This window comes from Rhizobium grahamii CCGE 502 (assembly GCF_000298315.2).
In the GTDB taxonomy this organism is placed as follows: domain Bacteria; phylum Pseudomonadota; class Alphaproteobacteria; order Rhizobiales; family Rhizobiaceae; genus Rhizobium; species Rhizobium grahamii.
Genome location: NZ_AEYE02000037.1, coordinates 1 through 113339 on the forward strand (window position 1 = coordinate 1; position 113339 = coordinate 113339).

A 113339-nucleotide genomic window follows, 5' to 3' on the forward strand; every position below is an offset into this window, starting at 1 on the left:
GAAAGCCTACAAGCAGAATCCTTACCCTCAGTCCGCTCCCGCGTTCCGACGACGTCTCGACAGGATCTTTACCCTGCGCACCGGGTATGAGGCTCTCGACAAGTTGCTCGAACGGCTGCATCGACGAAAGTATGAGCTGCTGAAGGTCCTCGAACATCCCGATATTCCGTTGCACACCAACGCATCGGAGAATGACCTGCGAACGTTTGTCACGAAGCGGAAGATCTCCGGCGGTACGATGAGCGAGGATGGACGTGTTGCGCGCGATGTCATGCTCGGCTTGATGAAGACGTGCCAGAAGTTGGGGCTTTCCTTCTACCACTTCCTCGGTGACCGGCTCGGCATTGGCAAAGGTCACGCCGTCCCGCCGTTGCCGGCGATCATTCTCGCTCGGGCCTGACCTCCGCAGCCGCTCGGACTGGCCGCACTCAGCGACGTTGCCCAACGAACCGCCAGTGCCACCAAATCTGCTCCACGTACCGCCGCCGCGGACATTGGCCGGCAATCACCGGCATTATAACTCTCTGAAATTATAGTAAAGGCACCATTAACCAGAAGCGATATTGCCGATTGCTTCCGTTGCCGCCTATGATTGCGGGTTGGCTGTCTAAACCATCGATAATGATCGGCTATCGATGACGATTTCATCTCAGGCGGCCGGTTTAGCTGCTGTTCTTCGCCGGAAAGGGCGCGAGGGGCTCGCAGAAGGCGTCCCTGTCCCTCCCCTCCTCCCCTAGATCCGCTCGTTTTCAGGCATTTCAGCCATTGGAGCTCGCTGACGCGGGTTATGCCACCCGCCCGCCCCAATACTCATCCGCGGGCCAGAATCGAGTCCCACGAGGCTCCATTTTGTGCGTAAAACACGCTTGCAAAGGACTATTTTCTCACGCATTCTTTATCTGTACAAAGCACCTGAAAAACGCACGAGAAAAACATGGCAAAACGGCATGCCGCCAATCCAGCGCCGAGCCCCAAACGGCTTATCGGTTATGCCCGCGTCTCGACCGACGATCAGGTCCATGATGCGCAGATGGACGAGTTGCGCGCCGCCGGTTGTGAGCGGATTTTTCAGGAGCACGGATCCGGCGCATCACGAGCTCGACCGGTGCTGACAAGGTTGCTCGGAGACCTGACTGCCGGCGATGTGCTCGTCGTCGTCCGCCTAGATCGCCTCGCCCGCTCTGTCAGCCACCTGTTGCAGGTGATCGAGGACCTTGAAGAGCGCGGTGTTCATTTCAGGTCGATCCGCGATCCGATCGATACGTCCACACCACAGGGCATGTTCTCCCTGCAGGTTCTCGGAGCGGTCGCCCAGCTCGAACGTGCACTGATCGCCGAGCGAACCAAGGCAGGCATCAAGGCGGCAAAAGCCCGCGGCAAGCTGCCGGGTAATCCCGGACTTCGTGAGCGGAGACCGGAAGCCATCAAGGCGGTGTCCAAGGCGCGAGAAAAACTCTATCTCGACGAGCTGATCTCCTCCGCCCAAACCTGGCTGCCGATGGTGCGGCAGCTGCGGCCCCAACACAGCTGGGACAATGTCGTCCGGGTACTCAATCGCCGGGGCCATGACTGGACGGTCGAACGGCTGCGCCGCGCAGTGCATCGGATGGTCCGCGAGAAGCTGGCCGATCCCGAGCTTCTGGCGCGCTCGCCCCGTCGTGCCCCGGAAGATCACCTGATGAAGCTCGTTGCAGCGATTGCCATTGCTGATCCCGGCCTGTCACTGCGCGATATTGCCGCCCAACTGGATCAAATGGGTGAGCGGCCGGCGCGCGGTGGGCGGAAATGGCAGCCTTCCTCTGTTCGCCACCTGCTGGATGAGGCACATCGGTTTGGCCTCATTCGTCATTGAGGGCGCGGAGCATCAACTTGCCGATTGCCCGGTTTCTTGCGCGCCCTGCTTTGGATGGCAAAGATTTCCAGCCTTCGCTTTGGATAATGCCGCGTGCCAACTGCCGGTATTCGGTTTCCGCACGGAGATTCACGACTGACGCCGCCCGCGTTGGTGGAGGTGCCTGATGACACTCTTCGGTCGGCCCTTGCTCGAATTGCCGAAAGGCTTCGCGAACGGAGGAAGAGAGCGGAACCGTTTTGGGAGCCACCTGAAAGAGGAGGTTGGCAATGGTCGTAATGGTTACAGCTCGCCATGCCGGTGGAAGGCTGGCCAGCGGCGCCGCGCCTTTCGCGACTGACGCCCGCTGACCATAAGGCAGTGATAAGCCCAGCGCGGCGATGTATGGCATCCCCTCCGGCCGAGGCGACCAGAGAAAGCGGCTTGCCGCGTCGATACGTTCAAACTCCGACCCACCCTTGCCGATAGCCTCGCCTACAACGAAGCAACCTGCAGCAGGTCTGTTTGATCGCGGCGCGGGAACCTCCGCGCCGAGACAATCGCATCGCAATCACGGGCAAAACAGTCTGACAACGCCAACAGGTGTGGACCGAAACTGAAACAGACCACTACGGAAACACCCACTGCAGTTAATCTCGAGGCCACTCTTGTGGCGGGGGCAGGCAACTGCTTCGACACATGCCCAAGATCGCCGGCAATAGTGATCCCTCCCCTCTTCTGCGTCTTCATCCAGGCATGTCGGACAAACGCCTCGATGGGCGGGGTCGCTCACGAATGAAGCCCTGCTGCGCCCGGTATTTTGCAAAGACAGCCGCTCCAGATCGACTTGACGCAGGCGACAGGCAAGCGCCCATAAACGGGTTGCGGGCTGGTCGGCCGAAACATCGTGGCGAAAGAGATGCGGGTTAGGGCCTACCGAGCCCCCACTTATCCAGTTTTCCACCTGCCGAGGTGAGCAAGAATAATGGCTCGACACCCGCCAATGCCAACAGCTTAGGAGTTCATCTTCAAAGGGCCGTGGAGCCAAAGCCAGCAGCCGCACCGGTCTCACTGGGTTGCACGTCGCTGCAGGCGGCCTTCAGTGCGCCGCGCCATCGCAACAAGCGGCAGGATCAAGTTGTCACCGTCGAAGCTCTCCAAGGTGATCGCCTCTTTGCCATTTCGGACGGCTTCGACGGCAACTGTCTCGATCAAGCGAAAAATTCGCACCGTGACGCCGTCGGTCATATCCAACACCTTGCGACGCAACGCTGCGGTCCCGAGCTGTGATGGCTTGCGTAGAGGCAGTATGCTCCCGAGACTTGCGAGCAATTGGGCGAGCTGCGGCGTATTGGACCAGCGCTTCAGGTGAAAGGCCTCAAACCTTTCTGCAAGCTGCGGATCCGTCAACAACGCCTGTCGGGCGAGATCGGTGCCTGCGCAGATCAACGGCACTTTCAGATCGTTCGCCAGAAAGCGGATTACGTTGAGGAAGACCCGTTGCTGCCGATATGTCCCCGTCAACATGGCATGGATCTCATCGATGATCAGCATCCGTACCCCCATCCTTCGCATCAAGGTCCGGCACGTGGTCTTCAGTCGGTAGGTCGCGTCTCCACTTGGACCTGGTGCACTCAATGCATTGAGGAGTTCACCGTAGACATCGCGCTCGACGGGTTCGGCCGGCATCTGCATCGCCACGACCGGCATGCTCGTCACACCCGTTCCACGATCGAAGATGGGCTGGTGATCCCGAAGAAATTTTCGAATGATCTTGGTCTTTCCCATACCCGTATCGCCGTAGAGAAGCAGACAGGGCATTGGGCGAGCAACTGGTCGATGGATAAGATTGATGCCGTGTTCGGCCGCACCCCAGGCCAGCGCCTTTCCCCGAAACTCCCGAGCGTTGTCGAGATGAATGGCGGTGGGCAAACCATGGACGGGCCAATCGCCGACCACGTTTCGCTCAACGAGCCACGAAGCCTTTGGCAAGACCATGTGCCGGATGGCCAGGGCGACAGATGTTGACGATGGGTGCTCAAGGCTCAGATAGAAGCCGGCCACCATGCGGCTGGCGACATCTATCGCCAAGGTCAGCCAAGAGCGCTGCAATGGTTGGCGGTTTACAGCGTCAACAACAAAGAGATCGACCAACGTGTGATCGATCTGCACGACTTCCAGCGCGTGCCCGACTGAATACTCATCGACAACCGGCACGTATTGCTGACGGGCGACGCTAGCACCCTCTCGGGCTTTGGCCAACTTCCTCTGGCCGGAACGATCAATTCGAACCTTCACGGCTTTCCAGGAGGGCGCAGATATGTTTCGCTGACGGCAAATGAACCGGACATGATCATGGACGGCGGTGATCGTCGGTCGCTCGCGGCGGCAATAAATTTCTTGGATGGCGCAGCCGACTGCGTCTTCCTGCTCCGACAACAGCAGCCGCCTTCCCTTCTTCGGACCAGGCGTTTCATCCAGCAATGAACTGGTCACCGGCTTTCGCCGGAATTGACCGAGCAGCTGATAGAACCTTGTGGCTTTGAGACCCAACTCCCGGCACGCGGCAAATCTCTCCGCGGCGCTCAGTTTCTTTTCGAACGCGAGGGGCCGAATGACGGCCTCGCGAACCACAGCCTTTTGCCAAGCTGTCTCCCTGTTGAGCATCTTGTCAGGTGTTTGCACCATTGGGGCTTCCTCGCCAACGTGTCGGCTTCGCCTTGGTCAATTGCTGCAGATGTCAGGATGCTCCCCAAGAATGACAGGTGAAAGACGCTTGGTCTTGGACGCCATTCTACCGAAAATGGCTGCTGTCGTCCAAAGAAGACATGCCGTCACTCGACAAAGAGAAACACAACCGATCGCTGTCCGTCATCGTTTTCGATGGAGTATCATCCGTGTGCCTTCTTTTACTGAGATTCAATATCGCCAATTAGAGGCCTCATTCGATTTGAAAGAGGCTTGAAAAATGAATGACTTCGTTTCCGGCGTAAAATCACGCAACATCCTCGTGCTCGGTGCAGGTGAGCTTGGGATGCCTGTCCTGCGCAATCTGGCTAGCCGCGCAAAGGTCATCGAAGGAGCAAAGATAAGCGTCCTGCTGCGCGCCAGCGCCGTGGAGTCCAGCGCGCCGACAAAGCAGCGGGACGTCCGCGAGACCCGTGACTTGGGCATAGAGATCGTCATAGGCGATCTGGTGAAGAGCTCAATCGACGAGCTGGCATCCCTGTTTTCACGGTACGATACCGTCATTGGCTGCACGGGCTATGCGGCGGGGATCAACACCCCGATGAAACTCGCCAAGGCGGCGTTGCAATCCGGAATACCGCGCTATTTCCCTTGGCAGTTCGGCGTCGATTTCGAGGCGATCGGTCGAGGCGGTCCGCAGGACATCTTCGACGCGCAGCTTGATGTCCGGGAACTTCTGCGCTCACAGGATAAGACCGAATGGGTCATCATTTCCACCGGCATGTTCATGAGCTATCTCTTCGAGCCGGAATTCGGTGTTGTTGATCTGGAAAAGAACGCCGTGAAAGCCTTGGGCAGCTTCGATACGGCTGTCACGGTGACGACGCCCGACGACATCGGCGTACTCACTGCTGAGATCGTCTTCTACGAGCCGACCATCAGCAACGAAATTGTCTTCCTGGCAGGTGATACCGTTACCTATGGCGAGCTCGCTGAAAAGCTGGAGGCGGGTTTGAACCGGCCCTTCAACAGGTCCGAATGGACTGTTCCAGCTCTTATGGAAGAACTGGCAAATGACCCCCAAAACATGATGCGCAAATACCGAGCAGCCTTTGGCATCGGGCGCGGAATGGCATGGGACAAGGCCAGCACTTTCAACGTACGCGAAGGCATTAAGGTCACGGATGTATCCGATTGGATTAACGCGAACCTTCGCAGCAACTAGATAGCCCTAAGCACCGGTCGGCGTACTCAGCGGTCCCGGCCGAGTGGCCGCAGCCCTCATATTAACGTCGCAAACCGCTTGAGAGTAGCTAAGGATTTCTTCTCTGGTCATTTTTCTTGTGTCCGGTACCCTTTGTTCGGTCTTATCAGCCTTTAAGCTGCGTCACACCTCTCCCTTTGAAAGATTGATTACGCTAACCTTGCATGTCCGTAACGGGTAATTCCGGCGAATACGGAAATTCCAATGATCCTGGCAGGCAATAAACTGAATTATCCCAACGAGATTGATTCCGCCTAATCAAGCGGATCGACAGACCTCTCCGAGGCCGCTATTTTTATGGCTTGAGCCAGCCTGGAAGCCGACCGCGATGACAACAATTGTGAAAATTTCCGAAGCCAAGGCTCACCTGTCCGAACTGCTCGCTCGAGTGGAAGCTGGGGAGGAGGTGGTCATTTCGCGCGGCAATGATCCGGTCGCCCGGCTGTCGCGGATCCGCAAGGAGACCGACCTGCAGCTGCTCGTCAACGAGGTGCGTGCAGCACGCGGCAAGGTGCAACCGATGGCCCATGACGAGGTCATGTCCTGGCGGGACGAGGGGCGCCGCTGATGGCGTTTGTCATCGATGCCTCCCTCGCAGCGGCCTGGCTGCTGCCGGAGGAATACAGCGAAGCAGCCGAGACCATCATCGCCGCGATCACTGCCCCCTGCCCCGTACCGTCGCTGTTTTTCTTCGAGATCCGCAACATCCTTGCCATGGCCGAGCGCCGCGGTCGCATCGGCGCTGGCGGCGCCCTGGTCGGAATGGAACGGGCAAGGCGCCTGCCTGCTGGCCGCCAGCCATACGCTCAGCGCCTACGATGCTGCCTATCTGGCCCTCGTCGTCAATCGTAGCGCTCCGCTGGCGACGCTCGACCGCAAACTGGCAGCGGCAGCGCGCCGGGAAGGCGTCAGCGTCCTCGGTCCGTTTGCCCATGGCGACTGATCGTCCGGCCAGCGATACCGTCGATCGCCGCGCCGGTGCACTCGACACCATCGCCGCGGTCCTGCCGATCGAGCGGCGCAACGAGCTTGCCGAGCTGTTGACTGACGCGGATATCGAGACCCTGCGCCATCTCGTCAACGAGGGAATGGGCGAAAACACCCTGCGGGCGTTGACCTCAGATCTTGCCTACCTGCAAGCCTGGTCTCTGGCAGTGACGGGTAGCCCGCTGCCCTGGCCGGCGCCGGAAGCGCTGCTGCTGAAGTTCGTCGCCCATCACCTCTGGGACCCGCAGCGACGGGCGTCCGATCCCGATCATGGCATGCCGGCCGATGTCGATCACAGCCTTCGAAGCCAAGGCTTTCTCAAGGCCGCAGGCCCGCACGCACCGGCGACGGTGCGCCGGCGGCTGGCGAGCTGGTCGACCTTAACCCACTGGCGTGGGCTCGAAGGCGCCTTCACGTCCCCTCCCCTCAAGGCGGCCATCCGCTTGGCCGTGCGCGCCGCGCCGCGGCACCGGCGCCGCAAAAGCGCCAAGGCGGTCACCGCTGACGTGCTTGCGAAACTGCTCGCCACCTGCGAGAGCGACAGCTTGCGCGATCGGCGCGACCGAGCGATCCTGATGATTGCCTTTGACTCAGGCGGCCGCCGGCGCAGCGAGATCGCCGCGCTTCGCGTCGAGCAGCTGAGTGCCGAGGCGCCGATCGAGCAAAAGGACGGCCCTCCCCTCCCCTCGCTGGCCATTCATCTCGGCCGTACGAAGACGACGTCGGGCGAGCAGGACGAGGTCGTCTATCTCACCGGCCGGCCGGTGGAGGCGCTCGCTGCCTGGATGGCGGCGGCCAAAATTGACAAAGGCAGCGTCTTCAGGGGGATCGGGCGCTGGGGAACGCTGTCTCGACGTCCGCTCGACCCGCAATCGATCAACGCCATCATCAAGCAGCGCGCGGCTATGGCCTGACTCGACCCCCTACAGTTTTCAGCGCACGGATTGCGGTCAGGCTATCTGACGGAGGCCGCCAATCGCCGCATTCCCCTCATAGAGGCGATGGAGCAATCCCGCCATCGGTCGGTGCAGCAGGCGTCGAGCTACTACAACGATGTCACCCGACGCACCGGCAATGCCGCGCGGATGCTATGAGACGATTCGACTGGAGGGCGTTAACTCGGTATCTCTCGTTGCAAGGATGAGCCGGGGTAGAAAAGCTGCCTTCGCATTGGCACCGGGGTCGTATTCTCCGCAGAAAACAAGCGTCGCAATTGCGCCAATGCAAGCTAACCCATTAGAAAGCTTAGAAATCCCACGGATTCACGAGGGCGAGGCCTGTCGTGTCGAAGTCCCTGACATTGCGCGTGGCCAAGCGCCCTCCGTTCACCCGCGCTATTGCAGCGATCATTGCATCGGGTACTGACATCGCCTGTCCCTGACGAACCGCCTGCCCCATGATTTCGCCGTAGGCGAGCGCGGCTTCTTCTGTGAGACCAAACATCCGATCGGCAAACCGGCGACGCCATTCCGTCAGCCCTTGCTCCAAACGCTCGGCCCGCTGGTCTGGCCTCATCTTCTGAATGCCGAAAGCAATCTCAGCGACTGTCACCGTCGGCAATGCCAATTCTGCATCGAACCGAACCAGCCAGGCCATAACAGCCTCGTTAGAGTCCTTCCGCAATGTCTCCGAGACGACGTTCGTATCGAGAAATATCAAAGCTCGATACCCAGGTGAGGACGACGGCTTTCGCGGATGATGGAATCCAGATCGATATCTGTGGCAGCTTGCGCGTTGACGCGCCGGTAGAAACTTGCAGCTGGCTCGCGGCCCGCCTCGCGTGTCTCGTAGGCCTCAAGCGCACGTTCGACCACCTCCGCAATCGAACGATTCTCACGTCGAGCGAGCCGGTGAGCCAGATCCCTTGCCTTGGAGCTTCGGACGGAGAGTTGTGGTGCAGCCATTGTGAGAATCTCCTTTACAGCAGATATAGGCTCACAACGCTTTGCCATCAAGATGGCAGCAGCCATCTTGATATCTGGGTCACTTGCGCGGTTTTGGCGCGCTCGCTCGAGACCGACCCAATTGGCTGGACGGACTCCCCCTAAAGACAGATAAGTCGATAGCCGGAACCGACCGGGACAGAATGGCTACTCGCCTGTTCGCATGAGGATGTACGGCATTACCAGCGCATCCTATGATTGCATTTTAGATGAACATCCCGTAAAAGGTTTGGGTGCGAAATCGTAACGGAGCCGCTACCATGGATACGATTCTGACTGAAGGCTTTGACGCAGCTTTGACCCTGACCGACCATATCGAACATCTGCCGGACAGGAAGCGGCGCGAACTGGCGCGCATCCTCGAGATCCTGTTTGCCGAAGTCGAACGCTTCCAGGCGAGCAAGTTGTCGGCCAAACGCCAAGCCGGCAAGATCCTGATGGTCCTCCTTTATGGCTCCTACGCCCGTGGCGACTGGGTCGAGGATCACCTGAGCGGCTACCGTTCAGATTACGATCTCCTGATCGTCGTCAACAGCAAGTCCTTTGCAGAAGAGCAGGAACTCTGGGAAGGCATTGAAGAACAGCTTTTGAAGGAGCAGATCGCGCATCGTATCGAAACACCGGTCGTGCCGATCATCCACACGCTGGCCGATGTCAACGACCAGCTCTCCCGCGGTCGGCCTTTCTTCGTCGATATCGCCAGGGACGGCGTTGTCCTCTACGAGCAGCCCGGTCATTCGCTGGCGCAGCCGAAGCCTCTGACGGCGGAGGAGCAACACTATGAAGCAAGCAAGTATTTCGACGAATGGTTCGAGCTAGCTCGGCATTCGGTCAAGCTCGCCGAAACCAGCATGGCCGACGGTGTACCGCGTCATGCCGCCTTCAATCTTCATCAAGCGACCGAGAAATCGTACCATAGTATCCTGCTGACACTGACGCTCTACAGCCCCAAATCTCATCGTCTGAAGGTTCTTCGCTCTCAGGCTGAGGGTCTGGATCTCAGGCTGGTAGATGCTTGGCCCCGCGACAGCCGGTTTTCCCGTCGCTGCTTCGAGTTGCTGTCACGGGCCTATGTGGAAGCCCGATATTCGTCGAAATACACTATCACCGACGAGGAACTCGCCTGGCTGATTGAGCGCGTCAAGGTCTTGCAGACCAGCGTGGAAACAATCTGCAGAGAACGGCTTGCCTTATAGCGGTGGCTGGCGGGTTGCCAGGCTATGCATAGGCTGCGGCCGAAGAGACCCAGCATGTCGAGCAAGGGGAAGCTTGTAACCACGCGTGTCGTCAGCTCGACGAGCCGGCCTTGCGGGCTGCATCCAGGCTATCGAGAACCGCCGCACCGAGAAACATGGTGTCACTGGCGAGAGCAAAGAAGCTGATCCCTGCCCGGCGCCATCTGCCGACATCGGCGGGCGACGGGCGGAAGATGCCCACCGCGCGACCCGCGTGCAACGCCGCTGAGGTGATCGTCGTGATCGCCCGGTCCAGCTTGTCCTTGCCAGCCGGGCCCATGGCATCGATGGAAACCGACAGATCGCCGGGACCGATAAAAATCAAATCCACCCCTTCAACAGCGGCAATATCCTCGATGTTGGCCAGTCCCTCGGCGGTCTCGACCTGGATCGCCAGCACAAGTGTCTCGTTGGCTTTCGCCAGATAGTCCGGGATGCGGTACCCATAGCCCGCCGCCCGGCCGGGGCCAACGCCGCGGCTGCCGATCGGCGGGTAGCGAGTGGCAGAGACGGCAGCCCTTGCCTGCTCGGCGGTCGAAACCCTGGGAACGAGGACGCCTCCCGCGCCGGCATCGAGGACGGCTGCGATTGCCTCAGGCGCGTGGCCGGGAACACGCACCATCGCCGTAACCGAATGCACATCGGCCGCACGCACGAGATCCTCGATGCGCTCGCGTCCGATCTGGGCATGCTCCCAATCAATGCAGATGAAATCTGGTTGGGACTGCGCCATCACCTCGACGGCGACGGGATGCGGGATCGCCGAAAAGGTGCCGACGAGCAGCGCGCGTTCGAGACACTTCGTGCGAAAATCATCCATTTCAGCATCTCCCATCCAGAATCCAAGCGCCATAAAAAAGGTTTAGACATAAAGCAATTTGCTCTCAAGCCTAAAACATGGTCAAGCTGAGAGCCAGGCAGCGCAAAAGCTGCGTGGACAGAGGGAGGACTATCGTGAAGCACCATCCGCTCAAAGGGGCAAACCGCCTCAAGCTCGGCGTTTTCTCCGCAAACGCGGATGGCGGCCTTGCGATCACGGACGTCCCGGAGCGCTGGACTGCCAGCTGGGCCGACAACCTCACCGCCGCACAGATCGCCGATCGCGCCGGTTTGGAGTTCCTGCTTCCAATCGCCCGCTGGCGCGGGTTCGGGGGCAAGAACCGGGTGCGCGAATGGTCTTTCGAGACATTCACCTGGGCAGCCGCCCTTGCGGCTTCCACCAAGCAGATCGGGCTGTTCATGACCGTGCATGTGCCGCTTGTCCACCCGCTCTACGCGGCAAAGGCGCTGGCAACGGTTGACCACGTCAGCAATGGCCGGGCCGGGCTGAATATTGTCTGCGGATGGAACCCCAAGGAATTTGCCATGTTCGGCACGTCGCTGGTCGAGAAGGGATATGACCAGGCGGAGGAGTGGCTTCAGGTGCTGGAGCGTGCTTATACGTCGGATATACCGTTCGACTACGATGGCACCTATTACAAACTGAAGGAGGCCATCAGCCGTCCAGCCAGCCTGCAAATGCCACGTCCAGTGACGATGAACGCAGCGTTTGGCGGACCGGGACGCGATTTTGCAGCGAGGAGCTGCGACTACCTGTTTACGACCTTCTCGGAGATCAACGAAGCAGGAAAACATGTGGCCGATATCCGCCACCGCGCCGAACGGCACCGCCGCGAGGTCGGCGTTTACACAGTGTGTCACATCGTCTGCCGGGAGACGCAGACCGAGGCGGAGGAGTATTATCACCGCTACGCTGTCGAGATGGCCGACCAAGAGGCAGTCGATACCCACATGGCCGGCAAGAAGGAGTTCTCGCAATCGCATGATCGCGAGGCTTACGATCGCTACCGTCAACGCTTTGCCGGCGGTGCCGGCAGCTATCCGCTGGTCGGAACTCCCGAACACATAGCTGAGCAGATGATTGCCATCTCACAGCAGGGCTACGCCGGCATCGCGCTTTCCTTCGTCAACTATACGCAGGAGCTGCCCTTCTTCTGCGATCGCGTCCTCCCGCTGCTTGCTCAGGCCGGGTACAGGCAATGACTATCGACGGGCGCTTGAAGAACGCCTTGGCGCGTGGATAGGATCGATCTCCAAAACTCTATCGCAGAAAGAATAGGATAGTGCGAATGGCCCTTGGCCCTGTTTCATCGCGGACGACAATCCAGGAGGCAGTTTACCAGCAGCTGCGCAATGCCCTTATGGCTGGCAGGTTTGATCCCGATCAGACCTTGACGATTGCCTCGCTCGCAGAAACGTTCGGCACCAGCAACATGCCGGTTCGTGAAGCCTTGCGCCGGCTTGCGGCTGAAAATGCTGTCGAGGTTGCCCCAAACGGATCTGCGCGTATTCCGCCGGTGACCGCTGCCCGGCTGGATGATCTTGCCCGCGCCCGGATCGCCGTCGAGGGCTTAGCCACCGAACTCGGTGGCCCACGCCTGACATCTGCCGACATCGCGCTGCTGGAATCGATCGTCGAGCAGCAGCATGCAACAGCACGCGAGAACGTCTACGAACTCATCGAGATGAACCAGCGGTTCCACTTCATCATCTACCGTGCCTCGGGATCGGAGGTGCTGCTGCAGTTGATCGATACGCTGTGGCTGCGCCTCGGTCCCTACATGCGGCTGCTGTCTGGCGCGGTAGCGCCACTCATAGAGAAAGGCGAGTTGGACCCGGCTGGCCTGCACGGTACCATCATAGAGGCGATCAAGGCTCGCAACTTCGCTGCAGCCCGCGAGGCCATCGGAAACGACATCCGGCATACGCACGAGACGCTGCGAAGCTACTGCGGCGACAAGGGCGCCTGGACCGCGCCCTGACGGCTGAGCGACCGAGCTCCGAAAATTAGTTGAACTCTAAAATGGTTTGTGATCAAATGATCAAAACCAAGGCCGCCATTCATCAAGACGGTCGTTCGGAACAGTGAATTGCAGGAGCGATCATGAGCCTATCGGCATCCCCCAAGAGTGTTGCAGTCCGGAGTGGCTTCCCGGTCGATGAGGTCCGCGCCATGTTTCCTGCAATTGAGAAGGCCGGTGACTTTATTTTCCTCGACAATGCCGGTGGCGCTCAGGTCCCGCAGGCCGTCGTTGACGCGGTCGCGACCCATCTCGTCGACTTCAATGTCCAGCGCATGGCAAAATACCAGCACAGCCAGGGCGTCGATCGCAATCTCGACGAGGCCCGCGAAACCGTGTCACTCCTCGTCAACGCCTATCGCCCAGAAGAAATTTCCTTCGGCCTCAACGCGACGTCCTTCATTCGCCTCGTCAGCCTCGGCATTGCCAAAATGCTGCAGGAGCGCAACGAGATCGTCGTCACGGACATGGATCATGACGCCAATATCGCGACCTGGCTTGCGCTCGAAGCAGACGGCGCCAAAGTCGTCTGGTGGCGCATGCGAGAAGACGGCACACTGCACGTCGAGGATCTGAAGCCGCTCCTGAACAGCAGGACCCGCCTTGTCGCCTGCACCGTGACGGCGCATTCGATCGGCACCATTGTCGACGTCGAGGCCGTCGGAAAACTCGCCCATGCCGCCGGCGCCGAGGTATTTCTCGATTGCGTCCACTACGGCCCGCACGGCCTCATTGATGTGCAGGCGTGGGATTGCGACTACCTGGTCTGTTCCGGGTATAAGAATTTCTCCCCGCACATGGGTTTCCTTTGGGGACGCTATGACGCGCTCTGCAGGCTTCCGACGTTCAAGGAAGACTTCATCCCCGATGTCCCGCCCTACAAGATCGAAGTCGGGACCTTTACCTACGAGAACGTCGCAGGCATGAACGCTGCCGTGAAATACCTCGAGGGGCTCGGTCGTCGTTTCCTTCCAGGCACCGGTCATTCGCGCCGCGAGGCGCTCGCGGCCGCGATGGGCGCAATCCGCGAGTATGAACTGACGCTGTCGCGCGACATGATTGCCGTCCTCAAAAAGCACGGTGCAGTAATCTATGGGATCTCTGACGAAGACCGGCTTTCCCAGCGCGTTCCGACCATTTGCTTCAACATTCCAGGTGTGACGCCGCAGCAAATCGCCGCTGATATGGGAGAAGCCGGTATCGGCTTGCGCGACGGTCATATGTTTGCGCCAAGGCTGATGAACCGGCTTGGTTTGTCGATGGAACACGGCGCCATTCGTGTTTCGCTCGTCCACTACAACAAGCCCGAGGAAATCGCCCGCTTCGATAAAGTGCTGGGCGAGATTCTTGCGAAAAGGAAAGTCTAGCAGCGAGCCGCTGATGACAAAGCCGTCTCGGGCGCCGCAAGACCTTTGAAACTTAAAATTTTCCTTGAATTGCGCCCGAGTTCGAATAACTTTTCCCCGCCGGCGTCGCCCCTTGCTTCCGGGCAGCGTTCGGCCAGAAATCTAAGGACTGATCCGTGTCTTTTTCGGCATCACCCCTTTCCGCGGAAACAGCGATGACCCGCCACGCCTTCGAAGGCATCCGCGCGCAAATTCGCGATCTGAGGACCGAGAATATCGCAGCGCTGGCAATGCGTGCCCGCGAACTCGGCGACGTGATACCTCTCTGGTATGGCGAAGGCGATATGGTGACCCCGGCTTTCATCCGCGACGCGGCAAAGGCGGCACTTGATGAGGGCTCGACCTTCTACATTCCAAACATGCGGGGCCTTGAGGCCCTGAACCAGGCCCTCAGCCGCTATCAGTCCGAGTTGCACGGCCGGCCGATCGCAATCGAACGGACGACCGTCGCCCCGAGCGGCATGCAGGCGCTTTACATCGCCCTGCAGCTTCTTGTCGACATCGGCACCAACGTCGTCTACGTCGCGCCACAATGGCCGAACATCCACAATGCGATCCATCTGATCGGCGGCGAGCCGCGCCCGGTTCCGCTCGACTTTGACACCGATTGGCGCCTCGACCTCGACAAGCTCTTTGCCGCCTGCGATGCACGCACGCGGGCAATCTTCCTGTCGACGCCGTCCAATCCCACGGGCTGGACGGCAACCGCAGCAGAAATGCAGGCGCTCCTCGAGTTCAGCCGTCGCACAGGCATCTGGATCATATCCGATGAGGTCTACGGGCGCCTCTATTTCGAGGGTAACGTCGCTCCCTCCATTCTGCAAATTGCCGATGATTGCGACCGCGTGATCTCGATCAACAGCTTCTCCAAGGCGTGGGCGATGACCGGCTGGCGGATCGGCTGGCTCTCCCATCCGGCGGGCATCGCCGATCAGCTTGCAGCGATGACGCAATATATGAACAGCGGCACGGCCGGCATGATCCAGGCCGGCGCCGTTGCCGCCCTCACTGAAGGCGAACCGCTCGTGTCGGAAATCCGTGGCAAGGCAAAGGCCGGCCTCGACCTCGCCTACAAGCGTCTTGGAGAAATCCCGGACTTGATCCTGCCAAACAAGCCACGAGGCGGCATGTACGCGTTTTTTGCGCTCGAGGGGCGCACCGACGCGCGCGAGGTCTGCGCAGATATCCTCGAGAAGGCCCGTGTCGGTCTGGCGCCTGGTCATCTCTTCGGCAATTCATCTGCGGCCTTCCTGCGCATGTGCGTGTTTCGGGATATCGGACAAATAGAGATTGCGCTCGATCGCATGGTCAGCGCGATGAAATGACGCTCCGCCGCAGGCGGAACGGAACTACCGGCGTCGGCCAATGCCGGCGCAGGCCGCTAAACCAGAGGGAGATAAAAATGAGCCTGACCCGTCGAAACCTGTTTGTCATTGCTGCCGCCATCGGCCTTGCCGGTGGAATATCATCCGCCTATGCCGCCGATGTACTGAATGTCGGCTCCTATCCGAGCAACCCACCCTTCGAATACAAGAACGACAGCGGTACCTTCGAAGGCTTCGAAGTCGATATCGTCACCGAAGCGGCCAAGCGCGCAGGCCTGAAGCCCGAGATCGCTGACTACGGCTTCCAGGCCCTCTTTGCAGGAACCACCTCCAAGCGCATCGATGTGGCGATTTCCTCGATCACCATTACACCGGACCGCCTGAAGTCTCAGTCCTTCACCCAGCCCTATTACGATTCCGACATGGGTGTCGCCACCAAGAGCGACAGCGCCATCAAGGGCCTGTCCGACCTCAAGGGCAAGACGATCGGCGTGCTCTCCGGCTCGACCGGTGACAAGTGGGTCAAGGACAACACGGCAGCCAACGGCTTTGGTGACGTCAAGGGTTACAATGCCCAGCAGGAAATGTTCCTGGATCTTGGTGCAGGCCGCGTCGATGCCGTCATAAGCGACATCCCCGGCATGGAATACCTCTTCGTCAAGATGAAGGGCTTTTCCGTCAAGGATCGTATCAAGACCGGCGAACAGTATGGTCTGATGATGACCAAGGATCACCCGCTGCTCGAGAAGTTGAATGGCGCGATCACCGAAATGAAGAAGGATGGCACGCTTGCCAAGATCCACAAGAAGTGGTTCGGCAGCGAGGCGCCAGCCGGATCGTCGACGATCACCGAAATGCCGATCCCGAAGGCATAAGCTATCAACTGAGTTCGAAACCATCACGCCGGTCCTGCGGGCCGGCGTGATGCCAGGATCTATACCTGCAAGGAATACCCATGTCGCTGGTCGAGACTTTCTTCAACGCCGATGTCCTGCTGTCCAGCCTTCCGGCACTCCTTCGCGGTCTGTGGAACACCCTCCTGCTCGGACTTCTTGCGATCGCCGTCGGCGTTCCGTCCGGGCTGATCGTGAGCCTGATCCGACTTTATGCGCCAAAGCCCCTTCGCTTGCTGACAACAATCTACATCGATGTTTTCCGCGCGGTTCCCGTGCTTGTCGTCCTGATCCTGATCTATTATGCCCTGCCGTTCCTCGGCATTCGCCTCTCGTCCTGGGCTTCGGCGGTTCTGGCCTTCTCGATCGTCATGGCAGCCTACTCGGCCGAAATCTTCCGCTCCGGTATCGAGAGCGTCCCACGCGGTCAGTTCGAGGCAGCAGCTGCTCTTGGCCTTCCGTTCCTGGTAACATTGCGCAAGGTGATTTTGCCGCAAGCGCTGCGCATCGTCATACCGCCGACGACCAGCAACTGCGTCTCGATGTTCAAGGACACCTCTCTCGCCTCGACCGTGGCGTTGCCGGAGTTGCTCAAGGAAGCAACCGACGCGCAGGCGCTTTATGCCAACCCGACGCCGCTGATCGGTGCTGCGCTTGTCTACATTCTTTTCCTGTGGCCGATGGTGCGTCTGGTCAGCCTGCTGGAGAAGCGCTTCAAGGCCGAAAAGACCCGCTAAGCCCGTTACCCGCCCGCCCGCCTAGTCGAAGTCTGCACCTGACAGGTGGTTGTTGACGGAAGCCTTGACGGCTCCGATCCGGGACCAGAGGGCCTTGATGTCAGCCGGATCGACATCGGCCATCATGTCGCGCAGCCAGCTCTCGTGAGCTGCCGCCATCGTGGCGAAAAGTTCATCACCCTTGGTCGTCAGCTTGGCGACCGTGACGCGGCGGTCGTCGTCCGGGGTCTCACGAACAATAAAGCCATCCGCCTCAAGCCGCTCCACCAGCCCGGTCACATTCCCATTCGTTACCATGGTGCGCTTTGACAATTCACCAAGGCGCAGGCCGCCATGCTCTCGATAGAGCTGCGCCATCAGATCGAATTGCGGAAGCGTTGCTCCAAATTCGTTTCGCAGGCGCCGTCGAACCTCCTGCGAGATCAGCTTCGTTGTGGAAAGCATTCGCAGCCAGAGACGAAGCTCCTGCTTTTCATGGGCGCCCTGGACTATCGTCTCCAGGTCGACGCTATCGACGTCCGCCTCTGCCATGTCACTCCGCCTGAACCATCTGGATAAGTCCCGATGGTCTAGGCATCAATATTTGAAATGTCAAAGGAATTGCTTTGGCGGTCGCGATCACGACCGGGAAAGCATCTTTGCAAGCATGAAGCCCGACCCCGCTCCCGTTCCTGCGCCCGGCCAGGTCGAGGCGCCACACATATAGAGCGACTTCACCGGCGTCGCATAGCGCGAGTAGCCGGCAACGGGTCGGAAGATGAAGTTCTGGTCGAGATGATGGCTTCCCGACAGATTGTCGCCGCCGATCAGGTTCGGGTTCTCGCGCTCCAGATCTGTCGGTGAATATACCGCCCGCCCGAGCACCTTCGAACGCAGACCTGGCGCATAGCGCTCGAGCATGTCAAGGACACGCTGACTGTAGGCTTCCTTTGCCTCATCCCAGTTTCGGGCGCTGATTTCTCCGGCTGCATCGCCATGGAAATGGGCCGGCAGGACACGCACCTGCACCCAAAGGACATGCTTGCCGGGCGGCGCACGGGTGGGATCGATCGCCGTTGGCTGGCCGACGACCAGAGCGGGTTCCGCCGGAAGCAACCCGGCAGCCGCCTCTGCGTAGACGCGCGACATCATTTCGAGGTCGGGTGCAACATGGACATAGGCAAAGCGCTTGAGTTCCTCCCCCGCCCGCCAATCGGGCAACCCGTCGAGCGCGAGGTGGATCATCATCGTGCCTGGCCCCGCCCGGAAGTGCGCAACCTTACGATCGAAGTCGGCCCGCGCCGGGTCGGCTGCAACAAGCCGACCAAACAGGTTCTTCGGATGCACATTGGCGATTACCGCCTTGCGCGCTTCAAGGGTTCGTCCGTCGGCCAGCACCACGCCGGTCGCCCGCCCTGAAGAGATCCTGATACTGTCGACCGGCGCATTGAGGATCAGTTCTCCGCCTTTTTCCTTGAGGAGCCCTGTCATCGCAGTGATGATCGTGTCGGCGCCACCCTTGCCGATCACCATGCCGAAAGCCTGGTTTGCCATCGATTCAAGATAGGGGAACAACGCCCCGCCGGCGACGTCGGGGGAGAAATCGAGATGCAATCCCCAGGCCGCCATCATCGTCTTGAGCTTGGCATTCCTGAAACGCAGATCCAGAAAATCACGGGGAGAGGCGAACAAAAGCCTGAGCGTGTCGTAGATCCAGCCCGTTCCCTTCTGCCGCCATGCCTTCCAGACAACCTTCGCTGCCGCCAGCGACGGCATGGGCGCTCCGAGAAGTGCGAAAATATGGGGTGCATCGGAACCGAATTCGGCAAGCATGGCGCGCCAGCTTTGGGCGTCTTCCGGCGAAAGGGCGGCGATACCGGCGCTGGTCTTTTCAACATCGGAACTGACGCCAAGAAAGGTGTCGTCTCGAAACACAGTCGCAAAACAATCAGCCGCTGGCACGAAACCAAGGCCGTGTGCAATCAGCGCTTCCTTGTGTTCGGCAAAAAAGGCTGAACCAGCAAACATCGACAGGTTCATGGCGGCAACGTCGTGACGGAAGCCGGGAATGGTCAGTTCGCCCGTTTTCACCGCGCCGCCAGGCTGCCCCTTGGCCTCGACCACCGCAACCTTCCATCCCTTCGCCGCCAGGTGGACGGCCGCGGCAAGCCCATTGTGACCGGCGCCCACCACCACTGCATCGTAGCTCATGCTTGAACCCCTCGCTCATCTTTGTTTTTTATTCGCACATGCATACATCTTCGAGGAACCTGATCAAGAGCGGAAAGCCGCAAGGCGAACCGCGGCCTCGAAGCGGGCCGTCTGATTGCCGACGAACCACCTATAATCAGGTGAAATCACCGTGCCTTCAGCCACGTCGGCTTATAGACACGACAGGACCGCCTCGCGGCGTCCAAATACTTGCAATATCATATTTCGTGACATAGGCTCCCGTTATCCAGCCACCACGGGCAACAGACAAGAAGCCGCAACAGCCCTTTGCACCGTCGCGCTGGCATCTCGCCAAGGGGAACCACGAAATGTCGACTACAGCTCTTTCAAACCTCGCAACCGCACTTGTCTCAGGCGCCGTGAAGGTCGTCGATCTCACTGCCCCGCTCGGGCCCGATACGCCGGTGCTCTACCTGCCGCCGCAATTCGGCAAGAACACACCGAACGTCAAGGTCCACACCATCTCCGCCTATGACCAGGACGGTCCATTCTGGGCTTGGAACTGGCTGGAACTTGGCGAGCACACCGGAACGCATTTCGATGCGCCCTGTCACTGGATCACCGGCAAGGACAACCCGAACAATACGACTGACACCATCGCGCCGCAGAACTTCGTCGCGCCGGTCAACGTGATCGACCGTTCGAAGGAAGCTGCTGCCAACCCCGACTATCTCCTCACCGTCGAGAGCATCAAGGAATGGGAAGCTGAGCACGGTGAGATCGAAGCAGGCACCTGGGTGCTGCTGCGCACTGACTGGTACAAGCGCAACGGCTCGACCGAGACGTTCCTGAATGCCGACGAGAATGGCCCGCATTCCCCAGGCCCGACGGCAGAGGCAATTGAATACCTTGTGAGCAAGAACATCATCGGCTGGGGTCAGGAAACGATCGGCACCGATGCAGGCTCGGCCGGTGGCATGAACCCACCCTTCCCCGCGCACAATCTGATGCACAAGGCCAACCGCTATGGTCTTGCAAGCCTGTGCCAGCTCGACCAGCTGCCGCCAAAGGGTGCGGTCTTGATCGCCGCTCCGCTAAAGCTCGTCAAGGGCACCGGTTCTCCCGTGCGGGCGCTCGCGCTCGTCACGACGTAAGCTTGTCCGGGCCGGAGCCAAACTCCGGCCCGCTTCAGAATTCTGGCTGCGCCGGGGCACGCAATGGCTGAATACGACTACATCATTGTCGGGAGTGGCATCAACGCGCTTGTGGCAGCCGCGATGCTCGCAAAGAAAGGCCGCAAGGTCCTCGTTCTCGAGCGGAACGAACAGATCGGCGGCTGCCTGCGCACTGAAGAAATTACCGAGCCCGGCTTTGTCCATGACGTCATGGCGACGACGATGGTGCTGTTTTTGACGTCGCCAGCCTATGGTGCGCTCGGCAAGGATCTCGAGGCCCGCGGTCTGGAGTTCGCACATGCAGATCTGCCGACCGGCGTCCTGCGGCCGGATGGTTCGCATGTCATCTTCTCCAAGGACCGGCAACGCAATGTCGCAACCTTTAACGGGCTTCACGCCGGCGACGGCATGGTCTTCTCAAGAGAGATGGACAAGCTCGGTGCGGACGCGCCTTTCCTGTTTTCACTTCTTGGTGGCGCGCTCTGGTCTGGCACCACGCTCAAGACCGTCGCAAAACAAGGCTGGGGGCGCGGTCTTCGCCAACTCGCCGCCTGGTTCGGCGACGCGTTGGTCCCTGCCCGCGGCTATCTGGAAACCACCTATAAGTCCGAGGATATTCATGCCCTGTGGGCTCCTTGGGTGCTGCATTGCGGGCTGGGGCCGGAAGCCGCATATTCCGCCGAAATGCTGAAGGTCATCGGCTTTGCCATTGAACTTGCCGGCTGCCCGATCGCCAAGGGAGGCGCAGTCTCCGTGCTAAACGCCTTTGAAAGATTGATTTCCGATCATGGCGGCAAGATCCAAACCGGAGCCGACGTCGCGCAGGTGACAACATCCCCTTCAGGCCAGGCTGGGGGTGTCAGGCTTGCGAGCGGCGAGATCCTTGCATCGAACCGCGGTGTCATCTGCTCGACCACGCCAAACCAGCTCTACGGGCGTCTCACGAAAGACTGGCCGCAGCCGCTGCCGGCCGAGACGTCAGAGGCCGTTGCCCGCTTCCGCTACGGAAAGGGCAACATGCAGATCCACTATGCGCTGGCTGAGCCGCCGAGGTGGAAGGCCAACCGCGAACTCGGGAAGGTCGCACTTCTTCATCTGACGCCCGGCCTCGACGGGGTGTCGCGCGCCGCCAACGAATGCGAGCGGGGCCTGCTGCCTGTAGAGCCGACGATCTGCGTCGGCCAGCCTGCATCCCTTGACCCGAGCCGCGCGCCAGACGGAAAATCGATCCTCTGGCTGCAACTGCCCGAAGCGCCGCGCTTCATCAAGGGCGATGCGGCGGGTGAGATCGCAACGACATCCGACGGTCTGTGGACGCCAGCCATTCGCGAGCGCTACGCCGATCGCATCGAGGCGATCCTGTCGCAACACATTGAGGATTTCCAATCGATCAAGCTGGCGCGCAGGGCTTACTCTCCCGCAGATCTCGAGGCAATGAACATGAACCTCGTCGGCGGCGATCCCTATGGCGGCTACTGCGGGATCGATCAGTTTTTCCTCTGGCGCCCGTTTAAGTCTTCTGTTAACCACCGCACCCACATCCCGGGGCTCTACCATATCGGCGCATCTTCCCATCCCGGCCCGGGTCTGGCAGGCGGCTCCGGATTTTTGCTCGCATCTTCACTCCCCTGACGCAGGACAAGGAAACGCTCATCCATGGAAGAACGGTTTTCGGGCACGGTTCTGCGACGCAAGGAAGACGGCTACGAAACGCGTCCGACGATGGGCGAGATCGGCCTCAACCATTTCGCCCCCTACCTGATGAACCGGCTGATGGCGCGCTGGAACGCCAATCTGGCAGAAGAGCTCAAGGAACAGGACGTAACGACCGCCAAAATGCGCACGCTTGCGGTTTTGAGCATTGCGTCTTCGGTTACGATCAACGAGCTATCCGTCTTTGCGGTGACAGAACAATCGACCATGAGCCGGACGCTCGATTCACTCGAGGAACAAGGCTATATCAGGCGCCAGCCGCGGGCTGAGGACATGCGCGTCCGCGACGTCTCGATCACGGAAGAAGGCCGGGCAGCGTTCGAAAAGCTCTGGCCGAGCATGTATGACCTCTTCCTGCAGATGTTCGACGGTGTGGACGAAGTCGAATACCGCGCCTTCCTGTCGACGCTGCACAAGGTTCTGCACAATATCCGCAAGCATGAGATCTGAGACAGTTACGCATCAGAGCGTCGCAACCGTCTTTAACGCTCCATCCAGTGCGATCCCGTTTTCGTCAAGCAACGCTGCCTGCCGCAGCCGTCGCATCCATGCCGCTCCATCGTCGCGTCCCTTCAACAGCGGCAGAGCCGACATCACCCGATCGAACTTGGAAAGACCGCGGGCATGGGTGTCAGAGTAGCCTTTCACCAGGCGCCGGTTGTTGAGGACCTCGACGGCAAGGTCATAGTCGTCTGAAAGCAATCTTACCGCCGAGGTCAGCCAGTTTTCCCTATGCTCGACTTCACGCATGTTGCGCAGTGTACCGCGGCGTGTGCCGCGCAGCGCCGAGACCGCATAGAGAGAAAGGAACCAGAACAGCGTGCCTGTCTTCACGCGCCGCCCCCTGTTGACGAAGCGATCGAGGAAATTGAAGACGGCAGGCCGGTGTTCGATCCAGAGGCCGATCCGCTTCGGCAAAGTACCGCAAACCTCGTCCATGCGCGGATGCATGTATTCCGTCATATAGACGATCTGGTCGGATTTGGCGCCGACTTCCTTGCGGACACGCTCGAAACGCGACCCCCGAACCTTGAGGTCGGCCACGCGAATGACATCGTCATAGGCCATTGCAACAGCAACATATTTTGCCGCCTGGCAGGTGAAGGCATAACACTTGTCCGCACCACCGGCAGCCCGGTCGTCAAGAAGAAGCGCGCCAACACGGTTCAGATACTCATCGGCATAGGTCGGGTCCTGAAAGTCGGTCAGCTTCTTGACACCGGCATAAAGCAACGTGTGAGCCGGCTCGGGGAACTCGCGGCGTATCCTGTCGACGAGGGCATCGAGCTTCGCGTGGCCAGCACTTGCAGGCAAAGGATCGAGCCGCTTGTGCGGCTTGTCGGAGACCGGATCGCGCGGCTTTTCCACGGCGCGTTGATAAGCGGCGCCGAAGGCGCGCAGGCTGGGCTCGATGCCCTTGCCGCCCGCCCTGATCATTGCTTCGAAAGCCTCCTTGGCAAAGGGCAGCACCTGAGCCGCCGCAAGGGCACCGAACATGGCCGCGGAGATCACGCTGCCGTTCTTGACGGCCAGCGTTTCCATGTCGAAGGCAATGGTCTTCTTCGCTGCAAAATCCGTGGCCTCAACGACGACAACGGGATTGGCGATGCCATCGCCCGGCTTTTCCTTTTCGCCGACGGCGAAGGCACGATGCGTCGATGCGATCAGGGTTGTTTTGTCAGGCGTGACCAGGCCCCGCAGCACCGAGCGCCCGGCTTCCATCAGTTCGGCAGCAAGCACGACGTCGACATCGCCGGGCGTCGGCATCAATGCGAAGATCGGCTCATGGCCATCGCGCGCCGGCAAGAGTTCCAGATAGTAGATCGTCGCCCCGGTTCGCTGTGCGACACCCGGAACGGAGGTTGTTTGTGCCATCCAGCCCTGGGATTCGGCAAGTCCGACCACCCAGTCGGCAAGAACGCCGCCACCCTGGCCGCCCATGGCAAGGATTGCGAGCGAGATTGGCTTGTCTGTTGAAAGGCGGGTACTCATGGCAGGGTGCTCGTTCATGGCGGGCCTCAATCCACGAAGACAATGCGGCTGGAGGCGCGACGCGTCTGCAGCCAGCCGATGACGGCGCTGCGCAGGCGCGCGGTAAACCGATCCCAACCGGTCGGATTGTGGATGATGTCAGCGCGATAGAACGAGGGACAGAGGACAGCCGCTTCCGACACCTCGCCGCAGTTGCCGCAACCGACGCAGTTGTTGTCGATCGCTGCCACCGGATCATCCTTCAGCGGATCGTCGGTATGCTTGACCGACAAGGACGGACAGCCGGACAGCCTGATACAGGCGTGGTCGCCGGTGCAGACGTCTTCGTCGACCCCGAAGCGCTCCTTGACCATGCGGTGGCCGTCCTTCACGGCCTTGGCAAATTGCGGCTTCACACGGCGCTGTTTGTTCAGCATGCATTCTGATGAGGCGACGATGATCTTTGGGCCCGGCTCTTTCGTCGTCAGTGCCTCGCGCAGCGTATCGCGCATTTTGGCGACGTCATAGGTCCGGTCGATCTGCCGAACCCATGTGGCGCCGATCCCCTTCACGGCGTTGACGATGGAATTGTTCGTCTTGCGGCGCGGATTGAGGGCGCGCGAGGACATGACGTCCTGCCCGCCGGTCGCGGCCGAATAGTAATTGTCGACAACGAGGATGACGCCGTCCTGCTTGTTGAACACGGCGTTGCCGACCGAGGTTGCAAGACCGTTGTGCCAGAAGCCGCCATCCCCCATCACCGAGATCGACCGCTTGTCGGCATCGACATTGAAAGCGGAGGCCGATGCCGGGCCGAGCCCGTAGCCCATCGTCGTGCCACCGATATTGAACGGCGGCAGGATCGAGAAGAGATGGCAGCCGATATCGGCCGAGACATGGTGCTCGCCGAGTTCCTGCTCCACAAGTTTCATGGCCGCGAAGATCGGCCGTTCAGGACAGCCGATGCAGAAGCCAGGCGGACGCGGAGGCACCACTTCGGCAAGTGCCTTGACCTTCGGATCATTGAGGACCGGCGTCGGGTCGGGCAGCGGTGGCTGGTTGCCGAGGAGGACGCGCTGATGCGTCTCCAGAAAATCCCTTATGCCTTTCATCAGCACAGGCGCGGTGTATTCGCCGCCAAGCGGCAGGACGTCCTTGCCGGATACTTTTGTCTGGATATCGCGGCGACGCAGAACGGTGTTCAGCGACTGCTCGATATACTCGGGCGCGCCTTCCTCGACCATCAGAACCGCCTTCTTGCCGGCGCAGAAGTCGGCAATCTGGTCGTCGACCAGGGGATAGGCAACGTTCAGGACATAAAGTGGCACGGAACAGTTGCCGTAGACATCGGCGAGCCCGAGCTGCTGCAGCGCGCGCATGACGCCGTTATACATGCCGCCAAGGAGAATGATGCCGATGTCGCCGGCGGCAGGTCCGAAATATTCGTTGAGTTCGTTCTTCTTGATAAACTCGACGGCAGCCGGCCAGCGCTTGCCGAGCTTTTCCTTCTCATGCAGGAAGGACGCTGGTGGCAGGACAATGCGGTTGACGTCGCGCACCGGATTTTCCAGCGCCTGTTTCAGCGTAAACTCGGGCCGCTTGTTGTTCTTGGCCTCGAACTGGCCGTGAACATGGCAGCTGCGGATGCCGACCTGCAGCATGACAGGCGTGTTGGAGGCTTCCGACAACTCGAAGCCTTTCTCAACTGCGTCCACGATGGAGGGGAGATTGGGGCGTGGATTGAGGAGCCACATCTGCGACTTCATCGCATAGGCATGGCTGCGCTCCTGCATGATCGAGGAGCCCTCGCCATAATCCTCGCCGATGATGATCAGCGCCCCGCCCGTCACGCCGCCGGATGCAAGATTGGAGAGCGCATCCGAGGCAACGTTTGTGCCGGCCGTCGACTTCCATGTGACGGCGCCACGCAGCGGATACATCACGGACGCTGAAAGCATGGCAGCGGCAGCAGCTTCGGACGCCGAGGTTTCGAAATGGACGCCAAGATCCTCCATCACGTCCTTGGCATCGGCAAGCACATCCATCAGGTGCGAAATGGGCGAGCCCTGATAGCCCCCGACATAGGACACACCGGATTGCAGGAGAGCTTTTGTGATTGCAAGGATGCCTTCGCCGCGGAAGATTTCACCTTCCCCGAGCTTCAGATCCTCGACTTCACGCGCAAACGAGCGTTCGGCCATGGCATTCCCCTTCGTCCGGTCGGACTTTTTTCTTATTCATTTGCAAAAGCATATTTCGGCGTGCGCGGCGCTGTCAATCGGCAAATGCCTGATTGGCTGACAGGCTCTGCACGCCCGTGCCGGAGCTGCCGGTTGCCGGAAGCCAAAAGTTATATGCTCCAGCATATTATTTGCGATTGAAGGGTATTCTTCGAGTTGCAACAAAGCGCTTGCCGGTTCCAATCACTTATTTTAAGGTTGAAACATTCCGATAATAAATCGCCAGCGGTCGGCAGGTAAAAAGCCTTCGTCCGCTTCACAAGGGGAACGGAGTGACTATGACGACGCTTACTCGGCGCGAGGCCTTGAGCCTTGGCGCAGCAACTTTCATCACCGGGATTCTCGCGGGTCGAAATATCGTCTCTGCTGCCGAAAACGGCACGCTGACGATAGCCTTCAACGTCAATCTGCCATCCTTCGACCCGACGACAGGCCCCTCGGCGGTCAATCCGGCGATCCAGGCGATCTACCGGTCGGTCTTCGATCAGTTCATCGGCCAGGGACCGGACCTGAAGTTTCAACCCGGGCTTCTGACGGACTGGGGTTGGAACGAGGACAAGACCAAGGTCTGGATGGACGTCCGCGAAGGTGTCACCTGGCACGACGGCTCGCCGTTTACACCGGAGGATGTCGTATGGTCGCTGACGCGGGCAGCCGACCAGAAGGGCGGTAATCCGATTTCCTTCATCTGGTCGACGGCCGGCAACTACAAGATCGAGGGCAAGCGCATCACGGGCGACGTGATCCGCTTCGAACCGACCTACTTCAAGTGGATGGCGTTTCTGACCGGCTATGTCCTGCCGAAAGCCTACTATGAGAAGGTCGGCGCAGAAGGCTTCGAGAAGAAGCCGATCGGCACCGGCCCCTATATGGTCGACGCCTATGAGGGCAACGCCTTTCTCCGTCTCAAGGCAAACCCCAAATACTTCGGAGGCAAGCCTGCCTTTGATACCGTCGTCTTCAAATTCGTGCCCGATACGACCAGCCGCGTTGCTGAAATCGAATCCGGTTCGTCCGATGTCACGCTCGAAATTCCCTATGAGGATTTCGATCGCCTGAAAAAGAAGTCTGGGCTTGCGGGCACCGCGACCCCGATCTCCGATATTGGCATGATCTTCATCAACAACATCGACGTGATGCTAGACAAGAACGTGCGTCTGGCCGCCCACCACGCAATCGACAAGAAGGCGATCGTTGCCCGTCTGCTGCGCGGCTATGGCGTGCCGATCGACACGCTGGAGGCGCCGGAATATGATGCCTTCGATTCGTCGATCGTCGTCGGCTTCGATGCCGAGAAGGCAAAGGCGCTGCTCGCCGCATCCGGTTACTCGCCGAAAAAGCCCGTCAAGTTCAAGATCCAGACCACGCGGGGCTTCAAGCCCAAGGATTACGAGATGATCCAGGCGATTGTCGGGATGTGGCGCAAGGTTGGCATCGAAGCCGATATCGAGGTCTACGAGATCGCCAAGCACTACGAACTGCGTGCCGCCGATGCGCTGGCGCCGGCCGCCTTTTATAACTGGGGCAACGCGATCGGTGATCCAACCACCTCAACGGGCTTTGCAATGTTCGGCCCCTCGCCGCATTCTGTCTGGAACACCGACGACCTCGACAACATGATCGCCCCGCTCTGGGGGGAGAAGGACGAAGCAAAGCGCATCGCCGGGTGGAAAGCGGTCAGCAAGTACATTGCAGAACAGGGCTATGTGATCCCGCTTCTCCAATACGCACAGCCGATCGTCTACAAGGAGAGCCTCAAGGTTACCCCGAACGTATCGGGCGCCCTGCAGCCGACCCTGGTCGCCAAGGCGTAAAGCAGGCGTCAGACCGGATGATATGTCCGGCTTCGGGCGGGTCAGTTGGCCCGTCCGCATTCCAAAAATGGCATCCTTTGCAGCCGCCGCCGCCCGCCTAAATCATGGCTTCAATCAGGCGTCCTGCGAGAAAAATGAGCTGATGATAGCGCTTTCTATCTTCAACCGCGTCGTCATGGCCGCCGTCACCTTGTTCGGCGTTGCCCTGATCGTCTTCGTTCTCTTGCGTGTGGTGCCTGGCGATCCGATCGCCATGATGATTTCGCCGGGCGCAAGTGCTGCCGACATTGCCGCTTTGCGCGCCCATTATGGCCTGGACGCGAGCTTGCCTGTTCAGTTCGGCCTGTGGCTGAAGGCCATGCTTGGCGGCGACTTCGGCACGTCGATATCCCTCAAGCGCAGCGTTCTCGACCTGCTTGGCGAACGCCTGCCGGCAACGCTCGAACTTGCCGTCGCCGCCCTGGTCGTTGCGGTTGCATCGGGAATGGCGATTGCGGTCGCAGGCACGCTGCTGCGGCGCGGCCCGCTCGAACCGGTCATCGACGCGCTGAACGGGCTTTTTCTAGCCGTTCCAGATTTCGTCTGGGCGCTGGCGCTCGTTCTGATCCTCGGCGTATTCTATCCAATCTTTCCGCTTTCCGGTCGCATCGACCCAACGATCAACATGCCGTTCGCGACACCGTTTTATCTTATCGAAAGCCTCTTGCGGCTACGCTTTGCGGTTTTCGGTGATGTCGTCGCCCATATGGTCATGCCGGTCCTGGCACTTGGGCTGCCGCTTGCCGCGATCATCGCCCGGGTCCTCAAGGCAGCATTATCAGAAGCGATGGTGCAGGATTACGTCCTGCTCGCACGGCTGAAAGGCATGTCGGAGCTTCGCCTGGTGCTGCAGGAGGCGCTGCGCAACGCGATCGGCCCGACCATCGCGCTGACGGGTGTCCAATTCACCTTCCTCATTGGCGGCACGGTCATCGTCGAGCGGATTTTCTCATATCCGGGCATCGGCAACATGGCGATTGACGCCGTTATTAACCGCGACCTGCCCCTGATCCAAGGTCTCGTGCTCGTCTTCGGGGTGCTGTTCATTCTGGTCAACCTGCTTGTCGATCTTTTGGTCGCCGCGTTCAATCCGAGGCTGCGTCATGGTTGATATCGCGTCTTTTCCTTTGCAGACAGCGGCGCAACGGCGACGGCGCGCGCTCTTGGCCCAACCCAAGGTCGTCCTTGGCGGCGCCTTCATCCTCATTCTTGTCTTGCTTGCAATCGGCGCGCCATGGATCGCACCCAAGGATCCGCTCGAACAGGATCTGATGCTCGGCACCTTGCCTCCGGCCTGGATCGAGGGCGCCGAGCCCGGCTACTGGCTCGGCACCGACGATCTCGGCCGCGACGTGCTTTCGCGCCTGATCTTCGGGACCCGCATTGCGCTCCTCGTCGCCTTTGTCGCAGCAACACTTGCAGCTCTGATCGGTACGCTGCTTGGGCTCGTTGCCGGTTGGTACGGCGGCTGGGCGGACCGGGTCATTTCGCGCCTCGTCGACATATGGATGGCATTTCCGCCCGTCCTCTTGTCGATCCTTCTTGTCGCGGTTCTCGGCGCAGGCGTCCACTCCGTGATTGCCGCCATCGTCATCATCGACTGGACGCGCTTTTGTCGTGTCGTCCGGTCCGAGACGAAATCCCAGGCGCAGATGGACTATGTGACGGCTGCGCAAACCATCGGCTTTTCGCGCACACGCATTCTTTTTTCCGAAATCCTGCCGAATGTCGCGCCTGTTCTTATCGCCCTGGTAAGCCTGGAAATGGGCATCGCGGTGATCGTCGAGGCAATCCTGTCCTTCGTTGGTCTTTCCGTTTCCTCGGACACGCCGACATGGGGCGGCATGATCGCAGCCGGAAGGCAGATGATCTATCAAGGCTGGTGGGTCATGGTCGCACCCCTGATCGCGTTGTTTGCCACAGTCCTTGCCTTCAACCAACTGGGCGATGGCCTGCGCCGTGCCCTTGATCCGGTGATGCGTCGATGAGCAATCTTCCTCTCCTTTCGATAACTGGCCTGACAGCTGTTTCCGATCGTGACGGCGGCGCTTCCGTCCTCAGAGATGTCTCGCTGAGACTGGCGCGCGGCGAAGTGCATGGCCTCGTCGGCGAAAGTGGCGCTGGAAAATCCACGATCGCAAAAGCCCTGCTCGGCATCCTGCCACGCACCGTTCGTGTCACTGGCGGTTCTGTTCGGTTTGAGGAACGCGATCTCTTGACCCTGCCTTCGGGTGCCTTGCGGCAGATCATCGGAAACGAGATCGCGCTCATTCCGCAGGATCCCCAAACTGCACTCAATCCCGGCCGGCGCATCGAAGCGCAGCTGACGGATGGCCTTAGAATGAACCGTGGGATGTCAGGACGGCAGGCACATGCAAGGGCCATCTCGCTCCTGGAAGAGGTGCATATCCGTGATCCCTTGCGTGTGTTGGAGGCTTACCCGCATGAGCTTTCCGGTGGTATGCGCCAACGCGTGCTGATTGCCGCCGCGTTTTCACTGGAGCCCAAACTCGTCGTCGCCGACGAGCCCACGACAGCGCTCGACGTAACGGTGCAGAAGCAGATCCTGCGCCTGATCCGCGGCATGCAGGACAAGCATGGGACAGCCGTGCTCTTCGTGACCCACGACCTCGGAGTTGTCGCACAGATCTGCGATCGTGTGACACTGCTTTATTCGGGCAAGGTGATAGAAGCCGGATCGACCGCTGACGTGCTCGACCACCCGGCCCACGCTTATACAAGGGCCCTGCTTGCAGCGAGCCCGCGCTATGATCGTCCGGACGAAGGGCTGACACCTGTCCCGCCGGCTGTGTTCGATCAGCTGCGGCGGGAAATCGGGACAGATGCGGGGATCCATGTCTGACACACTTTTGACCGCATCCGGCATCGAAGTCATTTACGGCGCGACCCACGGGCTGCTCGGAAAGCCCGGCGGCGGCCACAAGGTGCTGCATGGCGTCGACATCGACATCAGGCGCGGAGAAACAGTCGGCATCGTTGGCGAATCCGGTTCGGGCAAGACGACGCTTGGACGCGCACTGCTTCGCCTCGTCACCGTTTCGGCCGGCGCCATCCATTTCGACGGGAAAGACATCACGCAGATGCCCGACGCTGCACTTCGGCCGCTGCGCCGGCGCATGCAGATGATCTTCCAGGATCCGATGGCTTCGCTGAACCCCCGCCACACGATCCGGCGCATTCTGGTGGAGCCCCTTCTCCTGCACCGTCTGGCAGACGACGCCAGGAGTGCTGAGCGAAGGATCGCCGCGATCTTCGAGCGCTTCATGTTGCCGATAGCCTGCCTTGAGCGCAACCCGCATGAGCTGTCGGGCGGCCAGCGCCAGCGCGTCGGCATCGCGCGGGCAGCGCTGCTCGAACCGGACTTCGTGCTGGCCGACGAAGTTGTTTCCGGGCTTGACGTCTCAACCCAGGCTCAGGTTCTCAACCTGATGAAGGAACTTTCGCGGGATCTCGGCCTGTCCATGGCCTTTATCAGCCATGATCTGTCAGTAATCCGTGCAGTCTGCGACAGGGTCTATGTGATGCGTCAGGGTGCCGTGGTCGAGCACGGTTCGTGCGATCGCGTCTTCTCTGCACCCGCAGACGCATATACGCGCACCTTGCTGGATGCCATTCCCCTGCCCCGCATCGAACCCGGCTGGCTTGACCGCGTCGCCGAGGCATAGTGCTTGCGCCGACGTCAGGGATTCGAGCGGCGGTGCGTCGCCGCAACACGCGCCACCTGTTCGTAGATACCCGTCAAAAGCTCCAGCGTCCGCGTCGCCTCTTCCAGCTTGTGCGGGAAATTCGGCACCGATTTGATGGCCGCAATCAACAGTGACGCCCGGATGTCAGCATATTGGTCAGTGACCGCACGACCGCTTTCGGTCACCAGATAGGTGACGCCCGATCGGCCGCTGCCCTGGCGGACGACCAGTCCGGCACCGATCAGCTTTCGCAAGCTGTACTGAATGTTTGGAATGTCCTCGCGATTGGCAAGCCGCGCGAGATCCTTGATCGTTTTCGGGCGATCATTCATCCGGATGATGTGCAGCATGGCATTTTCGGGGCCGCTTGCGGCAATATCGACAACCGAAGCAAGGCACTCCGTTTGCCAGCGGCCGAACGCCTCGTAGGCGCGCATCAGCGCATACTCGATCTCGGCGACGTCAACCTCAACGGCGGTGCGCGCCAGGTGCCAGCTACGGTCCACCGCATCCGGCTGTTTTTCATGCGGTTCCTTGCGCTGCATCTCTCGATCTCCGAAAGCCAAGACATAACCTCCCCCAAAAACCGCGTCTATCAGCATTTGCCGATTGACAGGGATATATTTTATAATAGAGTTTATATTATAAATTATAACAAATATACGAGGTGAACACATGACGAATGAACGCAACTCCATGTTCGACGACCAGCAGTTCCTGCTTGGAACCTTCGCCACCAACTGTTCCGGCGGGATGTCGGTCACCAAGGTCCCCGAGCGCTGGGTAAACTCCTGGGAAAACAACCTGAAACTTGCCCATCTCCTCGACGAGGCCGGCATTGACTTCATGCTGCCGATCGCACGCTGGATCGGGTATGGCGGTGACACAAACTTCCACGGTAACGTGCTGGAAACCATCACCTGGGCGGCGGCACTTCTGGCGCGGACACGCGACATCAATGTGTTTGCGACAATCCATACGGCAGCCAACCTGCCGGCGGTCGTCGCCAAGCAGATCGCCACGATCGACCAGATCAGCCGCGGCCGCATCGGCCTCAACATCGTCGCGGGCTGGAACCAGCCGGAATATGAGGCGCTCGGTCTTGACCTTCCGGCCGGTCACGCCGAGCGTTACGGCTATGCCCAGGAATGGTTTGACGTCGTCAAGGCACTGTGGAGCCGCGAGGAGGCTTTCGACTGGGATGGCCAGCACTTCAAGCTCACGAACATTCTCGGAGACCCACGGCCAGCCGGCCATGTGCCGATCCTGAACGCCGCCGGCTCCGGTGAAGGCCGCAACTTCGCGGTCCGCAACGCCGATTTCCTGTTTACGCCGGCAATCGATCTCGCCCGCTCGGTCGACGAAATCGCCGCACTGAAGGCGCAGGCTGCAGAGGTTAACCGCCCTGTCGGCGTCCTGACCTTTTCCCACGTCGTCTGCCGCCCGACGGAGAAGGAAGCACGAGACTATCTGCGTCATTTCGGGCAGGACAATGCCGACTGGGATGCAGTCGACAATCTGGTGCGCCTGCAATTTGCGCATGCCCAGTCCTTCCCGCATGACCTCCTGGCGCTCATCCGCGATCGGATGGCGGCAGGCCATGGCGGCTTCCCGCTGGTTGGCACGCCAGAACAGGTCGCAGACGGCATCCTTTCGCTGCATAAGGTCGGATTCCGGGGCACGACACTTTCCTTCGTCGACTATCTGACCGAGTTCCCCTACTTCCGCGATACGGTCCTGCCGATCCTCGCCGCAGAGGGCATTCGCCATCCGGTGAAGGCATTCGATATCGCTGTCTGATCTGGTGCTTTGCTTCAGCCGGGACGCTCAAATCGCTTTCGGCACGGTCGTCATAGCGGTGCTGTCGCGGTAGCGCCCCTAGCCGCCGCGCACGGAACACTCCAGCATTAGAAACTGCGCATGCTCGTCTGCAAAGACCAATTCGGGTTTTTGCAGACGTACACCACGCAACCTGGGAGGATTGTCATGCTGCTTCAGGAAGACCACGGTGGGGTCAAGCCGACGACGGACACGTTCCGGGCTGCCATGCGGCATCTTCCCGGCAATGTCGCCGTTGTCACCGTTGGAACCGGTAGCGAGCGCTCCGGCCTCGTCGTCACCTCTGCCGTTTCGCTGGCCGCCGACCCGCCACTGGTGATGGTCTGCGTCAACCGGTCGTCCTCCAGCTGGCCGCTGTTTCACCGGTTCGGTCATTTCGGCGTCAATTCGCTGGCGGCCCACCAACAGGACATTGCCCAACGCTTCTCCGGGCGCCACGGCTGCAAAGGCTCTGAGCGTTACGTCAACGCCGAGTGGACAACGCTCTCGACCGGGGCACCTTTGCTGGTCGATGCGACAGTCAGCCTCGACTGCACGCTGGAAGAAATGATCGACCGGGCGACGCATTCCATCATCATCGGCCGTGTGAATGCCATTCGCGTCAATGAGGACCAGGGTGCCTTGATCTATTGGCACGGCGGATATCGTACCCTCCAGCGATAGGCACGAGCCGACGTCTGGAGGATTTCATGCTTTTAAAGCTTGACGCCTCGCTCTGCCTCTATATATTTTAAACTTCAAATAACTTGATCCGCGGGCACCCGCTCGGCGTGACTGGGAAGGAATGAAGAATGCGCATCGTCTGTATCGGAGGAGGTCCAGCGGGTCTCTATTTCGGCCTTTTGATGAAGAAGCTTCATCCGGAGCATTCGGTCCGGGTCGTCGAGCGCAACCGGCCTTACGATACCTTCGGCTGGGGGGTCGTGTTCTCGGATGCGACGATGGCCGCGATGCAGGAATGGGACCCGGAAAGTGCCGCTGAGATCCAGGACGCTTTCAACCATTGGGACGACATCGAGGTCTGGTTCAAGGGAACCCGCCAGCGCACCTCGGGCCATGGCTTCGTCGGCATCGGTCGCAAGAAGCTGCTCAACATCCTCCAGAAGCGCTGCGAGGAACTCGGCGTCGAGCTGATCTTCGAAACCGACGTGACCTCCGATCTCGACTTCCCGGATGCCGACTTGGTGATCGGATCGGACGGGCTGAATTCGAAGATCCGCAACCACTATCCTGAGGTGTTCCAACCCGACATGATCACCCGGCCGAACCGGTACATCTGGCTTGGCACCAACAAACTCTACGACGCCTTCACCTTCGACTTCCGCAAGACGGACCATGGCTGGTTCCAGGCGCATATCTACAAGTTCGACGACAAGACCTCGACCTTCATCATTGAGACGACCGAGGAGGCCTACCTCGCCCACGGTCTCGACAAGATGGATCAGGATGGCTCGATCGCGTTTTGCGAAGATCTGTTCTCCGAGGTGCTCGACGGCGCGTCGCTGATGACCAACTCACGCCATATGCGGGGCTCTGCCTGGCTGAACTTCAACCGCCTGATCTGCGGCAAGTGGAGCCATTTCAACGGCAATTCGCATGTCGTGCTGATGGGCGACGCAGCCCATACCGCGCATTTCGCCATCGGCTCCGGCACCAAGCTGGCGATCGACGATGCGATCGAGCTGACCAGACAGTTCCAGATCAATGGACACGGCAAGGAGCAAATTCCAGCCGTCCTTGAAACCTACGAAGACATTCGCCGCGTCGACGTCGCCCGCATCCAGAATGCGGCGCGCAATGCCATGGAGTGGTTCGAGGTCGTGGGTCGCCGCTACGCCGATACGCTTGAGCCAGAACAGTTCATGTATTCCATGCTGACCCGCTCCCAGCGCATCAGCCATGAAAACCTGCGCCTGCGCGACAAGACCTGGCTCGAAGGCTACGAGCGCTGGTTTGCGAAGAAGTCGGGCATCGCTGTCGGAAATGACCGGTGCCTTCCACCGATGTTCACGCCCTATCAACTGCGCGGAACCACCCTCGTCAATCGCATCGTGGTCTCGCCAATGGCCATGTATTCAGCACGGGATGGATTGCTGAACGACTTTCATATCGTCCATCTCGGCTCGCGGGCGCTGGGAGGTGCCGGTCTGGTGTTTGCGGAAATGACCTGTGTCTCGCCCGACGCCCGCATCACACCAGGTTGCCTCGGGCTCTGGAACGACGAGCAAGCCGCGCAATGGCGCCGGCTGGTCGATTTCGTTCACACCAACAGTGCCGCAAAGGTCGGAATCCAGATCGGTCACGCCGGTCGCAAGGGTTCGACAAAACTCGCCTGGGAGGGCATCGACCAACCCGTGAGCGAAGGCGGCTGGCCGTTGATCTCTGCCTCCGCCGTTCCCTATCTCAAGGACAGCCAGGTCCCGAAGCCGATGGACCGCGACGACATGGATCGCGTCAAGGCAGACCATGTCCGTGCTGCGGAACTTGCGGCTACGACGGGCGCCGACTGGCTCGAACTGCACTGCGCCCACGGCTATCTGTTATCGAGCTTCCTCTCGCCGGTCACTAACCTGCGCGACGACGAGTATGGCGGCAGCCACGAAAATCGCGCCCGCTACCCGCTCGAGGTCTTCCGGGCGATGCGCGCAGTCTGGCCCGAGGACAAGCCGATGTCGGTGCGCCTCTCCTGCCATGACTGGATGGACAACGGCAACACACCGGAGGATGCGGCGATCTTTGCGCAGATGTTCAAGGATGCCGGTGCCGATCTGATCGATTGCTCCTCGGGTCAGGTATCAAAACAGGAGCAGCCGGTCTATGGCCGCCTCTTCCAGACCCCGTTCTCCGACAAGATCCGCAACGAGGTTGGCATCCCGACAATCGCCGTCGGGGCAATCTCCGAGGCCGATCACGCCAACTCCATCATCGCTGCCGGTCGCGCCGATCTATGCGCCGTTGCCCGTCCGCATCTTGCCGACCCTGCCTGGTCGTTGCATGAGGCGGCCAAGATCGGCCTGACCTCGATAGCATGGCCGAAGCAGTATCAGTCCGGCAAATATCAATACGAGGCCAACCTCGCCCGTGCCGCCACGGCAGCGCCCGCCAAATAGGCTCGTCATGATGACCATTTCCGGCAAACTCTCGGGCCGCCATGCCCTCGTCACCGGCGCCGGTTCCGGTATCGGAGCGGCGATCGCCCGTGCCCTGGTCTCGGAAGGGGCACATGTAACGCTCGCCGGACGAAGGCGCGAGCCGCTGCAGGCGCTTGCCGAAGAGATTGGAACTACGGGCGTACATGTCGTTGATGCTTTCGATGTCACAAGTCCAGAAGCAATCGCCAGGGGTTTGGCAAGTGCGCACACGGCATTCGGCCCCGTAGACATCCTGGTCAACAATGCCGGAGAAGCCCCGAGCGCCGCCTTCGAAAAGACCAGCCTCGACATGTGGAACCATGTGATCGCCGTCGATCTGACCGGCGTCTTCCTCGTCACCCAGGCAGTTCTGCCGGATCTGAAGGCTCGCGGAACAGGTGCGCGCATCATCAATATCGCCTCGACCGCGGGGCTGACAGGATATGGATATGTTTCCGCCTATGTCGCGGCCAAGCATGGCGTCGTTGGTCTGACCCGGTCGCTTTCGCTGGAACTGGCAAAGACGGGGATAACCGTCAATGCGGTCTGCCCAGGTTTCACCGACACGCCAATCATTAAGCGATCAATCGAGACGATCGTCGAAAAGACCGGGCGAAGTGCTGAACAGGCGCTTGCCGAATTCACGAAATCCAATCCGCAAGGACGGCTCGTCAAGCCCGAGGAAGTTGCGGATGCAGTGCTCTGGCTGGCGGCACCCGGCAGCGCATCGATCAACGGACAGGCCATCGCAGTGGCCGGTGGGGAGGTTTTGGCGGGATGAGCGACAAGGATACGACGATGCAGGGACACCTGCGCTCCTTCAGGGATTATCAGGCGCAGAATTTCCTCTGGAACGTGAGTGAGAACGGCCGCGTTGCGACGATTACGCTCAATCGGCCGGAGCGCAAGAACCCGCTGACCTTCGACAGCTATGCCGAGTTGCGCGACCTGTTTCGCGAACTCGCCTATGCCTCTGATGTCAGGGCGATCGTGCTTTCCGGGGCTGGCGGCAATTTCTCGTCTGGCGGCGATGTATTTGAGATCATTGAGCCGTTGACGCAGATGGCAATGCCTGAGCTCCTTGCCTTCACCCGCATGACTGGTGATCTCGTGAAGGCGATGCGGAAATGCCCGCAGCCGATCATCGCCGCTGTCGATGGCATCTGCGCGGGGGCTGGCGCAATTCTGGCGATGGCATCCGACATCAGGCTGGCGACCCCTGAAGCCAAGACTGCGTTCCTTTTTACACGTGTCGGGCTTGCGGGTGCAGACATGGGCGCCTGCGGGATCCTGCCCCGTATCATCGGCCAGGGACGCGCCGCCGAACTGCTCTACACCGGCCGCTCCATGACGGCGGCCGAAGGCAATGCCTGGGGTTTCTACAATGCCCTACATCAGGCCAACGATCTCGGCGGCGAGGCACATAAACTTGCGCTCTCGCTGGCTGACGGCCCGTGGTTCGCACATGGCATGACCAAGACCATGCTGAACCAGGAATGGGCAATGGGCATCGACGAGATGATCGAGTCAGAGGCCCAAGCACAGGCGATCTGCATGGCGACACAGGATTTTCGCCGCGCCTTTGAAGCCTTCGCCGCCAAGCGCAAGCCAGAGTTCCAGGGGAACTAGGCGATGAGCATTTCCGCGACAGTGACCGGACCATCCCGGGAGCATCTCGACTGGCCGTTCTTCGACGGCAGCCACCGCGAATTCGCAAGCCTGCTTGATGCGTTCGCCAGGTCGGATGCGATGACGACGATCGATCACGCCGATGTCGATGCCGCGTGTCGCAGGCTCGTTCGTGCGTTGGGCGACGCAGGAATCTTGAGCGTGGCGACCGGGGTTTCCGAAGCCGATCCGTTGATCGATTCACGGCTGGTATGCCTGACACGCGAAACCCTTGCCTGGCACCACGGATTGGCCGACTTCGCCTTCGCGATGCAGGGGCTCGGGACCGGAGCGATTGGTCTCAGCGGTTCGGCCGCGCTTCGCGCCGCCGTCATGCCGAAAGTGCGCAGCGGCGAATGGCTCGCTGCCTTTGCACTCTCTGAAAAGGATGCGGGATCCGACGTTGCGGCCATGGCCTGTGCGGCTCGCCCCGACGGCGACCACTATATTCTCGATGGCGAAAAGACCTGGATCTCCAACGGCGGCATCGGCGATGTCTATACGGTCTTTGCCCGAACCGGCGAGGCGCCGGGTACGCGCGGAATTTCAGCCTTCGTCATCTTTGCCGATGACCCCGGCTTCTCGATTGCCGAACGCATCGATGTCATTGCCCCGCACCCGCTGGCAACAATCCGCTTCGAGAACTGCCGCATTCCCTCATCGCGGCGGCTCGGTAATCCGGGCGAAGGCTTCAAGATCGCCATGCGCACCCTCGATATCTTCCGGGCGTCGGTCGCAGCCGCCGCCGTGGGCTTTGCCCGGCGCGCCCTTGACGAAGCACTTGCGCATGCAAGGGAGCGGTCGATGTTTGGTGCAAGACTGGCCGATCTCCAGCTGACTCAGGCAGCCCTCGGCGACATGGCGACGGGTATCGATGGTGCAGCACTCTTGACCTACAGGGCGGCGTGGCGACGCGACGTGCAGAAGCTGCCGACGACGCGGGAAGCCGCGATGGCGAAGATGACTGCGACGGAGACGGCGCAGACCGTCATCGATCGCGCAGTCCAGCTGTTTGGCGGTCGCGGCGTCCGGACAGGCGAAATGACCGAAAAACTCTACCGGGAGATCCGCGCGCTGCGCATCTACGAAGGCGCAACCGAGGTGCAGAAGCTCATTATCGCGCGCGAACTCCTCAAGACCACATGATGGGAGACACAATGTTACATACCCGCGAGACCTTCGACTGGGCCGATCCGTTCCGGCTGGTGGAGCAGCTGACGGACGAGGAGCGCATGGTGCAGGAAACCGCACACGCCTTTGCGCAGGAGAAGCTCTTGCCGCGCGTGCTCGAGGCCTTCCGTCATGAGAAGACCGACCCTGCAATCTTTCGCGAGATGGGTGAGCTTGGGCTGCTCGGACCGACGATTGCTCCTGAATATGGCGGCGCCGGACTTGGTTATGTTGCCTATGGGCTGATTGCCCGCGAGGTCGAGCGCGTCGACAGCGGCTACCGCTCGATGATGAGCGTACAGTCCTCCCTCGTCATGGTGCCGATCGATGCCTTCGGCTCGCAGGCGCAGAAGCAGAAGTATCTGCCGAAGCTTGCTTCCGGCGAGTGGATCGGCTGCTTCGGACTGACCGAACCCAACCACGGCTCCGACCCGGGCTCGATGGTGACACGGGCAAGGACAGTCGATGGCGGCTACAGCCTCAGCGGCGCCAAGACCTGGATCTCCAATGCGCCGATCGCCGACGTCTTCGTCGTCTGGGCCAAGACCGACGACGGCGTCATCCGCGGCTTCATCCTGGAAAAGGGCTGGAAGGGCCTGTCGGCGCCGGCAATCCATGGCAAGGTCGGCCTGCGCGCCTCGATCACCGGCGAAGTGGTGATGGATGAGGTCTTCGTGCCGGACGAGAACCTGTTGCCCAACGTCACCGGCCTCAAGGGTCCGTTCACCTGCCTGAACTCGGCCCGCTTCGGGATCGCCTGGGGGGCGCTTGGCGCTGCCGAGGACTGCTATGCCAGGGCACGACAATATGTTCTCGACCGCAAGCAGTTCGGCCGGCCGCTGGCCGCCAATCAGCTGATCCAGAAGAAGCTTGCCGACATGATAACCGAGATCTCGCTCGGCCTGCAGGGCTGCATCCGGCTCGGTCGCATGAAGGAAGACGGCCATCCGCCGGTGGAACTGACCTCGATCGTCAAGCGCAATTCCTGCGGCAAGGCGCTCGACATCGCCAGGCTTGCGCGCGACATGCTCGGCGGCAACGGCATTTCCGACGAGTTCGGCATTGCCCGCCATCTCGTCAACCTCGAGGTGGTCAACACCTATGAGGGGACGCATGACGTGCACGCCCTGATCCTCGGCCGCGCCGTCACCGGCATTGCCGCATTCGCGAATTGAGGTGATCAGTGGGGTTTGAAACGACAAGACCGCTGCGCTTCGGAGACTGCGATCCCTCGGGGATCGCTTATTTTCCATCCTACCTCAACATGCTCGTCGGGGTTCTGGAGGACTTCTTCGCGTCGCTCGGTTTTCCCTGGAAAACCCTGATCGCGGACCGCCGGATCGGCGTCCCTACCGTCCGGCTGGACGTGACGTTCTCAAATCCCGGCTTCCAGGGCGACGAACTCGAATTCGACATCGCCGTTGCCGGTATCGGCCGTTCCTCGCTTGATCTCAACCATACGATATCGGCATACGGCAAGGTGCTTTGGACAGCGCGACAGCGCGTCGTCGCCACGTCGCTCGACACCCACCAATCACTCGCATGGCCGGCTGACGTCCGCGCCGCGTTGACACATCATCTGGAGACCACTGATGCACACGATCCTGCAGCCTGAAGGCTGGGTGAAGCCAATCGGATACGCCAACGGCATGGCAGCAACGGGCCGCATGGTTTTCGTCGGCGGTCAGATCGGCTGGAACGAGCGCTGCGAGTTCGAAACCGACGACTTCGTCGAACAGGTGCGCCAGACCCTGAGGAACGTCGTGGCCGTGCTCGAAGAGGGCGGCGCCAAACCACAGCATATCACGTCGATGACCTGGTACTTCACCGATAGGGCGGAGTATCTCGGCAATCTGAAGGGGATCGGTCAGGCCTATCGCGAAACGATCGGCAGGCATTTCCCGGCCATGGCTGCGTTGCAGGTGGTGGCTCTGGTGGAAGACCGCGCCAAGATCGAGATCCAGGCAACCGCCGTCATTCCGGAATAGGTGGATCATGGATGACCTGCGCTTTTCCGAAACGGTCTCAGGCAAGATCGCCGACGGCGTGCTTGTCGTCACCATCGACAATCCGCCGGTCAACGCAACGTCGCTTGGCGTGCGTGCCGGTCTGAGTGCTGCACTGGATAATGCAGCGGCGCGCGACGCCGTGCGCGGCATCGTCATTACCGGCGCCGGCAAGGTCTTTGTCGGCGGCGCCGACATCAAGGAATTCGACAAGCACCCGGAAGCTCCTTTCCTCCCGGACGTCTATCTCCGCATCGAGCAGTTCTCCAAGCCAGTGGTGGCGGCGGTCAATGGCGCCGCGCTCGGAGGCGGATGTGAGCTCGCCCTTGCCTGTCATGGTCGCGTTGCCGCGCCCGCCGCGAGCTTCGGTCTGCCGGAGGTCAAACTCGGGATGGTCCCAGGCGCTGGCGGCACGCAACGCCTGCCGCGGCTCGTCGGCTTTGCCGCAGCTCTCGAGATGATCGGAACCGGTCGCGCTCAAAAGGCAAGTGCGGCGCTTAGCATCGGTTTGATCGACCTGATCGCGACTGCGGATCTGGTTGCAGAGGCGAGCGCCCTTGTTGGCGCGATGGCAGGCGGCGAGCTTCGCAGATCCGGTGCGCTCGCTGCCAAGCCGGTCAGCGATGCCGACATCGATGCGGTTAGCGCAAAAATTCTTGCCAAGGCGCGTGGCCAGTCCGCACCGGCTGAGGCCTTGCGGCTCGTGAAGGCCGCCATGACGCTTCCATTCACGGATGGTCTTGCCGAGGAACGCAGTACATTCCTTCGCCTGAGGGGCTCTAAAGAGGCGGCAGCGCTGCGGCACGTCTTCTTTGCCGAGCGGGCGGCCAGAAAAGTCGAGGGGCTGGAAAAGGCTACGCCTCGGGACACACGATGCGTCGGCGTGGTCGGCACTGGACTGATGGGTTCCGGCATCGCCGTCTCGGCGCTGAATGCGGGCTACCAGGTCATCGGCGTCGAACAGAGCGAGGAAGGCGCCGCCAAGGGATACGCGCGCATATCGGGGATTCTCGACAAGGCGGTGCAATCCGGTCGTCTCGATCCGACTGGCCGGGACGAGCGGCTCAATCACCTCATTGTCGCTTCGGACCTCAGCGCGCTTCGCGATGCGGATCTCGTCATCGAAGCTGTTTTCGACGACTCCGACGTCAAGACCGGCCTCTTCCGCCGCCTCGACGACGTCGTCAGGGCCGATGCGATCCTTGCCACGAACACGAGCTACCTCGATCCCGATGCAATTGCCGCCGCAACCCGCCATCCCGAGCGTGTCGTCGGCCTGCATTTCTTTTCGCCCGCAAACATCATGCGACTCGTCGAAGTGGTGAATTGCGCGCGCACAGAGACCGACGTCCTAGCGACGGCACTGGCTTTTGGCAAACGCCTCGGCAAGCTCCCGATCGTCTGCGGCGTGACGGAAGGCTTTATCGGCAACCGGGTGTTTTCCGCCTACCGGCGCGAGGCCGAATTCATGGTTGAAGAGGGCGCCCTGCCCCACGAGGTCGACCAGGCGATGGAAGCCTTCGGATTTCCGATGGGTCTCTTTGCCGTCTGCGATATGGCCGGGCTGGAGATCGCCTGGGCACGTCGCAAACGTCAGGCGTCAACGCGCGATCCGAATGCGCGCTACGTCGAGATTGCGGACCGCCTTTGCGAGGTCGGGCGCTTCGGACAAAAGAGCGGCCATGGCTGGTATGCCTATCCTGAGGGAAGGCGGACAGTCGATCCCGAGGTGACTGCCCTCATTGTGGAAGAGCGTGCGCGGAAAGGGATCGAGCCCCGTTCGTTCACGGCGACGGAAATTGTTAAAAGGCTTCTGAAGGCGATGGCCGACGAGGGCGACGCCCTACTATCGGAAGGCATCACAACACGCGCAAGCGACATCGACCTCGTGATGATCAACGGATACGGCTTCCCGGCCCATAGGGGCGGTCCAATGTTTGCTGCGGATAGACCGGATACCGCGCCGGGGTGATCGGCCTCCGCCGGCCAGCGCACAGCTAGCACTGGCAGATGCGCTTCCGCCAAGTGGTGGGGTGGCACGGCAGTATTGCCCGCACGTGAGCCAGTCCGTGAAATCGCATTGACAGGCGACGCTTCGAGCCCATTTGTTACATGTAACAAGGCGTAAGGCGATGGTCGTGGCAATCCCGGTCAAGGAAAGGGCTCAAAAGCGCCGCCGGGCCTTGATGGCGCGGGGCTGCGTCCGGTACAAATATGGGTTCCCGATACCCGTTGCCCCGGTTTCGCCGCCGAATGCCATCGCCAATCGGTTCAGACGGCTCTTTCCGATGCTGGCGATCGGGAGTTGCAAGATTTCCTTGATGCCGCACTTTCCGACTTGGACTCCCAAGGTGAAGCTTGAGGCGTGGCGACATCGTCGCCGTTGCACTCACCGGCAACTTCGGGAAACCTCGTCCTGCACTTATCATCCAAGCAGATCAGTTCGACGCGACTGGCACGGTAACCGTACTATTGATTTCCAGCACTCTTGCTGACGCGCCGCTCATTCGACCGACAATTGAAGCAACGGCACTCAACGGTTTGCGAAAGGTTTCGCAGGTGATGGTGGACAAGACAATGTCTGTGAAACGTGATCGGGTCGGTTCGGTAATCGGACGTTTGGAAGACGACGCTATTTTAGCAGTCACAAGATCACTCGCGGTCTTTTTGGGTATCGCCTGAGGACAAATACGACGCATCTTCGCCACTGATTTGTTGGCCGCACAATCGCAACCCGACACCATCGCGGCAATATTGCTACCAATGAGCTGTACATTTCTGTTTCAACTGGAAGCGAGAACCAACCGGCTTCCAATCGGCGTTTATTGCGGCGAATGACATCCTCGGCGGAGACAAGGGACGCCGGCTTCTTGCGCTACGACCGGGCAAAAACACTGCTGGCATCACTAACGATCTCGACGTGATGAAATGCAGCACGTCCGGCCGCTTCCGCGTCAGCACGCATGATCGCCTCGACGATCAAGTCGTGCTCCTCGAACGACTTTGCCAAGCGGCCTGGCAATCGGAACTGGGCGCTGCGGAAAGGCGCAAGACGCGCCCTCGTCGTGGTCACGAGTTCGAAAATGTGGTCGTTGTGGGCGCCGAGATAGAGCCGCGTGTGGAAATCGGTGTTATGTGCGGCATAGTCTTCCTGCCGCCCGGCATGAACGAGGCGCATCGAATTGCGGTGCTCCAGTTCCAACGACCGGCGCTCGTCCACGGTCATTCGTTCGGCCGCAAGCCGTGCGCAGATACGCTCAAGTTCAGCCATCGCCTCGAACATCGAATGGAGGTAGTGTTCGGAAACATTGGCGACGGCGGCGCTGCGGTTTGGCTCGCGCCTGACCAGACCCATGGCCCCAAGTTCTCGCAAGGCTTCACGCACAGGGGTGCGGGAGACCGCAAAACGGTCCGCAAGCGACCCTTCGTCGAGCCTGTCGCCTGGCGACAGTCCCCCTGTCACGATCAGATCAGCGATTGCCCTCACCATCTGTTCGACGGTGGTTCCGGCCCTCACGACCTCCCTTTTCCGCGTCTGCCGCAAAAGCGTGCCTTCCATTGCTAGTGCATACAGATGCTACAGAACCAAGAACAAGTCAAATCCTAAACATATACAGTTACTTGGCTGAATACTTTCGAATCGGATGAGATATCAGGTTTCGACGACTGCAAACGAAGCGTCTCCAATTAGGGCGGTGATTATTAAATCATCATGATGGACATTAAAGTGCATACACTTTCATCTCAGTCTACAGCGCTTCTACATTACACGTGCATTTTCAAGGCGTTAATTATTGGCACGCTCATTGCATACACTTTGTCGTAACCTTTTTCTCCGGACCAGCCGCAAGGAGCATGCAATGACCGATCTCCTTCCCATGAACCGCCGCAAATTTTTGACTGCAACCGCCGCTGGCGCTTTTGCCGCCACCGTTCCAGGCCTCATTTCCTCGCGCGCCCTTGCCCAGAGCGCTCTCACGATCGGCGTCATCTATGTCGGCCCCAAGGACGATTATGGCTATAACCAGGCACATGCCGAGGGCGCGGCCATCGTCAAGGCAATGCCTGGCGTTACGGTCGTCGAAGAGGAAAACGTCCCCGAGACCGTCGACGTCCAGAAGACGATGGAATCGATGATAAATCTCGACGGCGCGACGCTGCTGTTTCCGACATCATTCGGCTATTTCGATCCGCACATGCTAGCCATGGCCGCCAAGTATCCGGACATCCAGTTCCGCCATTGCGGCGGCCTCTGGCAGGAAGGCAAGAACCCGATGAATACCGGCTCCTATTTCGGCTATATCGGCCAGGGCCAGTATCTGAACGGCATCGCCGCAGGCCATGCCACAAAAAGCAAGAAGATCGGCTTCGTCGCAGCCAAGCCTATCCCGCAGGTCGTCCAGAACATCAACTCCTTCCTGCTTGGCGCGCGCAGCGTCGATCCGACGATCACCTGCCAGGTGATTTTCACTGGCGAATGGTCCCTGGCGGTGAAGGAAGCTGAAGCCACAAACGCGCTGGTCGATCAGGGCGCTGATGTCATCACCTGCCATGTGGACAGCCCGAAGGTCGTGGTCGAGACCGCGGCTGGACGCAATGCCTTCGTCTGCGGTTATCACGCCAATCAGAGCCCGCTCGCTCCGGAGAAATATCTGACCGGTGCCGAATGGGCCTGGGGGAATGTCTATACCGACTTCGTCAAGAAGGCTCAGGCGGGCGAGAAGCTCGGCAATTTTGTCCGCGGCGGCCTGAAGGACGGCTTCGTCAAAATGAGTCCGCTCGGACCGGGCGTGCCCGAGGCAGGACGCAAGGCCTTCGAGGCGACACATGCGGAGATCATGAAGGGCGGGTTCTCCGTCTTCAAGGGCCCGATCAAGGACAACAGGGGCAACGAGGTTGTTGCCGGCGGCAAGAGCTTTGCCGAGGACGCCATCGAGCTCGAGAGCATGGACTACCTGGTCGAAGGCGTCGTCGGATCCACCGCCTGATGAATTGAGGGAGACGTGCCATGACGGTCGAGACCCACGATCCAGCAATGACAATCGCTCCTGCCAAATCAGCCTCGTTACGTCCTGCCGTCGAATGGCTGGCGCGGCGGACAGAGCCCGTCGCCATCGGCCTCGTGGCCATCCTGATCGGCCTTGGGCTTTTCTCCCTCTTCATTCTCATCATCGGCAAATCGCCGGTGATGCTTTTCCAACTGATGTATACGGGCGGCTTCGGCAGCTGGTTTTCAATCCAGAACAGCTTGAGCCGCGCCGCGCCCCTCCTCCTGACCGCGCTTTGTGTCGCGCTTCCGGCGCGCCTCGGCCTGGTGATCATCGGCGGCGAAGGCGCCGTCGTGCTGGGCGGGGTCGCCGCCGCAGCCACGGCGTTGCCGCTTGTCGACCTTGCACCCGCCTGGCCGACACTCATCCTCATGGCAATGGCGGCGATGATCGCCGGCGGCTTCTGGATCGGTCTGGCAGGCTTCCTGCGTCACTATCGGGGGGTCAACGAAACGATCTCGTCGCTGCTGCTCGCCTATATCGCCATTGCCCTGATGAACCAGCTCGTTGAGGGACCGCTTCGCGACCCGGCAAGCCTGAACAAGCCGTCCACAGCACCGCTGCCGACCGATTACATGCTCGGCAAGATACCCGGCATGGACGTTCACTGGGGACTGGCGATCGGCGTCGTCGCCTGCATTCTCTCATGGGTGCTGATCGAAGCAACCAGCTACGGCTTTGCCGCACGCATAGCCGGCGGCAACGTCCGCGCCGCCCAAATTCAGGGTTTGGCCGTCGGCAGGCTGGTCACCGGATTTGCCGCGATTGCCGGAAGTTTCGCGGGTCTCGCCGGCATGATCGAGGTGGCAGCCGTCCAGGGCAGCGCCAATGCATCGCTTGCGGCAGGTTATGGCTACACCGGCATCCTCGTCGCCTTCCTTGCCCGACACAATCCGCTCGCGATCATCCCGGTCGCGATCCTGCTCGGCGGCATTGACGCGTCGGGGGGACTTATCCAGCGGCGCATGGGACTTCCCGACGCCACGGTGCTGGTTCTCCAGGGCACACTCTTCATCGTCATCCTCTTCTGCGAAACCTTCTACGGCCGCTTCAAGATCTTCAATCCAGACCTCTGGAAAAGGAGCCAATGATGGAAAGCTCGGGCATCGGCATCTGGGGGGTTCCGCTCGCAATTCTCGCCGGCGCGATCCGCGTCTCGACACCCTTCATCTTCGTCAGTCTTGGCGAAACCATTACCGAGCGCTCCGGCCGCATCAATCTTGGCCTGGAAGGTACGCTCGTCTTCGGAGCCATGACAGCCTATGCCGTCGCCGTCATGACCGGCTCTCCGTGGCTTGGCGTGCTGGCGGCGATGGGCACGGGAGCGATCTTCGGCCTGCTGCATGGTTGGATCTGCAAGTGGCCGAAGGTCAACGATATCGCCATCGGCATCGCCATGATGCAGTTCGGGCTCGGCCTCGCCTTCTTTCTCGGCAAGCCGTTCATCCAACCTGCCGCCCCGCATCTCCCGTCGATTCCGCTCGGCTTCTGGTCCGCCATTCCGCAGATCCAGGCCGCCTTGAACATCAACGTGCTGTTCGTCGTCGGGGCTGCGCTCGCCTTCCTGCTCTGGTGGGCGTTCCGGAACACGCGCGTCGGACTGATCCTGCGCGTCGTCGGCGACAGCACCGATGCGGCACGCGCTATGGGAATTAATCCCGACCGCGTCCGCCTGCTCGCCACGGCAACCGGCGGCTCGCTCGCGGCTGTCGGCGGTGCCTATCTCTCGCTCTATTATCCCGGTTCGTGGAACGAAGGCATCTCGTCCGGGCAGGGCTTGATGGCCGTCGCCCTCGTCATCTTCGCGCGCTGGAATCCGATCGGCTGCTTCTTCGCAGCCTTGCTCTTCGGCGGTGCCGGCGCTCTTGGTCCGGCACTGCAGTCGGTCGGGGTGACAAAGGGCTACTACCTCTTCTACGCCACCCCTTACGTGCTCACCCTGATTATCCTCATCGCCACCTCGTCGCCAAACCGGTCGCTCGCCGGTGCGCCCGGCGCTTTGTCACTGACGAAATGAACCTGAAAGGAACCGAGCAATGAACGGGCTAGGCGGTCTGAACAAATCGGAACATGGCGTCGGGATTGGCCTCGTCCAGTTGCAACTGCCCGTCACGGTGACGAAGGCGGACCTTGCCCGCCAGACGCAAGTGATTGTTGAACTCGTCGGCAAGGCGAGGCGCAACCAGCCGGGCATGGACCTCGTCGTCTTCCCGGAATATGCGTTGCACGGCCTGTCGATGGACATCAACCCGGAAATCATGTGCAGTCTCGACGGCTCCGAAATCGCCGCGTTCAAAGCGGCCTGCCGGGACAACGCCATTTGGGGCTGCTTCTCGATCATGGAGCTGAACCCCGGCGGCATGCCCTACAATTGCGGTGTCGTCATCGACGACAGAGGTGAGCTCAAGCTCTATTACCGGAAGATGCATCCCTGGGTTCCGGTCGAACCATGGGAACCTGGCGATCTCGGTATTCCCGTCATCGATGGTCCGAAAGGCGCTAAGCTTGCGCTGATCATCTGCCACGACGGAATGTTCCCGGAAATGCCCGCGAATGCGCATACAAGGGCGCCGAGATCATGATCCGCACGGCGGGCTACACCGCGCCGATCCGCGACAGCTGGAAGTTCACCAACCAGTCCAATGCCTTCTGCAATCTGATGGTCACCGCCAACGTCTGCATGTGCGGCTCGGACGGTACCTTCGATTCCATGGGCGAAGGCATGATCTGCAATTTCGACGGCACAATCATCGCCCACGGCACATCCGGACGTGTCAACGAAATCGTCACCGCCGAAGTCCGCCCCGATCTCGTCCGCGAGGCGCGCCTCGGCTGGGGCGTGGAGAACAATATCTACCAGTTGGCCCATCGCGGCTATGTCGCCGTATCTGGTGGCGCCGGGGACGCGCCCTACAGCTACATGCAAGACCTGGTCGCCGGCCGCTACCGACTGCCTTGGGAAGACGAGATCAAGGTGAAGGACGGCACCTCCTGCGGCTTCGACAAGCCAGTTCGCCGTTACGGCGAAACCCTGAAATCCGCTGCCGAATAGGAAGAGACGATGGATACCCTGGTTGAGACCAAGACACAGTACATCACCGCTGATCCCTATCCATGGCCCTATAACGGCGCACTCAGACCCGACAACACCGCCCTTATCATCATAGACATGCAGACCGATTTCTGTGGCAAGGGCGGCTATGTCGATCATATGGGCTATGACCTCGCGCTTGTGCAGGCGCCGATCACGCCGATCAAGGCGGTGCTTTCCTCCATGCGCGCCAAGGGCTACCACGTCATCCACACGCGCGAGGGCCACAGGCCCGATCTCGCCGACCTGCCCGCCAACAAGCGTTGGCGCTCACAGCGCATCGGCGCGGGCATCGGTGATCCCGGCCCCTGCGGCCGTATCCTGACCCGCGGCGAGCCTGGCTGGGACATCATCCCCGAGCTCTATCCGATCGCCGGCGAAACCATCATCGACAAGCCTGGCAAAGGATCATTCTGCGCCACGGATCTCGAATTGATTCTCAACCAGAAGCGTATCGAGAACATCATCCTGACGGGTATCACCACCGATGTCTGCGTCTCGACGACCATGCGCGAGGCCAACGACCGCGGTTTCGAATGCCTGCTTCTGGAAGACTGCTGCGGCGCCACCGACTTCGGCAATCATCTGGCGGCCATCAATATGGTGAAGATGCAGGGCGGCGTGTTCGGCTCGGTCTCCAATTCGAAGACGCTGATCGAGGCATTGCCCTGATGCATTCGATGCGCGCTAACGTCTATCGCGTACCCGCAGCTGGCCCCGACGACGTCTCGGGAGTCGAGGCCTTGTTTGCCGCCGGACTGCGACTGAAGAACGTCGTTGCCATTATGGGCAAGACGGAGGGCAACGGCTGCGTCAACGATTTCACCCGCGGCTATGCATCCCGCTGCTTTGAAACGATGTTTGCAAAGCAAGGCGTTACAGGCGTTTGCCTCGTCATGTCCGGCGGCACGGAAGGCGCGCTTTCGCCGCATTGGACGGTCTTTCCCCGTGAGCGAAGTGATGCGCCGGCCAGCCACGCATTGTCGATCGGCACCGCCCGCACACCAACCCTTCCCTTCCACCATCTCGGCCGCCTGCAGCAAATCCTCGCGGTCGCAGAAGGCGTGAAGGCCGCAATGCGTGATGCCGGCATCGACGATCCCAGGGACATTCATTTCGTCCAGGTCAAATGCCCTCTTCTGACGCTCGACCGTGTCTCGGCCGCCGAGCATGAAGGCGAGACGGTCGCCACCCGTGACACCCTGAAATCGATGGGTCTGTCGCGAGGCGCCTCGGCCCTGGGGGCGGCCGTTGCATTGGACGAGCTCGACCACAGCGAGATCGCGGACGGCGATATCTGCAAGCGCTTCGAGCTCTTCTCCCGTTGCGCCTCAACGTCGGCGGGCGTGGAATTGGCCGATCATGAGATCCTGGTGCTTGGCATTGGGAAAGGCTGGTGCGGTTCCTTCGCTATCGACCATGCGGTCATGGAAAATGCCATCGATCCCTCTGCCGTCCGCAAGGCGCGCGATCGTCTCCCTGCGAATGCCAAGCTGGCTGCACTCCTTGCCAAGGCCGAGCCCGACCCATCGGGAAAGGTCGCGGGCCGCCGCCACACCATGCTTGATGATTCAGACATATCGGGCATGCGCCATGCCCGCGCCTTCGTTGGCGGCGTGCTCGCCGGCGTCTTCGGTATGACTGATCTCTATGTCTCAGGCGGCGCCGAACACCAGGGCCCGTCCGGCGGCGACCCCGTCGCCATCATCGTCGAAAAGGAGAGTTGAAGTGAGCATCGTTCGCGACACACCCCTTCCGCAGGCGGGCAAGGCCGTCGGCATCGATACCTTGGGAATGACCATGCGCTTCGGGTCGTTTACGGCTCTTAACGACGTCTCCATCAACATTCCTGCCGGCAGCTTTCATGCACTGCTCGGCGAGAACGGTGCGGGAAAATCGACCCTCGTCAAATGCATCATGGGCTTCTACCACGCGACTTCGGGCTCGCTTTCGGTGGACGGCCGCGAAGTTGCGGTCAACTCACCCCGGGATGCTGCAGGCTATGGACTTGGCATGGTCTACCAGCATTTTACGCTGGTTCCTTCATTAACCGGTGCGGAAAACCTCGTTATCAGCCGGGCAGAGGTGCCCGCTGTCGTCAATTGGGCGAAAGAGCGCCGCGATCTTGAAGCCTTCATGGAGCGGATGCCGTTCAAGATCCCGCTCGAACGGCCTGTGAGCGAGCTGGCCGCCGGTGAAAAGCAGAAGCTCGAGATCGTCAAACAGCTCTATCTCGGCCGTTCTTTTATCGTGCTCGACGAACCGACATCGGTGCTAACGCCTGCCGAGGCCGACGAGATGCTGGGGCTCGTGCGCGGGATGACCGAGCGCGGCGAGCTGACCGTTCTGATGATCAGCCACAAGTTCCACGAAGTGACGAAGTTTGCCGATGCTGTTTCGATCCTGCGCCGCGGCAAGCTTGTCGGGAGCGGCAAGGTGGGCGAACTCTCCACCTCCGATATGGCGGCGATGATGATCGGCGACATCAAGCTTGCCGAACTCGACGCCCGCACACCAATTGGCGAGCGCGCCCCGCTGGTTCTGACGGTCAAGGATGCCAAGGCGCCGGACCGTTCCGGTCTGAAGAGGATCGAGATCGACAGGCTGAGCGTGCGCTCGGGTGAAATCCTCGGCATCGCCGGCATCTCCGGTAACGGGCAGAAGGAACTCACCGAAATCCTCGCCGGACAGCGCCCATTAGAAGCTGGAACCGTCTCCGTCAAGGGCAGCCGCTACGGCGCTACCCGGCCTGAAACCCGGCAATACAACGTCCGCTTCATCCCGGAAGAACCGCTGCAAAATGCCTGCGCCCCGAAAATGACCGTCAGCGACAATCTCGCATTCCGCACCTTCGATCTTAAGGCTGGCGGCGGCGATGCGATCTGGCTCAGCAAGGGCAAGATGAGGAAGCGGGCGGCCGACCTCATTGCCGATTTCAAGGTTAGGACGGCTTCCTCCGCCTCGCCGATCGCAGCCCTTTCCGGCGGCAATGTGCAGCGTGCGGTGCTTGCCCGCGAATTGACCGGGGACGTCGACCTTCTGATCGTCTCCAACCCCTGCTTCGGCCTGGACTTTTCCGCCGTAGCCGACATTCGTGCGCGCATCATGAAGGCGCGCAATGCCGGAACAGCCGTACTCCTCCTGTCCGAAGATCTTGATGAACTCCTGGAAATGTCGGACCGCATCATGGTCATCTCCGAAGGCAAGCTGGTTTACGAAACCCCGGCGCGTGGTGCCGACATCGGCGTTATTGGCGCCCATATGGCAGGACATCATTGATGGTCGATATCGCGGCAGAACCATTTGACTTCACGGCGAAACGCGACGAACTGGCACTCGTTGTCATCGACATGCAGCGCGACTTCGCCGAGCCTGGCGGCTTCGGCGCCAGTCTTGGCAACGATGTCAGCCGCATTGCCAGGATCGTGCCCGACGTGAAGCGGTTGATCGAGGGTTTCCGCAGGGCGGGATTGCCCGTTATTCACACAATGGAGTGCCACAAGCCGGATCTCTCCGACCTGCCGCCGGCCAAGCGCAATCGGGGCAGGCCTTCGCTCAAGATCGGCGATGAAGGTCCGATGGGGCGCATCCTGATTTCGGGCGAACCTGGAACCGCAATCCTGCCCGAGCTCGCACCCGTCGATGGCGAAATTGTCATAGAGAAGCCCGGCAAGGGTGCCTTCTACGCGACGCCGCTTGGCGGCATTCTGCAGGAGATGGGCATCAGTCAGCTGGTTTTTGCAGGCGTCACTACAGAAGTCTGCGTTCAGACGACCATGCGCGAAGCCAATGATCGCGGCTTCGAGTGCCTGCTCGCCGAGGAGGCGACCGAGAGCTATTTCCCTGAATTCAAGAGGGCGGCAATCGAGATGATCCGCGCCCAGGGCGCGATCGTCGGCTGGACTGCCCGTGTGGACGATATTCTGAAGGGAATTACCGATGCCTGAGACGACCCGTGAGATGCTGACGCTTGGGGGCTGGAAGGAACTGGCATTCGAGCCCTTCCGCGCCGGGGTTGAAATTCACTGGATCCGCAGGTTCGAAAGCGACCAGCCTGGCGTTGCCCTTCTCAAATACGGAGCAGGTGCCGCGGTTCCTCGCCACCGTCACGAGGGGCTGGAGACCATTTTTGTTCTCGACGGTACGCAGTCGGACGAAGCCGGTGATTACGGCTGCGGCAGTTACGTCGTCAACGCAGCAGGCACCGAACACTCGGTCTGGAGCGATACCGGATGTGTCGTGCTGATCCAATGGGACAGGCCGATCAGGATCTTGGAAGAGGAAATGGCATGACGGCACCAGCCTTCGATATTTCTTCGCTGCACGCCTTCTACCGCAATGGCGGGAGAGCTGAAGATGTGATCCAGGCGGTCTTCGACCGCCTTGCAGACGTCAATGATCCCGGCATCTTCATATCGACTGCCGACAAGTCGGATTTGCTGGCCAAGGCGGCGGGGCTGGGGGCATTCGACGTTTCCGCCAAACCACTCTGGGGTATACCGTTCGCCGTCAAGGACAATATCGATGTGGTCGGGATGCCGACGACGGCCGCCTGTCCCGACTACGCCTACACGCCGGACAAAGACGCGACAGTCGTCGCCCGGCTGAAGGAGGCTGGCGCGATCGTCATCGGCAAGACCAACCTCGATCAGTTCGCCACCGGCCTCGTCGGCGTCCGCTCGCCCTATCCGATACCCCGCAACGCAATTGATCCAAAGCTGGTTCCGGGCGGCTCTTCTTCCGGTTCGGCAGTCGCCACCGCCCAGGGCATTGTCAGCTTTGCACTCGGTACCGACACTGCCGGCTCGGGCCGCGTACCGGCGGGCCTCAACAACATTGTGGGCCTCAAGCCGAGCCTCGGTGCACTTTCGACGACAGGCGTCATTCCCGCCTGCCGCACCCTGGACTGTGTGTCGGTGTTCGCGCTGACAGTGGACGATGCCTGGCTTGTCTTCTCCGCCGCCGCCGGTCCGGACGAGACCGACGCCTATTCCAGAGATTTCGGCAGGCCAGAGTTGGCGGCGCTGCCCCCGGCCCTGAAGGTCGGCGTGCCGGCAAGGGCCGACCTGCGCTTCTTCGGCGACCAGGCAATGGCTGAGGCCTATGATCACACGCTCGACGAGCTCGCGAGCATGGGCCATGCGATAAAGGAATTGCCTTTTGCGGATTTCTACAAGGTTGCCGATCTGCTCTACGAGGGCGCCTGGGTCGCCGAGCGCTATGCCGCCGTCAAGGAATTCTTCGATACGAAGGAGGCGAGCTTCCATCCCTTGACCCGAAAGATCTACGGCAGCGCCAAGATGCTTTCGGCGACCGACGCGTTCCGCGGCCTTTACACCTTGCAAGCTTACCGGAAGCAACTTGCCCCGATCCTCGCCTCGGTCGACCTCCTCTGCGTACCGACGGCACCACGGCATTTCACCGTCGCCGAATTGGAAGCCGAACCGATCCGCGAGAATTCCCGGCTCGGGAGCTACACGAATTTTGTCAACCTCCTCGACATGTGCGGTATCGCAGTGCCCTGCGGCATGCGTCGTGATGGCTTGCCATCGAGCGTCACGTTGCTGGCATGCGCAGGCAAGGACGGCCTCACAGCCGCGCTTGCCAGGAAGCTTCAGCAGAAAAATGCAATCCCGCTCGGCGCCACGAACTGGCGGCTGCCAAAACCTGCGCCGCTCTCGATCGCAACACAGGAACAGCTGATCGACCTCGTCGTCGTCGGCGCGCATCTGTCAGGGATGGGGCTCAATCATCAGCTGACCTCGAGGAACGCGCGGTTTCTGCGAAATGGCAAAACATCGAGCGCCTACAGGCTTTACGACCTGCAAGGCCAATTGCCATCGAAGCCAGGCCTGATCAGGACCGGCAATATGCGGGGCGGAGAGATCGACGTGGAGATTTGGCAGCTGAGCCCGGCCGCCTTCGGCTCCTTCGTCGCCGAAATTCCGGCTCCGCTCGGGATCGGAACGATAGAATTGTCGGACGGCAGTTCCGCAAAAGGTTTCCTGGTTGAAGCAGCTGCCATCGAAACGTCACTCGACATCACGAGTTTCGGCGGCTGGCGACATTACCTCAATAGCCAGAGCGCAGTGGCGCGGGAACCTCTTGAGACCTGAGCCTGCGCCGTCCTCGCGAGCCGATTGCGCTATGCTCCATCCAAACAGAGCGGCGTTTCTAGAAGCAACCCGCTCGTCGGGGTTGCTTCTGCTTCGCCCGCCGCCGTCGTCGTCCCCTCTCGGGTCCTCCTCGGGTCATCAGACCGGAACCGAACTCCCCGCTTGGGAAACAAGTATGCTGATCGGCCGGCACCACGAAGATTAGCAGCCCCAGTATTGGCAAGACCGCCTTTGACTGCCGGGTGCGAACTGGATGAACCACTATCGCGTCTTCTGGCGCGCATCCTTTCGGCGGGGCTTCCGGCAGCCCCATAGGAAGGAGCCGCGACGACAACGATGCGCGCATCGCAGACTTTGCGGGCAATCAGGGCGCTCTCCTGCGGCTTGCCGATCCGGATGGCCACATCGAAGTCATCAACGAAATTGACGACCCGGTCGGAAAAGCTCACGTCGAGATGAATTTTAGGAAGGGCATTCGCGAAGTCGATCACCACAGGGGTGGGGCAGGTCGTTCCGAAGCACATGGGGATGGCGAGCCTTCACTCCAACACCTCTCATGAAGCTTCCTGTCGATAGCAATGGCCTCAGTGGTCGAAGAACGGCAGCAATGCCCTTATGCCATTCGAATATGGCGGCACTCCCGTAGGCGACATTGATCACGAAGGATCTGCGGCACCTGCAGATACAGTGGTGACATAGGGCCAGTCACGGTATTGTGGGCAATTGGTTCAGGGATTGCAGAAGATCTTTTATTGGTTACCTGCCGCATCAACAGCATTGAACGAAAGGAAAAAGGATGCGGTCGAGCCGTTCAAAAGCGCTGCTGCGGACGGGGTTCACGCAGGCGTCGAGATTCCAGAATAGAATTGCTTACGCGGTTTGGGGGTTTGCAACCCCGCGATGATCACGGGGAAATTGCGGACGTTCGTGAGGAAGAGCCAGTGCCCGTCCTAGCTGAGAACGCGGCGCGTGCGCCCATACTGACTGACCTTTAACGACGACAGACTTGTTGCCTCGGTACGTGCACCTGCAGCTCGTGGCGCAGGCAGCCCAGATCCCGAGGCGCGGCTTTCTGCGACCGCCCTTCACCTTGAAGCAACGGTGGCAAACGCTCTTCAAGACAGCTCTGTTACAATAAAGCAACGCCAGAGCATCCAGGACGTCATGGCAAAGACCGTGCCTGATGAGGACGATCTGCGGCCGGATCAGCCGCCCAAGCAGTGACATGACTTTGAACATCAGCGCCCCCACAAATATTCCGAGATCACCTCGGGGCCCTGGACAAAAGCAAATGACATGTTCTTGAGAACATGGCTGCGACAGGTCGTTATCCCGTGCGCGCTCAAGGGGAGCACCTCGCCGTGATAGGCAGGCCCGGACATCCCGCATGGCGGTGTTGCAAACGAACGGCTATGTCCATCAGCTGCGGTTCCTGGCAAAGCATGGTGCCGACCCGCACGAAATCCAGCCGGCACCATCGGTGACGTTATTGCGTGTGCGACGCCGGTCGGGCTTATGCGGCGGCTTGAACCCGATAAGCGGCAAAACCCACCGGACCTGGCAAGCACCGGCGTTGGGACATGGACACCAGGCATCAACTTGTGGGCCGGGTCGATCGAGCGCGAACCCGTGTCTCGAGCGTTATCGCAGTCGTTGCTATGTCGTCTGCTTCGGATTGACAGGTCGCTCCAGCGCGTTCTCGATGAGGCTTGTCTGACCTAAGACCGCCTCGCTGTGCTCGCCTCGTTCGGCCTGGCGCAACGGCCGGCTCGTTTTCTTCCCCTGCCGGCCAAGGCCGTCATTCCTCGCGATGACAAGAAAGCCTCGACCAGGCCATCCTCCACTTCGTTGCGGTCTTTGAAAGATGCGCGCCGCCCGTCTTCGGTCTCATCGACAGCCATCGCGATCGCGATGGGCGCGGTCCGATCAACAGAAGGAATACAGCAATGGCAACCATCGGCTCTTTCAACGCTTCCAGCGACGGCTTCACCGGCACGATCAAGACCCTCAACCTCAATGTCAAAGCCAAGATCATTCGCGTCGAACGCTCGTCGGAAGGCGCTCCGGACTTCCGGGTGCTCGCCGGAACTGTCGAGTTCGGCGCCGGGTGGCAAAAACAGGCCCGCGACAGCGAACGCGACTACATCTCGGTCAAGCTGGACGACCCCTCGTTCGCAGCACCGATTTACGCGACGCTGGCCGAAGTCCAGGGTCAGGAAGGACTGCAGCTCATCTGGTCGCGCAACGCCCGCAGATAGGCTGCTGAACGAAGCCCCGCCCCGATCCGGGCGGGGCTTTTCCTGTTACTTGTTGATAGCGCCCTCCGACTCAGTTGAGTGAATGCCAGCCTCCTGGCGGGCAGCGACCTTTACCGTCGCACAGGTCGACCCGCTGCGCGGGGGGTGCCCTTCGGCGAGGTTTTAAAAAGGTCTCAAAAGGCTTCGATGATCCAGGTCTTCATCCTGTCGAGTTCTTCGTATTATGCCCGGTCGCCTCGGGCGCCATCCCGCCCCTGACCTGGCAGCGGCAGCGGTGGCATCTCGCCATTAGCAACCCGCCAAACCCATGCCGACAAGTCAGGCCTCGCCTCGATCATCTCTTTGAGCTTCGCTTCGAACGCCAGGTCAGCTGACGGCGGCACGATATAAAGCGCTACCGGCCGCGGCTTCATCTCCGGCAAAGTCGCGTTGGCGAAAGGCTGGCCACGCGCAAGATCAAAACGCAAGCCTTTCACGGACTTCGACCTCAGGCGGGCCAGCCGTTCAATGAGCACTTGCTCGTAGCCGTTCTCGATCGGGAGCCACTGTTCACTCACGCTCATCAGTGCGATCTCATTGACGGTAACGACGCCGGCGGCCGCGCTCGCAATCGTGGCAATCATTATTAGATGCGATGTCTGACCGGACTGCCAAAGTTTGAGCTCCGGCTCGAAGCGGCGCTGGACGCTCTTCCAGGTTTCCCCCTCGAGATGAAGGCGAAACCCCGGCATATGCTTGATCACGATCTGCCGGCCGACCCTAGCATCTGCGAAATCCTTTACCTCCGCAACCAGGACCATCAGTCGCCTTGACCCCGCTGATGGCTTGAGAATACGCTTGAGCTTGTGCGCGCGCCGCTCCTCGATCGCCGCCCTTTCTTCCGCCTTGAAAGGCTCGGGGATCAACAGGCATTCTGTCAGAGCCTCGCCTCTGATCGCCATGTGACCGGCGGCTTCCATCAAATGATGATAGACTTGCCACCAGTGCCGCCTGCCGCTCCAGTTTACGGTCCATTCCGTCAGGCCGCTTTCGTGCCACAGGAAGTGCAGAAGCGCGCGCAACGACAATTTCCTTCCCCCGACCCTGACACTGTCGCAGCCCTGCCCGATGTTGGCGGCTCTGGCTGTCTTTGCTCGCTTCAACAGCGCAAAATCGGGCTTCAGTGATGCCACTCCGTCGGATCCATCTAACCTGATTGCGGTTCCCATCAATGCGCCCAGTCCTGACAGCTCATAGGGTAACTCGTAAGACGGGCACGCCGCATCGTGACGGCCACCGGTCAGCGGCATGCGCTTGATGACGAGCTGACCGGCTATGTCGGCAATATACATCTCCACACCAGGATCACGGCAGAGGCAAATCGGCCGAACGCGCCTTCGATAGGCGTCACCGAGAAGATCGGGAAACACGCCGTGGTCTTCGCTGCACTCGACACAGTCTAGCCGATAGCGCCTGGTCACTGCAGACCCCTTGGCACCAAGACGCAAGAAAAGAATGGGTGCCACACGAGAGGGAACGCTGTCTGCTCAGACCGGACAATTGTGCCGGACGGACAAAGCCAGCTCAAGGCCGCGCGGCCCCTCCAATTTTCCCTCCGCTTCGCTGCACTGCGCTGCGACAAACCCGGTTCCTCCGCACGCCGGCTCCGCCGGGCGCGTGCGCGCGCCTTGACCTGCCTTCCCCCGCCCCGCCTGCCGCCGTCATCTCTCACATCTATCAAGGCGACGATGACCATCGACCAGCACATCGAAGAACTACGCGCCGAGGCACGAAATGCCGAGACTGTCGAGGGCCGCCGGGCGATCGAGGCCGAACTCGAACTGGCTCTTGCCGAGCGCGAGGTCATCTGGGCCGAACTCGACGGCCGCATAGACGGTGAGCCGCCTTTCTGAGGCGGCTTTGCCGCTTGCTCAATAGCCATTGTCTTGAAGATAGATGTCGATGGCTGCCTGCATGATAACAGTCATCTTTACGTCGTTCTCGTGGGCTGCCCGCGTCAACCTCTCCTTCACCGCCTGTTCAAGCGGCACGTTGACATAAAAACGTATCGCCCGGTCCTTTGTCCGCTTCAGGTTCTTCAGTCGCCGCCGCGCATCCTGCTGTTCGCTGACAAGCTTTGCCGCGCGGCGGCGGCGCTCCTCCTCCGGGAGACGGGGTAATCGGGCGTCCCCCGTCGATCCCGGTGCGGGCAAGGCGGTATTGTCGGCCAGCTCGGCACTGGCCTTGGCGCCTACGAAAGTCTCACCCGAATCCGGCTTCCGGCGCGGCGCAAGGGAAAACTGCCCGATGTCGCGCGCATCCTTGCTCATGCTGTTACCTCATCTGGAGCTGCCACACGCCTCAGCTCGATCTCCTCGACCAAGGCTTTCACCTCGAGGCGGGCCTTGCGCACGCTTTCGGTCAGGTCCTGCATTTGCAGGGTGCCAAGACCATTCTGGATGTCACGATAGACGTTGCGCTCGAACAGCTCGGTCTGCAGCAGCATGGTCTGATAATTGGCCTCGATGAGGCCGGCGACGAAAGGACGGATGAAGCGGTAGGCCGCGAGACTTCGCCCCGGTAAGGTAATTCGGGTGCGAACATTCATGTGGATGACAGACAGCCCAAACCGGTCGTTGATGTCATTGACCTCGGCGGCCGTCTGCCCTGCTGCTTCGATCTCCTTGATGCCTGGCTGGACCGGCGACAGCACCACGTCGGAGGATCGGATGATTGTCGTCTGCAACACACTGTCGACGCCCGGCGCATCGATCAGGACCAGATCGAACGAGTTGCGATATCGCTCGACCACATCAGCGATCGCCCTTTGGGTCGCCGCAGTGGTAACCTCGATCTTGTCTGGCACGTTGCCCTTGGCATGGCAGAGCTTCCACCATCCGGCGAGGTTCCGCCGCCCATCGGCATCGACCATTAGAACTCGCTGCTGACCAAGCGCATATTCACCGGCGAGAAGTGTCGCCAAGGTCGTCTTTCCAGCGCCACCCTTGTTGCTTACTACTGCATAGGTCAGGGACATCTTCAGCTCCGCCACATATCGCAAAATACGAACTATTATAGTTTTATTTTCGGGATCGTCCAGCCGGTCATTTTTACCGCTGCGGCGCCGACGATCTATCCATCGCGGCTTTCACCAATCGGCTATGGCCCACCCCGGTGGAGATGGGGACATGTCACCCCAGCACACGGATATGCGCTATGTGCCTGTAGTATGGCGATAGTTTTACGCGCTACAAAACTGTCGTGTGTTCACATGACCCGGCCGCGTGATGGTGACCCATCACATGTTTCCATGCGCGGGCTCACTGCCGTGCGCCCAGTGGAGGCTTCAGAGGCACTTGCAAATACGAACCGAAATAGTTTATATTGGTTTGGCAGGATACGCAAATTTGTGATACAAATTTGCTGACGATCGACGGACGGGCCGTCGATGGCGCCTGCGGCTGTTCGATCAGGGATACATCAGTGGCTCACGTCAGGCAGGCAACATCGGCGGCAGGCGCCTTGAGGCAGCGCAAGGACCGTGTCGTGCATGCTCGTTTTGCCGCGTCCGAATGGGTCACGGCGCAGCGTGCTGCGAGAAACGCGGGGATGACGTTGTCGGCCTTCATGCGATCGCTGACGCTTCATGGCGCTGACATTATGCCGTTGCTCGCCGACGAGGACCGGGCGGTGTTCGAACTGCTTCACAATGACCTCAGGGCAATCGATGTGAACCTGAACGATCTTGTCCGGCTCTCAAGGCAGCACAACGTCTCGGCCGACAGCGCCGCTGTGCTTCGTGAGCTGCAACTCGTTCTTGCCGGTCTGATGCTGGAGCTTAGACGAGTCGCCGCCCGGCGGGGTCGCAAGCTCAGGGAGCACGGCTGATGGAGCTCTTTCTCGGCGCCTTTACCGAGGCATGGGAGCAGCGCAGGGCCGCCTATCTGCACGAGCGGCTGGCTGGCAGGATCAGGACCATCGACGAGGAAAAGCCGCGTCGGCGAAGCGTTGCTCAGGATGATCGCAGTGCCCGCCCTGGAAGAACGGCGAAGACGAGCGGCCACAAAAGCGCGGAACGACATTTACCGCCTTTCCGGCCGATGTCGACGCGCTTTACCGGCCTTGCCAGCGGAAGCCAGCCCGCAGTCGTCAAGCTGGCGTCCTTTGCCGGCGGCGGGCGTCTCGGGGCAATGGCACGCTACATCTCCCGAGATGGCGAGGTTGTTATCGAGGACCAAGCCGGGGACACTCTGGCCGGTCGCGAGAAGGTCGCCGGCATTGCGGACGACTGGGCGCATCTGATGGGCAATCGTGCCGAAAGCCGTGACATCGGTTGCTTTCGCATCGATGTCGCCAGCCACCCCGGCGAGGAACAGGCGCTGAATGCATGGGCAAGCGATATTGTGACGTCGGCGCTCGGAGCCCGGTCGTTCGCCTTCGCGATCACCGAGCGCGAGGGACAGCATCGGATCGACGGCGTGGTCGTGCTGCGGGATCGCAGCGGCGAGCGGCTGAGTGCCGATGCCAAGGCAGAGGAGATCATTCAGCGCCGCATGGCTGAGCAAGGCGGGGCGTCTGCCGAAGACGTCCGGTTCCGCTTTACCGGTTACGGCAACGGCGTCGACTATGGCGCGGCCAGGCTGCGCCAGCTGGTGGAGGACTCCGCGGGTGCCGTCATGACCGACCGCGGCGAAACGATTGCCGATGCCAAAAGGGCCGGCGAACTCGTGCAACTGCAGTGGCGCGGCGAGCTTCATAGTCGCAAACCCCGGGATGTCATGCATCTTGTGATGTCAGCGAGATCAGGAACCGATGCCGAGGCGTTTCGATTGGCGGCCCGGGAGTTCCTGGCGGCAGAATTCCGGCACCACCGCTATGTCTTTTCCCTTCACGATCCGGCCCGAGATCCAAAGGGCGAATTGGAAGGCGGCAAGCGACCCCACGTGCACGTCCACGCGATAGTTGCCATGCGATCCGAGGATGGCGAGCGCGTCGAAACCTCGATCGCCTCGTTTCGGCGCTGGCGTGCAGGCCTGGCCGAACAGGCACGCGCCCACGGCATTCGCATGGAGATGACGGATCGTCGTGAGCAGGCAAGCGCGCCAGCCTTCAACCAAAGCCAGGTGCGCCCGATCAGTCATGACGGTCGAACCGAGCATGAGGGAACCTCGGCACATGGGCGGCGGCGATACCAAGACAAGCGGCGCGAGGTTCCCACTATGGCCAGAACGGCTGCAAGCCTCGCGTATAGCCGCGGCGTTCACATGCAATGGTCGGAGCTCGCCCGCGGCAATGCCGACCCTGACATTCGGGCCTTCGCCGATCGGCAGGTTGCGCGTCTGGAGACAGCGCTCGGGCGTCGCGAACCGAAAACACTCGGGCGGCAAAGCGCTGATCAGTCCCAAGATCAATTGCGGACTGTTCTTCTCACCCTATCAAGACTGGCGGAGGTCGGTTCCATGAAAGTGATGACACGATCCGAATTCGACGCGTACGAGCAAAGGGTGGAGGCAAGTCTTTCTCGCGCCGAACGCCTCATGCAAGAAAAGCAGCCGGACGTCTTCAAGGAAATCGCCGCTGCCGCGCGTGACCATGTTGGTGTGCGCCGCGAAATCTTGGAGCAGGCCGAGCGTATGCCTCATCGAGGAACGGAGGACGGGAAGGTACTTCGGCACGATGACCAGCGAAGCGGGGAGGAGCTTGTCGTGCGTCAGGGCCTGGAGGCAGTTGAAGCCGGGAACAGAGTCCTTGCCGAAATCCACCAATACCGGGAAAGGCTAAATGCTCCCGATGGAGAAGACCACACCGACAAACGATATGTGAAAGCAAGCCTTGACCTGGCACTCGCAAGCGCGGCAACGCTTTGTCTCAATGGCAACGACGTCATTCGGGAAGCCGCCGAAGTCGATGAGGAGTTGCGGCTTGAGATCGAACGGGCCGAACGCTCCCGTGACAGAACCAAAGCCCCGAGTCGGCCGGCGATGGAATCCCAGGCCGCCTCACCCTTCAGGGATCATGCCGATAGGACTGCGAATGGTGCGGAGGAACGCCGTCGCTCACCGGCAGAGAATGCCAGGGGATTAGACCACGTTGCCCATCCCGATCCCACCGAGGAGCACGGGCAGCGAATAGACGGGCAAGACCGTGAGCGGCGTGAGGATGACGAATACGACCGCTAGCTGCGGCATCTCGCGTTGCCGCTTTTGATTGTATCAATGGCAACATTCGCGTAAAAGGTATAAGTGCGAAATGACCATGGAACCGCTACGATGGATGCGATTCACACCGAAGGCTTTGACGCTGCTTTGACACTGACCGACCACATCAAGCATTTGCCGGAGCGGAAGCGGCGGGAGCTGGCCCGCGTGCTGGAGATCGTGTTCTCCGCAGTTCAGCAGTTCCAGTCCACGAAACTGTCCGACAAGAAGAAGGCCGGCAAGATCCTCAAGGTGGTCCTCTATGGCTCGTTCGCGCGTGGCGACTGGGTTGAGGATCGTCTGAGCGGTTACCGCTCCGACTATGACATTCTCGTCGTCGTCAACGACAAAGCCTTTGCGGAAGAAGACGAGCTGTGGGAGGAAATCGACAACAGGCTGCTGCAGGAACAGATTGCTCATCGCATTGAGACACCGGTCGTTCCGATCGTGCACACGCTTGCCGACGTCAACGACCAGCTCGGCCGCGGCCGGCCATTCTTCGTCGATATCGCCAGGGATGGCATTGTCCTGTTCGAAGTCCCTGGCCATCCGCTGGCAAAACCGAAGCCGTTGACGGTGGAAGAACAGCGCCAGGAAGCGAAGGGCTATTTTGAGCAATGGTTCAAGCTGTCAGAAGAAGCTTTGATTGGCGCCGAGCTAATGCTTGGAAAGGACATCTGGCGTCATGGCGTATTCATGCTGCATCAGGCGACGGAATCCGCTTATCACTGCGCTCTGTTGACCCTCACCCTCTATAGCCCGAAGTCGCATCGCATCAAGGTGCTGCGGTCTCGCGCCGAGGCGGTGGACCCGCGCCTGATTGCGGCGTGGCCCCGGGACAGTCGATTTGCGCGCCGGTGCTTTGAACTGCTATCTCGCGCCTACGTCGAGGCCAGATACTCCGCGCAATACAAAATCACAAAAGATGAACTCGACTGGTTGACGGAGCGTGTCAGGAGCTTGCAGGAAGTTGTCAACCTCGTGTGTCTCGACCGTCTCGCCGGCGACTGACGCAATTATTGCTCAAAGGCGGTCAATCACTCCAATAGCCCAATACCTCGGCACTGATCTCAATACCTTCAGTGGCCACTCATGACGGCTTGGGCCACACGTTGGAGGTCGACGTCACTGTCGCTTGTCGAACCGCAAGCTCAACGCCAAGGGACCCTCGATTACACCGCGCCATGGGAACACGGTCTTGCCACGGGCTCGTCGTCGATGGAGTTTTTCGGGTCCGACAAGGCGGATCGCCACAACCGGCGGTTTGAGCAGTTCGTCAATATTAATTTCTTCGGCAAGCGCAAGCAAATGGGTTGGCATCGGGGCTCAGCACGCCCTACATGCGTCCGTGGATGCCGATCATGCGGTGAGCAGGGAACCTCGCTTGGAACACTTCTGCAGCGAGTGGACAGTGCTCCCACCCGCCTTCGATATGCTCTCGAGCGACGATTGGAGCATAACGCATCGAGCGACGCATCATGTGTGAGATTTACCACACCGACGCAGGAACGGCCGTCTCTAGCGGAAATAAGCGACTATAGGGACTTTTCCTTTTTTAGGAACTCCACATAGCTTGCGCCTGCCCGGAAACGGGTGGAAACGCTGCCGACGCTTGTCGAAGGCAATTGGTGCGCGTCGGCAGCGTTTCATCCGGCATCATGCTGGAGCTCACGCTTGTGTGGAAGCGGCGGATCGCGCCTCGCCCCAGTTGGCGGCCTCTCATTCTGAGCGTCGGCAAGTTGATGCGGGCCGTGTGCCGCGCGAGTAACTTGACGCCCTGACAAGTCAGGCGAGCGTTTCCGGGCCAATGTCTTCGGTGAGGAAATTTTTCAGCCGGAGCATTCTCCGGGCGAGCAGGGGCTCGATCGTTCGAAGTCTCTGGGCGGTGGTTGATGGCATCGGATGTGACGTTCCCTCTAATTGCAAATAATATGCAGCGGTTTTATAAAACGTCACCGACATGGCCGGATCGCCTCCTGCCACCTCGCAGACGGCGTGATTGCAAGAGACTTGTAATGCTGGGGCCATAGATGCGCGGGACGTGCAGTCTGCTCGGCAAAAGCACACCATAGGAGACTTCATCTCGGATAGGACAACCCATACCGGTCGCGTATCGTCCGCCCTTCATATTGGCGGGGATAGACGTTTCTGTCCTGGAGGATTGGGATGACCTTGTCGACGAACTCCTCGATGTCGTCAGGCGCCCGAGGTGGCTGCAGCGTGTAGCCATCCACCGTGCCGTCTTCCCAAAGGTCGATCATCTCTTCAGCGACCTGCTCCCCGGTGCCAAGCAGAAGTCGATGATGTCCCTCCGAACGGCGTACGGCCTGGCGAGCTGTCAGTTTCTCGTGCTGCAGAAGATCGGAGAGGCCGAGCCCCATTCCCACGGCCTGCTGCCTGTTCGGGTCGGGGACGAAACGTTTGTAGTCTAATACCGCATCGGGGTCGAAGCGGTCACGATCCAGTCCGTGTTCGCGCACGAAGCGTTCGAGCAGGCCATCTTCGGAGCCGGCACCGCTGAAAAGCTCATGCTTGCGCAGTGCCTCCTCCCTGGTATCGCCGATAATGACCACGAGACCGGGAACGATGCGAATGCTCGACGGATCGCGTCCGAACGAAACGGCCCGGTTGCGCACCTTGTCGCCGAATGCCCTGCCCGCGGGTTTCGACAGGATGTTGCAGTAGATGATCTCGCCGTGCCGGGCCGCAAGATCGATGCCGCCATCAGACGCGCCAGCCTGGGCGATGACCGGATGGCCCTGCGGGCCGCGCGGGACGTTGAGCGGACCGCGCACCTGGAAGAATGTGTCGTCGTGATCGACCGCAATCGCACTCGTGCTGTCCCAGAAACGATCGGCCGCAACCTCACCCTCCCGGCCCGGATCCCAGCTCGACCACAGCTTCTTTGCCACGTCAAGAAATTCGGTCGCGCGGGCATAGCGCTCGTTGCGCGGCGGAAGTGCTGCACTCCCAAAATTGGCGGCGACGTTCGGATTGAACGACGACACGATGTTGACGATCAGCCGACCGCCCGAAATGATATCGAGCGACTGGACGCGCCGCGCGAAATTATAGGGTGAATTGTAGGTGGAAGACACCGTTACGACGAAACCGATATCCGGCACCTGCGCGGCCAGCGCCGTGCACAGGATAAGCGGATCGATCGTGTGGAAGGGACGACCAAGCGGTTCCGTCATCAGGGCCGGATGGTCGGAAAAGAACACGGCATCGAACAGTCCCTTGTGGGCGATTTCCGCCAGGCGCCGGTAATAGGCGGGATCGTTGATGTCGTGCCGATTACCAATGCGGTACTTCCAGGCATTCGCGAGATAGCCGGTGGAATTCAGCCCGACATTGAGGTTCATGCGACGTTTTTGAATGCTCATGCGCCAGTCCGTTCAGCCTGCTCTTGTTTTGCGACGCCCACTCCCGCCTGCGGGCCCGGGATCGTGCCGTTAATGGCGAAATCGCCGACGATGCGATCATGGTAGATGCGCGGATTGTGGGACGCGATCGTGCGGGCGTTGCGCCAATGGCGGTCTAGACCGTGGCCGCGCTTGGCCGCGGATGCTCCCAACGCGTCGAACAGCACCGTGCTCGCATCAAGGATCAGCGAGGTGATGACGGTGACGGACTGGCTGACCTCGAGCTCGGCGTTGCGGCCAGCCTGGGCTATCTGGTCTTCGTCCCCGCTCTGATTGGCCTCGTAGGCGCGCTGCAGCGCCCTCGCCGCCTGAAGCACGATCGCGCCGGCGCTATAGGCGGCTCCCCTGACCTTGCCCACCACCTGCTGGACCTGCGCGTCCTGTGCCGATCGTGACGCGTTGCCGCGGCCATAAATCCTCTTTCTCGCAGTCACATGGCGCGCCAAGTCGTTTGCGGCGGCGCGGCCGATACCGGCTAGCGAGGCCAGATGGACCAGTTGGAAGAAGCCGCCGGAATAGCTGAAGCGCACCGCGCTTGGCTTGATCAGCTCGTCGGCAATCTCGACATCCCGGAAGCGGGCCGTGCCGCTGGCTGTCAGTGATTGACCAAACCCATCCCAATCGTCAATGATCTCGACACCCCGCGCCGACGTCGGCACCAGCGCGCCGATCGGTTGCCCCTCCCCGTCGATCGCTCCCAGCGTGATCCAGTCCGCGTAAAGGGATCCGGTTGTATAGAATTTTTCGCCGTCGAGACGCCAGTTGGCGCCATTGCGGATAAGGCGCGTCGAATAGCTGCCGAGCGGCGTGTCGCCAAGTTCGGAGAACCCGCTTCCGATCGTCTCGCCCTGCCCGAGTCTTTTCAGCCAGCCGTCGCGCCAGGCGCTGTCAGGCGCGTTCAGCAGATCCTCGGTGAAGCCGAAGTGGCTGCGATAGGCGTTGGTGAGGTTCGGATCGGCCGCGGCAAGCTCGATGATAAGGCCGAAAAGCTCCGGCAAAGTCACGCCAAAGCCTCCATCGGCAACCGCAAGCCGCAATCGCGAGAAGCCTGAGCTCTTCAGCCATTCATAGGCATCGAAAGGCAGTTCATGGGCGATGTCGCGTTCAACCGCACGCTCACCAATGCGGGCGAAAACGGGCCTGAAGGTCTCCGCGAGACGCTCGAACCGCTCGCTGGGCGGTGCGCCCCAGGCCCCACTGATATCAGTCATGGTGCTGTTCCTGTTTAAATCCGCAATACCGCCGGCTTTGACGGCAGTACCAGAAGTTCGGTTATTGTTCCGACCAAGACCAGGCTCGCCTAAGCGGCAGCCCTTTCCTTTGCCTCGAAATCGTCAAGCAGGATCGCGATCTCGAAACCGCGGCGGGCTAGCCAGTGGGCAACGATGCGGGCGCGCGAGCCAAGGAGATCGTCGACCAGGACGACGCGGGCCCCACGAACGGCAATGGACCGGTAGGACACGCCAAGCAGCTGTCCCCCTTCAGAGGAAATCGATCCCGGCAGATGCGCACGCGTGAACTCCTCGGGTGTACGGACATCAAGGAGGTAGGTCGTGCGCTCCGGATCGGCAATCCACGTCTCGGCGGTTTTGCGATCGATCAGCGTCAAGGCGTCCTTCGCCGAAAGCCTTTCACCGTGCTCGCTGGCAAAGCGACGCGCCTCTTCGCTCGGCTCACGGTAGGTTGCCGTGCGTCCGGTCTCCAGTTCGAAACCCGCATTCGTCCAGCCGCTTGTGCCGTCGTCGAGATAGGCCACCGCATTGGAGATCCCGGCATCGATCAGCGTCTGGGCTCCGAGAATGGCGCGCGGCAGGCCCGCGCAGGAAACGACGACGTTTGTCTCCGATGAGGGAACGAGATCGGCAAAGCGAAGCAGCAGCTCGGCGCCCGGTACGCCGACAGCACCCGGCACATGACCCTTCTCATATTCGCCGAGCGTGCGCGTATCGAGGACGATCACGTCGTTTCCCTGATCGTGCAGTGCCTTGAGCTCGACAGCCGAAATCACTGGTGTCTGTCGTTCCTCGCGCACCTTCGTCACGAAGGGAACGCCGGGGATATCGAAAGTCGGAAGAGCTTCCTTGCCACCCTCCCGCCACGCAGGAATGCCGCCCTGTAGGAAGTGGATGCACGTCCAGCCGACCTGCGCCAGTCGGGCTGCCGCCGCCTCGGCCGCGCCGTCGCCACCATCGACCAAAACGGTACGGACGACACGCCGCGGCACAAAGCGGTCGAGTTCGGCCTCCAGGCGCTCGGCGGGGAGGTTCGTCGCAAACAGCGGCGAAGCGTACCCGACCTCCTCGACCGGTCGGATATCAAGCACCGCGAGTTCCAGCCCGTCGCCCAGCCAATCGGTCAATGTGGCTTTATCTATCGAACGTTCCGTCATGAGTCTGCTCCTCGATTTCAAGCGTTCGGATCGAGCCACAGGTCGCCGAAACTCCAGTTGAGCCCTTGCGATCCCGTGACGTAGTTCTTGACCCGCTTGTTGGCGACTATCTGGGCGCCGGCGGCGACGAGGTCGACAGATGCCACCTCGTCGTGGATGAAATGCTGGAATTTGCTCCAGACCTCCCAGCGCTTCTTTTCGTCAGGCTCGATCGCGGCCGCCTCCAGAAGTGCATCCGCCTTCGCGTTCACGTAGTGGCTGGCATTCGAGAACGGCAGGCCGATCTTGAAGTTCTTGCTCCAATAGGCGCGCTGGATGCCGAGCGACGGATCGAACGTGTTCGAGAGCGACTCCACCACCAGATCGAAAGCGCGGTCGGTATAGACGGTCTTCAGGAAGGTCGGCAGGTCGTATTTCCTGATTTCGATCCCGACGCCGATCTTTTCCAGCTGGCTTTTCAATACGTCGGCGTAGCCTTGCGGCAGATAGGAATTGTAGGTCAGCCGGAGAACGAAGCGCTTGCCGTCCGCCTTGCGCGGATAGCCCGCCTCATCCAGAAGCTTTTCGGCGGCTGCCGTGTCATAGGGATGGGCCACCACGGTCTTGTCGTACCATTGCGGCAATGCAGTGCTGACCGGGCTCGGCGACACCTGCGCGTAACCATAGAGCGCGACGTCGACAATCTCCTGCAGGTTGATCGCCTTGGCGATGGCAAGCCTGACCTCGCGTTTGGCAAACAGCGGATTGTCGTAGTTGAAGAACAACTGTTGCTGCGGGCCGGAATAGGCATAGGTGGTGGTATCAACGATGAGATTGGGGACCTGCTTCAGCCGGTCTAGATCGGCAAGCGGAACCGGATTGTCGCCGATATCGGCTTCCCCCGTCTCCAGAGCAGCCGATCGGGCGGCCGGGTCGGTGACGACGCGAAGAATGATGCTGTCGAGATAGGGCTTTCCCGAGTCCCAATAGTCTGGATTTCGTTCGAAGATCAGATGGCTGCCGGCCACCCACTCCGTCAGCTTGAAGGGACCCGTACCGATCGCGGTCTGAAGCGTCTGCCCGTCACCCGGTGCCAGCTTCTCGAAGATGTGTTTCGGCACGATCGGCGATTCAGAGCTCGACTGCGCCGAGAGCAGGAAGGGAGCGGGCTTGGATAGAACGATGATGGCGGTAAGCGGGTCCGGGGTCTCGACCGCCACCACATTCTGATAGGTGATGCGGCCGCGCGGATGTGCTTCCTTTAGCCTGAAGATCGAGAAGGCGACGTCGCCAGACGTGAAGTCCGTTCCGTCATGCCACTTCACCCCCTTGCGGAGCCTGAACGTGTAGCGAAGATTGTCATCGGAAACCGACCATTCCGTTGCCAAAAGCGGCTGCGGCCTGACGTCGAGGTCAAAGGTCAACAATCCCTCGACGATCTTAGGCCCGATCGCCTGGCCGGTGCCAGACGACGTGTTGATGGCAAAGAGTGCACTGCCGGGATCCACCCGGTAGAGCCAGTTCAAGGTGCCGCCCTTTGCCGGCGCAGCACCTTGTCCAAAGGCGATCGACGGGAGCAAGGTGCTGGCGCTCGCAAGCAACATCAGCTGGTTGAAACTGCGACGGTTGATGGACACGCGAAGAGCTCCTCTTTGGTTGGATTTGTGGTCCGCTGAGGGGAAGCTTCAGTGCTGTGTCGGCAAAGGCGAAGTCAAAGTTTCTTCTCCCCGGGGAAAGAATAATTGCGTCCGAATGGTTGTTCGCGGTCAGTGCGACGCAAAGGAAGCTCTCCTCAATTTCCATGTTTTGACAGGAGGATGTTTTCGTCGATGGGCGCGCCGACGAAACGCGGGAATTCGAGCGCTCCGGCAAAAGAATTTCTTTCCGTGAAATCAAACAGATATTTCTGGACTTGAGCGGCCGGCCAGCCAACCGTTGACGGGAAATACCGGGGCGCAGTTCCCCTTCACCTTCATCCCCGGGAGGCAAAATGCCGTTCGATACAGATGCTGATGACACGCTTCTGGCAAAGGCAACAGCGCTGCGCCAGGCATTTCATCTCGATGCCGTCGAGAGAGACAAACAGGGCGGCAGGCCCGCCGAACAGATAAGGCTCCTGAAGAATAGCGGACTGCCTTCGGCACAGATCGCCAGGGAATATGGCGGCCAGGGCGCCTCGTGGCTGACGATCCTGCGTATCGTCAGGGAGTTCGCCAAGACGGATGGATCGCTCGCCCATCTCTTCGGCTATCATCATCTGCCGCTCAACCTCATCCTGTTTCGCGGCTCGGCCGCCCAGAAGGAAAAATGGCTGACCGGCTCGGCGGCTGGCAACTGGATCTGGAGCAATTCCGGAAATGCCCTGTCGAAAACGTCGAGCGGTGAAAGGACGGCAACCGGCTGGGTCATCAACGGCAGCCGCCCGTTCTCCTCGGGCTCGCATATCGCCGACTACATCCAGATCTCCTGGGAGACTGCCGATGGCGCGCGACTGACCGCCGCCGTTCCTGCCGACCGCGAAGGCATCGTCGTCGAAAATGACTGGGACGGCATCGGACAGCGGCAGACCGGAAGCGGCACCGTGCGCTTCGTCAATCTTGAAATCCTTGACGACGAGCTGATCAGCTCGCCCGACGTACCGCTGACGCCCTACTCCTCACTGATCTCGCTCCTCCAGCAGAGCGTGCTTCTCAATGTCTTTGTCGGCAGCGCCCAAGGCATTTTGGAGGAGGGCCGCGCCTACACGACGACGAGTTCGCGACCCTGGATCTATTCCGGCGTCGAACGACACATCGACGACCCCTGGATTAAACGCCAGTATGGCGACCTTTATATCCGCACGCTTGCGGCAACCGAGCTCGCCGATAAGGCGGCCCGCAGCCTCGAGGGGGCCTATGCGGAGGGCCCATCGCTGACCGCCGCGGAGCGCGGCGCGGCGGCAATCGATATCGCGACCGCCAATGTCTATGCCGGCGAAGTCGGGCTTGCCGTTTCCAGCGAGGTCTTCGAGGTCATGGGCGCCCGCTCTGCGACCACTGCCAATGGCTTCGACCGCTTCTGGCGCAACGTCAGAACCCACACGCTTCACAATCCCGCCGAGTACAAGAAACGGACCGTCGGCACTTGGCTGCTGACAGGTGAATTTCCCGTGCCGGCCATCTATCGCTGAAAGGAACCACAATGGCGAAACGCAAGGACAAGATCAAGCTCGGCGCATTTCTGCTGTTTACCGGACATCACGTCGCCGCATGGCGTCACCCAAACGCTTCCGTCGGCACCGAGTTCGATAACTATGTGGAACTCGCCAAGCTTGCCGAAGCCGCGAAGTTCGACACGATCTTCTTGGCGGATGGCGTTGCCGCGCGCATCAAAGATGTCGAGGCGGCAAGCCGCAAGGCCCATAGCGGGGTCTATCCCTTCGAGCCGATCACTCTGCTGTCCGCCCTGTCATCCGTCACACGCAACATCGGGCTGATCGCCACCGCCTCCACCAGCTATTCCGATCCCTACAACCTCGCCCGGCAGTTCGGCTCGCTCGACCGGCTCAGCGGCGGCCGGGCCGGCTGGAACCTGGTGACCTCCGCCGACCCCGACGCCGCCTTCAATTTCGGCCATGAGACACAAATTCTGCATTCCGACCGCTATGAACGGGCGGAGGAATTCGCCGATGTCGTGCTCGGCCTGTGGGACAGCTGGGAGGACGACGCGTTTCTTCGGGACCGCGCAAGCGGCCGGTACTTCGACCCTGCCAAGCTGCACCGGCTCAACCATAGCGGCCGGCACTTCAAGGTGCGCGGGCCGCTCAACATTCCGCGCTCGCCGCAGGGTCGGCCTGTTGTTGTCCAGGCGGGCGCGTCCGAACCCGGTAAAGAGCTTGCAGCCCGTACTGCGGAAGCCATCTTCGCCGCCCAGATCACACTCGAGGAAGCGACCGGCTTCTACGCCGACGTCAAGGGGCGGCTTACCAAATACGGTCGCTCGCATGACGACCTCAAGATCCTGCCCGGCATTTTCCCTGTTGTCGCCCGCACCCGGTCGGAGGCCGAGGAAAAGTTCGAGGCTCTCCAGGAACTCATTCAGCCCGAGGTCGGCCTGAACCTGATTTCGCAGCTCTCGGGTGTCGATCTCAGGGATTATCCGCTCGATGGCCCGGTACCCGAAAATCCGCCCGCGACCAATGCCGGCAAGAGCCGTCAGGCGCTGGTTCTGGACCTTGCCCGGCGCGAGAATCTCACGATCCGGCAGCTCTACCTTCGCATTGCCGGCGCGCGTGGCCATTGGCAGGTCGTCGGGACGCCCGACGATATCGCCGATCAACTCGAAGAGCGCTTCGAGAACTATGGCGCGGATGGCTTCAACATCATGTCACCGATCATGCCGGGCGGGCTCAGCGATTTCATTGAGCTAGTAGTGCCTGAGCTGCGCCGGCGTGGCCTCTTCCGCCACGAATATGAAGGCACCACGCTGCGCGAGAACCTTGGCCTGAAGCATCCCGAAAACAGCCGTGCCACCGGCAAGAGCGGCGCAGTCGCGGCCGAGTAAGGAGAACAGTAATGAGCCGCGATACGCTCTTTCTCATCGCCCCCGGCTTCTCGGATTCGAAACAGCCCGGCCAGACCTTCGTCTGCCCCCATTGCAACGCGATCGAGGGACTGCTCTCGAGCTTCCCTGACCTTGCCAGCAGGCTTGACGTGCAGCGTGTTTCCTTCCCTCGCCCGCGCACGCGGGTGATCGAGGCGGTGGGAGAGGAGAACCAGTCCCTGCCGATTCTGGTGCTCGCCTCCAACCCGCCGCCCGATGCCGCGGACTGGAAAGGCAAGCGCTTCGTCTCGAAGACTAGCCGCATCCTCGAGCTGCTTGCCGAGCGACATGGCTTCCCGCGACTGCACGACTGACGGAGGAAAGATGACGACCGTTAAGCACGCAAGTTTCGAACCAGCCGCATTGCCGCCCGTGCTCTTCCAGCCGGACCGAGCCGATCCTTATCTCGCCAAGGCCATCGAGATTCGCGATATCTTCGCGAGCGATGCCGTCGAGCGGGACCAACAAGGCGGACGTCCCACCGAGCAGATCCGGCTGCTCAAGGAATGCCGTCTCGTCAACCTCCTCATTCCCAAGGAGTTCGGCGGCGAGGGACAGCCCTACTCGACCGCGCTGCGGATCGTGCGGGAATTCGCCAAGGTCGATGGCTCGCTCGCCCATCTCTTCGGCTATCACTTCAGCCCGATCCAGATTGCCCTGGCGCGCGTCAACGATGAAAGATCCGCCGCGATCCTGCGGCAATCGGCCGAGGGCTTATGGTTCTGGGGCAACACGACCAACAGCTTTTCCAAGAGCCTCTTCGGCAGGAAGGTCGAAGGTGGCGTTCTGTTGAACGGTTATCGGCCATTCGCCTCCGGTTCGCACGTCGCCGACTATCTGATGGTCGCATGGGAGGATGAGGAGACGAACGCGCGCAGCTTCGCCTATATCCCCGCGAACCGGCCAGGCATTACGATCGCCGATGACTGGGACGGCATAGGCCAGCGGCAGACCGGCAGCGGCCGCGTCTTCTACAAGGATGTCACCATAAAGGATGACGAAATCCTGTCGGAACGTCCGAAGGACCCCTTGGCGCTCCTGGCGCCTCAGCAACAACAGAGCGTTCTTCTCAACGTCTTCATCGGCAGCGCCCAGGGTGCCCTTATTGCCGCACGAGACTACACCACCACGAAATCCCGCCCATGGATCTATTCAGGCGTGGAGCGCCATACCGACGATCCATGGATCAAGCGGCAATACGGCGAACTCTGGACGAAAGTACAGGCCGCCACCGCGCTCGCCGATCGTGCCGCCACCGCCATCGACGCTGCCTATGCCAAGGGCACGGCACTCACGGAGGAGGAGCGCGGCGCTACGGCAATCGCGGTCGCCTCGGCCAACGTCCTGGCCGGCAAGGTCGCACTCGAGGTCACGAGCGAAATATTCGAGGTGATGGGAGCGCGTTCGGCGGTGCGTCCCTATGGCTTCGATCGCTTCTGGCGCAATGTCCGCATCCACACGCTCCACAATCCGGCCGAGTACAAGACCCGCAATCTCGGTGCATGGTTCCTGACCGGCGATTATCCCGAGCCGGGTGTTTTCCAATGAGCCGGCGACTGCTTCACCTTATAAGCCCGTAGCGGCCACGAAAAAGTTGAAGATGTCGGATGGCACGCCGCGGTCCAACGTTGATATGAAGACTTGGCGTGACCGCTTCAGAGGGGGCGCGATGCCTTCTCAACTGCTAGCCAAGGGCGAGCCATTTACAGCGGTCCTTTGCGCTAACGATCGGCTGGCTCTTGGAGCGATTGAGGCATTGAGGGAGCGCAATGTCGGATGTCCAGAGCAGTTATCCGTCACCAGCTTCAACGACATGCCATTCGTGAGCCTTGTACAGCCTCAGCTTACAGCTATGCGTATTCAGCACTTCGGCGCCGGCAAGGCGGCGGCCGGCATCCTGTTGTACTACTGAACGGCGATGGTACCGCTCCGAAAGATACTATCTTGCCTGCCGGGCTTGTGGTCCGCAGCAGGACGGGCTCCGCCCCAGTTTCAAAGAAATGACATTTCTTCGTCGGGTGGACATCTCGTTTGTCGTATCGCCGTCAACGCCGCGTCTATCGGTTTTGCGACCACCTCGGCATCAATAAAAATGGTATTTTTTCTGTCCACTCGAAATGTTGTTCCACCTTTAAGTTGGCCCGAGCAGCCAAAAATTGACACCGCCTCGACTGAACCAAATACCGCAAAGCAGCTATGTCCCGCATTGTCTCTGGTTCTACGAAAAGGTTTTCGACGTCCTTTCGCGCTGCGCCCTCAGGCTCGGGTTGCCGCTCAAATGCGACGAACCTCCCGAAATAGCTCACTCGGCCGCCATCATGTCCGCGGCCGGCCGGATGCGCCGCCCAATAATCTCGTCCATCGTCTGCAGCGCGCGGGCCTCGGCAAGCAGCCACTCGCGAAACAGATCAACGCGCATGACCCGCGCCGTATGCACCGTTGCGGCAAAGAAGTAGGAGGAACTAACGGGCTGCGGCACGCCGAAAGGACTGACCAGCCGTCCGGATCGAATGGCGGCCTCCGCCAGCCTGATCTTGCCGAGCCCCAATCCCTGCCCTGCCAGCGCGGCATCGAGAACAAGAGACGATTGGTTGAGCCGAAACCCGCCCGGCGATGGACGATAGGAAAGCCCGGCAGCACGCAGCCATCCGCCCCAGTCCGGGCAGGATTGATCATGCTCGGCTCCCTCTTCATGCAAGAGCGGCACATCTTCGATCGCCTCCGGCTTGCCCCACAGGCCATGGGTGTCGGCAAATTCCGGGCTGCAGACCGGCAGCACCGCTTCGGAAAATAGATGGTCGACGATGAGGCCGGGATAAGGCCCGCTTCCGTAGCGGATCACGCAGTCGGCGTCGCCGGCATCGAGGTTCGTCAGCTGCGTCGACGCATCGACAAGCACTTGCAATCCCGGAGCCGCCCGCCGCAACGCATCCAGCCGCGGGATCAGCCATTTGCTGGCAAAGGACGGTGCGACTGAGATGCGGATCGGCTGTTCATGGTCGCTTTGAACGAAATGCGCCATGGCGGCGAGAACGGCGTCGAAGGCGCCGGTCAATCCAGGCACCAAGGCCAGTCCGGCGGGCGTCAGATGCAACTGGCCACGTACACGGTTGAAAAGCGACTGACCGAGGTAATCCTCGAGCAGGCGTATCTGTTGACCAACTGCTGCCGAGGTTACGTGCAGCTCTTCGGCGGCGCGGACGAAGTTCAGGTGCCGCGCCGTCGCCACGAATGCCCGCAGCGATGTCAGCGGCGGCAGCCGCGCAAGTGTCGGCTGGATTGCTTTTCTGCGGGAGTCGGCAAAAGTGCTCATGAGATGATTGCACCACAAACGCGCCTAAGAAGACGAGAACCGGTGTTCCTTCCTGCCCTGCCGACGGGACATTTTCTTGCGCAGCAGGCATCGATCTGAGACGCAAAAACTCATTTTCGTAAATTGTCTATATTTTTAGTGGATTAAAAGATTGGCTCCGCGGCTGACGTCAGGACGCGAAGTTTTCCTTTGCCGGCCACGGAGAAAAACATTCTTCCGGTTTTGCGCCGCGCTGCCCGATGATGCCGGCGACGACGCTTCAATAGAGGCGTCCATGGCAACTCAGGGGTATTCATGGATATCAGCAGACGTCAACTCAACAAGCTTCTCGCCGCGACTGGCCTTACCGCGTTCCTGCCGCTCAGCGCCTTCGCTGAGACTGCGGCACCCACAAAGGGCGGCACCTTGAACTTCATTGTCGAGCCGGAGCCGCCGACAATCCTTGCGCTCGCCCATACGGCGGGAGGCACACAGAAAATCAGCCCGAAGATCACCGAGGGTCTCCTGACCTACGATTTCGACCTGACGCCCAAGCCGCAGTTGGCGACGGAATGGTCGATCAGCGACGACGGCCTGAACTACACCTTCAAGCTCCGCCCGAAAGTGAAGTGGCATGACGGCAAGCCCTTCACATCTGATGATGTTGCCTACTCCATCGAGCTTCTGAAGCAGGTCCATCCGCGCGGCCGCGGCACTTTCGCCAATGTAACGAAGGTCGAAACGCCTGACCCGCTGACCGCAGTGATCCGGCTTTCCAAACCCGCCCCGTATCTCCTCAGTGCGCTTTACGCAGCGGAATCGCCGATAGTCCCCAGGCACGTCTATGATGGCGTGAAGATTGCCGACGTACCCACCAATCCGAATGGCGGCGCGCCGATCGGTACGGGACCTTTCGTCTTTAAGGAGTGGGTGCGCGGATCGCACATCATCCTGGAACGCAATCCAGAGTACTGGGACGCCGGCAAACCCTATCTCGATCAGGTCATCGTGCGCTTCGTGCCTGATGGCGCAGCCCGCGCTGCTGGCTTCGAAACCGGCGAGTTCGATATCGGCGGCGACAATCCCATTCCCTTGAGCGATCTTGAGCGTGTGAAGGCATTGCCGAACATCGGCGTCGATTCCCGTGGCTACGAGACAAAGGGCGACCAGACGCAACTGATAATCAATCTCGACAACGAGTATCTGAAGGACGTACGCGTTCGCCGCGCAATCGCCCATGCGATCGACCTCAATGTCATCCTGAACACCGTCTGGTACGGCTATGGCCACATTTCGCCTTCCCCGATTAGCACTTTCCTGCCGCGCTACCTCGATACCTCGATCAAGCCCTATGCCTTCGATCTGAAGGCAGCCGAGCAGCTGCTCGACGAGGCGGGCTACAAGCGCGGCGCAGACGGCGTGCGCATCAACCTGCGACTGACGCATAATTCCTACAATGAAGGCTTCAAGCGGGTCGCCGAATATCTGAAACAGAACCTGGCGCGCATCGGCATCAATGCCACCATCGATTCCTACGACTTCTCCACCTACATCAAGAAAGTCTACACCGACCGGGCCTTCGACGTGACGGCGGAGTATCTTGGCAACCAGTTCGATCCAACGCTCGGTGTCCAGCGCATCTACTGGTCGAAGAACTTCAAGCTCGGCCTGCCCTTCTCCAACGCCAGCCATTACGCCAATCCGGAGGTGGACAAGCTGCTCGAAGCCGCGTCCGTCGAAATCGACGATGCAAAACGCAAAAAGCAGTTCTTCGCCTTCCAGAAGATCATCGCTGATGACGTGCCGGTGGTGAACCTAGTTGCGCTCGAAAACGTCACCGTTTTCAACAAACGGGTCAAAAACCACACGATCGGGGCCGAGGGCGTGCAGTCCAACTTCGCTGAGGTCTACATTAAGGACGGCGAGGGGTGAGGCGCGAGCGGCTGGACCTCCAGCCACCATCTCGTGACTTCCAGTGCCTCGTTGGCGCATAGTCGCCATCGTGCTTCATGGCCGGTGCCCATAGCTGGGTGAAACATGCATATCCATCTGAAAGTCCTTATCAGTGAGAGCGTTCGGCCGGAGTGAGCTTCCGGCCGAGGTTCGTCATCCAAATTTCACAAGGTTCGGTGCGGGAAGGGGACCGCGCGGGAACTGCACGAGCTTTCCGCCGGTCGAGACCAGGCCGAGATCGATCCCACGTGAAGCCCAGCTTGGCGATCAGTGCCGATTCTTGCAAAAGTCGACGTTCACTTCCTGGGAGGGAAGTGGCAATCGAAGCCGCCGTGGTTCTTCCGAAAAATTTCCGGCATGATATCCCCGATAACCTGCCATGTAAGGGTATTGCCGAACACGGTCCTATCGATTCCAATATTATGGTTTGTGGCTGGGCCTCGGTCTTTCTACGTTTGAAGAGATCAGGCGACGCGGATCGGCGTGAATTTCGCCAAGATGCGATCGGCGAGCGCGATCGCTTGAGCGCGCTGCTCGGTAATCGAGCTCGATTCCCAGGCAACGCCACGCAACGGATGCCCGATGGCGCTCAGATTGCGATGAACAAGGCCCTCTTCATTGATGAGATCGCCGGCGGGCGTCGCATCGATGCCGTAGCCGGTGCTGTGAGGTCGAACATCGCCGCGTGCGAGCAGGCTCTTCACGAAAGGATCCTCTATGCGGCGCCAGTCGTGCAACTGGTGACCACGACAATCGATCACGCCGTCGAACGACGCCGTCTCTACACCTGAGTTCACCTTCAGTCTGGCGGTGATATCGCTGCCCTCGGCGGCAAATCCGAGGATGCGGGCGCGGCCATGCTCCAGCCGCCCTTCCGAAATGACACGCTCGACGATCCGGTGGCTTTCAGGCGCCGAGCGATGCGCGGTCACGTCCCAGAAAGTCCTGAGATGCCTGGTGAAACGCAGCCGCTCGCGATCGCTTGCGCCCTGCCATAGCGATAAAATATGAGGGCGGATCGACAGCGGAAGACCCTGCCAGTCCGCACCGTCAGCCGAGATCGCACGCCGTTCAGCCTTGACGCGGGATAGCAGCTCGCGCGCGGTTGTTGGCAACGGGCCATCGGCCAGAAAGTCTCGTGCTGCCTCGACGGCCCTCCGCCCCTCCACGAACTGGCCGCGGCGCGATATCACCCGGTAATGCCCGCGATAGCCCCTCGCCTCCATGCTGGCGATGGCATCGACCATCGACAGACTGGAACCGATCAGCAGGATATCATTGCAATCGACCAGCCGATCAAGCGCCCGTGCATCCCACGGATTGGCAGCAAAGCGCGGATGGCCGGCAAGCTGGGATTCGGTTGCCGATAAGCCAGGCTGAAAGACGCCGAGGGCCAGAACCGCCTCGTCGGACTCAATGACAGTACCGTCGGTGGTCGTGATACGGATCCGGTTCGGCGCGGCCACAAGTGCTGCGGCCGACGACCGGATATGCCGCAGCGTCGAGCCGAGTCTGGCATTGGCCACCGCGCGGGCAAGTTCGTCACGAACATAGGTTCCGTAAAGATGGCGCGGCGGACTGCTCGAGCCCACCTCGGCAGGAGGCGTCCAGCCGTTGGCCGGACCGTTCTCGACCAGCCAGCGCGAAAGATGGCCCGGGTCTTCGGGAGAGAGGGAGAAGATCTCGGCCGGTCCGTTGACGAGATGAACGGGCTCCGTCGTGCTGTAGGCAATACCCCGGCCGAGCTCCTCGCGCCGCTCGATGACGGTGATCGCGAGCGGCACTTCGGTCCGGTCGAGCAGCTTGAGCGCGGTCAGCGCGCCGGCGAAACCGCCCCCGACGATGGCAACGGAGTGATGCGGAATACGATCGATACGCAATGAACCTCCTATCCCACCGGCCTCGGTGGGGGCGTGATATGTCGGGCTATGAATACGGGCAGGTGCCGCTTAGGCGATCAGCCGGCAGCGGCGATGACCTTTCAGAAGTTCAAGGGCATTTCGGCTGGCAATAAGCTCCGCTTCATGGGCGCTCAGGCCAGCTGCCTCGAAGGTGGCCGCCAGTCCGTCCTGCGTCGGGTCGTGTCCCAGGATCGGCCAGTCACTACCGGTCAGAACATGATCGGCGCCAACCAGGCTTGTCACGAAGCGGATGAAACGGGACTCCGACGGCATGATGTCGATATAGAGATGACGCCGCCTGCCGGGTGGTGCATCCGTGAAAATGGAAGGCAGGTCGCCGAAGGGGCCGGTCAGCGCCAGCGCCGAAACCCCGAGCGCGGTGATGACCACCCGAAGTTCTGGCAATTCCTCGAAAACACCTGATGTCACCAGCGCGATCGCGGCCGCCGCGTTGATCGTGCCACGGCTCAAGCGGGTGCCGAGCCGGCCGAGGCCAGATAGTTGCGTCGAAAGCGGCTCGGGATTGATGGGATGCAGGAAGACGGGAACGCCGAGCTCCGCCGCGACCCTCAGTACCGGCCGCGCTTGCGGCGCGTCGATCAGTCTATCGCCCTTTGCACTGTCGAGAAACAGGCCAGACAGATTGAGTTCTATGATGGCGCGCCGCGCCTCTGCGGCGGCTGCCTCACCGCCGAATGCGTCCACGGTCGCCAACGCAAAGAGGCGATCCGGATGGCGCGCCACCGTCGCCGCGAGGTCGTCATTCAGCCGCCGGCTGACTGCACCGAGATCCGCATCGGGCGCTGCGACCATGGAGAGGGCAACGCCGATCACGCGATGCCTGATACCGGCCGCATCGCTGTCGGCGAGCAGCGCGTCGATATCGGAGATCCTTGTACCGATCCGCCCCCACAGCGGATCGAGCGGGCGACCAGGCGCGCGATACACTTCCCAGCCCTCCGGCAGGAAATGCGTATGGAAATCGACGATATCGAGCTTGCTCATTGTGACTCCGTGACGTGTCTTGCGCGGCCTGCCTCAGAAGACCTTGCCTTCCTCCAGGTGCGTTGTGGTTCCGTTGATGTAGAAGTCGCCGACCACGCGTGCCTTGTGCAGCAGCGGGTTGTGGTTAAGCACGGTGCGGATGTTGCGCCAGTGTCGGTCAAGATTGAGATGGCGAGACGTCGCGGAGCCGCCGCCGAGTTCGAAGATGTTGGTGGCGGCTGCCAGCGCGATCTGGGAGGCGACGATCTGCGTGCGCGCCGTCGTCAGCGCGCTCTCGATCAGCGCGGCTTCGAGCTTTTGCGGATCGCCTGCGCCGAAGAGTTCGGCCGTCCTGTCCAGGGCACGCGCGCTCTCCCGGATCAGTGTATCGACAGCAAAGGAGCCGGCGGCGATCTCACCGAGAATCTTTTGTACGAAGGGATCGGCATTGGCGGTTTCGGCGGCGCTGTGAGCTGCCGAGCGTGCCTGCCGGCGTACATAGTCCGTCCCCTCAGTAAGCGCGCCGCGCACCGCGCCGGCCATCGAGGCTGCGAGGTGGAGCTGCCGCAAGGTCGAGGTATGGCGCCCGACCAGCGTGTTCAGCCCGCGCGTGGAGATTTCGTGCGGCAGCACCTCGACGTTTTCAAGGAGAACCCCGCCGCTTGCCGTCAACCGTTGGCCCATGCCATCCCAGTCGTCGAGAATAGAGATCCCGGGCCGACCGACCGGCAGCAGAACACTCACGAACTCGCCATCTTCGTCCTTCGCGCTGAAGGAGGCGAAGTCCGAGAAAGCCGTGCCTGTCGCGTACCATTTGCGGCCGTTGAGGCGGTAGTCATCGCCTGACCTCGTCAGCCGCGTGGTCACTTCGCCTGGGCGTTTGGTGCCCTGCTCGGTATGTGCGCCACCGAAAAGCTTGCCTGACAGAACCCGGCCGAGCTGCGTTCGATCAATGGCCGTGTTGGGCGTCAGGATAAGTGTTTCGGTAAAGTTGAAATGGCTGCGCAGCGCATGCGCGACATTCGAATCCGCTGCCCCGATTGCCATGATCATCTCGATATAATCGGCAATCGACCCGCCGGGGCCGCCGAGCGCCGCGGGAATGCGCAGCGCCCCAAGCCCCGCTTCCTTGAACAGGCGGAAGGCTTCGAAAGGAAGCTCCCGCTCCAGGTCGCGCTTAGCCGCGTCCGTGGAAATTTCAGCCGCAAGTGCCGGAATTTTTTCCAGTAGCGTCGACAGATTGTCACCCTCTTCGGCAGGCGTCGGAGTGGCGGACAGGACTGAAGGAGCGGTATTCGGCATGCTGGAACCTTCTCGGCAAAAGGAAAGAAATGGAGGGACCCGCCGTATGGACGGATCCCTGATGTCATGATCAGGCGACGGCGCGCGCCAGCGGCACGACATTGTCTGCGCCAGCTGCTGCGCTGCGCGGCACGCGACCTTCTACCGGATGACTCGGATCGTTGAAGCCTGCTGTCGAGGGGTGGCCGGTTGTGACCAGTCGGTCGACCAGCGCTTCGTCCTCGGCATCGAACTTCACATCGAGCGCGCGGATATAGCTGTCCCAATGCTCCTCGGTGCGCGGACCGGTAATCGCAGCCGAGATCAGCTTGTTGTTCAGCACCCAGGCGAGCGCGAACTCGGTCGGCGAAATCCCCTTGCGGGCCGCGTGCGCCGCGATCTCGCTCGCAATGGCGATCGATTCAGGACGCCATTCGGTCTCGAGGATACGCTTGTCGCCACGTCCGGCGCGGGTGTCGGCCGCCGGCTCCTTGCCTGGCTCGTACTTGCCCGTCAGCACGCCACGGGCGAGCGGCGAGTAGGAAACGACGCCGAGACCATAGTGATGGGCGGCCGGCAGCTGTTCGGCTTCGGCGGTACGGTTGACGATGTTGTAGAGCGGCTGGCTTGCAACCGGACGATCGAGGCCGAGTTCATCGGCCAGGTGCGCGATCTCGGCGATACGCCAGCCTCGGAAGTTGGAAACGCCGAAGTAACGCAGCTTGCCGGCGCGGATTAGGTCGGCGATGGCGCGCACCGGCTCTTCCAGCGGCGCGTCGAAGACCGCCCGGTGGAAATAGAGGATGTCGATATAGTCGGTGTTGAGGCGGCGGAGCGAATTCTCGACGGTCTCGATCACCCATTTGCGGGAATGGCCGCCGAGGTTCGGCCCCTTCTTGTGCGAATTGACGAACTTCGTCGCCAGCACCCAGTGATCGCGATGCGCCTTGATACCCTTGCCGACAACCTCTTCGGACTTGCCATCATGATAGACATCAGCCGTATCGATGAAGTTGATCCCCTGCTCGCGCGCCTTGTCGATGATGCGGAACGCGACATCGTCGGGCGTCGGCCCGCCAAACATCATGGTTCCCAGGCTGAGCGGTGAAACCTTGAGCGCGCTGCGCCCGAGATAGCGATAGTCGACCATTGTATTCTCCTTCTTACTGAGCGTGATGGCAGGCGGCGGCATGGCCGCTGCCGAACTGGCGGAACGCCGGGTCTTCAGCCCGGCAGATATCGGTGGCGAGCGGACAGCGCGTGTGGAAACGGCAACCGGAGGGTGGGTTGTGCGGGCTCGGCAGATCGCCGGTGATCGGCGCCGCCTGCTTGCGCCGCGACGGATCGGGCACGGCTGCAAGCAGCGCCTGCGTATAGGGGTGCTTGGCGCCCTTCCAAAGCTCGCTCGTCGGCGCGCTCTCGACGATGCGGCCGAGATACATGACGAGCACGCGATCGGCGAAATAGCGCACGACGGAGAGATCGTGCGAGATGAAGAGATAGGAGAGCGACAGCTCCGTCTTCATCTCGACCAGCAGGTTCAAAATCTGCGCCTGGATCGAGAGGTCGAGCGCCGAAACGGGCTCGTCGCAGATGACAAGTTCCGGCTGCAGGATCAGCGCGCGCGCGATCCCGATGCGCTGGCGCTGACCGCCGGAGAACTCGTGCGGATAACGATCGAGCGCATCTGCCGGCAGGCCGACATGCGCGACCATCTCAGCCGCGATCGCCTCGCGCTGCTTGCGCTCGCCGATGCCGTGAACGGCGAGAGGCGCCGTCAGGATCGTGCGTATGGTCTGCCGCGGATTGAGCGAGGCGAATGGATCTTGAAAGACCATTTGGATACTTCGCCGGACCGACTGCAGTTCTCGTCCTGCCATGGCGGTGACGTCCCTGCCCTTGAAGGTGACGTTTCCGGACGACGGATCGACGAGCCGCACCAGTGACTTGCCGAGCGTAGACTTGCCGCATCCGGATTCGCCGACCAGTGCCACTGTCTCGCCTTGGGCAATCTCGAGCGAGACGCCATCGACGGCCCGCACGGTGCCGGTGGCACCGGCATAATGGGTCGAGAGCCGATCAACCGACAGAAGCGACATTAGCCTTCTCCGCAATGGCTGGAACATAGGGGCACGCTACCTGCCGGCCGGCGGGCAGTGTGATGAGTTGCGGCACCACGCAGGCGCAGGAAGGCCGGGCGACCGCGCAGCGCGGGCGGAACGCACAGCCCTTTTCGCCAGCCGCCGAAACGATCGAGCCCGGGATCTCCGAGAGCGGCCCGTCGCGGTAGTGGTAGTCGGCCTTCAGGCGCGGAGAGGCCGACAAGAGGCCATTGGTGTAGGGATGGTACGGGTTCTCGAAGACCTCCCCCGGTAGCCCCTCTTCGATCTTGCGCCCGGCATACATGACGACGACGCGATCTGCCCATTGCGCGACGATGCCGAGATCATGGGTGATCAGGATGACGGCCATGTTCAGCTGCACGCGAAGATTATCGAGCAGTTGCAGCACCTGCGCCTGGATCGTCACGTCAAGCGCCGTGGTCGCTTCGTCCGCGATCAGCAGTTTCGGATTGCAGGCGACGGCGATGGCGATCATCACGCGCTGGCGCATGCCGCCGGAAAGCTGGTGCGGATAATCGTCGATGCGGCGGCGAGCCTGAGGGATGCTGACGAGGTCCAGGAGCGCGATGGCGCGCTCCCGCGCCTGGCGGCGGGTGAGATTTTCATGAATGCGCAGCACTTCGATGATCTGGTCGCCGATCGTCAGGACCGGATTGAGCGATGTCATTGGCTCCTGAAAGATCATGGCGATATCACGGCCGCGGATACGGCGCAATTCCCGCTCGGAGAGACCGACAAGATCGCGGCCATCGAAGCGGATCTGTCCACCAGTCCGCGCGTGACGCGGCAGCAACCCCATCAGGCCAAGCGCCGTCAGCGATTTGCCGGAGCCGGATTCCCCGACGATCGCGAGCATCTCACCCGGATTGGCCGAAAAGCTCACGCCCTTCACAGGTTCGGCCGACGCGAATCGGACCGAGAAGTCGGAAACCTCGAGAAGCTTTGCCATCAGCGATCCTCCGAAAAGCGCGGGTTCAGCGCATCGTTCAGGCCATCGCCGATCAGGTTGAGCGAAAGGACGGTGAAGACAATTGCAAGACCAGGCAGCGCCGTCAGGTACCAGGCGGTGCGAATGACGTCGCGGCCAGCGCCGATCATCGAGCCCCAGGAGACGCGGTTGGGATCGCCAAGCCCCATGAACGAGAGCGCCGACTCCATCAGGATCGCGCTTGCTACCATCACCGATGAGGTGACGATCAGCGGCGGCAGCGCATTGGGAAGGATCTCACGGAAAATGATGCGGGAATGACCAAAGCCGAGGCTGCGGGCGGCCTGCACATAATCCTTTTCGCGAATGGTCCGGAATTCAGCACGCGTCAGCCGCGCCACTGTCGGCCACGATACGATTGCGATTGCAATGGTCACGGTTGCCGTCGTCGGCTGGGCGATCGCCACGAGAACGACGAGCAGCACAAAGCTCGGAATGGTCTGGAATATCTCGATGAACTTGACGAGGATATCGTCGATCAGGCCACCGAAATATCCGGCGACGGCGCCAATCGCGATCCCCGCCGTTAGCCCGAGCGCCGTGGCCGCAAGCCCGACCGTCAGCGATATCCGCGCGCCATGCAAAATACCGGCCAGCACGTCACGCCCCATGGAATCCGTGCCGAGCGGATAGGCAGGGTTCTGTCCGGGCCAGAGGAAGGGGCGCGCCACCATTTCCAGCGGATCACCCGGGTAGACAAGCGACGCAAACAGCGCCGACAGGGCGACCAGAAGCAGGATGGCCGTGCCGAACACTGCGTTGTAGTTGCCGAGGAAGACTTTCAGTTCCCGACGCACGCCACGCCATGCGGTCCCCGAAACCGAGGCGCGCACGTCAGGGGCATGGATATGGGTCCAGCGCGGATGCTTCGGCGCTTCCGGCGAAATCTGACTGCCCTCCGCCTTTGCCTGAGGCGCGAAGCCAATCGATCGCCCGTCCAAGGTTGCAAGTTTCTGACTGTTCATCGGCTTGCTCCAATTCGGGGATCGATCCACGCCTGCAGGAGGTCAACGGTCGCGTTGGCGACGATCACGAGGAAGGATGAAAGCAAAAGGATACCGAGCAGCACGCTGAAATCGCGCGCCATGACGGCTTCGAAGGCAAGGCGCCCGAGGCCCGGCCAGCTATAGACGGTCTCGACCACGACCGCGCCCCCCAGCATCCCGCCGAAGTGCATGCCGGCCATGGTGGTGATCGGAATGAGAGCGTTGCGTAGGACGTGCCGCGTGGTGAGCACGAAGGGCGAGACACCCTTGGCACGCGCGGTGCGCACGAAATCCTGCGACTTAACCTCCAGCATCGAGGCGCGTGTCAGCCGGGCATAGATCGCCAGATAGAAAAGCGCGAGCGAGGTCGCTGGGAGCACCATGTAGCGTCCCCTGTCGAGCAGCGCCGGGAGCCCTGTCAGCCGCGAGCCGATCGTGCTGTCTCCACCGCTCGGAAGCCAGCCAAGCTTGACCGAGAAGAGGAGGATCAGCATCAGGCCGATCCAGAAGCCGGGGATCGAATAGAATAGCAGCGAAATCACTGAAATGATGCGATCGGGCAGGCGTCCGGAGAAGACCGCCATCAGCGACCCCAGGAGCAATCCGGCGGCAATCGCGATCGTCAACGCCGCGAGCATGAGCACCAGCGTCCCCGGCAGCCGCTGGCCGATCAGATCGGCGACGGACATGCCATAGCGCGGCGAGAAGCCGAGACTGAAATGCGCAAGGTTGTTCAGGTAATTGGCGAGCTGCACCAGGATCGGGCTATCAAGCCCGAAGCGCTCGCGCAGCGCAGCCATCGTCTCGACCGTGGCCGAGCCGGATTCCGCCGCCATCACATCGGCCGCATCGCCTGGTGCCAGCTTCAGCAGGAAGAAGTTGAGGATGACGATCCCCAGCATCGTAGGCACAGCCTGAATGATCGTCCTGCTGATCGTTCGACCGATCCGCCTGTAAGCCGACATGTGCTACCTCGCGATCTGAAAAGAATTCACCTCGTCCCGTCGTTTAGTAGTTGACTAATTCTGTGGGTTTTGTCAAATCCATATTGGTAAATAATTCCAAGGAAATCGCCATATGGCGCACTTTTAGAAATATTGTACCGCATATCGACAAATAGTAGGTTTCCATCCCACTTCGCAGCGATGAATGGGCAAAAATCTCTAAAGCAGGATCGATCTGCGGAATGGCACTGAAGCGGGCCGCGACGGCCCCTGGATCATGAGGGTTGAACAAGATGTCACTATTTCCCGCAGCCACCCGCCGCAGCTTTCTCCTGGCCTCGGTCGCACTCGGTGTTACCGCTACAATGCGGCTCCCGGCCTTTGCAGCAACGGCAACCCGCGGAGGCACGGCAACGCTTCTGCTTGCCGCCGAGCCGCCGGTTCTGACGACGATCGCCCACACGGCGTATAACGCGGTCTATGTCTCGCCCAAGACCACGGAAGGCCTTCTGACCTACGACTTCGAACTCAATCCGAAACCGTTGCTGGCCGAGGAATGGACCGTCAGCCCCGATGGCCTCACCTATACCTTCAAGCTGCGCGGCGCCGTGAAATGGCATGACGGCCAGCCCTTTACCTCCGCAGACGTCGCCTTCTCGATCAAGACCCTGAAGGAAGTGCACCCGCGCGGTCGCAACACCTTCCTCAATCTCGTCGATATCGAAACGCCCGACGCACTGACGGCCATCCTCAAGCTTTCCAAGCCGGCGCCCTATCTGATCACCGCGCTTGCGGCCTCCGAAACGCCGATCGTGCCGCGCCATATCTATGAAGGCACCAAGGTCGCGGAAAATCCGGCCAATCTGGCGCCGATCGGAACCGGCCCCTTCAAGTTCAAGGAGTGGGTACGCGGCAGCCATATCGTCTATGAGCGCAACCCGGACTACTGGGACCAGCCACGCCCGTATCTCGACCAGCTGATCATCCGCTTCGTTCCTGATGCCGCCGCCCGCTCGATCGCGATCGAGACCGGGGAGATCGATCTCGCGCCCTCGACGCCTGTGCCGCTCAGCGATCTCGAACGTCTGCAGGCTGTCGAAGGGCTCGCCTTTGAGACCAAGGGCTATCAATACCAGAACGGCGTCAGCCGCATCGAGTTCAACCTCGAGCGCCCCTTATTCAAGGATGTGCGCGTGCGCCGCGCCTTCGCCCATGTCATCGACCGGAACGTCATCCTCAACACCATCAACTACGGCTACGGCGCCGCCATCCCCGGACCGATCAATCCCAACCTCGCCAAATGGTACGTGCCGGATCTCAAGACCTATCCGATCGATCTTGCCGCAGCCGAGAAGCTGCTCGATGAGGCGGGTTACCCGCGTGGCGCCGATGGCATCCGCGCCCGCATCAATCTCGACTACGTGCCGAGCGGTGAGACCTATCCGCGCGGCTCCGAGTATATCCGCCAGGCATTGGCAAAGGTCGGCATCGACGCCACTGTCCGCAGCCAGGATTTCGCGACCTACACGAAACGCATCTACACTGATCGCGACTTCGACTTCGCCTTCGAGGGCATGAGTAATCTCTTCGATCCGACGGTTGGCGTGCAGCGCCTTTACTGGAGCAAGAACTTCAAGCCGGGCGTTCCCTTCTCGAACGGCGCGGCCTACAGCAACCCAAAGGTCGATGAACTGCTCGAAGCGGCCGCCATAGAGGTCGATCCGACGAAGCGTGTCGAGCAGTGGCGCCAGATCCAGCAGCTCCTCGTTGAGGACGTCCCGGCGATCGACATCGTCAGCCAGCCGGAAGTGACGATCTACAACAAGCGGATCTCCGATCACACGATTGGCGGCGAAGGCATCGCGGGCAGCCTCGCCTATGCCTACGTCGCAGCGTCCTGAACCAGACCAACGGGAGCATAATCATGTCCATTCAACCTCGTCCCGGATCGATCGTCGGCCTGCCGAAATTCGCCGCCCCGACCGATTTCCCGGAAAGCCCGCTGTCCCAGGCGCTCAAGCAGCCCGTCCTCCTCGGCCTGTTCCTGCCGATCCAGGCGGGCGGCTGGACGCAATCGACGCTCGAGCGATCGACCGACTGGCGCTTCGACTACAACAAGGCCTTGACGCTGAAGGCCGAGGAGCTCGGTTTCGATCTAGTCTTCGCGCTGTCGCAATGGCTGCCCAAGGGCGGCTATGGCGGCGTCTTCGACGGCCAGGCGCTCGACAGCTTCGTATCGACGGCGGCGCTTGCCGGCCTCACCAAGAAGATCATGCTGATCTCGACCATGCATGTGCTTTACGGCCCATGGCACCCGCTGCACCTGGCGAAATTCGGGGCAACGCTCGACCATATCACCGGCGGCCGCTGGGGCATCAACGTGGTCACCGGCCACCGGGCGGTCGAGCACGAGATGTTCGGCTGGCCGCGCATCGAACACGACAAGCGTTATGAGCTGGCAGCCGAATTCCTCGAGGTCGTGCAGCGCCTTTGGAGCGACAGCGAAAACTTCTCCTTCGAAGGCGAGAGCAGCTGGAAGCTCGGCGGCGGCTTCGTCACGCCCAAGCCAAATTTCGGCCGTCCGATCCTCGTTAACGCCACAGGTTCAGATGCCGGCATCGCCTTTGCCGGTCGCTACTCGGATATCGTCTTCATCACCAGCCCGACGGGTGCCGACATCGACAGTGCGCTGGAATCGCTGCCGGCGCATACAAAACGCGTGAAGGACGCGGCAATCGGCGTCGGACGCACCGTGCGCACGCTGCTCAACCCGATGGTGATCTGCCGGCCGACGGAGAAAGAGGCCTGGGAACTCGCCGACCGGATCGTGGCCCATGCCGACCAGCGGTCGCCGCAGGGCTTCCAGTCGTTGAACTCGGATGCGCAGGCCTGGAAGGGACGCGATCCCCAGGATCCCTACCGCGCCATCGGCGGCAATATTCGCGTGATCGGATCGCCCCAACAGGTCGTCGACCAGTTCGTCAAGCTGAAGGAGACTGGCGTCGACGGCCTGCAGCTCAGCTTCTTCGACTTCCGCGACGATCTCGAATTCTTCGGCTCCAACGTGCTGCCGCTGATGAAGCAAGCCGGCTTGCGCCACTAGGAGAAATGCCATGACAAGCAATGCCATTTCCGAAATCTGGTACACGCGCTGCCCGGTGCCGACGCCCGTCGGTCTTGCCGCGCAGCTCGGCTATCTCGAGGAAAATTTCCGCAAGGACGGCGTGACGCTGAAATCGATCATCGATTCACCCGATCGCAACATTCGCCAGAGCCATTTCAACCACGCGCTCGACTGGTCGTTCCGCCATGGCGGCAATGTCCCCCCGATCCGCGCCCGCTCCGAGGGCCGCAAGACACGGCTCGTCGGCATCACCTGGACCGATGAATTCCAGGCGATCATCACTTTGGCTGAAACCGGCATCAAGACCACAAAGGACCTGAAAGGACGCCGCTTCGGCATCGCTCGCCGCCCTGAAGGTATCGTCGACTTCATGCGTGCCACGGCTCTCAAGGGGCTGATTTCCGCCCTCTCGCTCGAAGGTCTGGCAGTCGAAGACGTCGAAATCGTCGAAATCGCGCTTTCGGACTCCGTGCTGTCTACCCAGGAAGGCCCCTCCCTCTTCGGGCTGAAGCGCCGGCAGGCCTATGGCGAGGAAGTCGCCGCCCTCATTCTCGGCGACGTCGACGCCATCTATGTGAAAGGCACGGCCGGCATCAATGTCGCCAACCTGATAGGCGCCGTTGAGGTGGCGGAGTTCGGCTTCCACCCCGATCCGAAGATCCGCATCAATTCCGGCTCGCCCCGCGTGCTGACAGTGGACGAATTGCTCGCCGACGAGCGGCCGGATCTCGTTGCGCTCCTGCTGGAATCGATCTTCAAGGCAAGCTCCTGGGCCAAAGCACATCCCGATGAAACGAGGCGGTTCGTCGCGCGCGAGGCAGGTGCCACGGAAGAGCAGGTTCTTGCCGCCAATGGCCCTGATATCCACAAGCACCTCGGCCTTGGCCTGCAGCCGGAACTGGTGGACGCAATCGGGCACTACAAGGACTTTCTGCGCGATTTCGGCTTCCTCGCCGCCGATTTCGACATCGCTGACTGGGTTGACCGCCGCCACATCGACGCCTTCGACCGGCGCGCCGTGGCCTGAACCGGGAGACCAGCACACCATGCTTCAGGAAAAGATCGATCCGGTTGACAAGGCGCGGCGGCTCGCCGTCGATTTCACCGAGCGCGCCGCTCACTTTGATGCGACGGGAGATTTTCCGTTCGAGAACTTCACGCGTCTCTTCGAGGCCGGCCTGCTTGGACTGGTGACGGCGCCCGAGCATGGCGGCCATGGTGGCGGGCTTGCCGAGGCACAAGCGGTGATTACCGAAATCGCCCGCGGCGAACCCTCGACCGCGCTTGTGCTTGCCATGCACTACAACAGCCACTACAGCCTGCGCCGCTTCGCGAAGTGGCCAGCCCACCTCGCGGAGCGGGTACTGACGGCCAACCGGCTCGGTCCTGCGCTGATCAATGCCGCCCAGGCCGAGCCACGCATCGGTTCCCCCGCCCACGGTGCGCTGCCCGAGACCATCGCGCGCCGCGACGGAGACGTCTGGCGCATCAGCGGCCACAAGAGCTACGTGACCGGCATACCGGTGCTGAAATGGGTGTCGCTGCTGGCGCTAACCGACGAGGAGGTGCCGCGGCTGGCATCCTTCCTCGTTCCCACCGACAGCCCGGGTGTGCGCATCGAGAAGAAATGGAATGCCGCCGGCATGCATGCGACAGCGAGCGATGATATCATTCTCGACAACGTCGTCGTTCCGCTGGAGGACATTGTCGAATCCCAGCCTGCCTCCGAGCCGCTGCGTCGCGAAGAGCATGCAACCGCCTTCTTCTTCTCGCTGATCGGTGCGGTCTATCATGGCGTGGCGCTGTCCGCGCGCGACCGCGTGCTCGCCTTCGCCGCCCATCACACGCCGGCAAGCCTCGGCGCGCCGCTATCGACGGTTCCCCGTATTCAGGACGGGCTCGGAGAGATCGAAGTCCGGTTGGCAACCAATGCTCGATTGCTGCGCTCACTCGGCGAAGACGTCGATGCCGGCAGGGTCGTCGGAATGGATGGCATGCACGTCCGCCATGTCGTCATCGACAACGCAGTCGCAATCACCAGCCTTGCCCTTGAGCTCGCCGGAAACCCCGGTCTCAACCGCGACTTTCACCTCGAGCGCCATCACCGCGACGCCATCACAGCGCGGTCCCATGCCCCGCAAAGCCACATGATCCGCACGATCGCCGCCCGCAATGCGCTCGGCCGTCTCGCATCGCGATAATTGGGTGATGACCCAGAGCTTTACTGTTTGATTTCACAAGCGCAGGGCAACTATGAGAAAAGACGCCGAATTCCTCTGGTACATACCAAATGACACGAGGCCGGGGCATCGGGGCGATACCGTCGCTGAAAATCACAACAGCCTCGCAACGCTGATGGATCATGCCCGGGCACTCGAACAGCACGGTTGGAAAGGTGCGCTTATCGGAACGGGCTGGGGCAGACCTGATACCTTTACCGTTGCGGCAGCGCTTGCGGCGAGCACGACGACGTTCGAACCGCTAATTGCTGTCCGCCCCGGCTACTGGCGGCCTGCGAACTTCGCGTCGGCGGCCGCGACACTCGACCACCTGACAGGCGGGCGCGTACGCGTCAACATCGTCTCCGGCCTCGACAATCTCTCCGCCTATGGCGACCAAGAAGGAGATCAGGCGCAGCGCTACGCCCGCACCAAAGAGTTCATGGCTCTGGTTCGCAGGCTCTGGACGGAAGAAGCCGTCAGCTATAACGGCGAGCACTTTGGCGTCTCCGAGTCGACCGTCATACCGCGCATCCAGATCCGCGGCGATCGTCGCCACCCGAAGCTCTATTTCGGCGGCGCCTCCGAGGCGGCCGAACGCGTCGCGGCCACCGAGGCGGATGTCCAACTGTTCTGGGGCGAGCCGCTCGACGGTGTCCGCGAGCGAATCGCGCGCCTGAAGGCGTTGAGCCGGGAGCTCGACCGAGATCTACCCCCGCTCGAGTTCGGGCTGAGGATCACCACGCTCGTGCGCGACACCACCGAGCAGGCATGGGCCGACGCCGAAGCGAAGGTTGCCGAAATGGCCAAGGGCAATGGCGCCGGCTGGAGCGATCACCGCAGGGCGGTCGCGGTCGGTCAGCAGCGGCTGTTCGACCTACACCAGTCAGGCGACGTCCTCGACGACAATCTCTATACCGCCCCCGGCAAATTCGGCGGCGGCGGCGCCGGCACGACCTGGCTGGTCGGCTCTGCGGCGGACGTCGCCAATTCCTTGCGCAAGTATCAAAATCTGGGCATCACGCATTTCGTGCTCTCCGATACGCCTTACCTCGCGGAGATCAGACGGCAGGGAAATCAGCTGCTGCCGCTTCTGCGCGGCTGAGATGTGAGTGTGGGAGAGCAGATACGCCCGCGCACCGCATTCCTCCGATCCTGAGCCCTTCCGCTCCAGACGCCACACAACCCGCTAGCTTTCGTTAAACGGCTGTTTTTGGCAAGGGTGCATAAACCCCGTCTGGTGATCGCGAGACCAGCCTAGTTATGGACGGACAGGCTATGAGCGCTGGTATGAACTGCTATGCCTGAAGCTATGTTCTGACATAGAATGTTCCATATGATCGAAGGAGTTGCAGATCGGTTGCAGGGGCCATTCCGACGCTGTCACATAAACAAGGGCTCGGGGTCGCGGCAAGTTTCGACGGTGGCGAAACGCATCCCTCGCTGTTGTTCGTAGCAGCGCAGTGCCCGTCTGAAAGTTGAACGCGCGACGGCCCGGGAGCAGGGCCAACTAACTGCCGATCCAGGCTTGCGTGCCACGCGATGTGGTTTGACATCCAGGCGGGTAGAGCGCCGAATGAATGTCCCTATAGCGCGGCGATCAGGATTGCAATACGAATCTCACCGTGATTGTCGCCGCGCAGTCCCGCCGAGGAGTCGGAATTCATGTGCCCAAGGTTGGTCATCTGCTTGAGCCTGGTGCCTTTCGTAGTTGCTGCGGTCTAGTTGCTCCGGCCAGAGCGCAAAGATCTCTTCCAACCGGCCCAATCTGCGTCAGTGCCATCGAACAGGACTCGGCGCAGGGACCGAAGTAAGCGGCTGTCACCTTATTGTTCCAAGGTCGAGTATTCCATCAACGATGGACGGCGCTCCTCGCACCGATCTTGCTCCGTCTGCGAAACCGGGGACACGGGTGTTTAGGCTCGACGCCGTCGCTTGCGACCACCAATCCACTAGCGCCAAGCCGCAGGCAACTTCGCTTGCCGCCAGAAGAGGGGTGAACGCCTTGACTGGGACATGGTGCTAATCCAGCCAGATCTCCGCTGTGGTAGCGATATGAGTCGATTTGAAGATACGGAAGCCGCCCTGACCGAGAAGCTGCGCGCACTGAAGGTGAAGCCCGACATGACGATAAATCTATCGGCCATCGGGGTTCCACTGAGCGCCGCCGGGCTCTAGCAGAAAGAGATCATGGCAGTCCTTTATGCGTTAGAACAGGACAAGATCGTCGCGTTTGCGCCGGGGAACAGGCTCCGGCTGCTGAAGCCGTTGCCCTGACGGCATCAATGCAGGGGTTCACTCATAGTTAACGCTTAAGGGCACCCTAAACGATACCTTCGCAGACGCGTCCTAGGCGTGACTGCACCATCACCCTTCAGCCTACGGTCCGCATGAGACGAACTGCGATCGCAAGCGGTTATGCGACGAGATTGTGGGAGGTACTGGTTGCTGGCACTCAGAGACTTGTCCATTCGGCATTCCGAGTTGCTTTTGCTAATTTAGTGCCGTCAATCAACCTTCGATGAATCCCGCCAGGCCCGCTCGAAAGGCAGCCTCCACGCATGCGGTGCGATAAGCTGGTGGATCGATTTCGGGCCCCAGCCGCCCTGATCGTAGAGGCGCACCGGCGGCGGGTTGTCCAGTAGCGGCTGCGAGACCTCCCAGAGCCGTTCGATCCCCTCGGCGGTGGTGAACAGCGTGTGGTCGCCGCGCATAGCGTCGAGAATCAGGCGCTCATAGGCCTCCAAGACTTCGCCGATCAAGCCTGTTTCACTCATGGCGAACTGCAGCGAGAGTTTGTCGAGCCGGAAACCCGGACCTGGGCGCTTGCCGTAAAAGGAAAGAGAGACCTTGGAGGCGTCGGCGAGGTCGAAGGTGAGGTGATCCGGCCCCTGCGCGCCGACGCCGGAACCCGCCGGAAACATCGATTTCGGCGGCTCGCGGAAGGCAATCGAGATAATGCGCTGCCCTTGAGCCAGGCGCTTGCCAGTACGCAGGAAGAAGGGGACGCCCGCCCAGCGCCAATTGTCGATTGCGCATTTGAGAGCGATGAACGTATCGGTGTCGCTCTCGGGATCGACCCCCGGCTCTTTGCGATAGCCGATATATTGACCGCGCACCACGTCGCGCGGCTCGATCGGCAGCATGGAGCGGAACACCTTGTTCTTCTCCTCGGAGATCGGCGCTGGTTCAAGGGCTGTGGGCGGCTCCATTGCCATGAAGGCGAGGATCTGAAAGAGGTGGGTCACCACCATGTCGCGATAGGCGCCGGTGGTCTCGTAGAATGCCGCGCGGGTCGAAAGACCTAACGTCTCCGGCACATCGATCTGCACATGGTCGATGAAATTGCGATTCCAGATCGGCTCGAACAGGCCGTTAGCAAAGCGGAACGCCAGGATGTTCTGCGCCGGCTCCTTTCCGAGGAAGTGGTCTATACGGAAGATCTGCTTCTCGTCGAACACCTCGTGCAGTTTGCTGTTGAGTTCCACGGCGCTGGCAAGGTCTGTTCCGAACGGTTTTTCCATGATGATACGGGAACGCTCCACCAGCCCGGCCTCGGCGAGAAGCTGCACGGCTGGGAGCGCCGCTTTCGGCGGCACCGACAGGTAATGCACGCGCCGCGTCTCTGGTCCCATTGCCTCTTCAGCCTTAGTTACCGCGTCCTTCAGCACGTGGGCACCCGCGCCGATCGGTGCGTAATCAAGTGATGCGGCAAAAGTCTCCCATTCAGCCTGCGTGAACTTGCGGGTCAAGAACTTATCCAGCGCCTCGCGAGCAATGGTGCGAAAACCATCGACATCGATATCGTCGAGCGACACGCCGACGATCCGGCAACCCGGGATGAAACCGGCGTTAACAAGGTGGAACAACCCCGGAAGCAGTTTACGCCGGGAGAGATCACCCGTAGCACCGACGAGCACGACGACCTGCGGATAGCCGGGGCCGACCCTTGTGGAATTCTTGCGCAAAATGTCCATCCCAGAGTTTTCAATTGCACCCAGCACGGGGACGACACCGCGACTGCCCCGCGCCGTCGCGAAGCTGGCTGTCCACGTCCTCGAAGCGGTTACGGCAAACCCTTACCCGACCTGAGGTTGAATAGAGGCATGGATCCCGAGGTCAATCAAGGGGTAAGCGGCCGCCCTTCGTAGAACGTCAGTCTTGCTGAGGCCGTGTTACTTAAGGCGGGACGGTCGCCAGTGGCCACGTCTAAGGTGCGATCCTCCTCTGCTGCGTGCCGCTTAGCTACTCGCCGTCTCGAACCCGCTGAATGTAGCGCCTTCTGTCCTCTTCGGTTGCGCCAATGGATAGATCCTGCCCCAGCTCAATACGCTGGGCTACAGGTTGCCAAGGCCTTCCGGGGTTTTCCTTTGTCCATAGCTGCCTCGCACGTCGTTCGATTTCAGCGTCTTCCAAGCTAGTCTCCTCCGTTTCAACGAAGGTAGCACGGGTGGGCTTTAGGCACGAGCTGACCTTGATGGAACCTTTACAGAGCTATGGCCAATCCGAAACGGCTTTGGCGACAGATTTTCCGCGTTGTTAAACTTCTCCACAGCGGGCAAAAGTCAGGTCAACGGCCCATCGTCGCGTATTTTGAGGTGAGACGTCGAACCTGATCGTTCTTGTATTCTTCTGCCGCCTCGCGAGAAGAGAAGATTTCACGATCCGTGACTGCGTCGTTTTCTTCAACGGTTACGAGGTACTGGCTCCTTAGGGGAACCACCTCAACCTTGAAGGCTCGGTTGCGTTCCATCTCTTCCTCCCTGCGAGCGCGCCATGACTAAACTCAGGACGATCAAGCCTCTCGTGGCTACTCTGCCACCACTCATCGGTCGCGCCAAGGGAGAGAAGGCGAGAGATCAGTACCGACGCCAGACGCAGCCATGGCGCGCCTGGTACAACACCCCACGATGGGAACGTCTCAGGCTTCAGGCCTTCGAGCGTGACCTCTACTTCTGCCAGCGTAGCGGAGAGATCTGCTCGGGCACTGGCACCGATCCGAACTCACCGGTGGCTAACCATCTCATCCCACATCACGGCGATCCCGCTCTCTTCTGGGACATCAACAACATCGGGACGGTGACCAAGCGCATCCACGACGGGCTATCCAGTCCGAGGAGCGTAGAGCTGCTGCTGGTCGATAGTAGAGAAGCCAGCCCTCACCAATGGTTATAGACCCACCACAGACAATATGCGGCAAGCGCAAACACGAAGACCGTATAGACGAAACGCCTTGCCATCAGTTCCCTCCTAAAGGGTAAGTAGTGGTTTCCACGCGGAACTGAGCCGGTTATGGAGTGAATCCCTCGGGCTGGACCAGCGAAACGCTTCAAACTAAGCCGCCTGCTGGGCGAGTTGAGTTTCGAATTCTGCTGGCGACAAGTAGCCAAGGGCTTAATGTAGTCGCTTGGCATGTAAATCTGCTCGATGAACCTGGGCAAGTGGTGAGCGATGGGGTCGTCTAATAGCGTGGCATTTTGCAAGCGTTTTTTTCAATATTCGCTTCTTCCGGGACTACGGTGAGTTCCGGAAAGCAAACGGTTAAGCGCCAGGCCTCTGGTTTTCGAATGCGTCACCTGAGCGCTTGCCGGAAGCAGGGTCGTCTTCGCGGTCGACACGTCGTGGTCGCCGCATGATGGGGCTTCGCAGGGTGGGATGTTCCAATGTGGACGACGCAATCCGCTATTGGCAACGGTTGCACCCCAACACGCGGAATCATCCTGCCTACGTCCCGGCAGGGACGTCCTGACGCCAGTCCATCGGGACGCTGGCGGAAAGTAAATCTTTGTCAGAGCAGGTAATGGTCGAAACGGCTAGCCGTTGGCGACGCCCATTGATCGTCACCAAACGTGTGCGCGCCGCAACCAGCGTCCGGGTGAGCATGCTGTCATAACTTTTGACCCGAACCTCGAGGAAAAAACCCACCTCAGCAAGCTGCGCCAGTCCGTCTGCATCATTTGCGTCTGTTTTGTTGGCCGCCATATCGCGGGCCGCTTTGGCATGCCTTGTATCAATGCAAATCGCCGGAATCCCTGCATCGGTCAGGGCGTGGTAAACCATATCGAAAGAGGCCGGTCTCAAAGACCACCCGTTTGGCGGCGGGCGCTCGTTCATGCAGCAATGCGGCAATACAGCTTGGATCGGATTTGCATTTTTCCAACCAACAAAAGCCTTGCTGGATCAAGATCTGCAGGAACACAGCGACTTCGGAGACGTCCAGCATGTTTCGTTCTCATTCGCCGATGACTGGGTCGCCATAAACGGCGAAAAGAACCGTAGGGGCAGCGCTAGCGGCATGGTGATCTTGAAGAACAGCTTTGCCTTGGGGCTGCTCGCAAGCTCCTTGATAGACAAGCAATTCAAGCTCCCTCGTTGGATGCTCTTCGACAACATCGAAGATAAGGGCATGGTTGAGGAACGATCGTGGAATTTTCAGCGGTTGATCGTGGCACTCTCCGAGCAGTCCGTTGTTCCCCATCAAATTCATATTCACGACGTCCAAGATCGCTCCCGAACTTGACCGACCGGACCTGATTGTCGGTAGGCGCTATACCCGCGCGTCAAGTTCCTTGAATTGAATATTCCGCGCAGAAGTGATCCGGTTCAGTTCTGCGCGGAAACGAACACACAATGACTAAAGAGCTTTCAAATGCTCCGTTTCTCATCCGATCAGTCTCGATAGTCTGGCGCCTGGCGCTCAAGCATCCGCCGGATGCTTTGGAGATGCATCCTGGCACTTTCCGGATCGCCTTCCCTCATTTGCCGGGCCGCCTCGGCGGCGACATCAGGTAAAACCGGCAGGAGCCTGCGGCCCGAACCCATCGCCTTCAACTGGACTTCGGCGGCACGCTCAAGATAGTAGAGATCGTCCCAAGCCTCGGCTATGCTGGGTGCACAGACCATGACGCCATGATTTCTCATGAACAAGATATCTCTGTCACCAAGCACAGAGGCAATTCTGTCGCCCTCGCTTTCGTCCAGCGCGAGGCCGTTGTAGTTGTCATCCACCGCGACACGACCGTAGAACTTGAGCGCCGTCTGCCCCGCCCAGACCAATGGCTCGCCTTCGACCATGCTAAGCGCTGTGGCGTTCGGCATGTGAGTATGAAATGCCGCGCCGACCCGCGGCGACATCTTATGCAGTCGCGCGTGGATGTAGAAGGCGGTCGCTTCCGGGACGCCATCACCGACAACAACGTTGCCCTCGAAATCACAGATCAGCAGCGATGAGGCGGTTGCCTCCTGAAACGCCCAGCCGAGGCGGTTGACGATGAAGAGTTCGGGATGCCCGGGCACAAGGGCCGAGAAATGATTGCAGATTCCCTCTTCAAGGCCCAGGTGAGCAGCCATGCGAAGGCAAGCAGCAAGGTCGATCCTGGCTTGCCAGATCTCCTCGCTATCGAGCGGGAGATTGTGACGTGGAGTGTGGTTCCCCTTGTTAATATTCAGCTCATGCGCCATTCGTGTCTCCTCAGGGTTACATCCAGCCCGCTGCGGCAAGGATGGCAGGTACCTTGTCGAGCGTCAGGGCGATTGCATTCGGGTGGTAATCAGAAAGCGGTTTGCGGCCCGTGCCACGGTCAATCCAAACTGTGCGAAATCCAAGCTCACGCGCTGCAGCAAGATCAAGATGTGGGCTGGCGCAGATGTGCACCAGATCGTCCATACCAATGCCAAGGCTTTGCCAGGCGTGACGGAAGGTCTGGACGGAGGGCTTGTAGGCACCAGCTTGTTCCGCCGTGATGACGCGGTCGATTGAACTTCCAAGCTGGGCGACATTTCCCGCGATGATGGCGTCGTCCGTATTCGAGATGATGGCGAGGCGGAAACCCGCAGCCTTCAGCTTTTCCAGTGTTGCCACAACCTCCGGAAACGGCGGCATCCTGCCAATGGACGACGTCAGGATCTCGGCATCTGCAGCCTCGAACGGAAGGTCGAATTCGACCATCGCTCTTTCCAGAGCAAGGGCGCTGACTTCGGCAAAGGTTCGGTGCGGACGCTCCGCTTCCAGTGCATGTTCATGTCGGTCATAGACTGCGATGAAGGTTTGCTGATCGATATCGCCACCTTTTGCGGACAGTATCCTGTCCATCGCCGATAGCAACCCTTCGTCCCACTGGATCAGGGTTCCGTAGCAATCAAAGGTCAACCATGTTGGTCTTGCTCCATGCAATGTCATGTCTTGTCTCCTTTTTCAGCCAGACATTGACAAACACATCAATCATTGGAAAATTAAATATCATCATATCGATAATCGAGAAATCAAATGAGCTTCGGCTTCGATCTGGACCTCCTGAAAACCTTTGCCGCGGTCGTTGATTGCGGCGGCTTCACTAAGGCCGCCGAGCGGGTGCACCTCACGCAATCGACGGTGAGCCAGCAGATCAAGAAGCTTGAGCTCAACATCGGTTCTGCCCTGCTGCGTCGGGACAAATCGTCAGGAACCGTAGAGACGACTGAGGCCGGGGAATTACTGCTGAGCTATGCCCGCAGGATACTTGCGACCGCAGCGGAAGCCGCCGAAGTCATGCGGAAACCTTTTGCACCCCGAACCGTGCGCCTTGGGGTGCCGGAGGATTTTGCCGGGCGACGCCTCATCGATCTCCTGTCGGGATTTTCTGCGGCATCGCCCCATATCAGACTCGACACCGTCAGCGGCTGGAGCACAGAGCTTCGACGTCAATTGGACGCGGGCGAAATTGACCTCGCGCTGATCAAGCGCGAGCCCGGTAATGGGCAATGTCTTGCTAGTTGGAAGGAGAAACTGGTTTGGGTTCAATGCGCCACGCGTTCCATCGAGGCCGACCCCGTGCCACTTGCGGTGTTTCCCGTCGGATGCATCTACCGGGATCGGGCTATCCGCGCTATCGAGCAAAGCGGTCGCCGTTGGAGGATTGCCTATACGAGCCAAGGCTTGATTGGTGTGCAGGCAGCGGTCGCTTCGGGCCTCGGGATCAGTCTGTTGCCATCCGATGCGGTGCTTTCCGAACACCGGCAGCTAGGTCCTGCTGATGGCTTCGACGATCAGCCGGCGTCTGAGATAGCGCTGGTGAAAGGTCGGGCAAGTTTGTCCAAAGAGGCAAAGTCGCTCGGAGGTTTCCTGGCGAATAACCTTGGGTAGCGCTCTCCGAATTGAGCTCCCAATTTTGGCATCGACAAAGTTCATGCCGCGCCGGACTCGACGCGCCGAATCCTTCGACAGTTCCCGCCACGAACGCGGACCCCGAATAGTTTTTGAAGTTTCTTGAGCCGGTTATGCTGCAGAGAAGCGATGTATCGCGAACCGCTGTCACCCAAGCTAGACTATCTGGCGCAAACATATTTTCAGTAACGATCTACGATGGCTTGCATGTCGCTCGTGTGTTACTTGTTGCGGGCATACTCAATGCCTTAATCCCGATCTTGAACTTGCAGTGATGCCGGCGATTCGAGCGACGGACGATACCCTTCTCGTCCTTGATCCTATTCAGGATGGGTGTTCACTGCCCACTCGATCTCGAATCTCCCCCTCGCAATTGACATTGGTCACATATCCGTTATTCTGGATACATGGAAGCAAAGAACGCGATTGCGGCACTGGCCGCCCTGGCGCAGACAACGAGGCTCGAGACCTTCCGTCTGCTGGTAAAGGCTGAACCGGACGGCATCCCGGCCGGTGAACTCGCGCGGTTAATGGACATCCCGCAAAATACGATGTCCGCGCATCTTGCGACGCTGGCGCGAGCCGGAATCGTCAAAAGCGAGAGACAGAGCCGCTCCATCATCTACAGGGCCGATCTTGAAGGCTTCCGCGAGCTGACCCTGTTCTTGCTGAAAGACTGCTGCGGCGGAAACGCTGAACTTTGCGCTCCTCTGATCGCCGATCTCACACCCTGCTGCGTGCCCGGGAGCTCCCAGTCATGCGCCAACTGAGACTCGAACCCGTTCCTGTGTCCGACAATCTCCGCGCGGCACTGACGGCAGCGGGGCTTCTGGTCGACGATCTGGACGGCTCCGACCGCGATTACTTCGTCTGCGTGGACGCTGAGGGGCGAGCAATCGGATATTCCGGCATCGAGGCTTGCGGTGACGATTCCGTTCTCCTGCGGTCTCTCGTAATCCTCCCCGCCCACCGTTCGCGGGGGCATGGGCGGCATCTGGTGGAGCTGACGATCGAGAAGGCACCGCCCTCCGCTGACGTCTATCTCGCCACCGCAAACACGGCTTCGTTCTTTGAACACATTGGCTTCGCCTCTGTCGAGCGCGACGAGGTGCCGTCTGCCATCCTTGCAACCCGCCAGCTCTCGGGACTGTGCCCTGCATCGGCGACGATCATGAAGCTGTCCAAGCCACCGACCTAACCACGGAACACGACCATGACCGACAAGACCTACAACGTGCTCTTCCTGTGCACGGGCAATTCCGCACGTTCCATTCTCGCCGAATCCATCCTCAACAAGGAGGGTGCCGGGCGCTTCAAGGCATTCTCCGCAGGCAGCCAGCCCAAGGGCGAGGTCAATCCGCACGCGCTCAAGGAGCTGGACGCCCTCGGCTATCCATCTTCGGGCTTCACATCCAAGAGCTGGGATGTCTTTTCAAAACAGGGCGCCCCGGAGATGGATTTCATCTTCACCGTCTGCGACAGCGCCGCCGGGGAAGCGTGTCCTGTCTGGATGGGCCATCCGATGACCGCCCATTGGGGTGTCGAGGATCCTGCGGCGGTTGTCGGCTCGGAAGTCGAGATCCAGCGCGCCTTCGCGCAGGCTGCCCGCTTCCTCAAGAACCGCATCACGGCCTTCATCAACCTGCCGCTGGCCTCCATCGACCGAATGGCGCTGGAACAGCATGTGCGCCAGATCGGCTCGCTCGAAGGCGCTTCCGTCAAATCCGCGAAGGCGGATTGAGATGTCCACCTTCGAACGATACCTGACCATATGGGTCTTCCTCTGCATCGTCGTCGGCATCGCCCTCGGGCACCTCATGCCCGGAGTATTTCACACGATCGGTGCGGCCGACGTCGCAAAGGTGAACATCCCGATCGCAGCGCTCATCTGGCTGATGGTCATCCCGATGCTGCTCAAGATCGACTTCGGGTCTCTGGCGAAGGTCGGAAGCTACTGGCGTGGCATCGGCGTGACGCTCTTCGTCAACTGGGCGGTGAAACCATTCTCGATGGCACTGCTCGGATGGCTGTTCGTGGGCTGGCTCTTCCGCCCCGTGCTTCCGGCCGATCAGATCGACGCCTATATCGCCGGCCTGATCATTCTGGCGGCCGCGCCCTGCACGGCTATGGTTTTCGTGTGGTCGAACCTTACCAAGGGCGAGCCGCACTTCACCCTGTCCCAGGTCGCACTCAACGATGCCATCATGATCGTGGCCTTTGCTCCAATCGTCGGACTTCTCCTTGGACTGTCGGCGATCACCGTCCCATGGGACACGCTGACGATCTCTGTCGTCCTTTACATCCTCATCCCGGTGGCCATCTCTCAGATCATCCGCAAGAGGCTCACTGCCGATGGCACGACCCGGTCGCTCGACCGTCTTCTCGCCCGGCTACAACCACTCTCCCTCCTTGCACTGCTCGCCACGCTGATCCTGCTCTTCGGCTTTCAGGGTGAGCAGATCATCGCGCAGCCGACAATCATCGGCCTTCTGGCGGTTCCGATCCTGATCCAGGTCTACTTCAACTCTGGCCTGGCCTATCTGCTGAACCGGATGTCGGGAGAACAGCACTGCGTTGCCGGGCCTTCCGCCCTCATCGGGGCCAGCAATTTCTTCGAACTCGCAGTCGCGGCGGCGATTAGCCTGTTCGGCTTCCAGTCCGGCGCGGCTCTCGCGACAGTCGTGGGCGTTCTCATCGAGGTCCCTGTGATGCTGTCGGTCGTATGGATCGTGAACCGCTCGAAGGGCTGGTACGAAGCCGCCCCCGCCGTCTCCAAGAACATCGCTACCGAAAGGACATGACAATGGATGTCACCATCTACCACAATCCCGCATGCGGGACTTCGCGCAACACGCTCGAGATGATCCGCAACGCCGGCATCGAGCCGACAGTCATCGAATACCTGAAGACACCGCCATCCCGCGCAGCGCTGGTGCAAATGATCGCCGACGCTGGCCTGACGGTGCGCGAAGCAATCCGTGAAAAGGGAACGCCTTTCGCTGAACTCGGTCTCGACAATCCGGATCTAACCGACGACCAGTTGATCGACGCCATGCTCAAAGATCCGCTCCTGATCAACCGTCCGTTCGTCGTCACGCCGCTCGGCACCCGCTTGAGCCGACCGTCCGAGGCCGTTCTCGATATCCTGCCGGACACGCACAAGGGCGCTTTCACCAAGGAAGATGGGGAGAAGGTTCTCGACGAGAAGGGAAAGCGCATTGTCTGAGACGTTTCCAGCCCTCGAGGAACGGCATCTGCATCAGCCTGACCTGGACGCCTTCGCCCGAAGTTCTCGTCACACAAGCCGCGCATCTTGATCCTCTACGGCTCGATACGCGAGGTCTCCTACAGTCGGCTGCTCGCCCACGAAACCCGCCGCCTGTTGGATCATCTCGGATGCGAGGTTCGGGTTTTCGATCCCAAGGGACTACCCTTGCCCGACGACGCGCCAGTCAGTCATCCGAAGGTCCAGGAGCTCAGGGAGCTGTCGGAGTGGTCAGAGGGACAGGTCTGGGTCAGCCCTGAGCGTCACGGTGCGATGACGGGCGTGATGAAGTCCCAGATCGACTGGATCCCGCTCGCCGTCGGCTCGGTCCGTCCAACGCAGGGCAAGACGCTTGCGGTGATGCAGGTGTCCGGCGGCAGCCAATCGTTCAACGCCATCGGCCAGCTCCGCATCCTCGGCCGCTGGATGCGGATGATCACCATTCCGAACCAGTCTTCGGTCGCTAAGGCCTTTCAGGAATTCGATGCCGATGGGCGCATGAAGCCGTCGTCCTACTACGACCGTGTCGTCGACGTCTGCGAGGAGCTGGTGAAGTTCACGCTGCTGACCCGCGATGCCTCTTCTTATCTGACCGACCGCTATAGCGAGCGCAAGGAAGACGCTGCGAAGCTCGAACAGCGCGTAAAGTTGAGCTCGATCTGATCAGCCGACGGTGACGGTATTTTGTCTCGTCGCCATCGACACACTGACGAACGCGGCCATGCCCACCATGCCGAGGGCTGCCGTGGCGAACAACGACAAGCCGACACCGATCCGCTCCATTGCCATCGCGAAGACCAAAGGCGCGGCCGCTCCCATGGCAAGCCGCGCCGCCGCCATCCTGCCCGTGATCGCGCCATAACCGTCGCTCCCGAACAGATAGAGCGGCAGGCTGCCCTGCGCGATCGAGTTGATCCCGGATCCCAGGCCAACGCATATGGCGAACGCGATGGCCCCCGGCAGCCAGCTTCCGCTCAGGCCTAGGATGACGATGCCAGTCACCATAAGCGCCGCCGATATGACAGCCAGCAAGGGCGGCGACAACCGCGTTCCGAAGATCATGTTGATCAGGCGGCTCAGAACCTGCGCCGGTCCGAATAGCGACCCGATGACCACCGCCGCTGTCCCGAGACCGAGATTCCCAAGCATCGGAACCATATGCGCGAGGATGGACGCTAGGGTGAACCCGAGGATGGCGAAGGCGGCTGAGACGACGATCATCGCGCCGCGGCGCGCTTCCGGCGGGATCACACCAATCACCCGTTCACGTTCGCGGGTTGCTCCTCTGGCGTTTGCAGCCTTTCCCCTCCGCATCATCCAGAAATGCAGGGGCATGCAGACGAGCAGATTGAGGGCGGCGAACGCCAGGTAGATTTCCCGCCACGACAGGCATTCCATCAGCGCGGAGGATATCGGCCAGAAGATCGTGGAGGCGAAGCCGCCGATGAGCGTCAGGTAGGTGATGCTCCGGGATGCCGTCTTGGGTTCGCTCTCAACGAGCGCCGCGAATGCCGCCTGGTACTGGACCATCCCCGAGGATATCTCCAACAGGACGATCGCGAGCGCGAAGACCGGTACCGATGGCGACCATGCACACAACGCGAGCGTGAGCGCGGAGAGTACCGATCCGACGGTGAGAACGGTCGTTGCCCCGGCCCTGTCCATCTGCCTGCCGATCACGGGAGCCGATAGGCCTCCGATGAAGAGCGAGGCCGAGAAGACGCCAAAGACCTGCTCGAGCGTGATGCCGAGATCCTTCGCCATGCCAGGCGCGAGGATCGAGAACGAGTAGTAGAGCGTCCCATAGCCGATGATCTGTGTCAGGCCGAGCGCAGAGATCGTTGTGAGCGAAGTCGCGTTCCTTGTATCACGCATGCGGGTTCGCTTCCGGTGTCTCGGTGGAGCAGCAGTCCCCCTTGCTCTCGGGTGTCCCAAGGACGCGTGGATGTCCCATGCAGCAGTCATGCATGAGGAACGTCACCAGACCGGAGAGCGCATCGTAGTTGGCGCTGTATAGAATCGAGCGCGACTCACGTCTCTGCCCGATCAGTCCTGCGCGTTCGAGCTCCTTGAGATGGAAGGAGATGTTGGACGGCGAGACGTTCATCTTCTCAGCGATCGCTCCGGCAGCCATCCCCTCCGGGCCTGCGACCACAAGGGTGCGCACCACCGCTAGACGAGTTTCCTGCGACAGTGCCGCGAATGACATAAGCGCTTGACGTTCGTCCATATTTCAATACTCATTGAATCATCGAAACAAGGAGTAGCGCACATGAATGCGATCGACAAGAGCCTCTCGACGGATATCACGCTCGGCCATCTTCTCGACATCCTGGCGACCGCGCCTGATGCCCCCCTGATCTTTCACTACGACGGACGCCCGGTGAAGGCGGGCTATCACGTGACCGAGGTGAAGGCAGGCCAGTTTTCGGCCCTGGACTGCGGAGCCAATTTTGAAGCGTGGTCGGAAATCTTCGTGCAGCTCTGGGACATCGACGAGGATGGGCGGACGCACATGCCCGCCGGAAAGTTCTCCGCCATCATCCGGAAGGTCAGCGACCACGTGCAGCTTGAGCCGTCCGCAAAGCTCACCTTCGAAGTCAGCGATGGCGAGAGGCCTTTGGCTCTCTATTGCGCGGCTTACCCACGCCTGCAGGACGGATCATTTCTGGTGACGCTGGACGCTCGCCCCTCCACCTGCAAGCCTCGTGACCGCTGGCTTGTTGCGGAGAAAGCGAAGAGCTCTTGCTGTGCGCTATCCTCGAGCAGCAGTTGCTGTTCCTGACCTAGTTTCGGGACAACAAAAAAGGCCGGGGCGAAATCGCACCGACCTTCCTGATCATCGTCCTATCACCAGTGCCAGTACATCCGTGGCCAAAAGCTTGAACGATGGGGCATCGCGAGCAGCGAAATGATCTCAGCGCTCATCAGCGATGCCGATGAAGGGCTTCTATCTGACGAATGTGTTCGCAACATGTCGGCAGCGGGTTAGGCGCCAATCCAGTCGTTGGCTGGCTCTTCTTTGGTCGAGAGCATCCGCCCTATCCTGCTCCCGGGCCACCTTCCTCAGGATCGCGCGTACGGATCGAATTCCATGCTCGCGTCCAGTTCAACGAGCAGCGCGTCGGACTCCAGGCAATCGCAGCAGATGCCGAAGCAATCCTCGTCGAAGTCGGCCGCGCTTCTTGCCCGTCGGCAGCAATCGCAGACGATGGCTCCGCGGCAGGTCCGCCTCGGCATCAGTATTTCGAGCGACAGTTCCTCGACGGCGTGCGCGGCAGGTCCGGGCATCGCAACCTCCCTGAGTTCGTGATTCTCAAAGGAGATGGTACCGTCCGTGCGAGTTTTCCAGACCGGATGCCCGTGGAAGGGGCCATCATTGGCCGGCAGGCGGCTTCACGTTCGAAATGAAGGCGAGATCCAAGACGGCGTTGAAGTATCTTCGAGGAGGTCGTCGGCTGGATTGTCGCCACGCAGACATGCGATGTGGTGAATTTCGGGCGCAACAAGGACTATGTCATGGTCTGCCCGATCATCGTTGCCGACGAGCGTCTCCGCAGGCAGGTCATCAACGGCGTGACGCCTTCGGCAGCCATCCTAGAACTCCGGGCAGATGAATGCCACGTGATCGATCTTGGCAAGGCCGCCAGCATTCACAAGCGAGTCCTTTCCAGCCTCCCTCGGAAGGACGGATTCAGCAAAGACCTTTCTCGCAGCGTGTTCCAGCAATCCCTGGAGCGGCGTTTCGGACGATTCGTCTTTCCTGATTGGCTATGCACCAGGCCGTTGAGACAGCTCCGTGACCGGGCACGCGAGAAGCACAAGACAGGCGGTTCGGTCGGCGACGTCTACAAGGCAGTCGACGAGTTCCGGGTGCGCGGAAATCCCGACCCGGAAAGCCACGGGTCCGCCATCGGGTTCATCGCGGTCGTGGATGCGGAAAAGGAGAAGAAGACCACGAGGAAGGCGATCCGCGACGACTTCGACGCGCTGTCCAAGAAGTTCGTCTGGCCGGAGGCCTACATCAGGACGAGTTCTTCACCGTAATGACGCTAGATGAGATGACGGCGCGCCAGCTCAAGGAAAGTCATTCAGTTCGGAGGTGTCGGAGACGACCGGGAAATGTGCCCATTCCAAACTGAAGTCGCCCTGCCGCCATCCGGAGAGCGCTTGCATCTCGTCATCGGTGAGACCTTCCACCGCCGCCATGCCCGTCTTTACTTCAGCTTGAATTTGACTTTCTTGACCACCTTATTGGGAACGAAGGGGGCACCATCGTCAACAGCTTCTTCGCCCTGGGCAGCGACTCGGTCGGTCCAGTGATCCTGCCTTCCAGAATGCTTCTGAGGCTGCATCTTTGTCCATGTTGCCGTCGGGCGGCCCGATCCCTTCCCGGCGAGCCTGCGCGCGACCGCGAATTCTCCATCGGTGATGATCTTGTGCAAAGTCCGGCCGCCGAACTCGGTCTCCAGCAGGTCCACCGCGGGCGGTAGGTCGCCTGCGCAATTGGAGGCACAAATGAGCGGTCAAAAGACGATTTTGATCACCGGTGCGTCACAGGGAATCGGTGCCGGACCGGTGAAGGCATTTCTCGACAAGGGCTGGAACGTCGTCGGCACATCCAGGCGCATCAGCAATACCACGCCGTTCGATCGGACTGCCCGTCTCGAACTCGTCGACGGCGATGTCGGCGATCCGGCGACGGCCGAGCGCGTAGCACACCGGGCTGTGGATCGGTTCGGTTCCATCGACGCTCTCGTCAATGACGCCGGGATCGAGGGGTTCATCTATTTTACGAAGCAAGCCATCCGGCAGATGCTGCTTCAGAACTCCGGAGGAAGCGTCGTCACCATCACATCGTCGCTGACCGACCATCCGCCACGCCATCGCCGACGCGAAGCGTCTGGTTGACTTTGCCTGCCTTCCATCCGATCCGGAAATCGGAGCCGGCTGGGATGCATTCATCACCGCCGTCCAGCGCCCTGTCGCGCAGAATAATATTGGCAAGCTGATGGAGATGGGCCTTCCAACCAATGCCGACATTGAAACCCTGCTGGGTCACTACACGCAAACCCTTGCCGACAAGTAGGCCAATCGACGCCTGTGCAAAGTGCGGGACGTTGCATGGATGTAGACTGGATCGGCACACCTGCTCGATGTTCTACCCACCAGGGCCCCCAAGATTGGTCCTGTCCACGTCGCTGACGGCATGGCGTATCTGATCGCCGCGCCGGAGGCTGCCCCTGAACCCTGCAAACGACATCAGGGTCAGCGGACCGATACCTTGGTACAATGTACTAGAGGTTGAACAACTCTTAGATTCAATCATATTCCGGTAGGTGATTTCCGACCGGTTGACGGAAACACCGCATGGTGGCCGTAACGGAGTTGGCCATGGAAGGCGTTCGTCCATTGGTTTCAGTTGTTGACGATGATGTGTCGGTCCGCGAGTCATTGCCCGCGCTCCTTCAGTCGTTTGGCCTCGACAGCATCGCCTTCGCGTCGGCGGAGGAGTTTCTCGGTTCGGGCGCCCTTGCGACGACGAGCTGTCTGCTTCTCGACGTCGTTATGACGGGAATGTCTGGACCGGACCTGCAGTGCGAACTCCTGCGCCGCGACAGCCCGGTCCCTGTCGTCTTTATAACCGCGAACCATGACGAAAACCTGCGGTCAAGGCTCCTTGCGCAGGGCGCATCCGATTGTCTTTTCAAACCCTTCTTCGACGACACCCTCGAAAAGGCCGTCCTTCGCGCACTCGCAGACCGCAGCGGATGACGTGCTTGGCCTGGCATCACGGATGTTCACCACCGACCCGGTTCCAGATGCGATCCCGTGATTGGGGGCCCTTGGCGATGCCTCGACCGTTGGAATGGTGGAAGATGCCGCCTTTGTCGTGAAACACCTCGCTGACTTCGATGCCTCCGACTTAGGAGTCCGTTCGAGATGTCGGTGACCACAACGTGCAGTCCTTGCCCGGTGTCCGAAGACGCGGTCGGGGTCGCCGAAACCCGGTGAACTAATCGTCAGCCAGAGTTTGTGCGATGGACCTTCCATAGGGAAAGAACATGTCCTTGCGCCCCTCCTGCCACGCGGACCGCAACTCCGCTTGCGTGATGTCCCAATCGGGCCAGGATTTCTTGCAGACCTCGCGCAGATCCTGGCGAAGGTCCTCAACTGTCGGGCGGCCGAAAAACCAATACCCATTGTAGAGTTTGTAGACGATCAAACCGGGTTCGAGGACAATGACATGGGGGATCATCGGATTGTGAACCGGGTCCGT

General features: G+C 60.6%; 107 protein-coding genes and 9 pseudogenes (1 of these 116 running past the window's edge). 74 read left to right on the forward strand and 42 right to left on the reverse strand.

Going from position 1 to position 113339, the window contains the following annotated elements; translation table 11 throughout:
- Both RGCCGE502_RS31505 and RGCCGE502_RS31510 read left to right on the forward strand, forming a co-directional pair.
- Positions 1–400 (forward strand): IS66 family transposase (locus RGCCGE502_RS31505; RefSeq protein ID WP_016558283.1); only part of this gene is annotated, 400 nt, incomplete at its 5' end.
- Between the two features lie 534 nt (positions 401–934).
- On the forward strand, positions 935–1852 hold the full coding sequence (locus tag RGCCGE502_RS31510) for a recombinase family protein (RefSeq protein WP_016558284.1): 918 nt from the start codon (positions 935–937) through the stop codon (positions 1850–1852).
- Here RGCCGE502_RS31510 and RGCCGE502_RS31515 read toward each other — a convergent pair.
- From RGCCGE502_RS31515 to RGCCGE502_RS36060, 3 genes are all read right to left on the reverse strand, one after another.
- Positions 1839–2243 (reverse strand): hypothetical protein, encoded by a 405-nt coding sequence (locus RGCCGE502_RS31515; protein ID WP_016558285.1) that lies wholly within the window; start codon positions 2241–2243, stop codon positions 1839–1841. The genes RGCCGE502_RS31510 and RGCCGE502_RS31515 overlap by 14 nt on opposite strands.
- Positions 2244–2402: 159 nt before the next feature.
- Positions 2403–2903: a TniQ family protein gene (locus RGCCGE502_RS39135; RefSeq protein WP_081647340.1), complete on the reverse strand. Its 501-nt coding sequence runs from the start codon at positions 2901–2903 to the stop codon at positions 2403–2405.
- Positions 2900–4519: a TniB family NTP-binding protein gene (locus RGCCGE502_RS36060; RefSeq protein WP_016558286.1), complete on the reverse strand. Its 1620-nt coding sequence runs from the start codon at positions 4517–4519 to the stop codon at positions 2900–2902. The genes RGCCGE502_RS39135 and RGCCGE502_RS36060 overlap by 4 nt, the downstream gene beginning before the upstream one ends.
- Positions 4520–4799: 280 nt before the next feature.
- On the opposite strand from RGCCGE502_RS36060, the gene RGCCGE502_RS31530 reads away from it, so the two are divergent.
- From RGCCGE502_RS31530 to RGCCGE502_RS31545, 4 genes and pseudogenes are all read left to right on the forward strand, one after another.
- On the forward strand, positions 4800–5744 hold the full coding sequence (locus RGCCGE502_RS31530) for an aromatic alcohol reductase (protein WP_016558287.1): 945 nt from the start codon (positions 4800–4802) through the stop codon (positions 5742–5744).
- 367 nt (positions 5745–6111) lie between these two features.
- On the forward strand, positions 6112–6351 hold the full coding sequence (locus RGCCGE502_RS31535; protein ID WP_016558288.1) for a type II toxin-antitoxin system Phd/YefM family antitoxin: 240 nt from the start codon (positions 6112–6114) through the stop codon (positions 6349–6351).
- Positions 6351–6726, forward strand: a pseudogene (locus tag RGCCGE502_RS31540) (type II toxin-antitoxin system VapC family toxin). The gene RGCCGE502_RS31535 and the pseudogene RGCCGE502_RS31540 overlap by 1 nt, the downstream one beginning before the upstream one ends.
- Positions 6716–7864: pseudogene (locus RGCCGE502_RS31545) on the forward strand (tyrosine-type recombinase/integrase). Before RGCCGE502_RS31540 ends, RGCCGE502_RS31545 begins: the two co-directional pseudogenes overlap by 11 nt.
- A gap of 151 nt (positions 7865–8015) precedes the next feature.
- Here RGCCGE502_RS31545 and RGCCGE502_RS31550 read toward each other — a convergent pair.
- On the reverse strand, positions 8016–8429 hold the full coding sequence (locus RGCCGE502_RS31550; RefSeq protein ID WP_016558291.1) for a type II toxin-antitoxin system VapC family toxin: 414 nt from the start codon (positions 8427–8429) through the stop codon (positions 8016–8018).
- Complete coding sequence (locus RGCCGE502_RS31555; protein ID WP_016558292.1) at positions 8426–8674, reverse strand: type II toxin-antitoxin system VapB family antitoxin; 249 nt, start codon at positions 8672–8674, stop codon at positions 8426–8428. The genes RGCCGE502_RS31550 and RGCCGE502_RS31555 overlap by 4 nt, the downstream gene beginning before the upstream one ends.
- A 299-nt stretch (positions 8675–8973) precedes the next feature.
- Between RGCCGE502_RS31555 and RGCCGE502_RS31560 the strand changes: the two genes are divergently transcribed.
- Positions 8974–9909: a HEPN domain-containing protein gene (locus RGCCGE502_RS31560; protein WP_016558293.1), complete on the forward strand. Its 936-nt coding sequence runs from the start codon at positions 8974–8976 to the stop codon at positions 9907–9909.
- Between the two features lie 91 nt (positions 9910–10000).
- Here RGCCGE502_RS31560 and RGCCGE502_RS31565 read toward each other — a convergent pair whose 3' ends face one another.
- Positions 10001–10768: an HpcH/HpaI aldolase family protein gene (locus tag RGCCGE502_RS31565; protein WP_016558294.1), complete on the reverse strand. Its 768-nt coding sequence runs from the start codon at positions 10766–10768 to the stop codon at positions 10001–10003.
- A 131-nt stretch (positions 10769–10899) separates the two neighbouring features.
- On the opposite strand from RGCCGE502_RS31565, the gene RGCCGE502_RS31570 reads away from it, so the two are divergent.
- From RGCCGE502_RS31570 to RGCCGE502_RS31595, 6 genes are all read left to right on the forward strand, one after another.
- Entirely contained in the window at positions 10900–11991 is a 1092-nt protein-coding gene (locus tag RGCCGE502_RS31570) for an LLM class flavin-dependent oxidoreductase (protein ID WP_040676121.1), read from the forward strand.
- A gap of 86 nt (positions 11992–12077) precedes the next feature.
- On the forward strand, positions 12078–12770 hold the full coding sequence (locus tag RGCCGE502_RS31575) for a GntR family transcriptional regulator (RefSeq protein ID WP_016558296.1): 693 nt from the start codon (positions 12078–12080) through the stop codon (positions 12768–12770).
- 122 nt (positions 12771–12892) lie between these two features.
- Positions 12893–14176 carry a cysteine desulfurase-like protein gene (locus RGCCGE502_RS31580; RefSeq protein WP_016558297.1) on the forward strand — a complete coding sequence of 428 codons (1284 nt, stop codon included), beginning with the start codon at positions 12893–12895 and terminating at the stop codon, positions 14174–14176.
- Positions 14177–14370: 194 nt separating this feature from the next.
- Positions 14371–15540: a pyridoxal phosphate-dependent aminotransferase gene (locus tag RGCCGE502_RS31585; protein WP_016558298.1), complete on the forward strand. Its 1170-nt coding sequence runs from the start codon at positions 14371–14373 to the stop codon at positions 15538–15540.
- A 77-nt stretch (positions 15541–15617) separates the two neighbouring features.
- A complete protein-coding gene (locus RGCCGE502_RS31590; protein WP_016558299.1) occupies positions 15618–16415 on the forward strand; it encodes an ABC transporter substrate-binding protein in 798 nt (265 codons plus the stop codon).
- Positions 16416–16495: 80 nt separating this feature from the next.
- A complete protein-coding gene (locus RGCCGE502_RS31595; protein ID WP_016558300.1) occupies positions 16496–17170 on the forward strand; it encodes an amino acid ABC transporter permease in 675 nt (224 codons plus the stop codon).
- Positions 17171–17191: 21 nt separating this feature from the next.
- On the opposite strand, the gene RGCCGE502_RS31600 is transcribed toward RGCCGE502_RS31595, so the two are convergent.
- Positions 17192–17701: a MarR family winged helix-turn-helix transcriptional regulator gene (locus RGCCGE502_RS31600; RefSeq protein ID WP_016558301.1), complete on the reverse strand. Its 510-nt coding sequence runs from the start codon at positions 17699–17701 to the stop codon at positions 17192–17194.
- An 87-nt stretch (positions 17702–17788) separates the two neighbouring features.
- Positions 17789–19360: a phytoene desaturase family protein gene (locus tag RGCCGE502_RS31605; protein WP_016558302.1), complete on the reverse strand. Its 1572-nt coding sequence runs from the start codon at positions 19358–19360 to the stop codon at positions 17789–17791.
- 329 nt (positions 19361–19689) lie between these two features.
- On the opposite strand from RGCCGE502_RS31605, the gene RGCCGE502_RS31610 reads away from it, so the two are divergent.
- The 3 genes from RGCCGE502_RS31610 to RGCCGE502_RS31620 all read left to right on the forward strand — a co-directional run bounded on the left by RGCCGE502_RS31610 (position 19690) and on the right by RGCCGE502_RS31620 (position 22659).
- A complete protein-coding gene (locus RGCCGE502_RS31610; protein ID WP_016558303.1) occupies positions 19690–20475 on the forward strand; it encodes a cyclase family protein in 786 nt (261 codons plus the stop codon).
- Positions 20476–20538: 63 nt separating this feature from the next.
- On the forward strand, positions 20539–22128 hold the full coding sequence (locus RGCCGE502_RS31615) for a phytoene desaturase family protein (RefSeq protein ID WP_016558304.1): 1590 nt from the start codon (positions 20539–20541) through the stop codon (positions 22126–22128).
- A 24-nt stretch (positions 22129–22152) separates the two neighbouring features.
- On the forward strand, positions 22153–22659 hold the full coding sequence (locus RGCCGE502_RS31620; protein ID WP_016558305.1) for a MarR family winged helix-turn-helix transcriptional regulator: 507 nt from the start codon (positions 22153–22155) through the stop codon (positions 22657–22659).
- 12 nt (positions 22660–22671) lie between these two features.
- On the opposite strand, the gene RGCCGE502_RS31625 is transcribed toward RGCCGE502_RS31620, so the two are convergent.
- Entirely contained in the window at positions 22672–24219 is a 1548-nt protein-coding gene (locus RGCCGE502_RS31625) for an indolepyruvate oxidoreductase subunit beta family protein (RefSeq protein ID WP_016558306.1), read from the reverse strand.
- 8 nt (positions 24220–24227) lie between these two features.
- A complete protein-coding gene (locus RGCCGE502_RS31630; protein ID WP_016558307.1) occupies positions 24228–26381 on the reverse strand; it encodes a thiamine pyrophosphate-dependent enzyme in 2154 nt (717 codons plus the stop codon).
- A 317-nt stretch (positions 26382–26698) separates the two neighbouring features.
- On the opposite strand from RGCCGE502_RS31630, the gene RGCCGE502_RS31635 reads away from it, so the two are divergent.
- From RGCCGE502_RS31635 to RGCCGE502_RS31655, 5 genes are all read left to right on the forward strand, one after another.
- Positions 26699–28234, forward strand: coding sequence for an ABC transporter substrate-binding protein (locus RGCCGE502_RS31635; RefSeq protein ID WP_016558308.1), 1536 nt, complete (start codon positions 26699–26701; stop codon positions 28232–28234).
- A 142-nt stretch (positions 28235–28376) separates the two neighbouring features.
- Positions 28377–29384 (forward strand): ABC transporter permease, encoded by a 1008-nt coding sequence (locus RGCCGE502_RS31640; RefSeq protein WP_040676123.1) that lies wholly within the window; start codon positions 28377–28379, stop codon positions 29382–29384.
- Positions 29377–30261 (forward strand): ABC transporter permease, encoded by an 885-nt coding sequence (locus tag RGCCGE502_RS31645; RefSeq protein ID WP_016558310.1) that lies wholly within the window; start codon positions 29377–29379, stop codon positions 30259–30261. Before RGCCGE502_RS31640 ends, RGCCGE502_RS31645 begins: the two co-directional genes overlap by 8 nt.
- Positions 30258–31136 carry an ABC transporter ATP-binding protein gene (locus tag RGCCGE502_RS31650; RefSeq protein WP_016558311.1) on the forward strand — a complete coding sequence of 293 codons (879 nt, stop codon included), beginning with the start codon at positions 30258–30260 and terminating at the stop codon, positions 31134–31136. Before RGCCGE502_RS31645 ends, RGCCGE502_RS31650 begins: the two co-directional genes overlap by 4 nt.
- The gene (locus RGCCGE502_RS31655; protein ID WP_016558312.1) at positions 31129–31959 is read left to right on the forward strand and encodes an ATP-binding cassette domain-containing protein; all 831 of its coding nucleotides are present in this window, start codon (positions 31129–31131) and stop codon (positions 31957–31959) included. The genes RGCCGE502_RS31650 and RGCCGE502_RS31655 overlap by 8 nt, the downstream gene beginning before the upstream one ends.
- Before the next feature lie 14 nt (positions 31960–31973).
- Here RGCCGE502_RS31655 and RGCCGE502_RS31660 read toward each other — a convergent pair whose 3' ends face one another.
- Complete coding sequence (locus RGCCGE502_RS31660) at positions 31974–32525, reverse strand: winged helix DNA-binding protein (RefSeq protein WP_016558313.1); 552 nt, start codon at positions 32523–32525, stop codon at positions 31974–31976.
- A gap of 130 nt (positions 32526–32655) precedes the next feature.
- On the opposite strand from RGCCGE502_RS31660, the gene RGCCGE502_RS31665 reads away from it, so the two are divergent.
- From RGCCGE502_RS31665 to RGCCGE502_RS31720, 12 genes and pseudogenes are all read left to right on the forward strand, one after another.
- Positions 32656–33780 (forward strand): LLM class flavin-dependent oxidoreductase, encoded by a 1125-nt coding sequence (locus tag RGCCGE502_RS31665; protein WP_016558314.1) that lies wholly within the window; start codon positions 32656–32658, stop codon positions 33778–33780.
- Positions 33781–33966: 186 nt separating this feature from the next.
- Complete coding sequence (locus RGCCGE502_RS31670; RefSeq protein WP_016558315.1) at positions 33967–34482, forward strand: flavin reductase family protein; 516 nt, start codon at positions 33967–33969, stop codon at positions 34480–34482.
- Between the two features lie 128 nt (positions 34483–34610).
- Positions 34611–36929, forward strand: a complete 2319-nt coding sequence (locus RGCCGE502_RS31675; RefSeq protein ID WP_016558316.1) for a bifunctional salicylyl-CoA 5-hydroxylase/oxidoreductase — start codon at positions 34611–34613, stop codon at positions 36927–36929.
- 7 nt (positions 36930–36936) lie between these two features.
- Positions 36937–37731 (forward strand): SDR family NAD(P)-dependent oxidoreductase, encoded by a 795-nt coding sequence (locus RGCCGE502_RS31680; protein ID WP_016558317.1) that lies wholly within the window; start codon positions 36937–36939, stop codon positions 37729–37731.
- Entirely contained in the window at positions 37728–38579 is an 852-nt protein-coding gene (locus RGCCGE502_RS31685; RefSeq protein WP_016558318.1) for an enoyl-CoA hydratase family protein, read from the forward strand. Before RGCCGE502_RS31680 ends, RGCCGE502_RS31685 begins: the two co-directional genes overlap by 4 nt.
- Before the next feature lie 3 nt (positions 38580–38582).
- Complete coding sequence (locus tag RGCCGE502_RS31690) at positions 38583–39764, forward strand: acyl-CoA dehydrogenase family protein (RefSeq protein ID WP_016558319.1); 1182 nt, start codon at positions 38583–38585, stop codon at positions 39762–39764.
- 11 nt (positions 39765–39775) lie between these two features.
- Positions 39776–40963, forward strand: coding sequence for an acyl-CoA dehydrogenase (locus tag RGCCGE502_RS31695; protein WP_016558320.1), 1188 nt, complete (start codon positions 39776–39778; stop codon positions 40961–40963).
- Positions 40964–40971: 8 nt separating this feature from the next.
- Positions 40972–41403, forward strand: a complete 432-nt coding sequence (locus RGCCGE502_RS31700) for an acyl-CoA thioesterase (RefSeq protein ID WP_016558321.1) — start codon at positions 40972–40974, stop codon at positions 41401–41403.
- Positions 41381–41776 carry a RidA family protein gene (locus RGCCGE502_RS31705; protein ID WP_016558322.1) on the forward strand — a complete coding sequence of 132 codons (396 nt, stop codon included), beginning with the start codon at positions 41381–41383 and terminating at the stop codon, positions 41774–41776. The genes RGCCGE502_RS31700 and RGCCGE502_RS31705 overlap by 23 nt, the downstream gene beginning before the upstream one ends.
- Before the next feature lie 7 nt (positions 41777–41783).
- Positions 41784–43766 carry a 3-hydroxyacyl-CoA dehydrogenase NAD-binding domain-containing protein gene (locus RGCCGE502_RS31710; RefSeq protein ID WP_016558323.1) on the forward strand — a complete coding sequence of 661 codons (1983 nt, stop codon included), beginning with the start codon at positions 41784–41786 and terminating at the stop codon, positions 43764–43766.
- 166 nt (positions 43767–43932) lie between these two features.
- Positions 43933–44156: pseudogene (locus RGCCGE502_RS36065) on the forward strand (antitoxin MazE family protein).
- Positions 44153–44476: a type II toxin-antitoxin system PemK/MazF family toxin gene (locus RGCCGE502_RS31720; protein WP_016558324.1), complete on the forward strand. Its 324-nt coding sequence runs from the start codon at positions 44153–44155 to the stop codon at positions 44474–44476. Before RGCCGE502_RS36065 ends, RGCCGE502_RS31720 begins: the two are co-directional and overlap by 4 nt.
- A gap of 193 nt (positions 44477–44669) precedes the next feature.
- On the opposite strand, the gene RGCCGE502_RS31725 is transcribed toward RGCCGE502_RS31720, so the two are convergent.
- On the reverse strand, positions 44670–45353 hold the full coding sequence (locus RGCCGE502_RS31725; protein ID WP_016558325.1) for a GntR family transcriptional regulator: 684 nt from the start codon (positions 45351–45353) through the stop codon (positions 44670–44672).
- A gap of 301 nt (positions 45354–45654) precedes the next feature.
- On the opposite strand from RGCCGE502_RS31725, the gene RGCCGE502_RS31730 reads away from it, so the two are divergent.
- From RGCCGE502_RS31730 to atzF, 10 genes and pseudogenes are all read left to right on the forward strand, one after another.
- Positions 45655–46782: a BMP family ABC transporter substrate-binding protein gene (locus RGCCGE502_RS31730; RefSeq protein WP_016558326.1), complete on the forward strand. Its 1128-nt coding sequence runs from the start codon at positions 45655–45657 to the stop codon at positions 46780–46782.
- A 20-nt stretch (positions 46783–46802) separates the two neighbouring features.
- On the forward strand, positions 46803–47933 hold the full coding sequence (locus tag RGCCGE502_RS31735) for an ABC transporter permease (protein WP_016558327.1): 1131 nt from the start codon (positions 46803–46805) through the stop codon (positions 47931–47933).
- Positions 47933–48859, forward strand: a complete 927-nt coding sequence (locus tag RGCCGE502_RS31740) for an ABC transporter permease (RefSeq protein WP_016558328.1) — start codon at positions 47933–47935, stop codon at positions 48857–48859. Before RGCCGE502_RS31735 ends, RGCCGE502_RS31740 begins: the two co-directional genes overlap by 1 nt.
- 19 nt (positions 48860–48878) lie before the next feature.
- A pseudogene (locus tag RGCCGE502_RS31745) lies at positions 48879–49894 on the forward strand (formamidase).
- A gap of 9 nt (positions 49895–49903) precedes the next feature.
- Positions 49904–50605 (forward strand): biuret amidohydrolase, encoded by a 702-nt coding sequence (gene biuH / locus RGCCGE502_RS31750; RefSeq protein WP_016558329.1) that lies wholly within the window; start codon positions 49904–49906, stop codon positions 50603–50605.
- Positions 50605–51660 (forward strand): cyanuric acid amidohydrolase, encoded by a 1056-nt coding sequence (gene atzD, locus RGCCGE502_RS31755; RefSeq protein ID WP_016558330.1) that lies wholly within the window; start codon positions 50605–50607, stop codon positions 51658–51660. The genes biuH and atzD overlap by 1 nt, the downstream gene beginning before the upstream one ends.
- Before the next feature lies 1 nt (position 51661).
- Entirely contained in the window at positions 51662–53212 is a 1551-nt protein-coding gene (locus RGCCGE502_RS31760) for an ABC transporter ATP-binding protein (protein WP_016558331.1), read from the forward strand.
- Positions 53212–53880 (forward strand): cysteine hydrolase family protein, encoded by a 669-nt coding sequence (locus RGCCGE502_RS31765; RefSeq protein WP_016558332.1) that lies wholly within the window; start codon positions 53212–53214, stop codon positions 53878–53880. The genes RGCCGE502_RS31760 and RGCCGE502_RS31765 overlap by 1 nt, the downstream gene beginning before the upstream one ends.
- Positions 53873–54226 carry a cupin domain-containing protein gene (locus RGCCGE502_RS31770; RefSeq protein ID WP_016558333.1) on the forward strand — a complete coding sequence of 118 codons (354 nt, stop codon included), beginning with the start codon at positions 53873–53875 and terminating at the stop codon, positions 54224–54226. Before RGCCGE502_RS31765 ends, RGCCGE502_RS31770 begins: the two co-directional genes overlap by 8 nt.
- The gene (atzF, locus tag RGCCGE502_RS31775; RefSeq protein ID WP_016558334.1) at positions 54223–56049 is read left to right on the forward strand and encodes an allophanate hydrolase; all 1827 of its coding nucleotides are present in this window, start codon (positions 54223–54225) and stop codon (positions 56047–56049) included. Before RGCCGE502_RS31770 ends, atzF begins: the two co-directional genes overlap by 4 nt.
- 29 nt (positions 56050–56078) lie before the next feature.
- On the opposite strand, the gene RGCCGE502_RS31780 is transcribed toward atzF, so the two are convergent.
- Positions 56079–56579: a LysR substrate-binding domain-containing protein gene (locus RGCCGE502_RS31780; RefSeq protein WP_341875059.1), complete on the reverse strand. Its 501-nt coding sequence runs from the start codon at positions 56577–56579 to the stop codon at positions 56079–56081.
- A 1416-nt stretch (positions 56580–57995) separates the two neighbouring features.
- Between RGCCGE502_RS31780 and RGCCGE502_RS31785 the strand changes: the two genes are divergently transcribed.
- Positions 57996–58307 carry a DUF736 domain-containing protein gene (locus tag RGCCGE502_RS31785; protein WP_016558336.1) on the forward strand — a complete coding sequence of 104 codons (312 nt, stop codon included), beginning with the start codon at positions 57996–57998 and terminating at the stop codon, positions 58305–58307.
- Between the two features lie 221 nt (positions 58308–58528).
- Here RGCCGE502_RS31785 and RGCCGE502_RS31790 read toward each other — a convergent pair whose 3' ends face one another.
- On the reverse strand, positions 58529–59767 hold the full coding sequence (locus RGCCGE502_RS31790) for a DUF1173 domain-containing protein (protein WP_081647341.1): 1239 nt from the start codon (positions 59765–59767) through the stop codon (positions 58529–58531).
- Positions 59768–60034: 267 nt separating this feature from the next.
- Here RGCCGE502_RS31790 and RGCCGE502_RS37630 point away from each other — a divergent pair, with 267 nt between their 5' ends.
- Entirely contained in the window at positions 60035–60199 is a 165-nt protein-coding gene (locus tag RGCCGE502_RS37630) for a hypothetical protein (protein ID WP_176705746.1), read from the forward strand.
- 18 nt (positions 60200–60217) lie between these two features.
- On the opposite strand, the gene RGCCGE502_RS31800 is transcribed toward RGCCGE502_RS37630, so the two are convergent.
- Positions 60218–60616 carry a hypothetical protein gene (locus tag RGCCGE502_RS31800; protein WP_016558339.1) on the reverse strand — a complete coding sequence of 133 codons (399 nt, stop codon included), beginning with the start codon at positions 60614–60616 and terminating at the stop codon, positions 60218–60220.
- Entirely contained in the window at positions 60613–61323 is a 711-nt protein-coding gene (locus RGCCGE502_RS31805) for a ParA family protein (protein WP_016558340.1), read from the reverse strand. The genes RGCCGE502_RS31800 and RGCCGE502_RS31805 overlap by 4 nt, the downstream gene beginning before the upstream one ends.
- A gap of 446 nt (positions 61324–61769) precedes the next feature.
- On the opposite strand from RGCCGE502_RS31805, the gene RGCCGE502_RS31810 reads away from it, so the two are divergent.
- The 3 genes from RGCCGE502_RS31810 to RGCCGE502_RS31820 all read left to right on the forward strand — a co-directional run bounded on the left by RGCCGE502_RS31810 (position 61770) and on the right by RGCCGE502_RS31820 (position 65494).
- Positions 61770–62174 (forward strand): plasmid mobilization protein, encoded by a 405-nt coding sequence (locus tag RGCCGE502_RS31810; RefSeq protein ID WP_244441829.1) that lies wholly within the window; start codon positions 61770–61772, stop codon positions 62172–62174.
- Positions 62174–64465 (forward strand): relaxase/mobilization nuclease domain-containing protein, encoded by a 2292-nt coding sequence (locus tag RGCCGE502_RS31815; RefSeq protein ID WP_016558342.1) that lies wholly within the window; start codon positions 62174–62176, stop codon positions 64463–64465. The genes RGCCGE502_RS31810 and RGCCGE502_RS31815 overlap by 1 nt, the downstream gene beginning before the upstream one ends.
- Positions 64466–64555: 90 nt before the next feature.
- Positions 64556–65494: a HEPN domain-containing protein gene (locus tag RGCCGE502_RS31820; RefSeq protein ID WP_016558343.1), complete on the forward strand. Its 939-nt coding sequence runs from the start codon at positions 64556–64558 to the stop codon at positions 65492–65494.
- A 774-nt stretch (positions 65495–66268) separates the two neighbouring features.
- On the opposite strand, the gene RGCCGE502_RS37635 is transcribed toward RGCCGE502_RS31820, so the two are convergent.
- The 5 genes from RGCCGE502_RS37635 to RGCCGE502_RS31845 all read right to left on the reverse strand — a co-directional run bounded on the left by RGCCGE502_RS37635 (position 66269) and on the right by RGCCGE502_RS31845 (position 71913).
- A complete protein-coding gene (locus tag RGCCGE502_RS37635) occupies positions 66269–66445 on the reverse strand; it encodes a hypothetical protein (protein ID WP_016558345.1) in 177 nt (58 codons plus the stop codon).
- Between the two features lie 116 nt (positions 66446–66561).
- Positions 66562–67869 (reverse strand): NtaA/DmoA family FMN-dependent monooxygenase, encoded by a 1308-nt coding sequence (locus RGCCGE502_RS31830; protein ID WP_016558346.1) that lies wholly within the window; start codon positions 67867–67869, stop codon positions 66562–66564.
- Entirely contained in the window at positions 67866–69119 is a 1254-nt protein-coding gene (locus tag RGCCGE502_RS31835) for an acyl-CoA dehydrogenase family protein (RefSeq protein ID WP_016558347.1), read from the reverse strand. The genes RGCCGE502_RS31830 and RGCCGE502_RS31835 overlap by 4 nt, the downstream gene beginning before the upstream one ends.
- Positions 69120–69208: 89 nt before the next feature.
- Positions 69209–70297 (reverse strand): rhodanese-like domain-containing protein, encoded by a 1089-nt coding sequence (locus RGCCGE502_RS31840; protein WP_016558348.1) that lies wholly within the window; start codon positions 70295–70297, stop codon positions 69209–69211.
- Between the two features lie 17 nt (positions 70298–70314).
- The gene (locus RGCCGE502_RS31845) at positions 70315–71913 is read right to left on the reverse strand and encodes an ABC transporter substrate-binding protein (protein ID WP_016558349.1); all 1599 of its coding nucleotides are present in this window, start codon (positions 71911–71913) and stop codon (positions 70315–70317) included.
- 353 nt (positions 71914–72266) lie between these two features.
- Between RGCCGE502_RS31845 and RGCCGE502_RS31850 the strand changes: the two genes are divergently transcribed.
- The 5 genes from RGCCGE502_RS31850 (at position 72267) to RGCCGE502_RS31870 (ending at position 76769) form a co-directional block, all read left to right on the forward strand.
- A complete protein-coding gene (locus RGCCGE502_RS31850; RefSeq protein WP_016558350.1) occupies positions 72267–73445 on the forward strand; it encodes an acyl-CoA dehydrogenase family protein in 1179 nt (392 codons plus the stop codon).
- 11 nt (positions 73446–73456) lie between these two features.
- Positions 73457–74818, forward strand: a complete 1362-nt coding sequence (locus tag RGCCGE502_RS31855) for an LLM class flavin-dependent oxidoreductase (RefSeq protein ID WP_016558351.1) — start codon at positions 73457–73459, stop codon at positions 74816–74818.
- Between the two features lie 11 nt (positions 74819–74829).
- Positions 74830–75171, forward strand: a complete 342-nt coding sequence (locus tag RGCCGE502_RS31860) for a DUF3088 domain-containing protein (RefSeq protein WP_016558352.1) — start codon at positions 74830–74832, stop codon at positions 75169–75171.
- 10 nt (positions 75172–75181) lie between these two features.
- The gene (locus RGCCGE502_RS31865) at positions 75182–76405 is read left to right on the forward strand and encodes an acyl-CoA dehydrogenase family protein (protein ID WP_016558353.1); all 1224 of its coding nucleotides are present in this window, start codon (positions 75182–75184) and stop codon (positions 76403–76405) included.
- Between the two features lie 121 nt (positions 76406–76526).
- A complete protein-coding gene (locus tag RGCCGE502_RS31870; protein WP_244441830.1) occupies positions 76527–76769 on the forward strand; it encodes a substrate-binding domain-containing protein in 243 nt (80 codons plus the stop codon).
- A gap of 390 nt (positions 76770–77159) precedes the next feature.
- On the opposite strand, the gene RGCCGE502_RS31875 is transcribed toward RGCCGE502_RS31870, so the two are convergent.
- A complete protein-coding gene (locus RGCCGE502_RS31875; protein WP_016558355.1) occupies positions 77160–78170 on the reverse strand; it encodes a LysR substrate-binding domain-containing protein in 1011 nt (336 codons plus the stop codon).
- A 294-nt stretch (positions 78171–78464) separates the two neighbouring features.
- On the opposite strand from RGCCGE502_RS31875, the gene RGCCGE502_RS31880 reads away from it, so the two are divergent.
- Positions 78465–80081: an ABC transporter substrate-binding protein gene (locus RGCCGE502_RS31880; RefSeq protein WP_016558356.1), complete on the forward strand. Its 1617-nt coding sequence runs from the start codon at positions 78465–78467 to the stop codon at positions 80079–80081.
- A 174-nt stretch (positions 80082–80255) separates the two neighbouring features.
- Here the strand turns inward: RGCCGE502_RS31880 and RGCCGE502_RS38470 are convergent.
- The 9 genes and pseudogenes from RGCCGE502_RS38470 to RGCCGE502_RS31920 all read right to left on the reverse strand — a co-directional run.
- Positions 80256–80376 (reverse strand): annotated as a pseudogene (locus RGCCGE502_RS38470) (NADP oxidoreductase); the annotation flags it as partial.
- A 190-nt stretch (positions 80377–80566) separates the two neighbouring features.
- Positions 80567–81982: an FAD/NAD(P)-binding protein gene (locus RGCCGE502_RS31885; RefSeq protein WP_016558357.1), complete on the reverse strand. Its 1416-nt coding sequence runs from the start codon at positions 81980–81982 to the stop codon at positions 80567–80569.
- A gap of 69 nt (positions 81983–82051) precedes the next feature.
- Positions 82052–83008: an amidohydrolase family protein gene (locus RGCCGE502_RS31890; protein ID WP_016558358.1), complete on the reverse strand. Its 957-nt coding sequence runs from the start codon at positions 83006–83008 to the stop codon at positions 82052–82054.
- Between the two features lie 33 nt (positions 83009–83041).
- Positions 83042–84289, reverse strand: a complete 1248-nt coding sequence (locus RGCCGE502_RS31895; RefSeq protein ID WP_016558359.1) for an acyl-CoA dehydrogenase family protein — start codon at positions 84287–84289, stop codon at positions 83042–83044.
- 70 nt (positions 84290–84359) lie between these two features.
- Positions 84360–85418 carry an aldo/keto reductase gene (locus RGCCGE502_RS31900; protein ID WP_016558360.1) on the reverse strand — a complete coding sequence of 353 codons (1059 nt, stop codon included), beginning with the start codon at positions 85416–85418 and terminating at the stop codon, positions 84360–84362.
- Between the two features lie 13 nt (positions 85419–85431).
- The gene (locus RGCCGE502_RS31905; RefSeq protein ID WP_016558361.1) at positions 85432–86367 is read right to left on the reverse strand and encodes an ABC transporter ATP-binding protein; all 936 of its coding nucleotides are present in this window, start codon (positions 86365–86367) and stop codon (positions 85432–85434) included.
- On the reverse strand, positions 86348–87340 hold the full coding sequence (locus RGCCGE502_RS31910) for an ABC transporter ATP-binding protein (protein ID WP_016558362.1): 993 nt from the start codon (positions 87338–87340) through the stop codon (positions 86348–86350). The genes RGCCGE502_RS31905 and RGCCGE502_RS31910 overlap by 20 nt, the downstream gene beginning before the upstream one ends.
- Positions 87340–88344, reverse strand: coding sequence for an ABC transporter permease (locus RGCCGE502_RS31915; protein WP_016558363.1), 1005 nt, complete (start codon positions 88342–88344; stop codon positions 87340–87342). Before RGCCGE502_RS31915 ends, RGCCGE502_RS31910 begins: the two co-directional genes overlap by 1 nt.
- Positions 88341–89330, reverse strand: coding sequence for an ABC transporter permease (locus RGCCGE502_RS31920; RefSeq protein ID WP_016558364.1), 990 nt, complete (start codon positions 89328–89330; stop codon positions 88341–88343). The genes RGCCGE502_RS31915 and RGCCGE502_RS31920 overlap by 4 nt, the downstream gene beginning before the upstream one ends.
- A gap of 272 nt (positions 89331–89602) precedes the next feature.
- Between RGCCGE502_RS31920 and RGCCGE502_RS31930 the strand changes: the two genes are divergently transcribed.
- The 6 genes from RGCCGE502_RS31930 (at position 89603) to RGCCGE502_RS38860 (ending at position 96830) form a co-directional block, all read left to right on the forward strand.
- Positions 89603–91210, forward strand: a complete 1608-nt coding sequence (locus RGCCGE502_RS31930) for an ABC transporter substrate-binding protein (protein ID WP_016558365.1) — start codon at positions 89603–89605, stop codon at positions 91208–91210.
- Positions 91211–91233: 23 nt separating this feature from the next.
- The gene (locus RGCCGE502_RS31935; protein WP_016558366.1) at positions 91234–92412 is read left to right on the forward strand and encodes an LLM class flavin-dependent oxidoreductase; all 1179 of its coding nucleotides are present in this window, start codon (positions 91234–91236) and stop codon (positions 92410–92412) included.
- Between the two features lie 10 nt (positions 92413–92422).
- Complete coding sequence (locus tag RGCCGE502_RS31940) at positions 92423–93460, forward strand: ABC transporter substrate-binding protein (RefSeq protein ID WP_016558367.1); 1038 nt, start codon at positions 92423–92425, stop codon at positions 93458–93460.
- Positions 93461–93479: 19 nt separating this feature from the next.
- Complete coding sequence (locus tag RGCCGE502_RS31945) at positions 93480–94634, forward strand: acyl-CoA dehydrogenase family protein (protein ID WP_016558368.1); 1155 nt, start codon at positions 93480–93482, stop codon at positions 94632–94634.
- Between the two features lie 52 nt (positions 94635–94686).
- Positions 94687–95757, forward strand: coding sequence for an LLM class flavin-dependent oxidoreductase (locus tag RGCCGE502_RS31950; RefSeq protein ID WP_016558369.1), 1071 nt, complete (start codon positions 94687–94689; stop codon positions 95755–95757).
- A 950-nt stretch (positions 95758–96707) separates the two neighbouring features.
- Positions 96708–96830, forward strand: coding sequence for a hypothetical protein (locus tag RGCCGE502_RS38860; RefSeq protein WP_280114310.1), 123 nt, complete (start codon positions 96708–96710; stop codon positions 96828–96830).
- A 329-nt stretch (positions 96831–97159) separates the two neighbouring features.
- Here the strand turns inward: RGCCGE502_RS38860 and zwf are convergent, their stop codons facing one another.
- Together zwf and RGCCGE502_RS31965 are read right to left on the reverse strand one after the other, a co-directional pair.
- Positions 97160–98629: a glucose-6-phosphate dehydrogenase gene (gene zwf, locus RGCCGE502_RS31960; protein ID WP_016558370.1), complete on the reverse strand. Its 1470-nt coding sequence runs from the start codon at positions 98627–98629 to the stop codon at positions 97160–97162.
- A gap of 593 nt (positions 98630–99222) precedes the next feature.
- Complete coding sequence (locus RGCCGE502_RS31965; RefSeq protein ID WP_016558371.1) at positions 99223–99405, reverse strand: hypothetical protein; 183 nt, start codon at positions 99403–99405, stop codon at positions 99223–99225.
- A gap of 23 nt (positions 99406–99428) precedes the next feature.
- On the opposite strand from RGCCGE502_RS31965, the gene RGCCGE502_RS31970 reads away from it, so the two are divergent.
- Positions 99429–99827: a hypothetical protein gene (locus RGCCGE502_RS31970; RefSeq protein ID WP_016558372.1), complete on the forward strand. Its 399-nt coding sequence runs from the start codon at positions 99429–99431 to the stop codon at positions 99825–99827.
- Positions 99828–100487: 660 nt separating this feature from the next.
- Here RGCCGE502_RS31970 and RGCCGE502_RS31975 read toward each other — a convergent pair.
- A pseudogene (locus tag RGCCGE502_RS31975) lies at positions 100488–100875 on the reverse strand (IS110 family transposase); the annotation flags it as partial.
- Between RGCCGE502_RS31975 and RGCCGE502_RS37640 the strand changes: the two are divergent.
- Positions 100765–101172, forward strand: a complete 408-nt coding sequence (locus RGCCGE502_RS37640) for a hypothetical protein (RefSeq protein ID WP_016558374.1) — start codon at positions 100765–100767, stop codon at positions 101170–101172. The pseudogene RGCCGE502_RS31975 and the gene RGCCGE502_RS37640 overlap by 111 nt on opposite strands.
- Positions 101173–101321: 149 nt before the next feature.
- On the opposite strand, the gene RGCCGE502_RS31985 is transcribed toward RGCCGE502_RS37640, so the two are convergent.
- Both RGCCGE502_RS31985 and RGCCGE502_RS31990 read right to left on the reverse strand, forming a co-directional pair.
- Positions 101322–102113 carry an aldolase gene (locus RGCCGE502_RS31985; protein WP_016558375.1) on the reverse strand — a complete coding sequence of 264 codons (792 nt, stop codon included), beginning with the start codon at positions 102111–102113 and terminating at the stop codon, positions 101322–101324.
- A 16-nt stretch (positions 102114–102129) separates the two neighbouring features.
- Positions 102130–102831 carry a haloacid dehalogenase type II gene (locus tag RGCCGE502_RS31990; protein ID WP_016558376.1) on the reverse strand — a complete coding sequence of 234 codons (702 nt, stop codon included), beginning with the start codon at positions 102829–102831 and terminating at the stop codon, positions 102130–102132.
- An 87-nt stretch (positions 102832–102918) separates the two neighbouring features.
- Between RGCCGE502_RS31990 and RGCCGE502_RS31995 the strand changes: the two genes are divergently transcribed.
- From RGCCGE502_RS31995 to arsH, 7 genes and pseudogenes are all read left to right on the forward strand, one after another.
- Positions 102919–103773: a LysR substrate-binding domain-containing protein gene (locus tag RGCCGE502_RS31995; protein WP_016558377.1), complete on the forward strand. Its 855-nt coding sequence runs from the start codon at positions 102919–102921 to the stop codon at positions 103771–103773.
- A gap of 428 nt (positions 103774–104201) precedes the next feature.
- The gene (locus tag RGCCGE502_RS32000) at positions 104202–104564 is read left to right on the forward strand and encodes an ArsR/SmtB family transcription factor (RefSeq protein WP_016558378.1); all 363 of its coding nucleotides are present in this window, start codon (positions 104202–104204) and stop codon (positions 104562–104564) included.
- Positions 104552–104992, forward strand: coding sequence for a GNAT family N-acetyltransferase (locus tag RGCCGE502_RS32005; protein WP_016558379.1), 441 nt, complete (start codon positions 104552–104554; stop codon positions 104990–104992). The genes RGCCGE502_RS32000 and RGCCGE502_RS32005 overlap by 13 nt, the downstream gene beginning before the upstream one ends.
- A 15-nt stretch (positions 104993–105007) precedes the next feature.
- A complete protein-coding gene (locus RGCCGE502_RS32010; RefSeq protein ID WP_016558380.1) occupies positions 105008–105535 on the forward strand; it encodes an arsenate reductase ArsC in 528 nt (175 codons plus the stop codon).
- 1 nt (position 105536) lies between these two features.
- Entirely contained in the window at positions 105537–106595 is a 1059-nt protein-coding gene (gene arsB / locus RGCCGE502_RS32015; RefSeq protein ID WP_016558381.1) for an ACR3 family arsenite efflux transporter, read from the forward strand.
- On the forward strand, positions 106592–107020 hold the full coding sequence (gene arsC / locus RGCCGE502_RS32020) for an arsenate reductase (glutaredoxin) (RefSeq protein ID WP_019280476.1): 429 nt from the start codon (positions 106592–106594) through the stop codon (positions 107018–107020). Before arsB ends, arsC begins: the two co-directional genes overlap by 4 nt.
- Positions 106977–107722 (forward strand): annotated as a pseudogene (arsH, locus tag RGCCGE502_RS32025) (arsenical resistance protein ArsH). Before arsC ends, arsH begins: the two are co-directional and overlap by 44 nt.
- On the opposite strand, the gene arsK reads toward arsH, so the two are convergent.
- Both arsK and RGCCGE502_RS32035 read right to left on the reverse strand, forming a co-directional pair.
- Positions 107723–108934 (reverse strand): arsenite efflux MFS transporter ArsK, encoded by a 1212-nt coding sequence (arsK, locus tag RGCCGE502_RS32030; RefSeq protein ID WP_016558384.1) that lies wholly within the window; start codon positions 108932–108934, stop codon positions 107723–107725. It lies immediately after the preceding pseudogene.
- On the reverse strand, positions 108927–109289 hold the full coding sequence (locus RGCCGE502_RS32035) for an ArsR/SmtB family transcription factor (protein WP_016558385.1): 363 nt from the start codon (positions 109287–109289) through the stop codon (positions 108927–108929). The genes arsK and RGCCGE502_RS32035 overlap by 8 nt, the downstream gene beginning before the upstream one ends.
- A gap of 42 nt (positions 109290–109331) precedes the next feature.
- On the opposite strand from RGCCGE502_RS32035, the gene RGCCGE502_RS32040 reads away from it, so the two are divergent.
- Positions 109332–109844: a DUF6428 family protein gene (locus RGCCGE502_RS32040; RefSeq protein ID WP_016558386.1), complete on the forward strand. Its 513-nt coding sequence runs from the start codon at positions 109332–109334 to the stop codon at positions 109842–109844.
- Between the two features lie 281 nt (positions 109845–110125).
- Here the strand turns inward: RGCCGE502_RS32040 and RGCCGE502_RS36955 are convergent, their stop codons facing one another.
- Positions 110126–110350, reverse strand: coding sequence for a hypothetical protein (locus RGCCGE502_RS36955; protein WP_141652457.1), 225 nt, complete (start codon positions 110348–110350; stop codon positions 110126–110128).
- A 195-nt stretch (positions 110351–110545) separates the two neighbouring features.
- Between RGCCGE502_RS36955 and RGCCGE502_RS32050 the strand changes: the two genes are divergently transcribed.
- On the forward strand, positions 110546–111106 hold the full coding sequence (locus RGCCGE502_RS32050) for a hypothetical protein (RefSeq protein WP_016558388.1): 561 nt from the start codon (positions 110546–110548) through the stop codon (positions 111104–111106).
- 30 nt (positions 111107–111136) lie between these two features.
- On the opposite strand, the gene RGCCGE502_RS38865 is transcribed toward RGCCGE502_RS32050, so the two are convergent.
- Both RGCCGE502_RS38865 and RGCCGE502_RS32055 read right to left on the reverse strand, forming a co-directional pair.
- Complete coding sequence (locus RGCCGE502_RS38865; RefSeq protein WP_019280477.1) at positions 111137–111268, reverse strand: hypothetical protein; 132 nt, start codon at positions 111266–111268, stop codon at positions 111137–111139.
- Between the two features lie 8 nt (positions 111269–111276).
- Positions 111277–111540, reverse strand: coding sequence for a hypothetical protein (locus RGCCGE502_RS32055; protein WP_016558389.1), 264 nt, complete (start codon positions 111538–111540; stop codon positions 111277–111279).
- A gap of 37 nt (positions 111541–111577) precedes the next feature.
- Between RGCCGE502_RS32055 and RGCCGE502_RS32060 the strand changes: the two are divergent.
- The 3 genes and pseudogenes from RGCCGE502_RS32060 to RGCCGE502_RS32065 all read left to right on the forward strand — a co-directional run.
- Positions 111578–111937 (forward strand): annotated as a pseudogene (locus tag RGCCGE502_RS32060) (SDR family NAD(P)-dependent oxidoreductase); the annotation flags it as partial.
- Positions 111936–112148: pseudogene (locus RGCCGE502_RS38475) on the forward strand (enoyl-CoA hydratase/isomerase family protein); the annotation flags it as partial. The pseudogenes RGCCGE502_RS32060 and RGCCGE502_RS38475, both read left to right, overlap by 2 nt.
- Before the next feature lie 281 nt (positions 112149–112429).
- On the forward strand, positions 112430–112834 hold the full coding sequence (locus RGCCGE502_RS32065) for a response regulator transcription factor (protein WP_016558391.1): 405 nt from the start codon (positions 112430–112432) through the stop codon (positions 112832–112834).
- 241 nt (positions 112835–113075) lie between these two features.
- Here RGCCGE502_RS32065 and RGCCGE502_RS32070 read toward each other — a convergent pair whose 3' ends face one another.
- Positions 113076–113339, reverse strand: partial view of a redoxin domain-containing protein gene (locus tag RGCCGE502_RS32070; RefSeq protein WP_016558392.1) — the final stretch only. It continues 336 nt past the right edge of the window; 264 of the gene's 600 nt are visible here — the last part of the coding sequence; its start codon lies beyond the right edge, outside the window; its stop codon occupies positions 113076–113078.

Coding starts and splice junctions, on each gene's coding strand:
- RGCCGE502_RS31580 (WP_016558297.1), top strand. CDS start 12,893: ATGAGCCTATCGGCATCCCCCAAGAGTGTTGCAGTCCGGAGTGGCTTC.
- RGCCGE502_RS31965 (WP_016558371.1), bottom strand. CDS start 99,405: ATGGAACGCAACCGAGCCTTCAAGGTTGAGGTGGTTCCCCTAAGGAGC.
- atzD (WP_016558330.1), top strand. CDS start 50,605: ATGCATTCGATGCGCGCTAACGTCTATCGCGTACCCGCAGCTGGCCCC.
- RGCCGE502_RS31865 (WP_016558353.1), top strand. CDS start 75,182: ATGACGACCGTTAAGCACGCAAGTTTCGAACCAGCCGCATTGCCGCCC.
- RGCCGE502_RS31535 (WP_016558288.1), top strand. CDS start 6,112: ATGACAACAATTGTGAAAATTTCCGAAGCCAAGGCTCACCTGTCCGAA.
- RGCCGE502_RS37635 (WP_016558345.1), bottom strand. CDS start 66,445: ATGTCGGTGACGTTTTATAAAACCGCTGCATATTATTTGCAATTAGAG.
- RGCCGE502_RS31675 (WP_016558316.1), top strand. CDS start 34,611: ATGCGCATCGTCTGTATCGGAGGAGGTCCAGCGGGTCTCTATTTCGGC.
- RGCCGE502_RS31665 (WP_016558314.1), top strand. CDS start 32,656: ATGACGAATGAACGCAACTCCATGTTCGACGACCAGCAGTTCCTGCTT.
- arsC (WP_019280476.1), top strand. CDS start 106,592: ATGACAATGGATGTCACCATCTACCACAATCCCGCATGCGGGACTTCG.
- RGCCGE502_RS32035 (WP_016558385.1), bottom strand. CDS start 109,289: ATGGACGAACGTCAAGCGCTTATGTCATTCGCGGCACTGTCGCAGGAA.
- RGCCGE502_RS31595 (WP_016558300.1), top strand. CDS start 16,496: ATGTCGCTGGTCGAGACTTTCTTCAACGCCGATGTCCTGCTGTCCAGC.
- RGCCGE502_RS31685 (WP_016558318.1), top strand. CDS start 37,728: ATGAGCGACAAGGATACGACGATGCAGGGACACCTGCGCTCCTTCAGG.
- RGCCGE502_RS31945 (WP_016558368.1), top strand. CDS start 93,480: ATGCTTCAGGAAAAGATCGATCCGGTTGACAAGGCGCGGCGGCTCGCC.
- RGCCGE502_RS31710 (WP_016558323.1), top strand. CDS start 41,784: ATGGATGACCTGCGCTTTTCCGAAACGGTCTCAGGCAAGATCGCCGAC.
- RGCCGE502_RS31725 (WP_016558325.1), bottom strand. CDS start 45,353: ATGGAAGGCACGCTTTTGCGGCAGACGCGGAAAAGGGAGGTCGTGAGG.
- RGCCGE502_RS31910 (WP_016558362.1), bottom strand. CDS start 87,340: ATGGCAAAGCTTCTCGAGGTTTCCGACTTCTCGGTCCGATTCGCGTCG.
- RGCCGE502_RS31995 (WP_016558377.1), top strand. CDS start 102,919: ATGAGCTTCGGCTTCGATCTGGACCTCCTGAAAACCTTTGCCGCGGTC.
- RGCCGE502_RS38865 (WP_019280477.1), bottom strand. CDS start 111,268: ATGGCGGCGGTGGAAGGTCTCACCGATGACGAGATGCAAGCGCTCTCC.
- RGCCGE502_RS31990 (WP_016558376.1), bottom strand. CDS start 102,831: ATGACATTGCATGGAGCAAGACCAACATGGTTGACCTTTGATTGCTAC.
- RGCCGE502_RS31800 (WP_016558339.1), bottom strand. CDS start 60,616: ATGAGCAAGGATGCGCGCGACATCGGGCAGTTTTCCCTTGCGCCGCGC.
- RGCCGE502_RS31895 (WP_016558359.1), bottom strand. CDS start 84,289: ATGCCGAATACCGCTCCTTCAGTCCTGTCCGCCACTCCGACGCCTGCC.
- RGCCGE502_RS31905 (WP_016558361.1), bottom strand. CDS start 86,367: ATGTCGCTTCTGTCGGTTGATCGGCTCTCGACCCATTATGCCGGTGCC.
- RGCCGE502_RS31915 (WP_016558363.1), bottom strand. CDS start 88,344: ATGAACAGTCAGAAACTTGCAACCTTGGACGGGCGATCGATTGGCTTC.
- arsK (WP_016558384.1), bottom strand. CDS start 108,934: ATGCGTGATACAAGGAACGCGACTTCGCTCACAACGATCTCTGCGCTC.
- RGCCGE502_RS31575 (WP_016558296.1), top strand. CDS start 12,078: ATGGCCCTTGGCCCTGTTTCATCGCGGACGACAATCCAGGAGGCAGTT.
- RGCCGE502_RS37640 (WP_016558374.1), top strand. CDS start 100,765: ATGCAGCAATGCGGCAATACAGCTTGGATCGGATTTGCATTTTTCCAA.
- RGCCGE502_RS32065 (WP_016558391.1), top strand. CDS start 112,430: ATGGTGGCCGTAACGGAGTTGGCCATGGAAGGCGTTCGTCCATTGGTT.
- RGCCGE502_RS31690 (WP_016558319.1), top strand. CDS start 38,583: ATGAGCATTTCCGCGACAGTGACCGGACCATCCCGGGAGCATCTCGAC.
- RGCCGE502_RS31620 (WP_016558305.1), top strand. CDS start 22,153: ATGGAAGAACGGTTTTCGGGCACGGTTCTGCGACGCAAGGAAGACGGC.
- RGCCGE502_RS31600 (WP_016558301.1), bottom strand. CDS start 17,701: ATGGCAGAGGCGGACGTCGATAGCGTCGACCTGGAGACGATAGTCCAG.
- RGCCGE502_RS31855 (WP_016558351.1), top strand. CDS start 73,457: ATGGCGAAACGCAAGGACAAGATCAAGCTCGGCGCATTTCTGCTGTTT.
- zwf (WP_016558370.1), bottom strand. CDS start 98,629: ATGGACATTTTGCGCAAGAATTCCACAAGGGTCGGCCCCGGCTATCCG.
- RGCCGE502_RS31585 (WP_016558298.1), top strand. CDS start 14,371: ATGACCCGCCACGCCTTCGAAGGCATCCGCGCGCAAATTCGCGATCTG.
- RGCCGE502_RS31880 (WP_016558356.1), top strand. CDS start 78,465: ATGGATATCAGCAGACGTCAACTCAACAAGCTTCTCGCCGCGACTGGC.
- RGCCGE502_RS31625 (WP_016558306.1), bottom strand. CDS start 24,219: ATGAACGAGCACCCTGCCATGAGTACCCGCCTTTCAACAGACAAGCCA.
- RGCCGE502_RS31875 (WP_016558355.1), bottom strand. CDS start 78,170: ATGAGCACTTTTGCCGACTCCCGCAGAAAAGCAATCCAGCCGACACTT.
- RGCCGE502_RS31705 (WP_016558322.1), top strand. CDS start 41,381: ATGCACACGATCCTGCAGCCTGAAGGCTGGGTGAAGCCAATCGGATAC.
- RGCCGE502_RS31555 (WP_016558292.1), bottom strand. CDS start 8,674: ATGGCTGCACCACAACTCTCCGTCCGAAGCTCCAAGGCAAGGGATCTG.
- RGCCGE502_RS31510 (WP_016558284.1), top strand. CDS start 935: ATGGCAAAACGGCATGCCGCCAATCCAGCGCCGAGCCCCAAACGGCTT.
- RGCCGE502_RS31860 (WP_016558352.1), top strand. CDS start 74,830: ATGAGCCGCGATACGCTCTTTCTCATCGCCCCCGGCTTCTCGGATTCG.
- biuH (WP_016558329.1), top strand. CDS start 49,904: ATGGATACCCTGGTTGAGACCAAGACACAGTACATCACCGCTGATCCC.
- RGCCGE502_RS31660 (WP_016558313.1), bottom strand. CDS start 32,525: ATGCAGCGCAAGGAACCGCATGAAAAACAGCCGGATGCGGTGGACCGT.
- RGCCGE502_RS31670 (WP_016558315.1), top strand. CDS start 33,967: ATGCTGCTTCAGGAAGACCACGGTGGGGTCAAGCCGACGACGGACACG.
- RGCCGE502_RS31640 (WP_040676123.1), top strand. CDS start 28,377: ATGATAGCGCTTTCTATCTTCAACCGCGTCGTCATGGCCGCCGTCACC.
- RGCCGE502_RS31850 (WP_016558350.1), top strand. CDS start 72,267: ATGCCGTTCGATACAGATGCTGATGACACGCTTCTGGCAAAGGCAACA.
- RGCCGE502_RS31950 (WP_016558369.1), top strand. CDS start 94,687: ATGAGAAAAGACGCCGAATTCCTCTGGTACATACCAAATGACACGAGG.
- RGCCGE502_RS31605 (WP_016558302.1), bottom strand. CDS start 19,360: ATGAGCTACGATGCAGTGGTGGTGGGCGCCGGTCACAATGGGCTTGCC.
- RGCCGE502_RS31870 (WP_244441830.1), top strand. CDS start 76,527: ATGCCTTCTCAACTGCTAGCCAAGGGCGAGCCATTTACAGCGGTCCTT.
- RGCCGE502_RS31635 (WP_016558308.1), top strand. CDS start 26,699: ATGACGACGCTTACTCGGCGCGAGGCCTTGAGCCTTGGCGCAGCAACT.
- RGCCGE502_RS31645 (WP_016558310.1), top strand. CDS start 29,377: ATGGTTGATATCGCGTCTTTTCCTTTGCAGACAGCGGCGCAACGGCGA.
- RGCCGE502_RS31765 (WP_016558332.1), top strand. CDS start 53,212: ATGGTCGATATCGCGGCAGAACCATTTGACTTCACGGCGAAACGCGAC.
- RGCCGE502_RS31805 (WP_016558340.1), bottom strand. CDS start 61,323: ATGTCCCTGACCTATGCAGTAGTAAGCAACAAGGGTGGCGCTGGAAAG.
- RGCCGE502_RS31560 (WP_016558293.1), top strand. CDS start 8,974: ATGGATACGATTCTGACTGAAGGCTTTGACGCAGCTTTGACCCTGACC.
- RGCCGE502_RS31565 (WP_016558294.1), bottom strand. CDS start 10,768: ATGGATGATTTTCGCACGAAGTGTCTCGAACGCGCGCTGCTCGTCGGC.
- RGCCGE502_RS31695 (WP_016558320.1), top strand. CDS start 39,776: ATGTTACATACCCGCGAGACCTTCGACTGGGCCGATCCGTTCCGGCTG.
- RGCCGE502_RS31610 (WP_016558303.1), top strand. CDS start 19,690: ATGTCGACTACAGCTCTTTCAAACCTCGCAACCGCACTTGTCTCAGGC.
- RGCCGE502_RS36955 (WP_141652457.1), bottom strand. CDS start 110,350: ATGCCCGGACCTGCCGCGCACGCCGTCGAGGAACTGTCGCTCGAAATA.
- RGCCGE502_RS31680 (WP_016558317.1), top strand. CDS start 36,937: ATGATGACCATTTCCGGCAAACTCTCGGGCCGCCATGCCCTCGTCACC.
- RGCCGE502_RS31835 (WP_016558347.1), bottom strand. CDS start 69,119: ATGACTGATATCAGTGGGGCCTGGGGCGCACCGCCCAGCGAGCGGTTC.
- RGCCGE502_RS32005 (WP_016558379.1), top strand. CDS start 104,552: ATGCGCCAACTGAGACTCGAACCCGTTCCTGTGTCCGACAATCTCCGC.
- RGCCGE502_RS31815 (WP_016558342.1), top strand. CDS start 62,174: ATGGAGCTCTTTCTCGGCGCCTTTACCGAGGCATGGGAGCAGCGCAGG.
- RGCCGE502_RS31590 (WP_016558299.1), top strand. CDS start 15,618: ATGAGCCTGACCCGTCGAAACCTGTTTGTCATTGCTGCCGCCATCGGC.
- RGCCGE502_RS31615 (WP_016558304.1), top strand. CDS start 20,539: ATGGCTGAATACGACTACATCATTGTCGGGAGTGGCATCAACGCGCTT.
- RGCCGE502_RS31930 (WP_016558365.1), top strand. CDS start 89,603: ATGTCACTATTTCCCGCAGCCACCCGCCGCAGCTTTCTCCTGGCCTCG.
- RGCCGE502_RS38860 (WP_280114310.1), top strand. CDS start 96,708: ATGAGTCGATTTGAAGATACGGAAGCCGCCCTGACCGAGAAGCTGCGC.
- RGCCGE502_RS37630 (WP_176705746.1), top strand. CDS start 60,035: ATGACCATCGACCAGCACATCGAAGAACTACGCGCCGAGGCACGAAAT.
- RGCCGE502_RS31970 (WP_016558372.1), top strand. CDS start 99,429: ATGACTAAACTCAGGACGATCAAGCCTCTCGTGGCTACTCTGCCACCA.
- RGCCGE502_RS31940 (WP_016558367.1), top strand. CDS start 92,423: ATGACAAGCAATGCCATTTCCGAAATCTGGTACACGCGCTGCCCGGTG.
- atzF (WP_016558334.1), top strand. CDS start 54,223: ATGACGGCACCAGCCTTCGATATTTCTTCGCTGCACGCCTTCTACCGC.
- RGCCGE502_RS31655 (WP_016558312.1), top strand. CDS start 31,129: ATGTCTGACACACTTTTGACCGCATCCGGCATCGAAGTCATTTACGGC.
- RGCCGE502_RS31515 (WP_016558285.1), bottom strand. CDS start 2,243: ATGCCATACATCGCCGCGCTGGGCTTATCACTGCCTTATGGTCAGCGG.
- RGCCGE502_RS31530 (WP_016558287.1), top strand. CDS start 4,800: ATGAATGACTTCGTTTCCGGCGTAAAATCACGCAACATCCTCGTGCTC.
- RGCCGE502_RS31740 (WP_016558328.1), top strand. CDS start 47,933: ATGGAAAGCTCGGGCATCGGCATCTGGGGGGTTCCGCTCGCAATTCTC.
- RGCCGE502_RS31650 (WP_016558311.1), top strand. CDS start 30,258: ATGAGCAATCTTCCTCTCCTTTCGATAACTGGCCTGACAGCTGTTTCC.
- RGCCGE502_RS31820 (WP_016558343.1), top strand. CDS start 64,556: ATGGATGCGATTCACACCGAAGGCTTTGACGCTGCTTTGACACTGACC.
- RGCCGE502_RS36060 (WP_016558286.1), bottom strand. CDS start 4,519: ATGGTGCAAACACCTGACAAGATGCTCAACAGGGAGACAGCTTGGCAA.
- RGCCGE502_RS31920 (WP_016558364.1), bottom strand. CDS start 89,330: ATGTCGGCTTACAGGCGGATCGGTCGAACGATCAGCAGGACGATCATT.
- RGCCGE502_RS31900 (WP_016558360.1), bottom strand. CDS start 85,418: ATGGTCGACTATCGCTATCTCGGGCGCAGCGCGCTCAAGGTTTCACCG.
- RGCCGE502_RS31735 (WP_016558327.1), top strand. CDS start 46,803: ATGACGGTCGAGACCCACGATCCAGCAATGACAATCGCTCCTGCCAAA.
- RGCCGE502_RS31840 (WP_016558348.1), bottom strand. CDS start 70,297: ATGACGGAACGTTCGATAGATAAAGCCACATTGACCGATTGGCTGGGC.
- RGCCGE502_RS31730 (WP_016558326.1), top strand. CDS start 45,655: ATGACCGATCTCCTTCCCATGAACCGCCGCAAATTTTTGACTGCAACC.
- RGCCGE502_RS31935 (WP_016558366.1), top strand. CDS start 91,234: ATGTCCATTCAACCTCGTCCCGGATCGATCGTCGGCCTGCCGAAATTC.
- RGCCGE502_RS31770 (WP_016558333.1), top strand. CDS start 53,873: ATGCCTGAGACGACCCGTGAGATGCTGACGCTTGGGGGCTGGAAGGAA.
- RGCCGE502_RS31890 (WP_016558358.1), bottom strand. CDS start 83,008: ATGAGCAAGCTCGATATCGTCGATTTCCATACGCATTTCCTGCCGGAG.
- RGCCGE502_RS31830 (WP_016558346.1), bottom strand. CDS start 67,869: ATGAGCATTCAAAAACGTCGCATGAACCTCAATGTCGGGCTGAATTCC.
- RGCCGE502_RS32040 (WP_016558386.1), top strand. CDS start 109,332: ATGAATGCGATCGACAAGAGCCTCTCGACGGATATCACGCTCGGCCAT.
- RGCCGE502_RS31785 (WP_016558336.1), top strand. CDS start 57,996: ATGGCAACCATCGGCTCTTTCAACGCTTCCAGCGACGGCTTCACCGGC.
- RGCCGE502_RS32010 (WP_016558380.1), top strand. CDS start 105,008: ATGACCGACAAGACCTACAACGTGCTCTTCCTGTGCACGGGCAATTCC.
- RGCCGE502_RS31985 (WP_016558375.1), bottom strand. CDS start 102,113: ATGGCGCATGAGCTGAATATTAACAAGGGGAACCACACTCCACGTCAC.
- arsB (WP_016558381.1), top strand. CDS start 105,537: ATGTCCACCTTCGAACGATACCTGACCATATGGGTCTTCCTCTGCATC.
- RGCCGE502_RS31630 (WP_016558307.1), bottom strand. CDS start 26,381: ATGGCCGAACGCTCGTTTGCGCGTGAAGTCGAGGATCTGAAGCTCGGG.
- RGCCGE502_RS32000 (WP_016558378.1), top strand. CDS start 104,202: ATGGAAGCAAAGAACGCGATTGCGGCACTGGCCGCCCTGGCGCAGACA.